General features: G+C 67.2%; 95 protein-coding genes, 2 tRNA genes, 1 pseudogene and 1 riboswitch (2 of these 99 only partly in view). Of the genes and pseudogenes, 61 read left to right on the forward strand and 37 right to left on the reverse strand.

Features of this window, described 5'->3' with window-relative positions:
• From BLS42_RS02165 to BLS42_RS02180, 4 genes are all read right to left on the reverse strand, one after another.
• On the reverse strand, positions 1 to 952 hold the 5' portion of the coding sequence (locus BLS42_RS02165) for an aldo/keto reductase (protein ID WP_090575637.1). Its footprint begins 74 nt before the window's first position; 952 of the gene's 1,026 nt are visible here — the first part of the coding sequence; the start codon lies at positions 950 to 952; its stop codon lies beyond the left edge, outside the window.
• Positions 953 to 973: 21 nt separating this feature from the next.
• Complete coding sequence (locus tag BLS42_RS02170) at positions 974 to 1,855, reverse strand: aldo/keto reductase (RefSeq protein WP_090575639.1); 882 nt, start codon at positions 1,853 to 1,855, stop codon at positions 974 to 976.
• Positions 1,856 to 2,014: 159 nt separating this feature from the next.
• The gene (locus BLS42_RS02175) at positions 2,015 to 3,010 is read right to left on the reverse strand and encodes an aldo/keto reductase (RefSeq protein WP_090575643.1); all 996 of its coding nucleotides are present in this window, start codon (positions 3,008 to 3,010) and stop codon (positions 2,015 to 2,017) included.
• A gap of 127 nt (positions 3,011 to 3,137) precedes the next feature.
• The gene (locus BLS42_RS02180; protein ID WP_090576093.1) at positions 3,138 to 4,589 is read right to left on the reverse strand and encodes an MFS transporter; all 1,452 of its coding nucleotides are present in this window, start codon (positions 4,587 to 4,589) and stop codon (positions 3,138 to 3,140) included.
• A 102-nt stretch (positions 4,590 to 4,691) separates the two neighbouring features.
• On the opposite strand from BLS42_RS02180, the gene BLS42_RS02185 reads away from it, so the two are divergent.
• From BLS42_RS02185 to BLS42_RS02210, 5 genes are all read left to right on the forward strand, one after another.
• Positions 4,692 to 5,573, forward strand: a complete 882-nt coding sequence (locus BLS42_RS02185) for a helix-turn-helix transcriptional regulator (protein ID WP_090575647.1) — start codon at positions 4,692 to 4,694, stop codon at positions 5,571 to 5,573.
• Positions 5,570 to 6,361: an SDR family oxidoreductase gene (locus BLS42_RS02190; protein WP_090575650.1), complete on the forward strand. Its 792-nt coding sequence runs from the start codon at positions 5,570 to 5,572 to the stop codon at positions 6,359 to 6,361. The genes BLS42_RS02185 and BLS42_RS02190 overlap by 4 nt, the downstream gene beginning before the upstream one ends.
• 1,244 nt (positions 6,362 to 7,605) lie before the next feature.
• On the forward strand, positions 7,606 to 9,387 hold the full coding sequence (locus BLS42_RS02200; protein ID WP_090575657.1) for an ABC transporter family substrate-binding protein: 1,782 nt from the start codon (positions 7,606 to 7,608) through the stop codon (positions 9,385 to 9,387).
• 179 nt (positions 9,388 to 9,566) lie between these two features.
• Positions 9,567 to 11,108: an ABC transporter permease gene (locus tag BLS42_RS02205; protein WP_090575660.1), complete on the forward strand. Its 1,542-nt coding sequence runs from the start codon at positions 9,567 to 9,569 to the stop codon at positions 11,106 to 11,108.
• 26 nt (positions 11,109 to 11,134) lie between these two features.
• Positions 11,135 to 12,265, forward strand: a complete 1,131-nt coding sequence (locus tag BLS42_RS02210; RefSeq protein ID WP_256336200.1) for an ABC transporter permease — start codon at positions 11,135 to 11,137, stop codon at positions 12,263 to 12,265.
• A 24-nt stretch (positions 12,266 to 12,289) separates the two neighbouring features.
• On the opposite strand, the gene BLS42_RS02215 is transcribed toward BLS42_RS02210, so the two are convergent.
• Positions 12,290 to 12,919, reverse strand: a complete 630-nt coding sequence (locus BLS42_RS02215) for a PH domain-containing protein (protein WP_090575663.1) — start codon at positions 12,917 to 12,919, stop codon at positions 12,290 to 12,292.
• Between the two features lie 78 nt (positions 12,920 to 12,997).
• Between BLS42_RS02215 and BLS42_RS02220 the strand changes: the two genes are divergently transcribed.
• The 5 genes from BLS42_RS02220 (at position 12,998) to BLS42_RS02240 (ending at position 20,637) form a co-directional block, all read left to right on the forward strand.
• Entirely contained in the window at positions 12,998 to 14,824 is a 1,827-nt protein-coding gene (locus BLS42_RS02220; RefSeq protein WP_090575666.1) for an ABC transporter ATP-binding protein, read from the forward strand.
• Positions 14,825 to 15,126: 302 nt separating this feature from the next.
• A complete protein-coding gene (locus tag BLS42_RS02225; protein ID WP_090575669.1) occupies positions 15,127 to 16,767 on the forward strand; it encodes a peptide ABC transporter substrate-binding protein in 1,641 nt (546 codons plus the stop codon).
• A 222-nt stretch (positions 16,768 to 16,989) separates the two neighbouring features.
• A complete protein-coding gene (locus tag BLS42_RS02230) occupies positions 16,990 to 17,919 on the forward strand; it encodes an ABC transporter permease (protein ID WP_090575672.1) in 930 nt (309 codons plus the stop codon).
• A complete protein-coding gene (locus BLS42_RS02235) occupies positions 17,909 to 18,904 on the forward strand; it encodes an ABC transporter permease (RefSeq protein ID WP_090575675.1) in 996 nt (331 codons plus the stop codon). The genes BLS42_RS02230 and BLS42_RS02235 overlap by 11 nt, the downstream gene beginning before the upstream one ends.
• 11 nt (positions 18,905 to 18,915) lie before the next feature.
• The gene (locus tag BLS42_RS02240) at positions 18,916 to 20,637 is read left to right on the forward strand and encodes an ABC transporter ATP-binding protein (protein WP_176803104.1); all 1,722 of its coding nucleotides are present in this window, start codon (positions 18,916 to 18,918) and stop codon (positions 20,635 to 20,637) included.
• Between the two features lie 129 nt (positions 20,638 to 20,766).
• On the opposite strand, the gene BLS42_RS02245 is transcribed toward BLS42_RS02240, so the two are convergent.
• Positions 20,767 to 21,714: an SGNH/GDSL hydrolase family protein gene (locus BLS42_RS02245; protein WP_090575680.1), complete on the reverse strand. Its 948-nt coding sequence runs from the start codon at positions 21,712 to 21,714 to the stop codon at positions 20,767 to 20,769.
• Positions 21,715 to 21,996: 282 nt separating this feature from the next.
• On the opposite strand from BLS42_RS02245, the gene typA reads away from it, so the two are divergent.
• The 3 genes from typA to BLS42_RS02260 all read left to right on the forward strand — a co-directional run bounded on the left by typA (position 21,997) and on the right by BLS42_RS02260 (position 25,475).
• Entirely contained in the window at positions 21,997 to 23,925 is a 1,929-nt protein-coding gene (typA, locus tag BLS42_RS02250) for a translational GTPase TypA (protein ID WP_090575683.1), read from the forward strand.
• Between the two features lie 48 nt (positions 23,926 to 23,973).
• Positions 23,974 to 24,330: a hypothetical protein gene (locus tag BLS42_RS02255; protein ID WP_090575686.1), complete on the forward strand. Its 357-nt coding sequence runs from the start codon at positions 23,974 to 23,976 to the stop codon at positions 24,328 to 24,330.
• A gap of 335 nt (positions 24,331 to 24,665) precedes the next feature.
• Entirely contained in the window at positions 24,666 to 25,475 is an 810-nt protein-coding gene (locus BLS42_RS02260) for a type IV toxin-antitoxin system AbiEi family antitoxin domain-containing protein (protein WP_090575689.1), read from the forward strand.
• Positions 25,476 to 25,875: 400 nt separating this feature from the next.
• Here the strand turns inward: BLS42_RS02260 and BLS42_RS02265 are convergent, their stop codons facing one another.
• Positions 25,876 to 26,124, reverse strand: a complete 249-nt coding sequence (locus tag BLS42_RS02265; protein ID WP_090575693.1) for a putative acetyltransferase — start codon at positions 26,122 to 26,124, stop codon at positions 25,876 to 25,878.
• A gap of 149 nt (positions 26,125 to 26,273) precedes the next feature.
• Between BLS42_RS02265 and fdxA the strand changes: the two genes are divergently transcribed.
• The 5 genes from fdxA (at position 26,274) to BLS42_RS02290 (ending at position 30,822) form a co-directional block, all read left to right on the forward strand.
• Positions 26,274 to 26,600 carry a ferredoxin gene (gene fdxA, locus BLS42_RS02270; RefSeq protein WP_028275689.1) on the forward strand — a complete coding sequence of 109 codons (327 nt, stop codon included), beginning with the start codon at positions 26,274 to 26,276 and terminating at the stop codon, positions 26,598 to 26,600.
• Positions 26,601 to 26,612: 12 nt separating this feature from the next.
• On the forward strand, positions 26,613 to 27,761 hold the full coding sequence (gene dapC / locus BLS42_RS02275; RefSeq protein ID WP_090575696.1) for a succinyldiaminopimelate transaminase: 1,149 nt from the start codon (positions 26,613 to 26,615) through the stop codon (positions 27,759 to 27,761).
• Positions 27,762 to 27,989: 228 nt separating this feature from the next.
• Entirely contained in the window at positions 27,990 to 29,273 is a 1,284-nt protein-coding gene (locus BLS42_RS02280) for a citrate synthase (RefSeq protein WP_090575702.1), read from the forward strand.
• 194 nt (positions 29,274 to 29,467) lie between these two features.
• A complete protein-coding gene (locus BLS42_RS02285; RefSeq protein ID WP_090575705.1) occupies positions 29,468 to 30,163 on the forward strand; it encodes a TetR/AcrR family transcriptional regulator in 696 nt (231 codons plus the stop codon).
• A gap of 47 nt (positions 30,164 to 30,210) precedes the next feature.
• Positions 30,211 to 30,822 carry a hypothetical protein gene (locus BLS42_RS02290; protein ID WP_090575708.1) on the forward strand — a complete coding sequence of 204 codons (612 nt, stop codon included), beginning with the start codon at positions 30,211 to 30,213 and terminating at the stop codon, positions 30,820 to 30,822.
• A 20-nt stretch (positions 30,823 to 30,842) separates the two neighbouring features.
• On the opposite strand, the gene BLS42_RS02295 is transcribed toward BLS42_RS02290, so the two are convergent.
• Both BLS42_RS02295 and dapD read right to left on the reverse strand, forming a co-directional pair.
• Positions 30,843 to 31,694 (reverse strand): hypothetical protein, encoded by an 852-nt coding sequence (locus BLS42_RS02295; RefSeq protein ID WP_371129487.1) that lies wholly within the window; start codon positions 31,692 to 31,694, stop codon positions 30,843 to 30,845.
• A 99-nt stretch (positions 31,695 to 31,793) separates the two neighbouring features.
• Positions 31,794 to 32,804 (reverse strand): 2,3,4,5-tetrahydropyridine-2,6-dicarboxylate N-succinyltransferase, encoded by a 1,011-nt coding sequence (dapD, locus tag BLS42_RS02300; RefSeq protein WP_090575715.1) that lies wholly within the window; start codon positions 32,802 to 32,804, stop codon positions 31,794 to 31,796.
• 143 nt (positions 32,805 to 32,947) lie between these two features.
• Here dapD and dapE point away from each other — a divergent pair, with 143 nt between their 5' ends.
• A complete protein-coding gene (gene dapE / locus BLS42_RS02305; protein WP_371129488.1) occupies positions 32,948 to 34,108 on the forward strand; it encodes a succinyl-diaminopimelate desuccinylase in 1,161 nt (386 codons plus the stop codon).
• A 105-nt stretch (positions 34,109 to 34,213) separates the two neighbouring features.
• Here the strand turns inward: dapE and BLS42_RS02310 are convergent, their stop codons facing one another.
• The 4 genes from BLS42_RS02310 to BLS42_RS02325 all read right to left on the reverse strand — a co-directional run bounded on the left by BLS42_RS02310 (position 34,214) and on the right by BLS42_RS02325 (position 37,506).
• Complete coding sequence (locus BLS42_RS02310; RefSeq protein ID WP_090575718.1) at positions 34,214 to 35,062, reverse strand: amino acid ABC transporter permease; 849 nt, start codon at positions 35,060 to 35,062, stop codon at positions 34,214 to 34,216.
• Positions 35,059 to 35,709, reverse strand: a complete 651-nt coding sequence (locus tag BLS42_RS02315) for an amino acid ABC transporter permease (RefSeq protein WP_090575720.1) — start codon at positions 35,707 to 35,709, stop codon at positions 35,059 to 35,061. Before BLS42_RS02315 ends, BLS42_RS02310 begins: the two co-directional genes overlap by 4 nt.
• Before the next feature lie 99 nt (positions 35,710 to 35,808).
• Complete coding sequence (locus tag BLS42_RS02320; RefSeq protein ID WP_090575723.1) at positions 35,809 to 36,693, reverse strand: glutamate ABC transporter substrate-binding protein; 885 nt, start codon at positions 36,691 to 36,693, stop codon at positions 35,809 to 35,811.
• Between the two features lie 57 nt (positions 36,694 to 36,750).
• Positions 36,751 to 37,506, reverse strand: coding sequence for an amino acid ABC transporter ATP-binding protein (locus BLS42_RS02325; RefSeq protein WP_090575726.1), 756 nt, complete (start codon positions 37,504 to 37,506; stop codon positions 36,751 to 36,753).
• A 376-nt stretch (positions 37,507 to 37,882) separates the two neighbouring features.
• On the opposite strand from BLS42_RS02325, the gene BLS42_RS02330 reads away from it, so the two are divergent.
• The 4 genes from BLS42_RS02330 (at position 37,883) to BLS42_RS02345 (ending at position 40,753) form a co-directional block, all read left to right on the forward strand.
• Complete coding sequence (locus BLS42_RS02330; protein WP_371129492.1) at positions 37,883 to 38,611, forward strand: LOG family protein; 729 nt, start codon at positions 37,883 to 37,885, stop codon at positions 38,609 to 38,611.
• A gap of 48 nt (positions 38,612 to 38,659) precedes the next feature.
• The gene (locus BLS42_RS02335; RefSeq protein ID WP_090576104.1) at positions 38,660 to 39,016 is read left to right on the forward strand and encodes a DivIVA domain-containing protein; all 357 of its coding nucleotides are present in this window, start codon (positions 38,660 to 38,662) and stop codon (positions 39,014 to 39,016) included.
• Positions 39,017 to 39,117: 101 nt separating this feature from the next.
• Complete coding sequence (locus BLS42_RS02340) at positions 39,118 to 40,329, forward strand: hypothetical protein (RefSeq protein ID WP_256336202.1); 1,212 nt, start codon at positions 39,118 to 39,120, stop codon at positions 40,327 to 40,329.
• A gap of 256 nt (positions 40,330 to 40,585) precedes the next feature.
• Positions 40,586 to 40,753 carry a DUF3117 domain-containing protein gene (locus BLS42_RS02345; RefSeq protein ID WP_079550332.1) on the forward strand — a complete coding sequence of 56 codons (168 nt, stop codon included), beginning with the start codon at positions 40,586 to 40,588 and terminating at the stop codon, positions 40,751 to 40,753.
• A 136-nt stretch (positions 40,754 to 40,889) separates the two neighbouring features.
• Here the strand turns inward: BLS42_RS02345 and BLS42_RS02350 are convergent, their stop codons facing one another.
• Complete coding sequence (locus BLS42_RS02350) at positions 40,890 to 41,522, reverse strand: O-methyltransferase (protein WP_090575730.1); 633 nt, start codon at positions 41,520 to 41,522, stop codon at positions 40,890 to 40,892.
• Between the two features lie 273 nt (positions 41,523 to 41,795).
• On the opposite strand from BLS42_RS02350, the gene sigE reads away from it, so the two are divergent.
• The 3 genes from sigE (at position 41,796) to BLS42_RS02365 (ending at position 44,056) form a co-directional block, all read left to right on the forward strand.
• Positions 41,796 to 42,449, forward strand: coding sequence for an RNA polymerase sigma factor SigE (gene sigE, locus BLS42_RS02355; protein ID WP_256336185.1), 654 nt, complete (start codon positions 41,796 to 41,798; stop codon positions 42,447 to 42,449).
• A 119-nt stretch (positions 42,450 to 42,568) separates the two neighbouring features.
• The gene (locus tag BLS42_RS20105; protein WP_090575734.1) at positions 42,569 to 43,582 is read left to right on the forward strand and encodes a hypothetical protein; all 1,014 of its coding nucleotides are present in this window, start codon (positions 42,569 to 42,571) and stop codon (positions 43,580 to 43,582) included.
• Positions 43,583 to 43,663: 81 nt separating this feature from the next.
• Entirely contained in the window at positions 43,664 to 44,056 is a 393-nt protein-coding gene (locus BLS42_RS02365) for a twin-arginine translocase TatA/TatE family subunit (protein WP_090575737.1), read from the forward strand.
• Positions 44,057 to 44,132: 76 nt separating this feature from the next.
• On the opposite strand, the gene BLS42_RS02370 is transcribed toward BLS42_RS02365, so the two are convergent.
• Genes BLS42_RS02370 through BLS42_RS02380 form a run of 3 tightly spaced genes read right to left on the reverse strand, consistent with a single transcriptional unit; the run spans position 44,133 to position 47,381 of the window.
• The gene (locus BLS42_RS02370; protein ID WP_090575740.1) at positions 44,133 to 45,260 is read right to left on the reverse strand and encodes an Mrp/NBP35 family ATP-binding protein; all 1,128 of its coding nucleotides are present in this window, start codon (positions 45,258 to 45,260) and stop codon (positions 44,133 to 44,135) included.
• Positions 45,261 to 45,271: 11 nt separating this feature from the next.
• Complete coding sequence (locus tag BLS42_RS02375; protein WP_090575744.1) at positions 45,272 to 46,117, reverse strand: DUF1003 domain-containing protein; 846 nt, start codon at positions 46,115 to 46,117, stop codon at positions 45,272 to 45,274.
• A complete protein-coding gene (locus BLS42_RS02380; RefSeq protein WP_090575747.1) occupies positions 46,098 to 47,381 on the reverse strand; it encodes a magnesium transporter MgtE N-terminal domain-containing protein in 1,284 nt (427 codons plus the stop codon). The genes BLS42_RS02375 and BLS42_RS02380 overlap by 20 nt, the downstream gene beginning before the upstream one ends.
• Positions 47,382 to 47,458: 77 nt before the next feature.
• Between BLS42_RS02380 and BLS42_RS02385 the strand changes: the two genes are divergently transcribed.
• The gene (locus BLS42_RS02385) at positions 47,459 to 48,331 is read left to right on the forward strand and encodes a YflT domain-containing protein (RefSeq protein ID WP_090575748.1); all 873 of its coding nucleotides are present in this window, start codon (positions 47,459 to 47,461) and stop codon (positions 48,329 to 48,331) included.
• Between the two features lie 133 nt (positions 48,332 to 48,464).
• Here BLS42_RS02385 and BLS42_RS02390 read toward each other — a convergent pair whose 3' ends face one another.
• On the reverse strand, positions 48,465 to 50,048 hold the full coding sequence (locus BLS42_RS02390; RefSeq protein ID WP_090575751.1) for an aminopeptidase P family protein: 1,584 nt from the start codon (positions 50,046 to 50,048) through the stop codon (positions 48,465 to 48,467).
• A 123-nt stretch (positions 50,049 to 50,171) separates the two neighbouring features.
• Here BLS42_RS02390 and BLS42_RS02395 point away from each other — a divergent pair, with 123 nt between their 5' ends.
• On the forward strand, positions 50,172 to 51,017 hold the full coding sequence (locus BLS42_RS02395) for a PHP domain-containing protein (RefSeq protein WP_090575754.1): 846 nt from the start codon (positions 50,172 to 50,174) through the stop codon (positions 51,015 to 51,017).
• An 80-nt stretch (positions 51,018 to 51,097) separates the two neighbouring features.
• Here BLS42_RS02395 and BLS42_RS02400 read toward each other — a convergent pair whose 3' ends face one another.
• From BLS42_RS02400 to BLS42_RS02425, 5 genes are all read right to left on the reverse strand, one after another.
• Complete coding sequence (locus BLS42_RS02400) at positions 51,098 to 52,285, reverse strand: IS30 family transposase (RefSeq protein WP_090575756.1); 1,188 nt, start codon at positions 52,283 to 52,285, stop codon at positions 51,098 to 51,100.
• Positions 52,286 to 52,414: 129 nt separating this feature from the next.
• Positions 52,415 to 53,287 carry a DNA-methyltransferase gene (locus BLS42_RS02405; RefSeq protein WP_090575758.1) on the reverse strand — a complete coding sequence of 291 codons (873 nt, stop codon included), beginning with the start codon at positions 53,285 to 53,287 and terminating at the stop codon, positions 52,415 to 52,417.
• A gap of 8 nt (positions 53,288 to 53,295) precedes the next feature.
• Complete coding sequence (locus tag BLS42_RS02410) at positions 53,296 to 55,071, reverse strand: DEAD/DEAH box helicase (RefSeq protein WP_090575761.1); 1,776 nt, start codon at positions 55,069 to 55,071, stop codon at positions 53,296 to 53,298.
• A 430-nt stretch (positions 55,072 to 55,501) separates the two neighbouring features.
• Positions 55,502 to 56,113, reverse strand: coding sequence for a DUF305 domain-containing protein (locus BLS42_RS02415; RefSeq protein WP_090575765.1), 612 nt, complete (start codon positions 56,111 to 56,113; stop codon positions 55,502 to 55,504).
• 739 nt (positions 56,114 to 56,852) lie between these two features.
• Positions 56,853 to 58,355, reverse strand: coding sequence for an RNB domain-containing ribonuclease (locus BLS42_RS02425; protein WP_090575772.1), 1,503 nt, complete (start codon positions 58,353 to 58,355; stop codon positions 56,853 to 56,855).
• A gap of 41 nt (positions 58,356 to 58,396) precedes the next feature.
• On the opposite strand from BLS42_RS02425, the gene BLS42_RS02430 reads away from it, so the two are divergent.
• Positions 58,397 to 59,068 carry a ferritin-like fold-containing protein gene (locus tag BLS42_RS02430; RefSeq protein ID WP_090575776.1) on the forward strand — a complete coding sequence of 224 codons (672 nt, stop codon included), beginning with the start codon at positions 58,397 to 58,399 and terminating at the stop codon, positions 59,066 to 59,068.
• A gap of 47 nt (positions 59,069 to 59,115) precedes the next feature.
• Here the strand turns inward: BLS42_RS02430 and thiE are convergent, their stop codons facing one another.
• Entirely contained in the window at positions 59,116 to 59,823 is a 708-nt protein-coding gene (gene thiE, locus BLS42_RS02435) for a thiamine phosphate synthase (protein WP_090575780.1), read from the reverse strand.
• A 26-nt stretch (positions 59,824 to 59,849) separates the two neighbouring features.
• A riboswitch (TPP riboswitch) is annotated at positions 59,850 to 59,970 on the forward strand.
• On the opposite strand from thiE, the gene thiO reads away from it, so the two are divergent.
• The 4 genes from thiO (at position 59,964) to BLS42_RS02455 (ending at position 63,052) form a co-directional block, all read left to right on the forward strand.
• A complete protein-coding gene (thiO, locus tag BLS42_RS02440; RefSeq protein WP_256336188.1) occupies positions 59,964 to 61,259 on the forward strand; it encodes a glycine oxidase ThiO in 1,296 nt (431 codons plus the stop codon). (Overlaps the previous riboswitch by 7 nt.)
• Positions 61,256 to 61,492 carry a sulfur carrier protein ThiS gene (gene thiS, locus BLS42_RS02445; protein ID WP_090575783.1) on the forward strand — a complete coding sequence of 79 codons (237 nt, stop codon included), beginning with the start codon at positions 61,256 to 61,258 and terminating at the stop codon, positions 61,490 to 61,492. The genes thiO and thiS overlap by 4 nt, the downstream gene beginning before the upstream one ends.
• A gap of 5 nt (positions 61,493 to 61,497) precedes the next feature.
• Positions 61,498 to 62,322 carry a thiazole synthase gene (locus BLS42_RS02450; RefSeq protein WP_305367286.1) on the forward strand — a complete coding sequence of 275 codons (825 nt, stop codon included), beginning with the start codon at positions 61,498 to 61,500 and terminating at the stop codon, positions 62,320 to 62,322.
• Between the two features lie 58 nt (positions 62,323 to 62,380).
• The gene (locus BLS42_RS02455; protein ID WP_090575789.1) at positions 62,381 to 63,052 is read left to right on the forward strand and encodes a 4a-hydroxytetrahydrobiopterin dehydratase; all 672 of its coding nucleotides are present in this window, start codon (positions 62,381 to 62,383) and stop codon (positions 63,050 to 63,052) included.
• 35 nt (positions 63,053 to 63,087) lie between these two features.
• Here BLS42_RS02455 and BLS42_RS02460 read toward each other — a convergent pair whose 3' ends face one another.
• The 3 genes from BLS42_RS02460 to BLS42_RS02470 all read right to left on the reverse strand — a co-directional run bounded on the left by BLS42_RS02460 (position 63,088) and on the right by BLS42_RS02470 (position 64,428).
• A complete protein-coding gene (locus tag BLS42_RS02460; RefSeq protein WP_090575792.1) occupies positions 63,088 to 63,390 on the reverse strand; it encodes a hypothetical protein in 303 nt (100 codons plus the stop codon).
• A gap of 86 nt (positions 63,391 to 63,476) precedes the next feature.
• Complete coding sequence (locus tag BLS42_RS02465; RefSeq protein WP_090576119.1) at positions 63,477 to 63,701, reverse strand: DUF3107 domain-containing protein; 225 nt, start codon at positions 63,699 to 63,701, stop codon at positions 63,477 to 63,479.
• Positions 63,702 to 63,762: 61 nt separating this feature from the next.
• The gene (locus tag BLS42_RS02470; RefSeq protein ID WP_090575795.1) at positions 63,763 to 64,428 is read right to left on the reverse strand and encodes a TetR/AcrR family transcriptional regulator; all 666 of its coding nucleotides are present in this window, start codon (positions 64,426 to 64,428) and stop codon (positions 63,763 to 63,765) included.
• A gap of 137 nt (positions 64,429 to 64,565) precedes the next feature.
• Between BLS42_RS02470 and moeB the strand changes: the two genes are divergently transcribed.
• Entirely contained in the window at positions 64,566 to 65,789 is a 1,224-nt protein-coding gene (gene moeB / locus BLS42_RS02475; RefSeq protein WP_256336189.1) for a molybdopterin-synthase adenylyltransferase MoeB, read from the forward strand.
• 84 nt (positions 65,790 to 65,873) lie between these two features.
• Positions 65,874 to 66,914, forward strand: coding sequence for an SDR family NAD(P)-dependent oxidoreductase (locus BLS42_RS02480; protein ID WP_176803108.1), 1,041 nt, complete (start codon positions 65,874 to 65,876; stop codon positions 66,912 to 66,914).
• An 88-nt stretch (positions 66,915 to 67,002) separates the two neighbouring features.
• Here the strand turns inward: BLS42_RS02480 and BLS42_RS02485 are convergent, their stop codons facing one another.
• Positions 67,003 to 68,382, reverse strand: a complete 1,380-nt coding sequence (locus BLS42_RS02485; RefSeq protein WP_090575798.1) for a glutamyl-tRNA reductase — start codon at positions 68,380 to 68,382, stop codon at positions 67,003 to 67,005.
• Between the two features lie 170 nt (positions 68,383 to 68,552).
• Between BLS42_RS02485 and hemE the strand changes: the two genes are divergently transcribed.
• The 10 genes from hemE to hemL all read left to right on the forward strand — a co-directional run bounded on the left by hemE (position 68,553) and on the right by hemL (position 79,870).
• The gene (hemE, locus tag BLS42_RS02490) at positions 68,553 to 69,725 is read left to right on the forward strand and encodes a uroporphyrinogen decarboxylase (protein ID WP_090575801.1); all 1,173 of its coding nucleotides are present in this window, start codon (positions 68,553 to 68,555) and stop codon (positions 69,723 to 69,725) included.
• Positions 69,726 to 69,729: 4 nt separating this feature from the next.
• Positions 69,730 to 71,229: a protoporphyrinogen oxidase gene (gene hemG, locus BLS42_RS02495; protein WP_090575807.1), complete on the forward strand. Its 1,500-nt coding sequence runs from the start codon at positions 69,730 to 69,732 to the stop codon at positions 71,227 to 71,229.
• Between the two features lie 238 nt (positions 71,230 to 71,467).
• The gene (locus tag BLS42_RS02500; RefSeq protein ID WP_090575812.1) at positions 71,468 to 72,289 is read left to right on the forward strand and encodes a hypothetical protein; all 822 of its coding nucleotides are present in this window, start codon (positions 71,468 to 71,470) and stop codon (positions 72,287 to 72,289) included.
• A 126-nt stretch (positions 72,290 to 72,415) separates the two neighbouring features.
• Positions 72,416 to 73,162, forward strand: a complete 747-nt coding sequence (gene hemQ / locus BLS42_RS02505; protein WP_090575816.1) for a hydrogen peroxide-dependent heme synthase — start codon at positions 72,416 to 72,418, stop codon at positions 73,160 to 73,162.
• Positions 73,159 to 74,451, forward strand: coding sequence for a ferrochelatase (locus BLS42_RS02510; RefSeq protein ID WP_090575820.1), 1,293 nt, complete (start codon positions 73,159 to 73,161; stop codon positions 74,449 to 74,451). Before hemQ ends, BLS42_RS02510 begins: the two co-directional genes overlap by 4 nt.
• Entirely contained in the window at positions 74,448 to 75,446 is a 999-nt protein-coding gene (gene hemC / locus BLS42_RS02515; RefSeq protein ID WP_090575824.1) for a hydroxymethylbilane synthase, read from the forward strand. Before BLS42_RS02510 ends, hemC begins: the two co-directional genes overlap by 4 nt.
• Positions 75,447 to 75,511: 65 nt before the next feature.
• Positions 75,512 to 76,432 carry a uroporphyrinogen-III synthase gene (locus tag BLS42_RS02520; RefSeq protein WP_256336190.1) on the forward strand — a complete coding sequence of 307 codons (921 nt, stop codon included), beginning with the start codon at positions 75,512 to 75,514 and terminating at the stop codon, positions 76,430 to 76,432.
• Positions 76,429 to 77,412: a porphobilinogen synthase gene (gene hemB, locus BLS42_RS02525; RefSeq protein ID WP_090575830.1), complete on the forward strand. Its 984-nt coding sequence runs from the start codon at positions 76,429 to 76,431 to the stop codon at positions 77,410 to 77,412. Before BLS42_RS02520 ends, hemB begins: the two co-directional genes overlap by 4 nt.
• On the forward strand, positions 77,409 to 78,509 hold the full coding sequence (locus tag BLS42_RS02530) for an LLM class flavin-dependent oxidoreductase (RefSeq protein ID WP_090575833.1): 1,101 nt from the start codon (positions 77,409 to 77,411) through the stop codon (positions 78,507 to 78,509). Before hemB ends, BLS42_RS02530 begins: the two co-directional genes overlap by 4 nt.
• Before the next feature lie 29 nt (positions 78,510 to 78,538).
• Positions 78,539 to 79,870: a glutamate-1-semialdehyde 2,1-aminomutase gene (gene hemL, locus BLS42_RS02535; protein WP_090575835.1), complete on the forward strand. Its 1,332-nt coding sequence runs from the start codon at positions 78,539 to 78,541 to the stop codon at positions 79,868 to 79,870.
• Between the two features lie 92 nt (positions 79,871 to 79,962).
• Here hemL and BLS42_RS02540 read toward each other — a convergent pair whose 3' ends face one another.
• The 4 genes from BLS42_RS02540 to BLS42_RS02555 form a co-directional block, all read right to left on the reverse strand.
• On the reverse strand, positions 79,963 to 80,805 hold the full coding sequence (locus tag BLS42_RS02540; RefSeq protein ID WP_090575838.1) for a MetQ/NlpA family ABC transporter substrate-binding protein: 843 nt from the start codon (positions 80,803 to 80,805) through the stop codon (positions 79,963 to 79,965).
• 161 nt (positions 80,806 to 80,966) lie between these two features.
• A complete protein-coding gene (locus tag BLS42_RS02545; RefSeq protein WP_090575841.1) occupies positions 80,967 to 81,638 on the reverse strand; it encodes a methionine ABC transporter permease in 672 nt (223 codons plus the stop codon).
• Positions 81,638 to 82,711 (reverse strand): methionine ABC transporter ATP-binding protein, encoded by a 1,074-nt coding sequence (locus BLS42_RS02550; protein WP_090575844.1) that lies wholly within the window; start codon positions 82,709 to 82,711, stop codon positions 81,638 to 81,640. Before BLS42_RS02550 ends, BLS42_RS02545 begins: the two co-directional genes overlap by 1 nt.
• A 310-nt stretch (positions 82,712 to 83,021) precedes the next feature.
• Positions 83,022 to 83,732: a 3'-5' exonuclease gene (locus tag BLS42_RS02555; protein ID WP_090575847.1), complete on the reverse strand. Its 711-nt coding sequence runs from the start codon at positions 83,730 to 83,732 to the stop codon at positions 83,022 to 83,024.
• Between the two features lie 96 nt (positions 83,733 to 83,828).
• Between BLS42_RS02555 and BLS42_RS02560 the strand changes: the two genes are divergently transcribed.
• Genes BLS42_RS02560 through BLS42_RS02570 form a run of 3 tightly spaced genes read left to right on the forward strand, consistent with a single transcriptional unit; the run spans position 83,829 to position 91,218 of the window.
• Positions 83,829 to 84,245 (forward strand): MGMT family protein, encoded by a 417-nt coding sequence (locus BLS42_RS02560; protein ID WP_090575850.1) that lies wholly within the window; start codon positions 83,829 to 83,831, stop codon positions 84,243 to 84,245.
• 29 nt (positions 84,246 to 84,274) lie between these two features.
• Positions 84,275 to 87,622: an ATP-dependent helicase gene (locus BLS42_RS02565; RefSeq protein WP_090575854.1), complete on the forward strand. Its 3,348-nt coding sequence runs from the start codon at positions 84,275 to 84,277 to the stop codon at positions 87,620 to 87,622.
• On the forward strand, positions 87,619 to 91,218 hold the full coding sequence (locus BLS42_RS02570) for an ATP-dependent helicase (protein WP_090575857.1): 3,600 nt from the start codon (positions 87,619 to 87,621) through the stop codon (positions 91,216 to 91,218). The genes BLS42_RS02565 and BLS42_RS02570 overlap by 4 nt, the downstream gene beginning before the upstream one ends.
• 560 nt (positions 91,219 to 91,778) lie before the next feature.
• On the opposite strand, the pseudogene BLS42_RS20465 reads toward BLS42_RS02570, so the two are convergent.
• Positions 91,779 to 92,723 (reverse strand): annotated as a pseudogene (locus tag BLS42_RS20465) (macrolide 2'-phosphotransferase); the annotation flags it as partial.
• A 310-nt stretch (positions 92,724 to 93,033) separates the two neighbouring features.
• Between BLS42_RS20465 and nudC the strand changes: the two are divergent.
• The 3 genes from nudC (at position 93,034) to BLS42_RS02595 (ending at position 96,949) form a co-directional block, all read left to right on the forward strand.
• A complete protein-coding gene (gene nudC / locus BLS42_RS02585; protein WP_090575867.1) occupies positions 93,034 to 94,038 on the forward strand; it encodes an NAD(+) diphosphatase in 1,005 nt (334 codons plus the stop codon).
• 140 nt (positions 94,039 to 94,178) lie between these two features.
• Positions 94,179 to 96,305, forward strand: coding sequence for an ATP-dependent DNA helicase UvrD2 (locus tag BLS42_RS02590; RefSeq protein WP_090576127.1), 2,127 nt, complete (start codon positions 94,179 to 94,181; stop codon positions 96,303 to 96,305).
• Positions 96,305 to 96,949 (forward strand): M48 metallopeptidase family protein, encoded by a 645-nt coding sequence (locus tag BLS42_RS02595; protein ID WP_256336191.1) that lies wholly within the window; start codon positions 96,305 to 96,307, stop codon positions 96,947 to 96,949. The genes BLS42_RS02590 and BLS42_RS02595 overlap by 1 nt, the downstream gene beginning before the upstream one ends.
• A 21-nt stretch (positions 96,950 to 96,970) precedes the next feature.
• Here the strand turns inward: BLS42_RS02595 and BLS42_RS02600 are convergent, their stop codons facing one another.
• A complete protein-coding gene (locus BLS42_RS02600) occupies positions 96,971 to 98,455 on the reverse strand; it encodes a zinc-dependent metalloprotease (RefSeq protein ID WP_090575872.1) in 1,485 nt (494 codons plus the stop codon).
• 257 nt (positions 98,456 to 98,712) lie between these two features.
• Here BLS42_RS02600 and BLS42_RS02605 point away from each other — a divergent pair, with 257 nt between their 5' ends.
• From BLS42_RS02605 to BLS42_RS02620, 4 genes are all read left to right on the forward strand, one after another.
• Positions 98,713 to 99,861 carry a YlbL family protein gene (locus tag BLS42_RS02605; RefSeq protein ID WP_090575876.1) on the forward strand — a complete coding sequence of 383 codons (1,149 nt, stop codon included), beginning with the start codon at positions 98,713 to 98,715 and terminating at the stop codon, positions 99,859 to 99,861.
• A gap of 203 nt (positions 99,862 to 100,064) precedes the next feature.
• Entirely contained in the window at positions 100,065 to 103,073 is a 3,009-nt protein-coding gene (locus BLS42_RS02610; protein ID WP_090575880.1) for a UPF0182 family membrane protein, read from the forward strand.
• A gap of 188 nt (positions 103,074 to 103,261) precedes the next feature.
• Positions 103,262 to 103,335: transfer RNA gene (locus BLS42_RS02615), tRNA-Met, on the forward strand.
• A 430-nt stretch (positions 103,336 to 103,765) separates the two neighbouring features.
• Positions 103,766 to 103,842 (forward strand) — tRNA-Met (locus BLS42_RS02620).
• Between the two features lie 116 nt (positions 103,843 to 103,958).
• On the opposite strand, the gene BLS42_RS02625 is transcribed toward BLS42_RS02620, so the two are convergent.
• From BLS42_RS02625 to BLS42_RS02635, 3 genes are all read right to left on the reverse strand, one after another.
• Entirely contained in the window at positions 103,959 to 105,383 is a 1,425-nt protein-coding gene (locus BLS42_RS02625; RefSeq protein WP_090575884.1) for a cryptochrome/photolyase family protein, read from the reverse strand.
• Between the two features lie 185 nt (positions 105,384 to 105,568).
• Positions 105,569 to 106,360 carry a PspA/IM30 family protein gene (locus BLS42_RS02630; protein ID WP_090575887.1) on the reverse strand — a complete coding sequence of 264 codons (792 nt, stop codon included), beginning with the start codon at positions 106,358 to 106,360 and terminating at the stop codon, positions 105,569 to 105,571.
• A 133-nt stretch (positions 106,361 to 106,493) separates the two neighbouring features.
• The gene (locus BLS42_RS02635; RefSeq protein WP_176803112.1) at positions 106,494 to 108,551 is read right to left on the reverse strand and encodes a TPM domain-containing protein; all 2,058 of its coding nucleotides are present in this window, start codon (positions 108,549 to 108,551) and stop codon (positions 106,494 to 106,496) included.
• Positions 108,552 to 108,847: 296 nt separating this feature from the next.
• Between BLS42_RS02635 and BLS42_RS02640 the strand changes: the two genes are divergently transcribed.
• From BLS42_RS02640 to BLS42_RS02665, 6 genes are all read left to right on the forward strand, one after another.
• The gene (locus BLS42_RS02640) at positions 108,848 to 110,560 is read left to right on the forward strand and encodes a S1C family serine protease (RefSeq protein WP_090575894.1); all 1,713 of its coding nucleotides are present in this window, start codon (positions 108,848 to 108,850) and stop codon (positions 110,558 to 110,560) included.
• Positions 110,561 to 110,867: 307 nt separating this feature from the next.
• Entirely contained in the window at positions 110,868 to 111,668 is an 801-nt protein-coding gene (locus BLS42_RS02645) for an electron transfer flavoprotein subunit beta/FixA family protein (protein WP_090576129.1), read from the forward strand.
• Positions 111,669 to 111,684: 16 nt separating this feature from the next.
• Positions 111,685 to 112,638, forward strand: coding sequence for an electron transfer flavoprotein subunit alpha/FixB family protein (locus BLS42_RS02650; RefSeq protein ID WP_090575898.1), 954 nt, complete (start codon positions 111,685 to 111,687; stop codon positions 112,636 to 112,638).
• A 4-nt stretch (positions 112,639 to 112,642) separates the two neighbouring features.
• Positions 112,643 to 113,422: a PIG-L deacetylase family protein gene (locus BLS42_RS02655; protein WP_090575901.1), complete on the forward strand. Its 780-nt coding sequence runs from the start codon at positions 112,643 to 112,645 to the stop codon at positions 113,420 to 113,422.
• 75 nt (positions 113,423 to 113,497) lie between these two features.
• Complete coding sequence (locus BLS42_RS02660) at positions 113,498 to 114,028, forward strand: gluconokinase (RefSeq protein ID WP_090575905.1); 531 nt, start codon at positions 113,498 to 113,500, stop codon at positions 114,026 to 114,028.
• Between the two features lie 54 nt (positions 114,029 to 114,082).
• Positions 114,083 to 115,343, forward strand: the 5' portion of a protein-coding gene (locus BLS42_RS02665; RefSeq protein WP_090575908.1) for a GntT/GntP/DsdX family permease. The gene runs 134 nt beyond the window's last position; 1,261 of the gene's 1,395 nt are visible here — the first part of the coding sequence; it begins with the start codon at positions 114,083 to 114,085; its stop codon lies beyond the right edge, outside the window.

Raw genomic sequence — 115,343 nt, forward strand, 5'->3', positions numbered from 1 at the left:
TCACCCCGGGGGCGACGAGCTCATCGATGCGGTCCAGCACCTCGCTGGAAAGAGTGATGTCGGCGGCCGGCAGGTAGGACTCGAGCTGTTCTATTGTGCGCGGTCCCACGATGGCGGACGTGACGCCGGGGTGGTTTATCACGAAGGCAATCGCCAGCTCGATCAGGCTCAGCCCGGCTTGGTCGGCTAGCTGGGCGAGGTCCTCGACGACGTCGAGCTTGCGCTGGTTCGCCGGGCTCGCCATGTCGAACCGGGCGCCCGGGCGGGCAGTTGAGGTGGGTGTTGAGGCTGAGTCCTTGCGCCAGCGGCCCGAGAGCCAGCCGCCGCTGAGCGGGCTGTAGGTGAGGGTGCCCATGCCGTGGCGTTGCACCGTGGGGAGAATGTGTTCCTCGATGCTGCGGACCAGGATCGAATACGGCGGCTGTTCGGTGACGAACCGTTCCAGGTTTCGTTCCCGGGATGCCCACTGGGCTTCGACGATCTGGGATCCGGAGTAGGACGAGGACCCGATGTACCGGACCTTGCCTTGGCGGACGAGGTCGGTGAGGGCGCCGAGGGTTTCTTCCACGTCCGTGTCCGGGCTGGGCCGGTGGACCTGGTAAAGATCGATGTAGTCGGTGTTCAGCCGGCGCAGCGAGTTCTCCACCTCGCGGATGATCCAGCGGCGGGATCCGCCGCGCTGGTTGGGATCCTCGCTCATGGGCATGAAGAACTTCGTGGCGACGAAGACGTCCTCGCGCCGTCCTTCAAGGGCCTGTCCGACGATTTCCTCGGACGCCCCGCCCGAGTAGACGTCGGCGGTGTCGATGAAGTTAATCCCTGCATCGAGGGCGCGGTGGATGATGCGGTGCGCATCGGCGCGGTCGTCGTTGCCCCAGGGGCCGAACATCATCGCGCCCAGGCAAAGCGGGCTGACCTGCACGCCGGTGCGGCCAAGAGAACGGTATTCCATGATGGTTCCTGTCTTTCCGTCTTAGGCTTCGGGGATGACCATGGCGAAGCGGTCTTCGCGGGGCTCGTCGGGGTCCGGTCCGTTCCGCACGCCGGTGTCGAGCGCGTCGATGGCGGCGAGCTCGCCGGCGCTGAGCTCGAAGTCGAAAACGTCGAAGTTCTCAGCGATACGTGCCGGGTTGGTTGATTTCGGGATGGCTGAGCGGCCCTGCTGCAGGTGCCAGCGGAGCATGACCTGGGCCGGCATCTTGCCGTGGGTCTGCGCGACATCGGCGATCTTGGGGTCTTCCATCACGCTCTGGCGGTCCTCGCCCCAACCGGGGTAAAAGGTGATGCCGCCGATCGGTGACCAGGCCTGGGTGAGGATCCCGTGCTCGGCGTCGGCCGCCTGGACGTCCGGCTGGGTGAAGTAGGGGTGCAGTTCGATCTGGTTCACCGCCGGGACGATGTCGGTTTCTGCGAGCAGCTGGTTCAGGTGGTGGGGCATGAAGTTGCTGACGCCGATCGCCCGCACGCGCCCGTCGGCGAGCAGGGTCTCCAGGGCCTTGTACGCGGCAATGGTTTTCTCGAACCTGTCCGGGGCCGGCTGATGCAGGATGAGCAGGTCCAGGTAGTCGACGCCGAGCTTGCCTGTCGCTTTCTCCCAGGCGTGCAGCGTCTCGTCGTAGCCGTAGTCACTGACCCAGACTTTGGTCTCGATGAACACCTCCGAGCGATCGAGGCCGGAACGGCGAATGCCCTCACCAACCTCCCGCTCGTTGCCGTACGCGGCGGCGGTATCGATGTGCCGGTAACCGGCAGCAAGCGCGGCCTCGGCGGCCGCCGTCGTCTGCTCGGGCGGACTTTGAAAAACGCCCAGACCGAGAGCGGGCATCGTGACGCCGTTGTTGAGAGTAAGTTCCATAACCATGCCTTTCACGGTATTCAGATGTGCGGGATTGTGGGAGGGCACATGATTACCCCCTTTTAGCGGCTGGGCGGTTCAGAGGTTCAGCACCTAGGGGCAGGCCCGGTGAGGGGCACTGCCCCTAGGCAGACCATGCTCTGCTGACGCAGCTTGAACTTACTGGTCGCGGTCGATCGCGGCGTCGAGGCCGGCCGAGAGCGGTGCGCCGATCAGATCGAGGGCGGCCAGGGCTTCGTCGATTCGCCGGAGGTCGTGTGCGGTGAGTTCGAGGTCGGCCGCCGGAAGGTTATCGTCCAGGTGCGCCATCCGGGTACCGCCGGGGATCGGTACGACCCACGGCTTCTGGGCCAACAGCCAGGCAAGTGCGATCTGCGCCGGGGAAGCATCCTTCTCGGCGCCGAAGCGCTTGAGGAAGTCGACGAGGGCGAAGTTCGCCTCGAGCGCCTCCGGGGTAAAGCGGGGGAAGTCGGTGCGGAGGTCATCCGGGTTATCGAACCGCATGTCCCGGGTGATACCGCCGGTGAGGAATCCCTGTCCGAGCGGACCCCAGGCGACCAGTCCGATGCCGAGTTCCTCGCAGACCCCGAACTTCTTGGTTTCAGGCTCTCTCATCCACAGTGAGTAGTGGTCCTGGATGACGGCGATTGGTTGGACGGCGTGGGCGCGGCGGATGCTTGTTTCGCTTGCTTCCGACAGTCCGAAGTGACGCACTTTGCCTTCGGCTATGAGTTCCTTGACGGTGCCGGCGACGTCCTCCATCGGGACGTTGGGGTCGACCCGGTGCTGGTACAGGACGTCGATGTGGTCGGTTCGCAGCCGGCGCAGTGAGGCGTCGACGACGTCCCGGATGTGCCCGGGGCGGCTGTTGAGCCCGACTGTTTCGCCGTTGCCGTTGATGTCGAACCCGAACTTGGTGGCCACCAGAACGTCGTAGCGTATTGGCTGCAGCGCTTCGCCGACGAGTTCCTCGTTGACGTAGGGGCCGTACCCTTCAGCGGTGTCGAATAGGGTGACGCCGCGTTCGGCGGCGGACCGGATGACGGCAAGTGCTTCCGTCCGGTCGGTGGCGGGGCCGAGGCCGAAGCTCAGGCCCATGCAGCCAAGGCCGATGGCCGATGTCTCAAGGCCGTCGCCGAGCTTGCGTGTTTTCATTTCTAACTTTCCTTTGCTTTGTGTTGTTGAACTGGGTCGAAGGGGACAGAGGGCCTGTCCTTCAGGACTCATGAACGTCGGTGGCCGCTGCCCGTGGAAACCCTGAGGACCAAGGTCTCCAGCAGTTTCAGCGGGCGGGCTCGGCCTCCGGTGCGGGCAGGGCCGTCCGGGGTGTCCTTGTTCGTCGTGACGCGAGGTCTGCGGGCAGGATGAGGGTCGCTGTGACGGCCAGGGCAAGGAGCAGGAGGACGCTGCCCGTGGTGAGTGCGGCGCTGACCTGCGCGGCCAGGTGCGCTGCGGCCGATCCTGAGGTCGGGACGGTCGCGGCTGCGGCGACCGCGATGCCGAGCCCGAGGCAGGTTCCGATCTGGTGGAAGGTGTTCACCAGGCCCGACGCTGCCCCTGCGTCGGAGGCGGGGGCACCGACGATGCCGAAGGACGTCAGTGGCGCAAAAGCCAGGCCCTGGCCGGCGCCTATGAGGATCATCGGCAGAGCCACTCCGGTCAGGTATGCGGAGTCGACACCCGCGCGGCTGAGCCAAACCATCCCGGTCAACGTGAGCAGGATCCCGGCCAGGAGCGGGACCGAGCCCGGCATCCGGCCTAAGAGCCGCGGGATGCCCATCGCGACGGCGAAGTTGACCGCGGTCATGGGCAGGAACCCGATGCCTGCCTGCAACGGGTCGAAGCCGAGCACTTCCTGCAGGAACTGTGTGGTGAAGAAGAAGAATCCGATCATTGCGCCCAGATAAAGGAAGCGTGCTAGATAGGCGCCGGTGCGGCGACGGCTCGCGAACAGACGCAGGGGCATGATCGGCTGGGGAGCCGTTCGTTCGATCCGCACGAACGCGATGAGGAGCACGACACCGGCGCTCACTGCCGTGATTGTGACCGGTGAGGTCCAGCCGGCGTCGGTGGTGTTGATGATGCCGAACACGAGAGCGCCGACGCCGAAGGTTGCGCTGACTGCCCCGAGCACGTCGAAGCGACCTCGGGCCCGGCCGGTTTCCGTCAGGAACCGCGGAGCAAGTGTGATCATCGCGGCGCCTATGGGCACGTTGACGAAGAACCCGGCCCGCCAGGAGATCCAGTGGGCCAGTGCACCTCCGATGACCAGGCCGAGGCTGGCCCCGATCCCGGCGGTGGCACCGTACAACGCCACGGCACGGGTGCGCTCACGGCCCTCCGGGAAGCTCGCGGTGAGTAGGGACAGGGACGCGGGCGCGACGATCGCGGCCCCGATACCCTGGACGGCCCGGCCGGCGATCGCCCACCACCCTGCCGGCGCCAGTCCGATCAGCAGTGACGCGATCGAGAACACCACCAGCCCGAACACGAAAACCCGCCGCCGGCCGAGCAGATCGCCTGCCCGGGCGCCCAGGAGCAGCAGGCCGCCGAAGACCAGTGTGTACGCATCCTGCACCCAGGAGAGCTCACCGGCGCTCAGCCGCAGGTCTTCCTGCAGGCTGGGCAGGGCCGTGAAGATGACCGAGTTGTCCAGCAGGATCATGAAGTAACTGGCGAGGATGATCGCCAGGATCGCTGCCGGGCGGGCAGTAGTTGTGGGTTCAGGTTTCATGCTTTCCATGCAACCCTGATTTCTTAGGGCCCGGGAGTCACGGCCGTTCCGGGTAACGCCAGTCCCTCCCTCGTTCCATCGACCGCGCGTAGCGTGGATGCCATGACACACAGCGACGACGTGCGGAAGTTCCTGACCTCCCGCCGTACAAGGATCACGCCCGAGGAGGCCGGTCTGCCGGCCTATGGCGGCAACCGGCGCGTTACCGGGCTGCGCCGCGAGGAAGTCGCCATGCTCGCCGGAATGAGCGTCGATTACTACATACGCCTTGAGCGGGGAAACCTCTCCGGCGCTTCGGACAGCGTTCTTGAGGCCCTCGGGCGTGCCCTGAAGCTCGACGACGCCGAAACGGCCCACCTTTTTGACCTTGCCCGCGCCGCCACCGCCTCCCCCCGGGTGCGGCGCAAGCGCAGCCCGCAGACGGTGCGGCCGAGCGTGCAACGCGTCATCGATGCGATCACGACGGCGCCGGCTTGGGTCCGCAACGACCGAGGGGACGTTCTCGCCGCCAACGAACTGGGCCGTGCCCTTTATCTGGACATGATGGCAGAGGGGCCCACTCCGCCGAACAGCGCACGCTTCACCTTCCTGAATCCGAAGGCGCGGGAGTTCTTCGCAGATTGGGAACGCGCGGCCGACGACGTCGTCGCAGTCCTGCGCTCCACGGCTGGGAAAAACCCGTACGACAAGGACCTCACGGACCTGATCGGGGAACTCTCAACCCGCAGCGAGGAGTTCCGCACCCGGTGGGCCCGTCACGACGTGAAGTACCACCGTGCCGGCCGGAAGCGGCTCCATCACCCGATCGTGGGCGACTTGGACTTGAGCTTCGAAGCGCTTGAACTACCGGCAGACCCGGGACTGCGCATCAATGTGTACACGGCAGATCCCGGCACACCCTCCGAGGATGCACTGAAAGTCCTGGCCAGCTGGGCCGCGACCCAGCTGAACACCGCAGAAGCCGCGGTCAAGGAGAACAAATGAGCCACCACCCCTCCACCGTGCTGATCGTCGGTGCCACCGGCAGCATCGGCCGCTACGCCGTGGCCGAGGCGCTGCGGCAGGGCTACGCGGTCCGGGCCCTCGTGCGGGACCGGGCCCGGGCCGCCCGCGTCCTCCCCGCCGGGGCGGATCTCGTGATCGGGGATCTGACCCGTCCCGAAACCCTCGGCCCGGCCGTCGACGGAGTCGACGCGATCGTGTTTACGCACGGGACCACCACCAGCGAACGGGACGTCCGGGACAATGACTACGCCGGCGTCGCCAACGTCCTAAAAGCACTGGGCGGCCGCCCGGTCCGCATCACGCTCATGACTGCTATCGGCACCACCAGGCCCCGTGTCGCTTACGCCCAGTGGAAGCTGCGCAGCGAACGACTCGTCCGTGCCAGCGGCAACCCGTACACGATCGTGCGGCCCGGCTGGTTTGACTACAACCAGCCCGGCCAGCGGACGATCGTCATGCTGCAAGGCGACAGGCGACAGTCCGGCTCACCCGCCGACGGCGTCATCGCCCGGGACCAAATCGCCCGTGTACTCGTCGACAGCCTTCAGGTCGATGCCGCCAACTACAAAACGCTTGAACTCATCGCCGGTCACGGACCCGAACAAGACGACCTCACCACCGTCTTTACCACCCTGACGCCGGACTCGGCCGGATCTCTCGATGCAGCCGAGGACGTTGTCGACCTCCCCCTGGAGGGTGAGCCCGAGTTGTTCTGTCATGACCTCTCAGCGATCGAACGGTCGCGGCACCAGACACCATTACCGTGACGTTTCTCTGTGACGGAACGTCGTGGAGTTCCGCTTTAACGTCTGAGTCAGCTCCGGTACCTCCCGGGAATCCTCGGCCGAAGTGTTGGCGAACTTAACGTTCTTCCGAGACGGTGATTGCTCCCGAGGCGGTGCCGGCTCGGAGTGCGCTAGCCTGAACGGCGTGGACCGCATAGACATGGATGACGCTGCAACGCTCGTGACCCTGCTGCACGATGGGAGGCGCTCCTCGTCGCTCAGTGCGCTGCTGCCGGGGTGGGACATGCTGCAGGCCGACGTCCCTTCCCGGGAACGGGTAGAGACGGCAATAGCGATCCTGGTCGGTTCCAGCCTTGCTGAGGTCGACTCATCCTGGGGGATGCGGCTCACGGAGCAGGGCGTGCAGCTCAGGCGGTCCGTGAAAGGTGCTCGGGGGATGCGGGAGATCCCGGGGGCAATCAGCGATCTGCTGGTAGGACGCCAGTTGAGCCGTGCAACGCTGAGTTTGCCTCACGAGGTCTTTGATGCGGCGCGCGAGGACTATCTGGACGCGGCCCAACGTAGGGCTGAGCGCCGATCGCGACATCGCTGGTGGTGGCCCGACCCATCCAGGCCCCGTCCAAGGAAGCCGGCGGGCTAGGATCGTCGCGCCGCTGAGCATGCGGACGTTGTCGCGGACGAGCTGCGCCAGCAGGGTCACCCGAACACATCCGAGACGTGCACCCGTCTGGCCGACCACCTGCGCAGCGGTATGACGAGGGCCGCGCACGGAGTTCAAAGCAGACCTCTGTTCTATGCTGCGGGCGGGTTGCGGACAGATCGCGGGCCAGCGGTTGCCAACGGCGGCCTGAATCCACAGGTCCTCGATCGTGCACCGCTGGTGGCGGAGACGTTTATTCGTTACGGAACGTGGTCGAATTCCGCTTCAACGTTTGAAGTCCGTCGCCCGGCAGCGCGGTAATTCTGCCAAGTAATAACGGATTAACTGGAGAGCCCCGATTTTCGAATTGGGGCTTTCCTGTGTGCGGGCGCTTTTATCCTTTTGTTACGCCTCCGTCAATGTCTTTGGGAAAAGCGGGGCATGCTGAACCTGCCCAATGTTGCATCTCGATAACGAACTTTACGGTGGGTCAACTTTGGTGCCCTGGGGGGTTTACGCTTCATGCCATGTGAGACGGGCCACACTGCCGCTGGGGGAGTGTGGACGTCTGTCTGGCGCTTCCGGCGCCGGTCTCACGCACACACCACAGAAACAAGGAGGCGGAATGCGCTTGGGTCGTATTTCCAAAGCAGTGGGCGTGGCAGCAGCAGCTGCCATCGCTCTCAGCGCCTGCGCAGGCAACGGTGGCGGGACAACCCCGACCACCGCGGCCGCAGCGGGCAAGCAAGGCGGATCGGCAACTGTCGTAGAGGTTAACGCGTTCAACACGTTCAACCCCAACACCGCCGACGGCAACACTGACATCAACTCGAAGATCAGCTATGCCACGCACTCGGGCTTCTACTACATCGACAACAAGCTCAACGTTGTCCACAACGAGAAGTTCGGCAAGATGGAAAAGGTCTCCGACAATCCGCTGACGGTCAAGTACACCATCAACGACGGCGTGAAGTGGTCTGACGGCACGCCTGTCACCGCTGCCGACCTTGTGCTGCAGTGGGCCGCTTTCTCCGGCTACTACAACGACGCCGATGAGGCCAAGAAGACCGGAACGTCCTACTTCTCCTACGCCGGTGACCCGACCGGTATTGCCCTCACCGACTTCCCGGAACTCGGTGAGGACGGCCGCAGCATGACGCTGAAGTACTCCAAGCCGTTCGCGGACTGGGAAATCGCCCTCGGCGGCCCCGGCATCGACATCCCGGCCCACGTCCTGGCCAAGAAGGCAGGCCTGGCGGACACCAAGGCGTTCATTGACCTCCTGAAGGGCATGCCCCGCGGCGACGCCAAGGCCCCCAAGCCGGCGAACGCAAAGCTCAAGGCCATGGCGGACATGTGGAACACCGGCTTCGACACCAAGACCCTGCCGGCCGATCCGAGCCTCTACCTCTCCAACGGCCCGTTCATCGTCAAGAGCGTCAACCAGGACCAGTCCCTGACCATGGTCAAGAACAAGGACTACAACTGGGGTCCGACGGCCAACCTGGACGAAATCACCGTCCGCTACATCGGTGAGGCCCCCGCCCAGGTCCAGGCACTCAAGAACGGCGAGGCGGACATCATCGCCCCGCAGGCATCCGCGGATACCGTTGAGCAGCTCAAGGCACTCGAAAGCCAGGGCGTGAAGGTCGACGTCGGCCACCAGCTCGCGTACGACCACCTCGACCTGAACTACTCGGGCCCGTTTGCCGACAAGAACGTCCGCGAGGCGTTCATGAAGGCCATCCCGCGCGCGGACATCGTCGACAAGATCGTCAAGAAGCTCGATCCGCAGGCTGCGCCGCTTGACTCGCAGCTCTTCGTCCCGGACCAGGCACCGTACACCGACTCCGCGAAGAACAACGGGTCCTCCGCGTACCAGGGTGTGGACATCGAAGGCGCCAAGAAGCTCCTCAACGGTGCCACCCCCTCCGTTCGCATCATGTACAACAAGGACAACCCCAACCGTGTCGACGCCTACTCCCTGATCAGCGAGTCCGCCACTAAGGCCGGCTTCAAGATCGTCGACGGCGGCCTCGGCAAGTCCGACTGGGGCAAGGCCCTGGGCGACGGCAGCTACGACGCCACGATCTTTGGCTGGAGCAACTCCGGTGTCGGCGTGTCCGGCGTCCCGCAGATCTTCAAGTCCGGCAACGACTCCAACTTCAACAAGTTCAGCGACCCGGCAGCGGACAAGCTCATGGACGAACTGATTGTCACCACCGACAAGAGCAAGCAGGACGGCCTCGTAACGCAGATCGACAAGATGATCTGGGACTCGGCCTACGGCCTGCCGCTCTTCCAGTCGGTTGGCGTGGACGCATACAGCGACCGCGTCACCGGTGTGAAGTACATGCCGAACCAGACCGGCGTTTGGTGGAACTTCTGGGAATGGGCGCAGAAGTAGCCCGCGACCCCAAGTAACACTGCTGGAAAGGCGTCGGGACCACAGCTTCTTCGGTCCCGGCGCCTTTCTGGCGACATCCCTGGCGATGCCGTGGTCCCGCCGCCACATCGGCGGGAACCGGCCAAACTCCGCGACCGGTCCGGGCGATCCCCGGGCCCCAATTCCGAGGTTCTATTCCAATGGTGACCTACATCTTCAGGCGGCTTGTGACTGCCGCCCTCATTCTTCTCGGCGCATCTTACTTCGTGTATCTCCTGACAGCGGCGTCCGGCGATCCCCTGGAACAGTTCCGTGCCAACCCCTCGCCGCAGAAGCAGGCGCTCATGGACGCGAGGACCGAGCTCCTGCAGCTGGACACCCCCGCCCCGCTGCGGTATTTCAAGTGGTTCGGCGGCGCGGTCCAGTGCGTCATCCCGTTCGCCAACACCTGCGACCTCGGGAAAAACATCGCCGGCCAGCCCGTCACTGAAGCCCTCGGCAACGCGCTCATCCAGACCCTGACCCTGGTCACCGGGGCCACCGTGCTCGCCATCCTGATCGGCATCACCCTGGGCATCGTCACTGCCCTGCGGCAATACAGCACTCTGGATTACGGCGTGACGTTCATGGCCTTCCTGTTCTTCTCCCTGCCGATCTTCTGGGTGGCGGTCCTGCTCAAGGAATTCGGCGCCATCGGATTCAACAACTTCCTGCGAAACCCCGAGGTGCCGCTGACAGTGGCCCTCGGCATCGGCGTCGTGGTCGGCGTAGTGATAGCGGTCGCGGCGGGCGGGCCCATGAAGCGCCGGCTGCTGGCCGGCGCCGTCGCCTTCGCCTTCGTCACCGCAGTGCTCATCTACTTCTCCGCCACCGAATGGTTCAAGACCCCGGGCCTGGGCCCTGTGGTCATCGCCATCGCCGGTACGGGCATCGCGTTCGCCGTGACCCTCCTCTCCGCCGGGCTCAAGAACCGCAAGGCCCTGCAGTCGGCCCTGATCTCCGTCGGCGTCGGCGTCGTGCTGTACTTCCTGCTGCAGCCGCTGCTCAACGAGGCCACGTTCTTGATGATCGTGCTGCTGGCGATCGTTTTCGTACTGATCGGCATGGGCATCGGCTATCTGGTGGGAGGCTACGACCGCGGGCAGTCCATGCGGGCGGCAGCCATCACCTCGTTCCTGGTCGGCTTCCTGATCCTGCTGGACCGCTACATGCAGGCATGGCCCACCTACTTCAATAACAGCCGCGTGCGGGGCCGCCCCATCGCCACCATCGGTGCCACTACACCGAACATTGAGGGTGACTTCTGGGTCCTGAGCCTTGACTCATTCACCCACCTGATCCTGCCTACCGTGGCCCTGATCCTCATTTCGCTGGCCAGCTACACCCGGTTCACCCGCTCCTCGATGCTGGAAATCATGAACATGGACTACATACGCACGGCCCGGGCCAAGGGCCTGAGCGAGCGGACCGTCGTCATGCGCCACGCCTTCCGCAACGCCCTGATCCCCATCGCCACGATCGTCGCCTTCGACATCGGAGCGCTGATCGGCGGTGCCGTCATTACCGAAACCGTCTTCTCGGTCCGCGGCATGGGCTTCCTGTTCCTGGACGGGATCGCGCACGTCGATCCCAACCCGGTCATGGGCGTCTTCATCTGCGTCGCCATCACGGCCATGGTCTTCAACCTCATTGCGGACCTGGCCTACTCCGCACTGGATCCGCGCGTAAGGGTAAAATCATGAGCCAGCCAAGTCAGCAGGAAGTAATCATGGCCGAAGATGCAGCCTCGCGGATATCAGCCGCGGCCGGCATTGAGCCGGTCCTCGAGGCCAAGGGCCTCAGCCAGGGCCAGATCGTCCGGAAGCGGTTCCTCGGACACTCCGGCGCCATCATTGGCCTCGTGGTGTTCTCCTTCATTTTCATCCTGGCCTTCACCTCCGTGGGCTTCCTGGGTATCCCAGGCTGGTGGAAGTACACCCACGAGCAAGTCTCCCCCCTGGTCAACGACGGCGCACCCACCTCCTCATTGTGGCCGCTGGCCTGGGGCGAACATCCGTTCGGCCAGGACCGGATCGGCCGTGACCTCTTCGCCATGACCATGCGCGGCGCGCAGCAGTCCATCACCATCATGGTCGTGATCGGCCTCCTCGCCGGCCTGATTGGCGTTGTGGTCGGTGCCATCTCCGGCTACTTCCGGGGCTGGTCCGAGGCCATCCTGATGCGCCTGACCGACGTCATCATCATCATTCCCGCCCTGCTGCTGGCCGCGGTCATGGCGCAGCTCGCCGGCCGCCGGGACCAGGGGAGCTGGTTCGCGTCCTTTGCCAGCACCAACGGCGTCCTGGCCCTCGGAATCTTCCTGGGCCTGATCAGCTGGGTCGCCCTCGCCCGTCTGATGCGCGGCGAATTCCTTTCACTGCGCGAACGCGAGTTCGTGGATGCGGCCCGGATATCCGGCGCCAGCAACGCGCGGATCATCTTCAAGCACATCCTGCCCAACGCCGTCGGCGTCCTGATCGTGAACATCACCTTGACTATGTCCGCGGCGATCCTCACCGAAACTGCGCTGAGCTACCTCGGCGTCGGCGTCCATGCCCCGGACACGTCCCTGGGTCTGCTCATCTCGCAAAACCAGCAGGCCTTCGCCACCCGACCCTGGCTCTTCTGGTACCCGGGCCTGTTCATCGTGCTCATCTGCCTCAGCATCAACTTCATCGGCGACGGCCTGCGGGACGCCTTTGATCCGCGGCAGAAGAAGTTCAACGCCAAGAAGGCGAAGGAACACGGCGGTCCCGCGGTACAGGCCAGCTCCGTCACCGGCCTCGACGGGCCCGAGCACGAGGGCTTCCGGTCCGAGGCTCCGGCTGACGGACCGGTTGACGGAACACGGGGCAACTAGATGCCTGCCCCCTGCAGGGCCGTGCTAGCCGGTGGTAACGGCCAGGTAGCTGGCCGCCAGGAGCAGTACGACGGCGCCAATTGCCACCCAGCGGACGGTGACGTTTGCGGCGGTGCTGGAGGCGTCGCCGGCGGCGAGCTGCCCGCTTTCCACCAGTTCGTGCCACCGGGCGCGCACCAGCATGGCAGCCTGGCCGGAGTCTGTGCTCCTCAGATCGCCCGGACGGACCGACTTGCCGGGGCCGTAAGTGGTTGCCGGCAGGCCGTGGAGGTCTTCCGGGCGGCCGTGGCGGCCGCCCCAGATGCCGGGGGCGGGCGCGGCCCAGGACGTGTAGCTCTTCTCGGCGGTGATCAGGGTCAGTGCAAAGCGGGTATCGACGTGCACCAGCGCGGCCCACGGGACCTCAATCGAGCGGAACGGATTTTCCAGGGTGACGCCGGCGTCGTGGACCACAACGGACGGCATCCAGAACAGTTGCCAGCCCATGAAGGCAATGAAGGCCAGCGGGGCGATGCCACTCAGCGCCCCCGGACCTGCCATGACGAACGTGACAACGACACCGAAGGCGGCCACCGCCCAGGACAGCCAGGCGAACCATTTGTTGGTTCGTGCTTTGAAGACTTCAACATTTCCGGCGTGCGGCGCAGAGCTCATGCCCCCAATAATTCAGTATTCCGAGCCGCAGCACTAATCCCCGGTGCACCGGCGGCCCGGGCGGAAGGATAGCCCATCATGACTGACTTCATCACCCTCGATCCGCCGGCGTCACCTGTGCCTGGCAAAGGCGAACCCGTCCTGGAGGTCCGGGACCTCAGCGTGGATTTCGGCGTGGACAAGAAATGGGTCCCCGCCGCGATAGGCCTGAACTACGAGGTGCGGGCCGGTGAAGTGCTCGCCATCGTGGGGGAGTCCGGTTCCGGAAAAAGCGCCAGTTCGATGGCGCTCCTGGGCCTGCTGCCCAGTAACAGCCGTGTGACAGGAAGTGTCAAGCTCGCCGGTCGAGAGCTGCTGGGGGCCAACGAGGCCAACATCCGTGCAGTGCGCGGCAAGGACGTCGCAGTGATCTTCCAGGAGCCGATGACGGCCTTGAACCCGGTCTACACCGTGGGGTCGCAAATCGTGGAAACTGTGCGTCTGCACAATGAGGTGTCGCCCGAGGAGGCCCGGATCCGGGCCCTGCAGATGCTGGATCTTGTCGAACTGCCCGATCCGGAAAAGGCCTTCCGGTCTTACCCGCACCAGCTCTCCGGCGGCCAGCGTCAGCGTGCCATGATCGCGCAGTCGCTCTCTTGCGACCCGAAGTTGCTGATTGCCGATGAGCCCACCACGGCCCTCGATGTGACAGTCCAGGCCGAAATCCTTGACCTCATGCGCAACCTGCGCAACAAGCTGGACAGCGCCATCGTGCTCATCACCCATGACATGGGCGTGGTGGCCGACCTCGCCGACCGGATCGCCGTCATGCGCAAGGGCCTCATTGTGGAGACTGGGACGGCCGCGCAGATCTTCCACAACCCGCAGCACGAATACACCCAGGCGCTGCTGGCCGCGGTCCCGCACCTGGGCCAGGGCGGCGCGGATTCCGCGGCGGACGTGGACGTCACCGCCGCTCTTGCCGCCGCCACCCACGCCGAGATCCTCTCCATCCCGGAAGACGAGCTGATCCGGCGGGAGCGTGAGAACGCCGCCGCCCTGGCCTCGGCCGAGGCCGCAAAGCCGAAGGGTGATCCGGTCCTGGAGCTCAGCGATGTCGCCATCGAGTACCCGAAGCAGGGCCGGGTGCCGGCCTTCCGTGCCGTGGAGGGGGCCAACCTGGTCATCTATCCCGGACAGGTCGTCGGCCTCGTCGGCGAGTCCGGTTCGGGCAAGACCACCATCGGCCGGGCAGCCGTCGGCCTCCTGCCGGTAGCGGCCGGCACCATGCGGGTCGTCGGGCAGGACATTTCCGCCGCCAAACGGAACGGCCGCCAGCTGCACGAGATGCGCCGGCACGTCGGCATGGTGTTCCAGGATCCGTCCTCGTCCCTGAACCCCCGGCTGCCCATCGGCGAAAGCATCGGGGAGCCGATGTTTCTCTCTGGTGTCGCGAAGGGCGCCGAGCTGCAGCATCGGATCGAGGCGCTCCTGGACCAGGTCGAGCTGCCGCGGGACTACCGCAACCGCTACCCGCACGAACTCTCCGGCGGGCAGAAGCAGCGAGTGGGGATCGCGCGTGCCCTCTCGCTCAAGCCGAAGCTGATGGTCGCCGACGAGCCCACTTCCGCCCTCGACGTCTCCGTCCAGGCCAAGGTGCTGGATCTCTTCCAGAACCTGCAGAAGGAACTGGGGTTCGCCTGCCTCTTCGTCACCCATGACCTCGCGGTGGTGGACGTGCTCGCGGACCGAATCTGCGTCATGCAACGCGGCAGGATCGTGGAGCAGGGGACCAGGGACCAGATCCTCCGCAATCCCCAGGAGCCCTACACGCAGCGGCTCCTGGCGGCTGTTCCGCTGCCGGATCCGGACAAGCAGCGCGAGCGTCGCGAACTGCGCGCTCAGCTGCTGACCGGGGCCAGCTGAGGTGTGCCCGAAGGGCTAGAACAGAGGCGGAAAGCCGCCGGATTCCAGTTAGCCGCGGGTAACCCAGGTCACATCAGGGGCGAATACTACCAGTCGGTAGCGTGTGACTTGAAATACGTCGCGCTTGACGTTAACCGTCATGAAATTGTCGAGTCACGGTTTGGCAACGGAGTTCCAACATTTGGACAGTTAAGGGCTAGGCTACTTCCATATGAAGCACGTCACAGGGGATACCCCTGTGCCTGCTTACGGGGAAGCATAAGTTTTTCCCTCACGAACTCCCACAACTCATAGGAGGCGGAATGCGTTTTTCGCGCACTTCCAAAGCACTGGGCATGGTGGCTATCGCCGCCCTCGCCCTGACCGGATGCGGTGCCAGCGGCTCTGCAAACGGTAGCGGCAGTACCGGCGGAGACACCAGCAAAGTGATCCTCGCCGACGGCTCCGAACCCCAGCGTCCGCTCATGCCCGCCGACACCAACGAAGTTGGCGGCGGCAAGGTCATCGACATGATCTTCGCGGGCCTGGTCAGCTACGACCCCAGCGGCAAGCCGGTCAACGAACTCGCCGAGTCCATCGAGGGCAAGGACGGCCAGCACTTCACCATCAAGGTCAAAAAGGACCAGAAGTTTACGAACGGCGAGGCCATCACGGCCAAGTCCTTCGTCGATTCCTGGAACTTCGGCGCCGCAGCCAAGAACGCACAGCTCAGCGGTGGCTTCTTCGAGAGCATCAAGGGCTACGACGAAGCCAGCAAAGAAGGCTCCACCGTCGAGACCATGTCCGGCCTGAAGGTCATTGACGACCAGACGTTCACCGTTGAACTGAAGCAGCCGGAATCTGACTGGCCGCTTCGCCTCGGCTACACCGCGTTCGTTCCGGTTCCCTCCGGCGCGCTGAAGGACCCGAAGGGCTTCGGCGAGAAGCCGGTCGGCAACGGCCCGTACAAGCTTGCAGACGGCGGCTGGCAGCACAACGTGCAGATCCAGCTCGTTCCGAACCCGGACTACAACGGCCCCCGCAAGGCTAAGAACGCCGGCGTGACCTTCAAGATCTACCAGAACGACGACTCTGCCTACCAGGACCTGATGTCCAACAACCTGGACATCCTGCAGACCATCCCGACCAGCGCTCTGAAGAACTTCAAGTCTGACCTCGGCGACCGCACCATCAACAAGCCGTACGCAGGCAACCAGACCATCGCCATCCCGGAATACCTGCCGGAATGGAGCGGCGAGGCCGGCAAGCTCCGTCGCCAGGCGATCTCCATGGCGATCAACCGCGAAGAGATCACCAAGGTGATCTTCAACGGCGCACGCCAGCCTGCTAAGGATTTCACGGCCCCCGTGCTTGACGGCTACAGCGACTCGATCGCCGGTGCCGACAACCTCAAGTTCGATGCCGCCAAGGCCAAGGAAGCCTGGACCAAGGCCGACGCGATCCAGAAGTGGGACGCCAACAAGACCTTCACCATTGCCTACAACGCCGACAAGGGCGGCCACAAGGCTTGGGTTGAGGCAGTTGTCAACCAGCTCAAGAACTCGCTCGGCATCAAGGTTGAAGGCAAGCCGTACGCCACCTTCAAGGAAGCCCGCAACGACGCCACGGCAAAGACCCTCACCGGTTCCATCCGTGCAGGCTGGCAGGCAGACTACCCGTCGCTGTACAACTTCCTCGGCCCGATCTACAAGACCGGTGCCGGCTCCAACGACGCTAACTACGCCAACCCGACGTTCGACAAGGCCATCTCCGACGGCCTGAACGCCGCGACGGTCAGCGAAGGCAACAAGGCCATGAACAAGGCCCAGGAGATCCTTCTCCAGGACCTGCCGGCCATCCCCCTGTGGTACCAGGTTGCCCAGGGCGGCTGGAGCGACAAGGTCAGCAACGTCGACTACGGCTGGGACGGCGTCCCGCTGTACTACAACGTAACCGGTAAGTAACAACAAAACGACGGCGGGGGCCGCCCTTACTGGGGCCTCCGCCGTCGTCGTGTTTTCCCGCCATTTATTTTCTTGAAGCCCGGCTCTTCGGGCGAACTTTTCGCAGCCCTGCCGCCGTGAGTGAACCGGCGCCGGCCTGCATCCATAGTGAAAAGGTTCTTTGATGAACAACTCCGCCGCATCCCTGGACAGGATGCCTGCCAACGAGGGTGTGACTCGCTGATGTCGACCTACATCCTCAAGCGTTTCCTGCAACTGATTCCCGTATTCCTGGGCGCAACACTGCTGGTCTACTTCCTGGTCTTCAGCCTGCCCGGCGACCCCATCGTGGCCCTGTTCGGCGACAAGCCGGTCAACGAGGCCGTCGCAGCCAAGCTGCGGATGCAGTACCACCTGGACCAGCCGTTCTGGATGCAATACCTGCTCTACCTCAAGAGCATCTTCACATTTGACCTCGGCCAGGACTTCTCCGGACGCCCCATTGCCGCTGTGCTTGGCGAGGTCTTCCCCGTCACGGCCCGGCTGGCCATCATGGCGCTGATCTTCGAGGCTTTTTTCGGCATCGTCTTCGGCCTCATCGCCGGCCTGCGCAAGGGCAAGCTCTTTGACGCCACGGTCCTGATTTTTTCTCTGATCGTGATCGGCATCCCGATCTTCGTCCTCGGCTTCCTGTTGCAGTTCACCATCGGCGTCCAGCTCGGCTGGGCCAAGCCGACCGTCAGCTCCGCGGCGACAATCCCGGACCTCATCCTGCCGGCGATCGTGCTGGGACTGGGTTCGTTCGCCTATGTCCTGCGCCTGACCCGCACGTCCGTCATCGAAAACATGAACGCCGACTATGTGCGCACCGCTACCGCCAAGGGCCTCTCCCGGTTCCAGGTGGTCCGCGTCCACATCCTGCGCAACTCCCTGATTCCCGTCATTACGTTCCTGGGCGCCGACCTCGGTGCCTTGATGGGCGGGGCAATCGTCACGGAAGGAATCTTCAACGTTCCGGGCGTAGGCAACCGGCTCTACCGGGCCGTGCTGTCCGGGGAAGGGCCCACGGTGGTCTCGATCGTCACCGTCCTGGTGCTGATCTACTGCCTGTCCAACCTGCTCGTTGACCTGCTTTACGGCTGGCTTGACCCGAGGATCCGTTATGACTCCTGATAACACCACCACCGCACGGCACGCCGTCGCCAACCGTCCGGCCCGCCGAACCGAGCACTTCGTGGCCGATGTCTCCGAGACCCCGCTCCAGGTAACGGACCGGGTCAAGGACGAAGCCGCACCGCTGAGCCTTTGGGGCGAGGCCTGGAAGAACCTGCGCAAGCAGCCGCTCTTCCTCATCTCCGCATTCCTGATCCTCGTGGTCGTGGCGGTCTCCCTCTTCCCGGGATTGTTCTCGCCGATCGACCCGACCTCGGAGGCCTGCCAGCTGGCAAACTCCGACGCCGGCCCCGCAGATGGCCACCCCCTGGGCTTCACCCAGTTGGGCTGCGATGTCTACGCCCGCGTCATCTTCGGTACTCGGTCCTCGGTGACTGTGGGCCTGTTGACCACCATCGGCGTGCTGCTGATCGGTGGCATCATGGGTGCCGTGGCCGGTTACTACGGCGGCTGGATCGACTCCGTCCTGGCCCGCATCAACGACATCTTCTTCGCCCTTCCCCTGATCCTGGGCGCGATCGTGCTGATGCAGCTGCCGATGTTCCGGAGTAACAAGACCGTGGGGACGCTGGTGCTCATCCTGATCATCTTCGGCTGGCCGCAGATTGCCCGCATCACCCGCGGCGCCGTCGTTGAGGTCCGGAACGCCGACTTCGTTACGGCCGCCCGCTCGCTGGGCGTCTCGAAGTTCGGTGCTCTCATGCGCCACGTCCTGCCGAACTCGCTGGCTCCGATCATCGTCGTGGCCACCATCTCCCTGGGCACGTTCATCGTGGCCGAGTCCACTCTGTCCTTCCTGGGCATCGGGCTGCCGGCCAGCGTCATGTCCTGGGGCAATGACATCGAGGCGGCGAAGGCCTCGCTACGGTCCAACCCGATGCCGTTGATCTACCCGGCAATCGCGCTGTCCATCACCGTCCTGAGCTTCATCATGCTGGGCGATGCCCTGCGTGATGCCCTCGATCCCAAAGCCCGCAAGCGATGAAAGGGGACACCATGAGCGCCTCCGTTGACTTCCAGGAAGCTGGGTACGCCACTGAGCGCCCGCTGCTTGAAATCAAGGACCTGGCCATCGGGTTCACCACCAGCAACGGCGAGGTCAACGCCGTCCGCAACGCCCACCTCACCATCATGCCGGGCGAAACCGTCGCAATCGTGGGCGAGTCGGGCTCCGGCAAGTCCACCACCGCGCTGGCCGCTATCGGCCTGCTCCCGGGCAACGGACGCGTCTCCGCAGGCCAGATCCTGTTCGATGGCGAAGACATCTCCAACGCCAGCGAAAAGCGGATGATCGAACTCCGCGGCAACAGCATCGGCATGGTCCCGCAGGACCCGATGTCCAACCTCAACCCGGTGTGGAAGATCGGCGACCAGGTCCGCGAGACGCTGAAGGCCAACGGACTCCCCAGCGGCCCCGACGACGTCGCAAAGGTCCTGTCCCAGGCCGGGCTGCCGGACTCCGCGAGCCGTGCCAAGCAGTACCCGCACGAGTTCTCCGGCGGCATGCGCCAGCGCGCGCTGATCGCGATCGGGCTCGCCTGCCAGCCGCGTCTGCTCATCGCCGACGAGCCGACGTCGGCGCTCGACGTCACCGTGCAGCGCCAGATCCTCGATCACCTGGACAAGATGACCACCGAGCTCGGCACCGCCGTGCTGCTGATCACGCACGACCTCGGCCTCGCCGCCGAGCGCGCCGACCAGGTAGTGGTCATGTACCGCGGCCAGGTTGTCGAGTCCGGGCCCTCGCTGGAGCTGCTGCAGAACCCGCAGCACCCGTACACCCAGCGGCTGGTGGCCTCGGCGCCGTCGCTGGCGTCCCGGCGCATCCAGGCCGCCAAGGAACTGGGCGTGGAGACCGACGACATGCTCGCCCCGAGCGAGACCGGCGTGGTTGAGCCGTCCAAGACCGACGAGGTTCTGCAGATCCAGAACCTGCGGAAGGTCTTCAAGCTGCGTTCGGGTCTCGGCAAGTCCACGGACTTCACCGCCGTCGACGACGTCTCATTCAGCGTCAAGCGGGGAACCACGACGGCGATCGTGGGGGAGTCGGGGTCCGGCAAGTCCACGGTGGCGCAGATGGTCCTGAACCTTCTGGCGCCGACCTCCGGCAAGATCATCTTCGACGGCGTGGACACCTCCACGCTGAACAGCAAGGATCTCTTCGCCTTCCGGCGCCGGGTGCAGCCGATCTTCCAAGATCCGTACGGTTCGCTGGACCCGATGTACAACATCTTCAGGACCATCGAGGAGCCGCTGCGGACCCACAAGATCGGGGACAAGGCGAGCCGCGAGAAGAAGGTCCGGGAACTGCTGGACCAGGTGGCGCTGCCGCAGTCCACCATGCAGCGGTACCCCAATGAGCTCTCCGGTGGCCAGCGCCAGCGTGTCGCGATCGCTCGCGCCCTGGCCCTGGACCCTGAAGTGATCATCTGCGACGAGGCCGTCTCGGCACTGGATGTGCTGGTGCAGGCGCAGGTGCTGAACCTGCTCGCCGAACTGCAGTCCCGGCTCGGCCTGACCTACCTGTTCATCACCCACGACCTCGCGGTGGTCCGGCAGATCGCGGACCACGTGTGCGTCATGGAGAAGGGCAAGCTGGTGGAGACGGGCTCAACGGACGACGTCTTCGACGCGCCGCAGCAGGAGTACACCATGGCCCTGCTCAATGCCATCCCCGGCGCAGGACTCATGCTGCCGCCGGAAGTGGAAGTGGCCTGAGCGGCCGCTTTCCCTAGGGCTTGAACAAGTCCGCCGTTAGCAACAAAGGAGCCGGTGTCCGCCCGTTGGGGTGGGTACCGGCTCCTTTGCTTTGCCTTGCCTTGTGCGGGCTGCCGGGCCTGTCCGGCGCTAGCGGGACAACCCGGCGAGCATGCCGGGGTCTGCGTAGTGGAGCCCCATTGACTCCAGCCGCTGGCCGAAAACGGCGCCCAGGGCCGCGTGGCCCTGCCGGTTCAGGTGAACCCCGTCCGCCATTGAACCCGTGAGGTTGTACCGGGTGAGCCAGTCGCCCGCGCTGACGAACGTCAGCCCGTGCCGGTCCGCCACCTGACCCAGAAGCGTGTCCACCTCGGACCGGCGTCCACCGCCGTAGTGGGCGCCCCGGGCGAGCGTGCCGACCATGAGCACGCGGGCCGCGGGATAGCGCTGCTGGATGCTGGCGATCAGCCGCTCGGCGTTGGCGACGATCTGCGCGTTCGAGGCGCCGCGCGCGGCGTCGTTCCCGCCGCCTTCGATCACCACGAGGGGAGGGGTGCCGTACGGGAGTTTCCAGTCGCCGCGCTGGAGCGCGTCAATGTAGTTGCCGGTCAGGCCGTTCGACGCCACGTAGCCGGTGCCGCCACGGCCGCAGAAGAAGACGTTGTACCCGGCCGCGGCCAGGCCCTGCCTGGGCCAGCCGAAGGACGGTTCCGACTGTGAGTCGCCGATGAGCACGGCGATATTGCTGGTGTCCTTGACAATGATCTCGTTTCGGCCGTTGGCAGGATTGCGGTAGATTGCGCCGCCCGGCAGACCGGCGGGGTCGATGGTGGACCCGATGCGCGTGTTCGCCGCAGACCCTGCAGCGACGGGCATGCCGTCGCCATTGGCCGCCCCCGCTTGGCTGGCGGTCAGTGGCGTGTCAGCAGATCCGGCCTCAAAAGAGCCCGCCTCGGAGGAACCCGCGTCGTAGGAGCCTGCGCCGGAGGAGCCCGCGCCGGACGCGGGGGAATTAGAGGGCTGTCCGCAGCCGCCAAGAACCACGCCTGTGGCGATCATCGTTGCGACAAAGCGGGACAGGGCCGAGGCGTTTCGCATGAATGTCTCCGGGCTTGCTTGCTGCTATCAGGGCAATGATGGTGCATGGGCGCCGGAAAATCCAGTGACTTTACTCACAGGTAATAAACCACTTCCGTGCGCCCGTCCTGCTACTGCGACGGTGCGGGGGCCGGGCGCCGTATCGCATTTTAGGCCAATAAATGACCTAGCGTTTAGAATGGTAGTAGGTGCCCTGTGCCAAAGGGACTTATCTGTCGTGCGTTCCGGTTGGAAATGTCGCGATACCACAGCTGACTTCACCACTGAATCGAGCAATAACGCATGTCTGAAACCACCACCAACACCGCGGTAGCCACTGCATCGCGCAGTGACCTGCGCAACGTCGCGATCGTGGCCCACGTTGACCACGGCAAGACCACGCTGGTCGACGCCATGCTCAAGCAGACCAACTCCTTTGCCGAGCACAACCATCTCGAAGACCGCGTCATGGACTCCGGTGACCTGGAACGCGAAAAGGGCATCACCATCCTGGCCAAGAACACCACGGTGGCCTACAACGGACCGTCCTCCAAGGGCGAGACCATCACCATCAACGTCATCGACACCCCCGGCCACGCCGACTTCGGCGGTGAGGTCGAGCGCGGCCTGTCCATGGTCGACGGCGTCGTCCTCCTCGTTGATGCCTCTGAGGGCCCGCTGCCCCAGACCCGCTTCGTGCTGCGCAAGGCCCTTGCCGCGCACCTGCCGGTGATCCTCCTGGTCAACAAGACCGACCGCCCCGACGCGCGGATCGAAGAAGTTGTCCACGAGTCCATGGACCTGCTCCTGGGCCTGGCCTCCGACCTCGCCGACGAAGTTCCGGACCTCGACCTGGACAAGATCCTCAACGTTCCGGTTGTTTACGCCGCCGCCAAGGTTGGCCGCGCGTCCCTCGAGCAGCCCGCAGACGGTTCAGCCCCGGACAACGAGGACCTCGAGCCGCTCTTCCAGGCCATCATCGAGCACATCCCGGCCCCGACGTACAACCCGAACGGTGTCCTGCAGGCGCACGTCACCAACCTGGACGCCTCACCGTTCCTCGGCCGCCTGGCGCTGCTGCGCATCTACAACGGCACCCTGCGAAAGGGCCAGACCGTGGCCTGGGCACGTGCCAACGGTGAGCTGAAGAACGTCAAGATCACCGAACTGCTGGCCACGAAGGCCCTGGACCGCGTACCCGCCGAGTCCGCCGGCCCCGGCGAAATCGTTGCTGTTGCCGGCATCGAGGAAATCACCATCGGCGAGACCCTGACCGACGCCGAGAACCCGCAGCCGCTGCCGCTGATCACTGTTGACGACCCGGCCATCTCCATGACCATCGGTATCAACACTTCGCCGCTGGCCGGCAAGGTCAAGGGCGCCAAGGTCACGGCCCGCCAGGTCAAGGACCGCCTCGACAAGGAACTGATCGGTAACGTCTCCATCAAGGTTCTCCCCACCGAGCGTCCCGACGCCTGGGAAGTCCAGGGCCGTGGCGAGCTTGCGCTGGCCATCCTGGTCGAGCAGATGCGTCGTGAAGGCTTCGAACTGACCGTCGGCAAGCCGCAGGTCGTCACCCGGACCGTCGACGGCAAGGTTCACGAGCCGATGGAACACATGACCATCGACGTGCCCGAAGAGTACCTCGGCGCCGTCACCCAGCTGATGGCCGCCCGCAAGGGCCGCATGACCAACATGGCCAACCACGGCACCGGCTGGTGCCGCATGGAGTTCATCGTTCCGGCCCGTGGCCTGATCGGGTTCCGCACCAAGTTCCTCACGGACACCCGCGGCGCCGGCATCGCAGCTTCCATCTCCGAAGGCTACGAGCCGTGGGCCGGCCCGATCGAGTACCGCACCAACGGCTCGATGATCGCCGACCGCGCCGGTGTTGTGACCCCGTTCGCCATGATCAACCTGCAGGAACGTGGCTCCTTCTTCGTCAAGCCCACCTCCGAGGTTTACGAAGGCATGATCGTGGGCGAGAACTCCCGCGCCGACGACATGGACGTCAACATCACGAAGGAAAAGAAGCTCACCAACATGCGTGCAGCCTCCTCGGACACCTTCGAGAACCTGACGCCGCCGCGCGACCTGACCCTCGAAGAGTCCCTCGAATTCGCCCGCGAAGACGAGTGCGTTGAGGTTACCCCGGATTCAATCCGCATCCGCAAGGTCATCCTGGACACCAACGAGCGTGCCAAGGCCAACCGCGCCCGCGCCAAGGTCTGATCCCGGTCTCCGGGCTTCGGCTGAAAAGTGACTAAGAGAGCTGCCGGTATGGCAGGCGGTATTGCCGCCGCCGTACCGGCAGCTCTTTTTGTTGCCCTGGCCGGCACGGCCCTGCACCGGCATGATCTGGTCCTGGGCGGCATGGACGTCCCGTGGGGCGCCGTCGCGGCGCTCGTGCTGCTCGGCTCCGTCCAGCTGTGGCTCGGGGCGGCGTTCCGCTCGGTCGTCCCGACGGCGGTATGCGGAGTCCTCTGTTACGCGCTGACCGGCTGGTGGTCCACCCTGGAAACAGGCAAGCGCCTGGTCATCGGCGACACCTCGGGCAATATCTGGGTCTTCGGCATCGCAGGGATCACCGTGGCCATGCTCGCCTGGTGCCGGCGGTACCGGCGGCCGCCCGGCTAGGACCCGGCCCCGCCCTGCTCCCCACCCGGGACATGCCCATTTTTCGTTCGCTCCGGTGGGCACAATGGCATTGTGTCCGGCGCAGGGCTCCTGCGCGGGACATGTCCAGCCCTCATGATTGGGCCTGTCCGGCACTACCCCCGGTCCCGGGACATGCCCATTTTTCGTTCGCTCGGTTCGGCGCGATGGCATGATGTCCGGCGCAGGGCTCCTGCGCGGGACATGTCCAACCCTCGCTCCGGCCACAGTTTTCCGCGGCCCTGGCCCGCCCCGAGTTTTCCACATGGCTCGGAATACGACTAGCCCGGTGCAACCTGCGGCTCCACCATGGGTGAATGGCCAACATCATCGATGTGCTCTCGAAATACGACGGCGTCGCCCGCGCCAAATACATTGCCGCGGCAGGGGTCTCCGAATATCAGCTCAAGTCGGCGATGGCCTCGGGATCGGTGGCCCGGGTAGCCCGCGGCGTCTATGCCTTGCCCGGTGCGGACACGCAGCTGATTTCCATACGCTCGCTTCCGGCGGAGCCGGCGTGCATTACCGCGGCCCACTTCAGCGGGCTGTGGGTTCTCGACACCCCGACCCAGCCGCATGTAGCACTCACCCACAGCAGGAGCTACCAGGGCTTCGTCTGTCACCGGGCTGCCGTACCGCCGAGGCTCCTGGACACGGTCATCCAATGCTTGCGCTGCTTGCCCGAACCTGACGGACTGATCATCGCCGAATCCGCCGTCGTGCTGAAGGGACTCCCGCTGGGTTCGCTGCGTCAGCGGCTTGATGGCCGAAATGACTCCCGGGAGCGCCGGATCGTATCGGCGATCGTCCCGCAGTCACAGTCGGTCATTGAGTGCCTGGCCCGGTTCCTTCTGCGGCGCGCCGGCTTCCACGTTGAATCGCAGGTCAACGTTCCGGGCATGGGACACCTGGACCTGATGGTCGATGGCCGTCTCGGCATCGAGGCTGACGGGGCCGGGTTCCACATGGACAGGACGAGCTTCGAAGAAGACCGGCGGCGTTGGAACGTAACAACGCGCCGGGGAATCCCGACCCTGATTGTGACCTACCAGCTGCTGAGGGACCATCCTGAGGATTTCATCACCATGGTCCGGGAAGCGCTGAACAGGCTGTCTGCCGCCGCCTAGAGCCGGACGCGTCCAAATTTCGTGCGCCCTTGCACCGCGATCCTTCACTTCACCCCAGCGCTGTGATCCTGTGCTTCGCCCTTGCAATGTGACCTTGCACTGCGGACCTTGCACTGCGCCCAGCCACCACTGGACATGTCCCTTGCTCCGTCGATTCACCGCTGGACATGTCCCGCGCTGGCTGGCGGCGATGAGCATGGGGCATAAATGTCCAACGCCGGCAAGGAAGGATGGGCATGTCCATTGGTCGCGGGGGCTGCGGGTGGGCATGTCCAACGTCGGCAACGAAGGATGGGGATATCCATTGGTCGCCGAGGTGGCGGATGGGCATGTCCACTGGCGGCGTGCTGCGCTGGGCATGTCCACCGGACGCCCGCAGCCAACCGTGCGCCGCAGCGGGTCAGGGGCCCTGCACGCGTGGGGTGCGGCGCGGCGGGGGCGGCGGGACTTCCTTGGCCGCCACTACGAGGGGGAGTGCAATGACGACGTCGGACCGGCGGGTGCGGACGGTGCAGACGCCGTCGCCGCGTTCCACGAGCTCGCCAAGGGCATCCGTGAGGCCGCCGTCGATCCGGTACCGGACCACAACGCGCGTGCCGAGCGGGGCGCCGGAGAGGAACTGCTGGGGCAACGGCAAAGGCGAGCTCATCAGATCATAGTAAGACGCGGAGCATGTATGACGTCCCGCTAGGTTCGCGGGAACAGGCTGGGAGATAATAGGCTCGGAAGTCAGAAGCCCGGCTCAGGGCGGGAAACCATCCGGCCGGTCGCCGGAACCAACGTGGAGAGGCCAGGGACGTGACGTACGTAATCGCGCAGCCGTGTGTAGATGTTAAAGACAAGGCATGCATTGAGGAGTGCCCCGTCGATTGCATCTACGAGGGTGAGCGCTCCCTGTACATCCACCCCGACGAGTGCGTGGACTGCGGTGCCTGCGAGCCGGTCTGCCCCGTGGAGGCGATCTACTACGAGGACGACACCCCCGAAGAATGGGCCGACTACTATAAGGCCAACGTCGAGTTCTTCGACGAACTCGGTTCCCCGGGCGGCGCCGCGAAGGTCGGGAACACCCACACCGACCACCCCATGATCGCCGCCCTGCCGCCGCAGAACCAAGAGAACTAGGACGGCGCTAGGGTGACCTCCGCGGTGCGCACCTTCGGCCTGAGCCTGCCCGACTACCCGTGGGAGGCCATGGCGCCGTATCTCGCCACGGCGGCCCGGCACGAGGCAGGAGCCGTCAACCTTTCCATCGGAACCCCGGTGGACCCGACGCCGGCCCTCATCCAGAACGCCCTGCGCGCCGCCGCGGACGCCCCCGGCTATCCCACCGTTCACGGGACACCGGCGCTGCGGGAAGCCATCGCCGGCTGGTTTGCGCGCCGGCGCGGCGTCCCCGGGCTCGATCCGCAGGATGTGATGCCGACGGTGGGTTCCAAGGAGCTCGTCGCGTGGCTGCCGTTCCTGCTCGGCCTGAAGCCGGGCGACGTCGTCGTCCGGCCCACGGTCGCGTACCCCACCTATGACATCGGTGCCACCTTCGCCGGTGCGGAGCAGATCGCCGCCGACGACCTCGACGAGCTCGACGCCGGCACCCGGGCCCGCGTGCGCCTGGTCTGGGTCAATTCACCGGCCAACCCCACCGGCAGCGTCCGGGACATCGCATCGCTGCGGCGGATCGTCCGGCAGGCCCGAGAGCTGGGCGCCGTCGTGGCGTCCGACGAATGCTACGCCGAACTCGGCTGGGGGGAGTGGGACGTCCAGCGCGGCGGCACTCCGGTCCCCAGCATCCTGGACCCGCAGGTCGCAGAAGGCTCCCACGATGGCCTGCTGGCCGTCTATTCGCTGAGCAAACAGTCCAATGTGGCCGGCTACCGGGCGGCATTCGTCGCCGGTGATCCGGTGATCATGGCGAATCTGGTCAACAGCCGCAAGCACGCCGGGATGATTGTTCCCTATCCGGTCCAGGAAGCCATGCGGGTGGCCCTCGGCGACGACGCCCACGTCCAGGCCCAAAAAGACCTGTATAGGGGCCGGCGGGAACGGATCGTGCCCGCGCTGGAGGCTTTCGGCCTGACGATCTATGAGTCCAGGGCGGGCCTATACCTGTGGGCGGCCGCAGGCGAGGCGACGTGGGACACCGTGGGCCGCCTCGCGGACCGCGGAATCGTCGTCGGTCCCGGGGTTTTTTACGGCGACGCCGGCAACGGGTTTATCCGGGTGGCGCTGACCGCCAGCGACGAAAGGATCGACGCCGCCGTCTCGCGGCTGGCCCCGGAAGCGTAACAATGCTGTGACGCGTGCCACATGTGGCTTGTTTTCGGCGTTTGGGAGGCCTCCCGGATTAGTGCCACCCGCGAAGTGAAGGTACTTTTTAACTGACGATCAATGGTGGCTTTCCACAAGAAGGCAGCGCAGCCTTTGGAAATCCTGTCCGCACAGGATCCGCGGGCAGCTTCACCAGATGTTGGACCAGCTTTCGACAGAGGCCCCGATGCCTCATGAGGAGACTCCATGACTGAAACCACCAGCGCAACCCTGCGCCATGCCGGCGGCGAGCTCGAACTCCCGCGCATCAAGGTTGTAGAAGGAAACGAAGGCTACGACGTTTCCAAGCTGCTGAAGCAGACCGGCGCCGTCGCCTTCGACCCCGGTTTCATGAACACCGCAGCCACCACCTCGGCCATCACCTACATCGATGGTGACGCCGGCATCCTGCGCTACCGCGGCTACCCGATCGAGCAGCTGGCCCAGCACTCGAGCTTCCTGGAAGTCTCCTACCTGCTGATCTACGGCAACCTGCCGACCCCCACCGAGCTGGAAGCCTTCGACCAGAGGATCCGCCACCACACCCTGCTGCACGAGGAGCTCAAGGGCTTCTTCAGCGGCTTCCCCCGGGACGCCCACCCGATGCCGGTCCTGTCCTCGGCCGTGTCCGCGCTCTCGACGTTCTACCAGGACTCGCTGGATCCGTTCAACGCCGAGCAGGTGGAGGTGTCCACCATCCGCCTCATGGCCAAGATGCCGGTCATCGCCGCCTACGCCCACAAGAAGTCGATCGGGCAGCCGATGCTGTACCCGGACAACTCGATGAACCTGGTGGAGAACTTCCTGCGCCTCAGCTTTGGCCTGCCGGCCGAGCAGTACGAGGTGGACCCGGTTGTCGCCAAGGCCCTGGACCTGCTCCTGATCCTGCACGCTGACCACGAGCAGAACTGCTCCACCTCGACTGTCCGCCTGGTCGGCTCCTCGAACGCCAACCTGTTCGCGTCCGTCTCCGCCGGCATCAACGCACTCTTCGGCCCCGCCCACGGCGGTGCCAACGAGGCCGTCCTCAAGATGCTCCGCCAGATCCAGGCCGACGGCATCAAGCCCGAGGACTACATGGAAAAGGTCAAGAACAAGGAAGACGGCGTCCGCCTCATGGGCTTCGGGCACCGCGTCTACAAGAACTACGACCCGCGCGCGAAGATCATCAAGGCCACGGCCCACGAAGTCCTCAGCAAGCTCGGCGGAAATGACGAACTCCTCGACATTGCCATGCGCCTTGAAGAGAAGGCCCTGGGCGACGACTACTTCATCCAGCGCAAGCTCTACCCCAACGTGGACTTCTACACCGGCCTGATCTACAAGGCCATGGGCTTCCCCGAAAAGATGTTCACTGTTTTGTTCGCAATCGGACGCCTGCCGGGCTGGATCGCCCAGTGGCGCGAGATGATCAGCGACCCCAACACCAAGATCGGCCGCCCGCGTCAGCTTTACGTCGGCGAACCGGAACGCAACTACCCGTCGCTGTAGTCCGCCCGCCTGCCACGGCAGGCACGCGATAGCAAGCACGACGCCGGCCGCGCACCTCCTTGAGGCGCGCGGCCGGCGTCGTTCGCAGCGTGCGCCGCGGTCCCGCGACCCGCGCCGCTGTGACGTGCACCACGCTCCCGGGGGAGCCGGTGAGCCCTGACGCGGCAGCGGCACGGACGTGCTAAAAAAGACCAGTGCCCAAATTTGTCGACGCCGTAATCCGGCGCCAGGAAGTAGTTGACGCAGTCTTCAGGATCATCGCCGCGGATGGTCTTGAGCGGGCCTCCCTGCGGGAGGTTGCGGATGAAGCGCAGCTGGCCGTCGGCTCGGTGCGCCACTATTTCGCCAGCAGCGACGAGCTGTTGACCCACGCCTTCGCCGTGGTGGTGGACCGGATCGTCGGCCGCCTCAACGACGCGGACTCCCGGCTGGGGGACCTGGCGCCAGGGTCGGCGAAGCACCATGCTGCCGTCATGGCACTGCTGGGTGAGCTTCTTCCGCTGGACGAGGAACGGGCGGTCGACGCCTGCGTCTGGATGGCCTTCAAGAATGCCGCGAGGACCAAGCCGTTCCTGGCCGCCGAGGCCGACCGCAGCCATCGCGCGGTGGCCGCGGTCGTGGGCGGCCTCATCCTCGGCCTGGCCGCCGGGGCGGAGAGCGGCGGCGCCGCCCCCAATGACGACGACAGCGATGGCTCAGCCGGCGTCGACCAGCAGGTGCTCGTCACTGAGGCGGAGCTGCTGCTGGCGGTCCTGGACGGTCTGACGATGCACGCCCTCCTGCAGCCAGAGTGGATGACGGCCCTGATGTGCAAGGACGTGCTCGAAGCCCATCTGGAGGGCCTGAACCGCCGGATGACTGCCGGGCAGCAAGCCATTAACGCGTCATAACAACAGGAATAGACTGAGATCGGACGTCTTGCCAAGGAGGCAATTGGATGCACCACACCGGCGGGCCTGGCTGGCGGATCACGATGGATACCTCTGGTCCCATGCTCATTGCCCTCTATGTTCGTGACGCTGCCGGTCTGGACACTGCGGGTCACCCGGCGCTGTGTCACGTGGCCCCAAAGATCCGCGCCGCGGACCACTCTCATCTGATCGCCGAGGTTGGCGGCCCGGCTGCGCTCAAGACCGAATGGGAGGCCTGGTGGGAACAGCTGCTGAAGGCCCACCCGGAAATGTCCCCGGAGCTCTCCCCGCCGGGCTTCCGTGCGTTCAGCAATTCGCCGGCCCTCCGGCGCGTGCTGCAGGCCCACTTCGGGGCGGCCCTGACCTGGGCCAGGGAACGCCGCGCGGAATACGTAGCCCTCGAAGCGGAGCGCGAAGCCAACGGCAACAACGAACTGCTGGCCGACATGGTGGAGGACCGCCTGCTGGACGTGGGACGCTCTTCAAAGGATTTCGGCCTGACGATCATCGAACTCCCGCTTGCGGAGCCCCGGGCCTGGTACCTCGAGCCCGACAAGATCCTCATGAGCCACGAGCTGTTGTCCCAGCCCGAGCTGTTCCGCAGCTACGTGCAGCCGGTGGTCGATCTACTCGTCTGAATCCGTGCGTTGGCTGGCGGTCAGGTGCGGGGCGCGTCGGCGACGGTTACCCTGACTTGGCCGGCCGGGACTTGAGCCGGCTGCCAGCCGTCGCGGGACTGTCGGTTCCAGGCGCGGCCGTCGACCTCCACGCTGGTGATGGCGAGTTCCTTGGCGTTGGCCACGGCCCACTGCCCCACAGCCCAGGCCCTGGTGCCTTCGGCATCGACGAGCAGCGTCCGGCCGTTGGTGGATGTCTGGACGTTCCCGAGCGCAGCGGTCAGCTCCGAGGTGACGGCAGCTGGATCCCCGGCGGTGTCGGGGGACCGCAGCGAGCAGTCCAGGCCTGCGGGCGTCTGGCCGCTCAGGGCGGAGGCGAACGCGCGGGCCATCAGCTCATGCTGGGCATAGGCCTCGGGGTATGCCGAGCGCTGGACCTGCTGGGCGGCATCGGTGATCTCCAGCGACTCGTATCCGGAGATCTCGACGAGCGCATCGTAGAAGGCATTGCTGGCGTGGTACGGGTCCATCACCTGCGCCGTGGTGCCCCAGCCCTGGGACGGCCGCTGCTGGAACAATCCGCGCGAGTCGGGACCGGCCTGGTCGCCGTGGCCGATGTTGCGCAGTTTGGACTCCTGCATCGAGGTGGCCAGCGCGATGCTGGCGGCCCGGGCGGGAAGCCCGCGCCGGACCGCGACGGCGGTGATGAGGGAAGCGTTGGCCGCCTGGTCTGTGGAGAGGTCATCGCCTCCGCTGCCCGCGGCCGTGCAGCGTTCGGTGATCAGCGTTTCCGATCGCTGCAGGAACGCCACCGCGGTGTAGATCGCGCCGCCGACCATCGCAAGGGTCAGCAGAAGGACGATCCGGCGCCGCCAGCTCCCTCGTCGTGCCACGAACATACTCCCTCAGGCCCTAACGGGCTGCGTCATCGTTGCGGGTCGGCCCCGCCGGGGCGGTCTTAGCCGCCCGCCATACCGTACCAGCCGGTGCGGTCAGTTGGCGTGCAGGGCCTCATTGAGCTCCACGGTCTGCCCCTTGCGGGGGAGGACCTCAACCTCACCGGTGGTGGAATTGCGGCGGAAGAGCAGATTCGCAACGCCGGAAAGGTCCACGGCCTTGACGATCCGGCTGGTGTCTTCACCGTCGGCGTCCTTGGGTCCGATCACGCGCACACGGGTGCCGGCGGTGACATAGAGCCCGGCCTCGACGACGGAGTCGTCACCGATGCTGATGCCCACACCGGAGTTGGCGCCGAGGAGGACCCGCTCGCCGAGGGCGATCTTTTCCTTGCCGCCGCCGGAGAGGGTTCCCATGATCGAGGCCCCGCCGCCGACGTCCGACCCGTCGCCGGCGACGACGCCGGCCGAGATCCGGCCCTCAACCATGGAGGTACCCAGGGTTCCGGCATTGAAGTTCACGAAGCCCTCGTGCATGACGGTGGTGCCTTCGGCCAGGTGCGCACCCAACCGGACCCGGTCGGCGTCGGCGATCCGGACGCCGGAGGGGATGACGTAGTCCACCATGCGCGGGAACTTGTCCACACCGAAGACGGTGACGGCGCCGCGCTTGCGCAGGCGCGCCCGGGTCAGTTCGAAGTCCTCCACGGCGGCGGGGCCGAAGTTGGTCCACACCACGTTGGGGAGCTTGCCGAAGATGCCGTCCAGGTTGATGCTGTTGGGCTGGACGAGCCGGTGGGAGAGCAGGTGCAGGCGAAGGTAGGCGTCCGCCGTGTCTGCGGGTGCCTCGTCCAGGTTGATCTGGGCGAAGACAACCTTCTGCTCCGTGCCGCGGTCCGGGTCGATGCCGCTGGCGGCGATGTCGGTCAGCGACTGGTCCGCGTTCTCTACCTCACGCAGGTGCTCCGCCGCGACTCCGAGCGCCGGCGCCGGAAACCATACGTCCAGCACGGTGGCGTCACCGTTGCGGGTGGACACGGTGGCCACTCCAAAGCCATGGGCAGAGCGGGCGTCGGTGGGCACAGCGGAAGCAGCAGTTTCAGTCATGGCCCAAGTCTAACGAGAGGCCCGCGGGCGCTGAAACGTGAGACGCCCAAGTGACGGGAGACGCTCGCCACCTACGCGAGGGGACGGCAGCAGATGGGCAGCTGCCGCGGACCCAAGGAAGGACTAACAGATAAAGTGGGACAGTGACCCCCACGAACCCGCGCACCCCCGCCACCGCCAGCGTCCCTGTCCGCACGCCGGTCCATTTGGATCTCCGCCAGGACGTCGCCCTGCTCACGGCCGCCCTGATTGACATCAACAGCGTCTCCGGCAACGAAAGGGCCCTGGCCGACGCCGTGGAACATGCCCTGCGTCTGCTTCCGCAGCTGGAGTTGGTCCGCGACGGCGATTCGATCATCGCCCGCACCAACCTCGGCCGCCCCGAGCGCGTCATCCTTGCCGGGCACCTGGACACGGTGCCGCTCCCCACCACCGAGGGCTCGCTCGGGACCGTGCCGGCGTACTGGCCCTCCGGGGCCCCGGGGGAGGGGATCCTCTACGGCCGCGGCGCCACCGACATGAAGGGCGGCGTCGCCGTGCAGCTGGCGCTGGCGGCCACCATGTTCGACGCCGGGGCGACACCGGACAAGGACGTCACGTTTGTCTTCTACGACCACGAGGAAGTCGAAGCCGTGAAGAGCGGCCTCGGCCGGCTGGTGCGCAATCACGGATCGCTGCTCGGCGGAGACTTCGCGATCCTGCTCGAGCCCACCGACGGGACGGTGGAGGGCGGCTGCAACGGCACCAGCCGCTTCGAGGTGACCACGAACGGCGAGGCTGCCCACTCGGCCCGGGCGTGGATGGGCAGCAACGCCATCCATGCCGCGGCCCCAATCCTGGCCCGGCTGGCGGCGTATGAACCGCAGACCGTGACGGTTGACGGCCTGGACTACCGCGAAAGCCTCAACGCCGTGAAGATTCACGGCGGTACGGCCGGGAACGTCATTCCGGACAAGTGCGTCGTGGAAATCAACTACCGCTTCGCCCCGGACAAGACCCCGGACGGGGCCGAGGCCGTCGTGCGCGAACTGCTGGACGGGTTCGACGTTGTGCGCACCGACAGCGCCGCCGGGGCGCGGCCGGGACTCCACCACCCCGCCGCCGCATCCTTCGTCGCCGCCGTGGGCGCGGAGCCGAAGCCCAAGTACGGCTGGACCGACGTCGCACGGTTCAGTGAACTCGGCATTCCCGCGGTGAACTTCGGCCCCGGCGATGCACTGCTGGCACACAAGGACAACGAGCACGTCGAGGCGGTCGCCATCAGGGAATGCCTGCGGGCGCTGCGGACCTGGCTCAGCGCCTAGCAGCCCGCAACCCACAAAGGGTCCGGAACCTCCGCGAGGTTCCGGACCCTTTAGGGGTGGGCGGGCTTTACTTGGTCGCCGGAATTCCGGCGACCTGTACGTGCGCTACACCGACGGCGGCCCGGCCGCCGGGATTCCGGCGACCGGCACGTGCGCCACACCGCCGGCGGCCCGCTTGGAGCCGCGGCGTTCGAGCCAGATGGCCAGTCGGGAGACCGCCAGGTCGATCGCGATGTAGATGGCCGCGGCCACGAAGAACACCGGGAACAGGTACTGCGGGCCGAGGAAGTCGGCCATGACCTGCACGGCCCGGAGCAGCTCGCCGTACGCGACGATGTAGCCGAGCGAGGTGTCCTTCAGCAGCACCACGAGCTGCGCGACCAGCGAGGGCAGCATGCGCCGGATGGCCTGCGGCAGCTCGATGATCAGCCGGGACTGGAAACTGGTGAGGCCGATCGCCATGCCGGCCTCACGCTGGCCCTTGGGCAGCGACTGGATGCCGGCGCGGATGATCTCGGCAAAGATCGCCGAGTTATACAGGACCAGACCGGCCACAACAGCGATGAACGAGCTGGTGGCGAAGACGAGCAGCACAAACAGCATCATGAGCACCACGGGCATGCCGCGCAGGAATTCCAGCACGATCCGGGTGGGCACCCTGATCCAGGCGTTGTCCGAGATGCGCATCAGGCACAGGAGCAGGCCCAGCGGGAAGGCAATCACCGCCGACACCGCCGCGGCGGCGAGCGTGGCGCCGATGCCGGCGGCAATCAGCTTCCAGACATCGGGAATCTGGAACACCGCCCAGCGATTGGCGTCGAAGATTCCCTGCTGGGCGAGGGTCATGACCGCCAGGACGAGGAGGCCGCCGATCACGATCACGCCGATGATGGAGCCGATCAGCGAAACCCGGCGGGCCTTGGGGCCTGGGACGTCGTAGAGAACAGAACTCATCGCGCGATTGCCACCTTTCGTTCAACGACGTTGGCGAGGTAGCCAAGCGGGATGGTTATCAGCAGGTAGAAGAACGCAACGCCAACCAGAACCCACACCACCGCGTCGCCGTTGGCGTTTGCCAACTGCTTGCCGTTGCCGAAGAGTTCCAGCACGTAAAACGCGCCGGCCACGGAGGAGTTCTTGACCAGGGCGATCAGAATGTTGATCAGCGGCGGGATCACGGTGCGCAGGGCCTGCGGAAGGATGATGAGGGAGAGCACCTGGCTGAACTTCATGCCGATGCTGCGGGCGGCCTCCGCCTGGCCCACCGGGACACTGTTGACGCCGGAGCGCACGGCCTCGGCGATAAAGGCCGAGGTGTAGACGCTCAGCGCGATGATGGCGGCCACCTCGAACTGCTGGAACGTGATGCCGACACGGGGCAGAACCACTGCCGCGAAAAAGAACGCGATGGTCAGCGGGGTGTTCCGGACGATCTCGACGTACACCATGCTGAAGCCGCGCAGCGCAGCGACGGGGGAGACGCGGGCCGCCGCGAGCACGGTGCCGACGACCAAGGCGATAATCCCCGAGACCCCGGACAGGAAGAGGGTTCTGAGAAAACCGTCCCAATACTGTGGGAGGTTTTCAATAATGACGTCCATAAGTTCCTTCAGCTGCGTTGAGGGGATTCCAGGCGAAAGACGGGGGTGGCGGCCGCCGGGCCGCGGAAGATCCGCAGGCCCGGCAACCGCCAGTGCCGACTAGTAACGGTCGATCGTGGGAAGCGAGGGCGCGGGCTTGATGACGGTGCCGGCGGTGTCTTCCCAGGCCTTCTTGTAGGACCCGTCCTTGTCGAAGGCCTCCAGCTGGTCATTGATCCACGTGCGGAAGGCCGTGTCGCCCTTCTTCAGGCCGATGCCGTACGGCTCCTTGGTGAAGGTCTGGTCCGAGGCCAGCTTGAAGGCATCCGGTTCCTTGGACACGAAACCGGCCAGGATCACGTTGTCGGTGGTGACCGCTTCAACCTGGTGGTTTCGCAGCGGTTCAAGGCAGGCGGAGTAGGTCGCGGCCGGAACCAGGACTGCTCCGTACTTTTCCACGATCGTCGAGGCCGGCGTGGATCCGGTCACGGAGCAGACGTTCTTGCCCTTGACGTCCTCGGGCTTGGTGATGGAGTTGTTGTCCTTGTTCACCATGAGAGCCTGTCCGGCCTCGTAGTACGGGCCGGCGAAGTCCACTTGGGTCTTGCGCTTGTCATTGATGGTGTACGTGGCGACGACCATGTCCACCTTGCCCTGCTTGATGAACTCCTCGCGGTTGGCGGAGACAGTTTCAAGCCACTCGATCTTGTCGGCGGGGATGCCCAGCTTGGCGGCAATCAGCTTGCCGATCTCGACGTCGAAGCCGACCGGCTTGCCGTCGAGGCCCTTCTGGCCGAAGAGCGGCTGGTCGAACTTGGTGCCGATGGTGATCTTGCCTGCGGATGCAAGCTTGGCCATGGTGGAATCGGCGGCAAAGCTCGGCTTCTCGGCTACGGGCGGGTTGGTGGTAGTGGAGGAGCTTCCGCCACAGGCACTCAGGCTGAGCGCGAGTGCTGCGGATGCGGCAACCAGAAGGGTTTTCCTTCGGGTCAAAAATGCCTTCATGACATTCCTTTCATTGACGGCCGCCGTCCGGCGGCCAGGGTGCGAATTCGTAGTCGGTCAGTGTGTCAGCAGCTTGGACAGGAAATCCTTGGCCCGGCTGCTCTTGGGGTTGGTGAAGAATTCCTCGGGGGTCGCGTCCTCGACGATCTGGCCGTCTGCCATGAACACGACGCGGTCCGCCGCCTTGCGGGCAAAGCCCATCTCGTGGGTGACCACGATCATGGTCATGCCTTCCTTGGCGAGCTGGACCATGACGTCCAGGACCTCGTTGATCATTTCCGGGTCGAGGGCAGAGGTGGGCTCATCGAAGAGCATCACCTTTGGCTTCATGGCCAGGGCGCGGGCGATGGCAACGCGCTGCTGCTGGCCACCGGAGAGCTGGGCCGGAAGCTTGGGGGCCTGATGCCCGACGCCGACGCGCTCCAGCAGTGCCATGGCGTCCTTGTCGGCCTCGCCCTTGGAGACGCCCTTGACCTTGATGGGGCCGAGGGTCACGTTTTCCAGGATGGTCTTGTGGGCGAACAGGTTGAAGGACTGGAAGACCATGCCGACGTCGGCGCGCAGCTTCGCCAGTTCCTTGCCCTCCGCGGGCAGTTCCTTGCCATCGATCTTGATGTCGCCGTCGTCGATGGTCTCGAGACGGTTGATGGCGCGGCAGAGCGTGGACTTGCCGGAACCCGAGGGGCCGATGACAACAACAACCTCACCCTTGCGGACGTTCAGGTTGATGTCCTTCAGGACGTGCAACTGGCCGTAATGCTTGTTCACGGCCTTCAGGGAGACGAGAGCATCGCCGGGCACTTGAGTAGTCATAGAAAGAATCTAGCGAAGATTGACGCAATATGACCGCAATCACTCTGTTTAGTGCAGATCGTGATTCAAGAGATACCTGCACGTCAGCGTCCCTTGCGGGGCAGCCGCCGGCCTCTCTGCTGCCTCCCTCCGCTGCCTCCCTCTGGGGGCCCGGGCGCCGCCTGCAGCCGTTCCGGCGCCGACGCGCCGACGCGGCGGCGGCCCAGTTCCGCGCTAGCCTATGGGCATGAGTACCGATCCGCAGCACGGCCCCAAGCAAAACGAAGAACAGAAGAACGCCGGAAAGCCGGCCCGCGAGGCCCGCACCGCCCCGGCGCCCAACGGGATCCGCCACAAGGGCCCGCTTGAGCTGCGCCGCAAGGCTGCGAAGGTCACGATGTCCGATCAGACATTGCTGGACACCACGGGTGCGGGCCAGTTCGTCCACACCGACCCCTGGCGCGTCCTGCGGATCCAAAGTGAGTTCGTGGAAGGATTCGGCGCCTTGGCCGACCTCGGCCCGGCGGTCAGCGTCTTCGGCTCCGCCCGCACCGTGCCGGGGAGCCGGAACTACGAGCTCGGCGTCGAGGTCGGACGCCGGCTGGCCGAGGCCGGACTGGCGGTGATCACGGGCGGCGGCCCGGGGTCGATGGAAGCGGCGAACAAGGGCGCCGTGCAGGGCAACGGCGTCTCCGTGGGGCTCGGGATCGAACTGCCCTTCGAGCAGGGCATGAACCAGTGGGTGGACCTGGGCATCAACTTCCGGTACTTCTTCGCCCGCAAAACCATGTTCGTCAAGTACGCGCAAGGCTTCATCGTGCTCCCCGGCGGCCTCGGCACCCTGGATGAGCTCTTCGAAGCCATGGTCCTGGTCCAAACCCGCAAGGTCACCTCGTTCCCGATCGTGCTGTTGGGAACCGCATTCTGGAGCCCCATGCTCGAGTGGGTCCGGGACACCCTCGTCGCGGAGGGGATGGTGTCGGCGGAAGACCTGGACCTCCTGCAGGTTGTGGATGACCCCGCGCTGGCCGTCGAGTTGGTCGTCGAGGGCGCCGCCCGCCACCGGAACCCGAACGGCGGCTCCACCAACGGCGGCAACCCGAACACCAAGGGAACACGGGGCTGAACCGTCCGACTGAGCGCTCCGGCGTCCGGCTTCTGGCACGATGGTGTGGTGAGTCTCTTCCTGGTCTTCGTGGCGATAGTGCTGATCGGCGTCGCCGTCCTCCTGGGCACCGGCCTGGCGCCGAAAATCTTCCGCCGACGCCGGGACGGCGCTGCAGGCGGCTCCTTTGACGACGGCTTCGACGAGCCGGTCGCATCCCTGCCGCCGGTCCTGCTGCCCGAGCGCGCGGCCGCGGCGGATATCGACCGTCTGCGCTTCGCGGTCGGACTTCGCGGCTACAGGATGGACCAGGTAGACCAGGTCCTTGATGATCTGCGGGACCAGATCATCGCCAAAGACCAGAAGATCGAGGCCCTCGGGGAGGAACTGGAACGTCTCCGGCCGCCGACCGAAGAGCGTCCGTGAGCCACGTGGAAGACCCGGAAACTGTCGCGGAGACTGAGGCCCTGAAGCCGCAGGGATTGAACGCTGCGCTGTGGAGCCGCATCGCAGCCGCGGGCGCCCGGATGGCGCGGTGGCCGTGGTGGGTGCAGGTGGCCGGCCTGTACATCGCCGCCCGGCTCGTCAGCGCCTGTATCTTCATGGCTGCCGCCCTGCACCAAGGCGTGAATCCTTGGTTTCCCGCCAAGCCCGACTACTGGAACTTCATCAATATCTGGGACGCCCGCTGGTACGCCGAAGCGCTCCAGTCGGGGTATCCGGCGCTCTTGCCGACCAACGCCGCCGGCACCGTCCAGGAGAGCACGTGGGCGTTCTACCCCCTGTTTCCGGTACTGGGCCGGGTGGTTTCCGGGGTCACGGGCACGGGCGCGGCGTGGTCGCTGACGGCCATCGCCCTGGTCTCCGGGGTAGGAGCAGCCCTCGTGGCGTACAGGATTTTCCGGCACCGGGCCACCCATCGCACGGCGCTGTGGGGAACCGTGTTCCTGGCGACATTCCCGGTGGCGCCGGTGCTGCAAGTGCCCTACGCCGAGTCCCTGAACCTGCTGCTGCTCTGCGCCGCGCTGCTGCTCGTCATGGAGCGCCGGTACCTCTGGGCCATGCCGGTCGTGGTCCTGATGTGCCTGTCCCGCCCCACCGGGGTTCCGTTTGCCGTGATGATGGGGCTTTTGTTTCTCTATCGTTTCTGGCAGCGCCTCACCACGAAGGGCCTCACAGCGAAGTCCCTCACAGGGCAGGGCCGCGACAGCGTTGAGGCCCCCGGCAACGCGGAGCTCTGGTCCCTGGGTGGCCTCACCGCCGTCAGCGGCATCGGTGCGCTGCTGTGGCCGGCCATCGCCTGGGCCGCGACCGGCGATCCGGGCGCCTACACCAAGACCGAAACCGCATGGCGCGGCGATGACCTGGTGCCGTTCAAGCCGTGGTTCGACACCGGCATCATGCTGTTCGGGCCGACGCTCGGCCTGCTGGCGCCCTTCGTGTTCGTTGCCGCGTTCACCCTGTTGATGATGTCCCGGCCTGTCGTCGCACTGGGCACAGAACTGAGGCTCTGGTGCTGCTGCTACGTGGGGTACCTGCTGGTCTTCCTGCACCCCCAGACCAGCACGTTCAGGATGCTGCTGCCGCTGTTCCCGCTCGCCCTCAGCGCCGCCCTAGTCTCGCGTTCCCGCGCCTACCGTGGCTCCGTGGTGGTCATGTTCGTGCTGCTGCAGATCGTCTGGATTGTGTGGCTGTGGGCGTGGGCGCAGCTGCCGGGCGGAGGGGACTACCCGCCGTGACGCACAGCACCATTTGGCGGCGCCGCCGCGGCGTGGCGGGACGCGCTGGAAAGTCCAACGATTAGCTACGCGCGCATTGTTACGCGATAATAGAGGATAAGCAAGGACAAGAAGCACACAGAATTCGTAAACGGTTTATTTGTGAGTTTGCCTGTCACGGCGGCCTCCTGGAGCGCTGCCGGGCGGCTTTGATTGGCCAAGCGGACGCAGCCCGGCCGGGCTGGTATGTCAGGGACTAATGGAGGGGATATTCCTTATGGCGGCAATGAAACCACGCACCGGCGACGGCCCAATGGAAGTGACGAAAGAGGGACGAAGCCTGATCATGCGTGTTCCGCTCGAAGGCGGGGGGCGGCTCGTGGTCGAACTCAATGCCGCTGAGGCGACAAACCTCAAGGAATGCCTCGTCGGCGTCACCGAATAGCGTCACGCCAAGAGCTTTCGCAAAAAGGGCGGGGTCCCGGCCACCAGGCTGCGGACCCCGCCCTTCGCTGTCTGCGCTTGACCCCTGTTCGGCGGCCAGCTCGTGCCCGCTACTTTTGCCTGCTACTTATTGCCGGCTACTTCTTGACGGCGATCAGCAGGCCGTCGCCGGTGGGCAGCATCGCGGAGGCGAGGCGGTCGTCGTCGCGGATGGTCTTGCCGATCTGGCGCAGCACCACGGTGGTGGACTCGCGGGCGGCCGGATTCGCGACCCGGTCTTTGTCGAGGGCATCGTTGACGATCAGCAGGCCGCCGGACTTGAGCAGCCTGACGGCCTGTTCCACGTAGCTGGGGTAGCTGGGTTTGTCGGCGTCGATGAACACGAGGTCGTAGGCCCCGTCCGTAAGCCGGGGCAGGACATCGCCCGCCCGGCCCGAAATGGTGCGGGTGCGGTTGGCGGGGCTGCCTGCTTCGTGGAACGCTTCCCGGGCGGCCTTGAGGTGTTCGACGTCGACGTCGATGGTGGTCAAAACAGCCTGCGGGCCCAGCCCGCGCAGGATGCACACGCCGGACACTCCTGCGCCGGTGCCGATCTCCACCGCGGTCTGTGCCTTGGACGCTGCCGCCAGCACCGTCAGCACGGCGCCCACGCCGGGACCGATCGGGGTCACGCCAAGCTCGAAGGACCGTTCGCGCGCGTGCAACAGGACCTCATCCTCGGCAGGCAGATCTTCTGCGTAGGACCAGCTCGTGGACTTATCGGCGCTCATGGGATATCGCTTTCTGGGCGGCAGGGGAGTATTCCCTACAGCGTACTGTGTCCGGCGGGACGGGACGCGGAGGCGCCAGCGCCGTGGCCCCGGCAGCAGGAGAACCGTTCTGCCTTCGGCGGAAGGCTGCAATGGATCAGGAAATTCCCAGCTTATTTTGACATGATGGGTATCCGCTCATCCGCGTGGTGATCGGCGTCGAATGAAGGGTGCAGGAACCTGTGCGAGCAGGCACAATTCAGGCGTAGGTACCATCCACGAGGGGAGAGGACGATGTCGATTCTGGCACCTGTCCCGGCAATTGAGGCAACTGACTCAACCGACCAGTCACGGACCGCGGCGGAAGCCGAATGGGTCCGCCCGACCTGGGAGGAAGTGGTGACGAACCACTCCGCCAAGGTCTACCGCCTTGCGTACCGGCTGACCGGAAACAAGTACGACGCCGAGGACCTCACCCAGGAGGTGTTCGTCCGGGTCTTCCGTTCGCTGGAGAACTTCAAGCCGGGCACACTGGACGGCTGGCTGCACCGGATCACCACCAACCTGTTCCTGGACCAGGCGCGGCGCAAGAGCCGGATCCGCTTTGACGCCCTGGCCGACGACGCCGAGTCGCGGCTGCCGGGCCGGGAGCCCGGGCCGGAGCAGAGCTTCGAATTCAACAACCTCGACGTCGATGTTCAGGCAGCGCTCGAGGAACTTCCGCCGGACTTCCGCGCCGCCGTCGTGCTGTGCGACCTCGAGGGGCTGTCCTACGACGAAGTCGCCGCCGCGCTGGACATCAAACTCGGGACCGTCCGGTCCCGGATCCACCGCGGCCGGACCATGCTGCGTGAAAAGCTCGCGCACCGCGACCCACGTCCTGCGCAGCAGGCCAAGCAGTCCCTCAAGCCGCGGCTCAAGATGCCGCGCATCGCCGGCCTGCTCTGAACCGGTCAATGGGTCTGCTGAGACGTTTACTGGGAGGCTCTGGCTGCGGGGTCCGGGGCAGGACCGGCCATGCCAGGATCGGCGCTACCCGAAAGTGGGCCGCCGGCCGCCATGATCATATGGAATCTTGCGCCGAATGCCGTGCCCGGCAACAGCGCGAGCGCCAGTACCTCGAGAAGCTCCGCGGCGCCCCCGTGCCTGAGGCCAGCGAGGACCTGACCGCACGGCTCCTGGCACGGACCGGGCAGTTGGCCGCGGAGACGGCAGCCGGTAGCGCTGCCGCGCATCCACAGGGCGGCCTCCGCCGCGGCTCCCGACTGCCAGTGCTGGCAGTTGGAGGGGCCTTGGCCGCCTTAGCCCTCATGACCGGAACCGCGTACGTCATGGGAGGCGACGACGCGGTCCCCGCCGACGGCGCAGGGGCCTCCGCCCTCGCGCCCCCGGACACCCCCGGGCTGCCCGCCAGCAGTGAACCGTTCGGTGCAGGGGAGTTTGACGCAAGCGGATCGGACAGCCCCGGCGTCCCCGGAGCAGAGGGAACCAGGCCCCGTGTGGCGTTCGGCCTGGGCGGTGAGCCCGACTTGACCCCCGCCGGGACGCTGACCACCGGGCAACTTGCCGCGCTCCGGTCGCAGGGATGGACATGTCCGGAGCTGCGCGACCTCGGATTCCATCTCATCTGGGCCCGCGCCGGCGTCATCGCCGGAGACGAGGTCCTGGAACTTCGCCTCACGGACGGCCGGCACTTCGCCACGGTCCTCGAGCAGCACGCTGCGACGCGGGCCCCCGGCACGGCCCCCGCACCCGCCGAAGTTTCACCCATTAACGTGCTGACCGGACACGCCGCCGTGGCGGACGGCTTCACCCCGGCCACGGCCGGCATGCCGTCGGCCGCCCCGGATTCCGGAAATGGCACGCTCTGGGTCAACCCTGCCCCGCCCTACCGTGCCATCTTCCAGACCTCCGCGGCCACGTACACGTACATTTCGGAGCTGCCGGCCGAACAGGCCGACGATGGCGTCTCCGCACTCACCCGGGTCAGCAGCGGCACTCCGGTGCGGGCCTCACGCAACGGAATTCCGGAGCGGATCGAGCGTGGATTGAGCCGAATCCTGGAGCACCTGGCACCGTGAGGCAGGGACGGGCCGGACATGGCCGGCGTTCGGTCGTCGCGGAATCGTCGCCAGCCCGAACGAGAGGGTAATCTTCCTAAAGTGCTTGGAATCAATGGACCGGAGTTCTTACTTCTGCTGATCATCGGCCTTCTGGTGATTGGTCCCAGCAGGCTGCCCGAATACACCCAAAAACTTGCCAATATTGTCAAGGAAGTGCGCCGGATGGCGTCCGGTGCGCGGGAACAGATCAAAGAAGAAGTCGGCATCGATATCGATGAGGTCGACTGGAAGAAGTACGATCCGCGCCAGTACGATCCCCGCCGGATCATCAAGGAAGCGCTCCTCGAGGATGACACCAAGCCGGTGAGCACCGGGGCGCCCGCAGCTGTGTCCACGGCCGCCGCCACTGCGGTCGCAGAGCACCGCCCGGCGCGGATTCTCGAGCGGCTGCCCGAGGGCGAACCGGCGCCCTTCGACTCAGAGGCGACCTAGGACTTCCCCCGGCGCCCGGGCCCGGATACCGGGGCGGGGGCGGCAGCCGCCAGCGGTCAGCCACCAGAGGGAGCTGTCAGCGGGGCTGCAGGCCCAGCGGCATGCCCTTGAGCCCGCGGGGAACCGACGCCAGCTTGCCGGCGATTCCCGCCAGGGCCACGGCCGCAGGCGTCTCCGGACGGCCCAGCACCACCGGCACCCCGGAGTCCCCTCCCTCACGGAGCAGGACTTCGAGCGGAATCTGGCCCAGCAGGGGCACGTCCTCTCCCACAGTGGCCGAGAGGCGCTCGGCGAGCACGGCGCCGCCGCCGCTGCCGAACAGTTCCATTCTGCCGCCGTCGGGCATTTCAAGGTAGGACATGTTTTCCACGACGCCGGCCACGGTCTGGCCCGTCTGGGTCGCGATCGCCCCGGCCCGCTCGGCAACATCTGCGGCGGCCGCCTGCGGCGTGGTCACGACGAGGATCTGCGCCTTGGGCAGCAGTTGGGCGACGGAGATCGCGATGTCGCCGGTGCCCGGGGGCAGGTCCAGGAAGAGGGCGTCGAGGTCGCCGAAGTAGACGTCCGTGAGGAATTGCTCCAGCGCCCGGTGCAGCATAGGGCCGCGCCAAGCCACGGGCTGGTTCCCGGTGACGAACATGCCAATGGAGATGACCTTGACCCCGTACGCCACCGGCGGCAGGATCATGTCGTCCACCCGCGTGGGGGCCTGCGTGATGCCCATCAGCCCCGGCACGGAGAAGCCGTAGACATCCGCGTCCACGATCCCCACACGGAGGCCCTGGGCAGCCAGGGCGCACGCCAGGTTGACCGTCACCGAAGACTTGCCCACGCCGCCCTTGCCGCTCGCGACGGCGTACACCCTGGTCAGCGAGCCCGGCGCGTTGAACGGGATGCCGCGCTGGCCGCCGGCGCCGCGCAATCGCTCCTTGAGGGCGTCCCGCTGCTCCTGCGTCATGACTTTCAGGTCCACCTCGACGCCGGTGACGCCCGGGACGGCGGACAGGGCCGCCTCAGTGTCGGCTGTGATGGTGCCGCGCAACGGGCAGCCTGCGATGGTCAGAAGTACCGCGATCCGCACGGTGCCGCCGTCGGCGATCTCCACGGACTCCACCATGCCGAGCTCGGTGATGGGGCGGCGGAGTTCAGGGTCGATCACGGTGGCAAGTGCGCTGTGCACTGCCTGTTCCAGCGGGGTGCTCATGCGGGCGATGCTCAGCTTTCGGGGATGGTGCGGTGTGCGGGCAGGCGGGTGGGGTCGGCAGCGTCCCCAGAGCGGTTCGCCGATGGGTTCGGCAGCGATTTCTCCGAGGGGTCCTCCGCAGGGTCCTCCGCAGGGCCCTTCGCAGGGCCCTTCGCAGGGCCCTTCGGCTGGTCCTCCCGCTTGCCGCCGGACTTGACGCGCGGGATCTGCTGGGTCCGGGGGCTCCGCTGCTTGTCGCGCCGCTCCTTGATCTTCTCCTTGACCTTTTCGCGCGGGGTCTCGTGGACGCCGGCGGAAGGATCGTGGGTGCGCAGTTCCTCCTGGGCCTCCAGCATGTCCTCCAGCAGGCTGCGCAGCTCGGCGCGGACGTAGTCGCGGGTGGCGACCTCGCGCAGCGCGATGCGCAGGGACGCAAGTTCCCGGGTCAGGTACTCGGTGTCGGAGAGATTGCGCTCGGCCCGCTGGCGGTCCTGCTGGAGCGAGACTTTGTCGCGGTCGTCCTGGCGGTTCTGGGCCAGCAGCAGCAGGGGCGCGGCGTAGGAGGCCTGCAGGGACAGCATGAGGGTCAGCAGGGTGAAGCCCAGCGCCCGTGAATCGAACTGCCATTCCTCCGGCGCCCACGTGTTCCAGCCCAGCCAGAACAAGCAGAACACTGTCATGTACATCAGGAACGCGGGAGTGCCCATGAAACGGGCGAAGCCTTCCGTCGCATGGCCGAAGGCGTCCGGGTCGGGACGGAAATTAGGCAGGATACGCTGCCGGCCGCTCAGGGGAGTGTCGAGGCCGCCGGTGGTCCTGCCGCCAGGGCGGACATTGGAGGTCCGTGGTGCTGTGGGATCAGCCAATGCGGCCTCCAAGCTTTCTTATCGGGGCGTCGTCCTCGTGGGCGCGCCAGTCGTCCGGCAACAGATGATCAAGCACGTCGTCAACAGTCACCGCCCCCACAAGCCGACCGTCCTCGTTGACAACTGGAAGGGAGTTGAGGTTGTACGTTGCCAGTGCGCGGGCGACCTCGCTGATGTGGGCCTGGTCGGAGACCGGCTCCAGGCTCTTGTCCACCAGGTTGCCCAGCGGCTCCGGCGGCGGAAAGCGCAGGAGCTGCTGAATATGGACCACGCCGAGGAAACGTCCCGTCGGGGTCTCCAGCGGGGGCCGGGCGACGAAGATCGAGGAGGCCAGGGCGGGGGAGAGTTCCTCCCGGCGGACGTGCGCGAGTGCCTCGGCGACGGTTGCTTCCGGGGGCAGGATCACCGGCACGGGGGTCATGAGCCCGCCGGCGGTGTCCTCGTCGTATTCGAGCAGGCGGCGGACGTCCTCGGCGCCTTCGGGTTCCATCAGCTGCAGGAGTTCTTCAGCCTGGGCGCTGGGGAGTTCGGCGAGGAGGTCGGCGGCGTCGTCCGGATCCATCTCCTCGAGGACGTCGGCGGCGCGATTGACGTCCAGGGCGGAGAGGATTTCCACCTGGTCACCTTCGCGCATCTCCTGCAGGACGTCCGCGAGCCGTTCGTCCTGGAGTTCGCTGGCAACCTCGAAGCGGCGTTTGTCGCTCATTTCCTGCAGGGCCTCGGCGAAGTCGGCCGGCTTCAGGTCCTCGTGGGTGGCCACGAACTGGGTGGCGGCCTGAGGCTCGGTCTTGGCGCCTTGCCGGGCATCGGCCCAGTCGATGATGAGGGTTTCATTGCGGCGCAGCCGGCTCAGCGGCGAGAGGGAGTGGCCGCGGCGGACGAAGAGCTTGCTGACGAACCAGTCGCCGGAGCGGTGCCGGTCCATGGCGATGTCCTCGATGGTCGCATCGCCGCTGCCGTCCGCAAGGGTCACCCGGCGGTCGAACATTTCAGCCACCACGAGGGTTTCCGCGCCGCGCTGTTCGAAACGGCGAAGATTGACCAGCCCGGTGCAGATGACCTGGGTTTGGTCGATGGACGTAATCCGGGTCATCGGGACGAACACACGCTTCTTGCCGGGAACCTCGACGACGATGCCCACGACATGCGGGGCGCCCCTGGTCCCGCGGGAGAGCACCACGACATCGCGCAGCCGGCCTAGACGGTCGCCCAATGGGTCGAAGACGTCCAGTCCGAGGAGGCGCGCGACAAACACTCGCGAAAGATTCGTGCTCACTCCTACAGGCTACCGAGTCTGCTCTCTTTTAGCTGAATTTCCAGCCGCACACCAGCCGGATGGGTGAGAATGGGCATATGTCAAACATTTTTGGTGCTCCCAGGGCCGGTGCCCCCAACGGCCCGGACGAGGCCCGCGCTGTCCCGAGAGGCGACGTCGTCGGTTCCTACAACTCCTACCTGGATGCCCAGAAGGCGGTGGACTATCTGGCTGACCAGCAGTTCCCCGTGCAGATGGTGTCGATCGTGGGCAACGACCTGAAGATGGTGGAGCGGGTAACCGGCAGGCTGACCTACCCCCGCGTCGCACTCTCCGGCGCCCTCAGCGGCATGTGGTTCGGTCTTTTCGTCGGCGTCATGCTGTCCTTCTTCTCCACGACCCCCGGTTATTTCTCGATTGTGACGTCCGTGCTGATGGGTGCCGCGTTCTTCATGCTGTTCGGCATCGTCACTTACGCCATGCAGCGCGGCAAGCGTGACTTCACCTCAACGAGCCAAGTGGTGGCGACCAACTACGACGTCGTGGTCTCCTTCGAGGCCGCCGGCGAAGCGCGGCGCCTGCTCCACCAGCTGCCCATGACGCCGCATGACGCGTCCGGTGCCGCGGCTGGCGGTTACGCGCAGCACGACTACGGTCACCAGGAACCGCAGCAGCCCGGCACGCAGCAGGGCCATGCGCCCCAGCGCCCCGCGGGCTGGAACGATCCGTACGGCCAGAGGACGCCGGAGACCGGCGGCGAGTCGGCCGGACAGTATCAGGGCGGCACGCCCCAGCAGGAGGGCGCCGCAGGCCCCACCCAGGCGGCACCGGCCACGGAGGAAACGGCCCGCCCGGCCGGCCGGGTCTCAGGTGTGACCTACCCGGACCTCCCGGACGGCCGCCCGCAGTACGGGGTCAGGGTCACGGACAGCGACAAACCCGCGCCGGGCCAGGACGGCCAGCAGCCCTGATTCCAGGCAGCACTGAGGCCGGACGGCAAAAACAGGCAGCAAAAGGGAGGGTCCCGGATAACCGGGACCCTCCCTTTTCTGCTCTGAGCCTTTTGCGGATCTAAGGCTTTAGCGGATCTGAGCCTTGTCCGACCTACGGCGTCTGGCCGTCGACCTCCAGGTAGATGCCCGCCATCCAGGACTCGACGTCGTCCGCCTTGCGCGGCAGTGATGCGCTGAGGTTGACCGGGCCGCCGGCCGTCATGAGGATGTCGTCCTCGATCCGGACGCCGATACCGCGGTATTCCTCGGGGATGCCGATGTCCTCGTTCTTGAAGTACAGGCCGGGTTCGATCGTGAACACCATTCCGGGCGTGAGCACGCCGTCGAGGTACAGTTCCCGCTTCGCCTGGGCGCAGTCGTGGACGTCGAGGCCGAGGTGGTGGCTGGTGCCATGCGGCATCCACCGGCGGTGCTGCTGGCCCTCGGTGCTGACGGCTTCCTCCACGGAGAGGGGCAGGAGGCCCCATTCGGCGAGCCGTTCGGCCAGCACGGTGGTGGCTGCGGTGTGGATGTCCCGGAACTTGGTGCCCGGCTGGGCCGCGGCAAAGCCGGCGTCGGCGGCGTCGAGCACTGCCTCGTAGACCTTGCGCTGGATCTCGGAGAACTTGCCGTTGGCCGGCAGCGTGCGGGTGACGTCGGCCGTGTACAGGGAGTCGGCCTCGACGCCCGCGTCCAGCAGCAGCAGTTCACCGGCATTGACCTTGCCGGTGTTCCGCGTCCAGTGCAGCACGGTGGCGTTGTTGCCCGAGGCGGCAATGGTGTCGTAGCCGAGCTCGTTGCCTTCCTCGCGGGCCCGGGCGAAGAACGCGCCTTCCACCACGCGCTCGCCGCGGTGGTGGGTGAGCGCCCGGGGAAGTGCCTTCACGACCTCCGTGAAGCCTGCCACTGTGGCGGCGACGGCGGTCTTCATCTGTTCGATTTCCCATTCGTCCTTGAGGAGGCGCAGTTCCGAGAGGGCCTCGGTGAGCTTCTCGTCCAGGGCGTCGAGCACGCTCAGGTCAAGGTTGTCGGGGTCCTTGGCCGTGTTGTAGCGCGCCGTGTCCACGAGGGCGTCAATGTTGTCGTCAACCTTGCGGACCAGCCTGATGGAGACTCCGCCGATCTCGGGCGCACCGACGTTCTTGGTGATGGCGACTTCGAGTTCGGCTATGTCCGCCGTGGCCAGTCCGAGCTTCGCCTGGAACTCGGCCAGGGTCGGGCGTGCGCCGATCCAGAACTCCCCGGAGCGGGAGTCGGCGTAGAACTGCTCGGTGTCGCGGCCGGCCAGTGGGCGGAAGTAGAGGGTGGCGTGGTGGTTTCCGCCGTCGTCGCCCGTGCCCTCCGCCACCGGTTCCAGGATCAGGACCGCATCGGGTTCGTGGTCCAGGCCGAGGCCGGTGAGATGCGCGAAGGCCGAGTGCGGCCGGAAGCGGTAGTCGCAGTCGTTGGAGCGGACCTTCAGCGGGCCGGCGGGGATGACCAGGCGTTCACCTTTGAACTGGCCTGAGATGGAGCGGCGCCGGGCTGCGGCGTGGCCTGCGACGGCGTCCCGTTCGGGGAGCTGTTGCGGGGCCGGCGCCCAGTTGCTGGCCATGAAGGCCTTGAAAGCGTCGGAACTGGGCCGCTGTGACCGGTTGTTGACGCGCTCTTCGAGGGGCTGGGAAGCGGAGACTTGGGTGTTATCTGCATCGTTCACCGTCCCATAGTCTCACCAGCGCCGCGGCTTAGGCCAACGGCGCGCTCGCGCTGCAGGGCAGCTGCAGGGCACTGCCACGAAGGAGCCGAGGCTTTGGATCCGGCCATCTACTAGGCTGGTGAGGTGAGGATCGACCTGCATGCGCACTCCAACGTTTCCGACGGCACCCAGGCGCCGGCTGACGTCATGGAGTCCGCCGCCGCTGCGGGCCTCGACGTCATCGCCCTGACCGATCACGATTCCACGTCCGGGTGGGCGGAGGCCGCCGCCGCTGCCCGGAAAACCGGGGTGGCCCTGGTCCCGGGCATGGAGATCTCGTGCCGGACGGCGGAAGGCATCAGCGTCCACCTGCTCAGCTACCTCCACGACCCCGCGCATTCTGGACTGCTTGAGGAAATCACCAAGGCCAAAGACGCCCGGCACACAAGGGCGCAGCGGATGGTCACCCTTTTGTCCGAGGACTACCCGCTGACATGGGACGACGTGATCCACCACGTCGCGCCGGGCGCCACCCTGGGCCGCCCGCACATCGCCGACGCGCTCGTCGCCGCCGGCGTGGTGGAAGACCGGGCCGAGGCCTTCGGCTCCATCCTCACCGCACGTTCGCGGTACTGGGTCCAGCACTACGCACCGGAGCCGGCGCTCGCCGTCGAACTGGTCCGTGCAGCCGGCGGCGTCCCGGTGTTTGCCCACCCAGTCGCGTCTGCCCGCGGGCGGATCGTGGGGGAGCAGACGTACCGGGAGATGATCGACGCCGGGCTGGCCGGCCTGGAAATCTACCACCGGGACAATCCCGAGGAGGGCCGGGCGTTCCTCCGCCGCATCGCCGAACGCTACGGCCTGCTGGTCACGGGGTCCTCCGATTATCACGGCGCAGGCAAGCCCAACGTGCTGGGGGAGAACCTGACCTCCGCAGAAGTTTTTGCCCGGATCGAGGAACTGGGCACTGGCTCGTCCGTCATTCGCTGAGGGCCCAGGACCCGCGTTGCGCTATCACTTAGGGTCCCTCTGAGGCCGGCAAAGTCAAGTAGTCGGAGCAACGCGGGGGTTTAGGCTGCGTGCAGCAGCTGGTTCAGCCGGTTGGCTGGGGTCTCCAGGTTGAGGGTGGGCCGGGGCCGGCGGTTGAGTTTCGCGGCGACCCGGCGGAGGTCCTCCGGAGTGTGGACGGAGAGGTCCGAGCCTTTCTCGAACCAGAATCTCAGGAGCCGGGTGGTGTTCTCGTTGGACCCGCGCTGCCAGGGCGCGTGCGGGTCGCAGAAGTAGAGCGTGGTGTCGAGCGCTGTTTGGATCCGGGCGTACTCGGCGAGTTCCGAGCCGCGGTCCCAGGTGATCGACCGTCGCAGGTGGTCCGGGAGCTGTCCCATCTCCCGGATCATCGCGGCAGCGACGGTGTCGGCGGTGTGGTCCTCGGGGAGGTGGAGGAGGATCGTGAAGCGGGTTGAGCGTTCCACCAGGGTGCCGATTGCGGTCCCGCCGCAGCCGATGATGAGATCCCCCTCCCAATGTCCCGGGACGGCCCGGTCCTGGACCGAGGCCGGGCGTTCACTGATCTTGAACGCCTCCTTGTAAGGGCTGTTCTTGTGCCGGTCCGCGGCGTGGGGAACGCGTTGCTTCCGTTTCAGGCTCAGCTTTTCCGCCAGATCCGCCCGCAGACTTCCGCGGGTTTGAACGTATAGCGCCTGGTAGATCGTCTCGTGGCTCACCTGCATAGTCTGATCATCGGCGAAGTAAAAGACCAACATGGACGAGATCAGTTTTGGGCTCCACCCGTCATCCATCCACACACCGATCAGCCGGCAAAGCGCCTCGTCCTCGACGAGCTTCAACGGCTTGGGCCGGCGCCGGGCCTGATGGGCCTTAGTGTGGGCGACCGAGGCGTAATACACCCCGTCCGCGCTGGCGTTGCGGTTCACCTCCCGCCAGACCACGGACTTGTCCCGACCAATCGCCTCGCCAATCCTGGCGTAGCTAAGCCCGCTGCGCCGGCCCATCTGGATCATCCCCCGCTCAGCCAGATTCAACGCCCGCCCACCCGGGCCCTCCGCCGTGGGCGCCGGATCCGAAAGACCACCAACAGGCCCCATGCTCACAGTCATCATCCGGCCAGACTGGGCCCACCAGTTCCTCCCGGTCCCTTGCGTGGCTCCGACACGCCGGGCGGCAGCGATGATCGACATCCCTGCGCACACCAGATCGAAGAACTCGGTGCGGGCATTGGGAGGAAATGACTTGACCATGAAACGCTCCATCAATCAGAGCGTTGCTACGACCGTATGACTTTGCCGCCGGATAGCCGCCACACGTGATAGGGCAACTGGTGTGATAAGGCAAGGGGCGGGACAGCGCAACAGAAGGGGTGGCGGGGGTCAGGCCGTCGGGAACGACGTGAACTGCGCTTGCGCGGCCAGGCGCTTGGCCATCACGTCGATGGCCGGCTGGTTCTGGTCCACGCACACGAACCTGCGGTCGAGTTTCGCGGCCACGGATCCGAGCGTGCCGGAACCGGCGAAGAAGTCCAGGCACCAGTCGCCGGGCCGGCTCGACGCCGCAACTACGCGGCGGATGAGCCCTTCCGGCTTCTGCGTCGGGTAGCCGGTCTTCTCCTTGCCGGTCGGCGAAACGATCGTGTGCCACCACACGTCCGTGGGAAGCTTGCCGAGCTCGCGCTTGGCGGGGGTGACGAGTCCGGGCGCCATGTACGGCTCACGGTCCACCTCGACGCTGTCGAAGTGGTACTTCGCCGGGTTCTTGACGTAGACCAGGATGTTGTCGTGCTTGGTGGGCCAGCGGTACTTGGCCCGTGCACCGTAGTCGTACGCCCAGATGATCTCGTTCAGGAAGCACTCCCGGCCGAAGATGGCGTCCAACATGACCTTCGCGTAGTGCACCTCGCGGTAGTCCAGGTGCAGGTACAGGGTGCCGTCGTCGGCCAGGAGCCGCCAGGCTTCCACGAGCCGGGGCTCGAGGAAGGACCAGTAGTCGCTGAACGCGTCGTCGTACTTGTGCAGCGCGCCCTTGATGGTGTCGTAGGACCGGCCCTTGAACCCGACGCGGTCGCCCTCGCCGCCGGCGTTGAGCACCATCTTGGTTTCCTGGCGCCGCTGGACCCGGCCGGTGTTGAAGGGCGGGTCCACGTAAATCAGTGTGAAGGCGCCGTCCGGCAGCGTGGGGAGGTATTCCGCGTTGTCCGCGTGAACCACCAGGTTGCTGCCGTCCGGCGCCCAGACGGTGTCAGTCATGGAGGGGATTAGGCCTCGGCGCCGCTCGGCTGTGCGTCGCCGCCGGCCACTACCTCGCCGTTGCGACGGCGGGTGCGGGTCCGGCGTCGGGCACGGGTCGCCCGGTCCACCTCGGTGGGGGCCTTTGCTGCCGGGGCGGCAGCAGCTTCCGGGCCCTGTCCGCTGGCAGTGGAGGTCGTGGCGGCATCGGCGTCGGCGGGACGGCGACGGCGATCGCCGGAGCGTCCGCCGGCTTCGGTGCCGCTGCGGCGTGAGTCACGGCCGCCGGTTCGGCTGCCTTCGCGGGCGCCGTCACGGCCACCGGTGCGGGTGCTTTCGCGGGCGCCGTCACGGCCGCCGGTGCGGCTGCCTTCGCGGCCACTGTCCTTTGCGCCGTCCCTTCCGCTGCTGCGGGTGTTCTTCTTGCCGGTCTCGCCGAGGTCCTCGAGGACCTCCGCGTCGACGCCGGCAAGCACACGCTTGTCGCGGGGCAGCCGGCCCTTGGTGCCCGCGGGGATATCGAGTTCCTCGAACAGGTGCGGCGAGGAGGAATAGGTCTCCACGGGCTCGGGGTAGCTCAGGCCCAGGGCCTTGTTGATGAGCCCCCAGCGCGGCATGTCATCCCAGTCAACAAAGGTCACGGCGGTGCCCTTGTTGCCCGCGCGGCCCGTACGGCCGACGCGGTGCAGGTAGATCTTCTCGTCCTCGACGCACTGGTAGTTGATCACGTGCGTGACGTCGTCGACGTCGATGCCACGGGCGGCGACGTCGGTGGCGACGAGGACGTCAACCTTGTTGTTGCGGAAGGCGCGCAGCGCCTGTTCGCGGGCGCCCTGGCCGAGGTCGCCGTGGATGGCGGCGGCGGCGAAACCGCGGTCCACCAGTTCCTCGGCCACCTTCGCGGCGGTGCGCTTGGTCTTGGTGAAGATGATGGTACGGCCGCGTCCGCGGGCCTGCAGGATGCGGGCTACCACTTCCACCTTGTCCATGCTGTGGGCACGGTAGATCAACTGGCGGATGTCGCGCTTGGTCAGGCCCTCGTCGTCCGGGTCAGCGGCACGGATGTGGGTCGGCTGGGTCATGTAGCGGCGGGCCATGGCGATGACCGGGCCGGGCATGGTGGCGGAGAACAGGAGCGTCTGGCGCACCGCGGGGGTGCCGGCGATCAGGGTTTCCACGTCCGGCAGGAAGCCGAGGTCCAGCATCTCGTCGGCCTCATCGAGGATGACCATCTTGACGTTCTTCAGGCTCAGGTGCTTCTGCTTGTAGAGGTCGATCAGGCGGCCCGGGGTGCCGACGACGACTTCGACGCCGTTCTGCAGCGCCTCGACCTGCGGCTCGTAGGCGCGGCCGCCGTAAATGGTGGCGACGCGGGCGTTGCGCTTCTTGGCGGCGTTCTCGAGATCTTTGGCCACCTGGACAGCGAGTTCGCGGGTGGGCACGATCACCAGGGCCTGCGGGGCGCCGGGAACGGCCAGCTTTTCGAAACCGGCGTCGTCACGGCCGACAACGCGCTGCAGCGCCGGGATGCCGAAGCCGAGGGTTTTGCCCGTACCGGTCTTGGCCTGGCCGATGATGTCGTGTCCGGCCAGTGCGACCGGCAGCGTCATGGCCTGGATCGGGAAAGGATGGGTGATGCCGGCGTCGGCCAGGGACTCCACGATGTCCGCGCGGACATTGAAGTCAGCAAAGGTCTTTTCGGCAATCTCGTGCGGCTTTTCGTCCGAGATGATGGTCTCTTCAGGCTCGATGGTCTCCGTGCCGGACTCATCGGTCAGAAGCTGGTGCGTGTGCAATTCACTCACAGGGGAGTTTCCTTATTCATTTTGGGCTGCGCTGCTTGCTCAACGGGGCCGGCCATAGGGGCCGTTCCGGAGCACGCTCAGGCGCGCAAGCATTTCCAGTGGAAGCCGATCGCGGGCTATCTAAATGCTGGCACTGGGACCAACGGGTGTATCTCAAGATCGCGTAGGGGCGGGCTTGTTGAATTCGAAAATCATGGAAATCAACGACCGGGCATCCATTTCTACCTCTCCAGTCTAGCTGGCTATAGGTCGTGTCAAGTGCATGCCGCGGGCATGACAGTGCGCGCACCGTGTCAGGCGGGCGTCCTGAGGTGTTCCGAAGCCTGATTTTCCTGTCCGGACTCTCCGTCATTCTGCTGCGGCCGAACTTGCGTTAGGCGGCTGCCGGGGAAGGCCCCGGTCCGACGACGGACCGGGGCCGGGGCGCTGGCTAGAGGCTTGCCAGCAGGGCCTTCATTTCCTGGATTTCAGCTTCCTGGGAGGTCACGATCGATTTGCTCAGCTGGATGGCGTCGGGGCTCTTGCCTTGGCTGATTTCAGTCTTGGCCATCATCACCGCGCCCTCGTGGTGGGCGATCATCTGGGTCAGGAACAGCTTGGCCGCTTCGGTGCCCTGGGCGGCGTCGAGCGTCTTGAGGTCGTCGTCGCCCATCATCCCGTCACCCATGCCGTGGCCGGACGCCATCTGGGTGGGTTCGTTCCAGGTCTTGAGCCAGTCCGTCATCATCTCGATTTCGGGTGCCTGTGCGGCCTTGATTTTGGTGGCGAGTGCGGTGATCCGGGCGTCCATGCCCTGTTTCTTGAGCATCATGTCGCTCATTTCCACGGCCTGGGCGTGGTGCGGGATCATCCCTTGCGTGAACATGGTGTCTGCCGCGTTATGGTCCGCGGCTGCGGGCGCTGAGCTGGAGGCCATGCCCATGCCGCCGCTGCCCATACCGGGCATGGTGCTGGTAGGTGTGCTGCCGGAGTTGCCGGCGCAGCCGGCAAGGGCGATGGCGGCGGCGATGCCGAGGGCAGAAATGGTCAGGGTTTTCTTCATGGGGGTCAAGTCCTTCAATCATCAAATCGGCGTTGTGGCACGCCTGCGGATAACACGCCCGCGCCGCAGGAAGAACAGGGTGGAGCGTGTCGGGTAAGTGGGGGCGCCGGGCACGACACGGCACGATCCGGTCTTACGTCCGGCTGATGGAAAGATCGCCCGGCGAAGGACTTGCGGGGAGATAGGAGTAGGCCCGGACGGCGCCCTCTCCGCGAGTGTCCGGGTTGCGGATTGACGGGGGTGCCATGCCGGGCGGGGGCGCGGCCAGGGAGGTCACGGCCGCCGACGGCACACAGGCTGCGTGCATCGGCGAAAGGTCGGTGCACATTGATTGGCACATGCACGACGCCGATGGTACAGCCGCTCTGCTGTTGCCCGTGGGCTCGGGACACGATGAGGTCATAGGGGTCGGAACCATGGAGTCATCCGCCGTTGCGCCGGCTGGCGGCGAATGGGCAGCGGGATGAAATGCGAAGCTGTTTGCGGCCTGGAAAGACGCCCCGGCTGGTTCCGCGGAAGAAGTCGCCGCAGCCATGGCATGAGCGCCATGCATCCCTGTCATGATGTGCATCCCCAGGAATCCAGCCACGATGGCTAGCACGCCCACCAGCAGGAATCCGCGGCGAAGGGCGGCCGCGGCATGGCTCATGAAGGCTGCTGCCATGGCTTCCTCCCTCCGGATCGCATTGTCACAGGCTGAACGTTGGCCGGCCGTCGTCGTGACTACTGGCAAGAAACGTCAGCCCACGAGCTCCAGCTGGATTTCGCGTGTGGCGATGTCCGAGGACACCACCCGGACCCGGACTTGAGTGCCCGGTTCCAGTTCGCCGGGGCATCGTGCGGTTACGGCGGGCTCGGCGATCTGGACGATCCCGGAGGGGCCGTTCCCGTTGCCGTTGGCCTTGCCGCCGTTCCCATTCCCGTTGCCGCTGCCGTTGGTGCTGCTCTTCGCCGGCTTCGGGCCGGAGATGACGACGGCGTCGAACTCCTGGCCGACGTGGTTGACGAGCAGCGCCGCCTCCACGGTGTCCAGCGAGAGCCGCTCCAGTTTCGCGGCAAGCTGGTCCGAGGTGCCCATGATGGCCGGGAGGGACGGCAGGGCCTCCCGGGCCCAGGCCGGAACTTCAATGCCGTTGCTCAGGGCCTCGCAGATCACCAGCACGAAGCGGTCCACCAGCCGCCGCAACGGCGCCGTGGAATGGGCGTAGGCGGCGCCGATGGCGGACTGGACGGCGGCTCCCGGCACCGTGCCGTCGAAGTGCGTGTACCCGGCACCGCGGAAAAGCATGCCGGCCGAATGCACAATGGCCAGCTGCCGGGGGTCGGTCGGGTCCAGGGTCCGCAGGTACTCGCCGTAGCGCATTTCCCCGTCCCAGGGCTTGCCGAGGGCGTGGGTCTGGCGGTGGAAGTGCCGCAGCGACGCCTCGTCCGGGGCGGGCATGGTGCGCAGGATGCCGACCTTGCCCTGGAGCATGAGCGCGGCGGCGGCCATCCCGGTCATGAGTGAAATCTGGGCGTTCCAGTCCTCCACGGGCAGCGCCGGGGCCGCCACAATCCGGTAGCCGCCGTCGGGCAGCTGCTGGATCTCCTGTTCCGGCATATTCAGGCTCGCACCGCCGCGCAGGCGTTCCAGCTCCACCCGCTTGATGCCTACCTCTTTCAGCAACTGCAGCACGGGCGCCGCGGTGCCGGCGTCGAGCTCGGCCTGGACGCCCTTGTAGTTGAGCTTCGCGCGGCTGCGGACCTGGGCCCGGCGCACCAGGACCGAGGTCACCTCTGCCGCGGCGTCGAGCTCGAACTCCCAGACGAACGCCGCGCAGAGCTGCCCGGCGAGCAGGCTGCCTGCGGCCTCGCTGATGATCTCCGGATGCAGCGGAATCCGGCCGTCCGGGGTGTAGAAGGTCTGGCCGCGGCGCCGGGTCTCGGCATCGAGCGCCCCGCCCGGAGCCACAAAGGACGGGACGTCGGCGATGGCGTAGAAAACCTTGTAGCCTCCGTCGCTCCGTTCGATATACAGGGCCTGGTCGAGGTCGGTGGACGATGCCGGATCAATGGTCACGAACTCGACATGCGTGAGGTCCAGGTCCGGCAGCTTGTGCTCGGCCACCGCTGCCTCCGCGTCGCGCAGCACGTCCTCGGGGAACGGACCGGGCAGTTCCAGTGTGGTGCGCAACGCCTTGAGAGCCCCGGCAAGCTGGTTCTGCTGCTCGTGGACACTGGGGGTCAGACGATGATGGGACACGAAAATCAGGTTAGCCCGATTTCCGCTATTAGTCTTGGAGGATGAGCGCAACTGCGGACGATCCGGCCCTCTACAACAGCTTCCTGGCGGATCTGCTGGGAGTCATGGCGTACGGCGAGCTTTCTGCCTTCGAACGGCTGTCCTCGAGTGCCCGGTATTCGCCCACGCTGCACGAACGTGCGGTGCTGGGCAGGATGGCGGTGGTCGAGTTCCAGCATTTCGAACTCGTCCGGGCCCGGCTCGAGCACATGGGCCTGGACACGGAGGCTGCCATGCTGCCGTTCCAGCCCTCGGTGGACCACTTCCACGAGCGCACGCGCCCGGCGGACTGGTACGAAGCGCTCATGAAGGCCTACGTGATCGACACGGTCGCCGCGGACTTTTACCGTGCCGTCGGCCGGTACGTCGACGCCGGGACCCGGGAGCTCATCGGGCAGGTCCGCTCCACCGGCGAGTCCACGGCCGTGCTCCAGGAACGCCTCAAGGCGGCCCTGGCCGATGACCCCCGACTGGCGTCGCGCCTGGCGCTGTGGGCCAGGCGCCTGCTGGGCGAGGCCCTGACCCACGCCCAGCGGGTCAGCCTAGAGCACGAGTTCATCGGCGGACTCTCGGGGCTGGACAAAGACGGCGCCAGGGAGCTGGTCAGCGGCCTGACGGCCGAGCTCGCAGCGAACCACGCGCGCCGGATGGCAGACCTGGGTCTCGCCGGATAGTTTCAGTGCTGGCCGGGATGCCGGCGGTATTGCGGGCCGGGGCCTGCCTAGGATTCCGCGGCGTCCAACGCTGCCAGTAGTGCACTTGCGGCGTGGGCCGGATCAGCGGCGTCGGTGATCGCCCGGACCACCACGATCCGCCGGGCGCCGGCATCGACTACCTGTTCCACGTTGCTGAGGTCGATCCCGCCGATCGCGAACCACGGCAACGAGCTTTCGACACGGCCGTCGACTTTGCCGTTTCCCTCCGCGTCCGCCCCGCCGGTCGCCTGGGCGGCGTAGCGCACCAGATCGAGGCCGACGGCGGGGCGTCCGGGCTTGGTGGGCGTCGCCCACACGGGGCCCACACAGAAATAGTCGAGTCCTTTGCGGCCGGGCGAGGCAGCAATGGCGGTGTCCACCTGCTTCGGGCTGTGGGTGGACAGGCCGATCACGGCATTCTTGCCGAGGAAGCCGCGGGCGGCGTCGAGCGAAATGTCCTTCTGGCCGATATGGAACACCGGCGCCCCGGACAAGGAAGCGATGTCCGCCCGGTCATTGACGGCCCACAGGCGTCCGTGGCGCTGGGCTGAGGCGTGCAGGACTTCCAGCAGTTCCAGTTCTTCGGCCGCCTCGAGCGACTTGTCACGCAACTGGATGATGTCCACCCCGCCGGCGAAGGCGGCATCCACAAAGTCCTCGAAGTCGCCGCGGTCCCTGCGGGCGTCGGTGCAGAGGTAGAGGCGGGCGGTGGTGTGGAGGGGGTCCTGGCTCATGGGACCAGCCTAGTTCCTCTAAACTGGGCGCATACCGCGGGAGCCCGCAGCAGCCATGTCGCCGCTGCACGGCTGAGAGGGCGTCAGAGCCGACCGCTTGACCTGATCCGGCTAGTACCGGCGTAGGGAAGGAATTTTTTATGGGCACTCGAGCCGGCCGTGCAGCCGAAGCCGCAAATGACGCCGCCGCCCGCGTTTGTGACACCGGGCCTGATGCCGCAGGGGACATCACCGCTGACGTTGCCGTGATCGGCGGCGGCGTGATCGGCCACGGCATCGCCTTCGAGGCCAGCCGCGCGGGCCGGTCCGTGGTGCTGATCGATGATGCTCCCGGCAGCGGAGCCAGCTGGGCCGCGGCCGGCATGCTCGCCCCTGTGAGTGAGCTGCACTACCAGGAGGAGCAACTCCTGGAACTGATGCTTGAGTCATCCCGGCTGTGGCCCGGATTCGCTGCCGGGATCGACGCCGGTGCCGGCGGCACGGAGTCCCGGGCGGGTACCGGCTACCTGACGACGCCGACCCTGGCCGTCGGGGCCGACGCGGCGGACCGGCGCGCGCTCGCGGACCTGAGGGAGGTCCAGCGGGCCTGCGGCCTCACCGTGGAGCCACTGACAGTGCGGGAGGCACGCGGCCGGGAGCCCCTGCTGAGCCCCGGCATCTCGTGCGCCTTCGACATCCCGGCCGACCACCAGGTGGACCCCCGCCTGCTCATCGCCCGGCTCGCCAGCGTGCTCGGCGCGGAAGGAGGGAGCTTTGTCCGGCGGCGCGCGGCGGGCCTGCTGTGGCAGGACGGACATGTTGCGGGGGTACGGCTGGCGGGCGGCGGTTCCGTGCGGGCTGCGGAAACCGTCGTCGCCAACGGGCTCGGCGCTGCAGGGCTCGAGGAGCTGCCCGCCGGACTGGCGCTGCCGCTGCGGCCCGTTTACGGCGACATCCTCCGGCTGCGCGTGCCCCCGCGTCTGTTGCCGCTGCTCACGGCCACCGTGCGGGGCATGGTGCGCGGAGTCCCCGTGTACATCGTCCCCCGGCAGGACGGCACCGTGGTGATCGGAGCCACCCAGCGCGAGGACGGACCGTCGGATCCCCACGCGGTTTCGGCCGGCGGCGTCTACCAGCTGCTGCGGGACGCCCAGCAGCTGGTGCCCGCGGTCGCCGAGCTGGAGCTGCTGGAAGCCACGGCCCGGGCCCGGCCCGGCACACCGGACAACGCCCCGTTGCTGGGGCGGGTCGCCCGCCCGGACGGCGGGGACATCCCGGGACTCATCATCGCCACAGGATTCTTCCGGCACGGCGTCCTTCTGGCCCCCGCTGCTGCCGCCGTGTGCCGGCAACTCATGGACGGGACACCCGACCCGCGCTGGGCCGGGTTCCGCCCCGACCGCTTTTCCCGCATCCCGGATACGTCCGGAGACAGCCCCAAGAAGGAAGCAGCATGAACATCAGACTGAACGGATCGGAGCAAAGCGTCGCCGACGGCGCCTCCGTCAGCACACTCGTCAGCCAGCTCACGGGCCGGAGCATCGGCCCCGACGGCCGGGCCGCCGACGGGCGAAAGCTCGGTGTCGCCGTGGCCCGCAACGCCGAAGTGGTGCCGCGCAGCCAGTGGCACGCCACGGCGCTCGCCGACGGCGACGACGTCGAACTTGTCACGGCAGTCCAGGGAGGATGACCGGCATGAACGAGACGACGTTGTCAGGAACACCGACCGCACCGGTGACCGGGGCGGTGGCCGACCCGTTCGTGGTCGACGGCGTCAGGCTGGGCTCCCGCCTCATCATGGGCACCGGCGGTGCGCCGAGCCTGGACGGGCTGGGGGCGGCGCTCGTTGCCTCCGGGACCGAGCTGACCACGGTGGCGATGCGCCGCTATTCGCCGGCGGAGACGGGCTCGCTGTTCCAGCTGCTCGAGGACCACCGGATCCGGGTGCTGCCCAACACGGCCGGCTGCTTCACCGCCAAGGATGCCGTACTCACCGCAGAGCTGGCCCGGGAGGCCCTGGAAACGGACTGGGTCAAGCTCGAAGTCATTGCCGATGAGCACACCTTGCTGCCGGACGCTGTCGAACTCGTGGACGCCACCGAACAGCTCGTGGCCCGCGGCTTCAAGGTGTTCGCCTACACCAACGACGACCCCGTGCTTGCCCTCCGGCTCGAAAACCTGGGCGCGACGGCCGTGATGCCGCTGGGCGCCCCGATCGGCACCGGCCTGGGCATCCTGAACCCGCACAACATCGAGCTGATCGTCTCGCGGGCGTCCGTGCCCGTGGTGCTGGATGCCGGGATCGGAACGGCCTCGGACGCGGCCCTGGCGATGGAACTCGGCTGCGACGCCGTGCTGCTGGCTACGGCCGTGACCCGGGCGCAGAATCCCTTGCTCATGGGGGAGGCCTTCAAACACGCCGTCATCGCCGGTAGGCTGGCAAAAAAGGCTGGCAGGATCCCGCGCCGCGAACACGCCTTGGCGTCCTCGGCGATGGACGGCCGGGCCGAGTTCCTCTGAGTCCGGCCGCTCCGGGCAGGCCGCCGGTCTTGTCGGTCAACCAGTCAAGGAGACTGTCATGGCAGCCACGGACGACATCCTCACCCGCCCCCAGCTCGACGAAGCCCTGGCGGGCCTGCCGGACTGGCGGTACCGCCTCGGCGGGCTCGTGACCGTGTACAAGGCGCCGACGGCGGCCGCGGCACTCGAGCTGATCGCCGCCGTCGGGCGCCTCGCCGAAGAGCAGAACCACCACCCGGACCTGGACTGGCGCTACAACCGGGTCTTTCTTCGCTACAGTTCCCATGACGCCGGCGCCGAGGTAACGCCGAGGGACGTCAAAGCGGCGACGGCGGCCAGCGTGGCGGCCGCCGCAGTCGCTGCCGCCGCGCAACCGGGGCTGTACCGGACGGTGGAAGTAGCCATCGATTCGGACTATCCCGCCGGGATCTCGGAGGTCTGGCGGGTCGCCCTCGGTTACCGCAAGGGCAGGTTCGGGGATCTCACGGACCCCTACGGCCGCGGCCCCTCGCTCTGGTTCCAGGAAACCTCCACCCCGAACGCCAACCGCATCCACCTGGACATCCACCGGAGCAAGGAGGAATCCGGCCCCGTACTGGAGCAGACCGCGGCTACCGGGGCCTCAATGAACCGTGACCACGCACCCAATTGGGTGGTGGTCACGGATGCGCAGGGAAACCGGCTGTGCCTGTGCACCGAGGACGGCCACGGACCGGACCTGCCGGCGTAAGGCAGCCCCCTCCCGGCGCCCTCCTGACGGGGCCGCTAGAGCTTCAGTATGGTGGTGAGCCGCTCGGTGTCCTGCCGGGTCCGGGTCGTGCCGAGGTAAACCGCCGCCGCGATCGAGGCCGCAGTGCCGAGGACCATCGGTAGGATCCACGGGATCCAGCTCAGGCCCGGCTGGTAGCCGAGTCCGGCCGCAATGAAGATGATCCAGCTCAGCATGCCGACGGTCGCAGCGACTCCGGCCGGGACGCTGACGCCGTATTTCGTGTGCCGCTTGTCGTTGGCCCACACCACGAAGCCCGCAGCAACGGTCACCATGGCAACCACAATCAGGGAAAGCATTCAGGACACCTCACGCTGGTGAAGAAAACGGCAGTGAATCAACGGTAGTGAAAATATCGCTAGTGAAACCGCGGGCCGCGCGGGGGCTAGAGGGCGCCGAAACCGACGCGTCGGGCCTCTTCTGCTCCGATTTCCACGTAGCCCAAGGCATTCGCCGGGACGATCACCAAGCGGCCCTTGTCGTCCTTCAGCCGCAGCTCCCCACCCTTGACGATCGCGTCGCCGACTACCTTGGCGACGGCGTCGGCGTCCTGGGTCGATTCGAGCACAATTTCGCGGCCAATGTTCTGAATACCAATCTTTACTTCCACAGCAAGGCCTCCCAGCCAATCAACGTCCAATAAATGTCCAAGGTCAATCTCTATTTGTAGCCTAGGTTTCCTTGGGGAAGCGGGAGATTCCGCGCCAAGCTAAACGGTAGATGAGGTCGCTGGCTACATCGAGATCCAGGTTCCCGTCCGTTTCCAGCCAGTACCGGGCGCTGACCTGGGCCAGTCCGGCAAGCCCGCGGCCCAGCAGCTGGGCTTCCAGTTCGGGCAGCTTGGTGTCCTCGGCGATGACGCGCGCGACGGCGTCGGCAAAGGTCTTGTTGAACGTTTCCAGCCGTGCGCTGACGTCGGGATCGTTGATCAGGTCCGATTCGAAGACGAGCCGGTGCGCCTGGTCGTCGTGGGCGATGAAGCGGAAGTAGGCGCGCATGACCGCCTGGACGCGTTCGTCGTTGTCTGTGGTGGAATCCAGGGCGCCAAGCAGCAGATCGATGAGTTTGCTGAGGTGGCTGTCCAGCAATGCCAGGTACAGGTCCCGCTTGGAAGGGAAGTGCTGGTACAGCACCGGCTTGCTGACACGGGCGGTCTCGGCGATCTCATCCATGGCGGCGCCGTGGTAGCCGTTCGCCACGAAAACTTCCTGCGCAGCGGCCAGCAGCTGCGCCCGGCGTTCGTCACGGGGGAGGCGGGCCGATCGCTGTCCGCTTCGCGTCTGTCCGGCCTGCGGCTTGCCGGTCTCGTCCCGCTCCGCCGGTGCCTGATGAACCACTGTCGGCCTTCTTTCCCTTTTCACCCCAATTGCGCGCAGTCGCACTCAACTGCACTTGTACTGAACTACCTTGCACTCAATTACACCTTACGCGCGGGTAATATGACCTGGCGGTATCTTGGGGCATAGATTGAAGTATGGCTTCCAAGTTCACCGCTACCGGCGCCCCCGCAACCCCCAAGACGCAGCTGGACCCGCGCCCCGGACCGCTGGTTGAGCCGGCAGGGGACCTCAGCCCCGACGAGGTGGAACGCTACTCGCGCCACCTGATCATTCCGGAGATCGGCGCGATCGGCCAGCGACGCCTCAAGAACGCGAAAGTCCTCGTGATCGGGGCCGGCGGCCTCGGCTCCCCGGCCCTGCTCTATCTCGCCGCCGCCGGGGTCGGCACTCTCGGCATCGTCGATGACGACGACGTCGACCTCAGCAACCTCCAGCGCCAGATCATCCATGGCGTAGCGGACGTGGGCCGGCCCAAAATCGAGTCCGCCCGCGACGCAATTGCGGCCCTGAACCCGCTCGTGGACGTCCGGCTCCACAACGTCCGCCTCGACGCGACCAACGCACTGGAACTCTTCGCCGGGTACGACCTCATCCTCGACGGCGCCGACAACTTTGCCACCCGCTACCTCGTCAACGACGCCGCCGCCATCCTCGGCAAGCCCTACGTCTGGGGATCGATCTTCCGCTTCGACGGCCAGGTCAGCGTCTTTTGGGAGCAGTTCGGGCCCACCTACCGGGACCTCTACCCGGAGGCGCCGCCGGCCGGATCTGTGCCGTCCTGCGGCGAAGGCGGCGTGTTCGGCATGCTATGCGCCGCCGTCGGAGCGCTGATGGTGACCGAGGCCGTCAAGCTGATCACCGGCGTCGGCCGGTCCCTGCTGGGCCGGCTGGCGCTCTATGACGCGCTGGGCGGCACTTGGCGCGAGATCAAGGTGGCCCGGGACCCCGAGGCGACGCGCATCACGGAACTTACCGATTACGAGGCCTTTTGCGGCATCACCCCAACCGCGGATGCCGGCACCGAGCACACCGTGACGGCCACGCAGCTGGCCACCATGCTGGCCTCGCGCAAGGCCGGCCTCAAGGACTTCCACCTCGTGGACGTGCGGGAGCAAGGGGAATACGAGATCGTCCGCATTGACGGGTCGGTGCTGATCCCGCAGGGCCGCATCCTTGCCGGGGAAGCGTGGCGGGAACTGCCCCAGGATGCCGAAATCGTCTTCCACTGCAAGGGCGGAACACGTTCCGCCGCCGTCCTGTCCGCGGCCCGCGCCGCCGGGTATGAGCGCGTCAGCCACCTCGAAGGCGGCATTCTCGCCTGGGTGCGTGACGTGGAACCCGGGAAGCCGGTGTACTGAGGCCAGCCGGCCAGCTGGCCGTCCAGGTCGCGGCCCCGAAAAGCACTCTCCGCCGAGCGGCGCCCTCCAACGAAAGGCTTGGTCATGAGCGAGAAAAATACCGTGAGCGAAAACAACACAGTGACGTCCCAGCGGAAGATTGGCTCCGGCTTTGGACGGGATTCGACGGCGGCCGAGGTCATTGCCGGCATCGACCTGGCCGGGAAGAGCGCGATCGTCACGGGAGGCTACTCGGGACTGGGCCTGGAGACCGTGCGGGCACTGGCCCGGGCCGGCGCCGCCGTTGTGGTGCCGGCCCGCAGGCCGGAGCACGCCCGCGACGTCCTCGCCGCGGCCGGGCTCACGCCGGCAACCGAAGGCGGCGATGTCAGCGTTGCCGAATTGGACTTGGCGGACCAGGGAAGTGTGAAGGAGTTCGCCGCCGACTTCCTGGCCGGCGCGGCGCCCGGCACAGGCCGCAGCCTGGACATCCTCATCAACAACGCCGCCATCATGGCAAGTCCTGAACGCAGGGTGGGTCCCGGCTGGGAATCGCAGTTCGCCACGAACCACCTGGGCCATTTTGCCCTCACCAACCTGCTGTGGCCGGCGCTGGCCGCGGCGCAGGGGGCCCGGGTGGTCTCGCTGTCGTCCACCGGCCACAAGCTCTCGGGGATTCGTTTCGATGACATCAATTTCGACGCCGGCTACGACAAGTGGCGCGCCTACGGCCAGGCCAAGACGGCCAACGCGCTCTTCGCCGTCCAGCTCGACGCCCAGGGCCGGGACTTCGGCGTGCGGGCCTTTGCCGCGCATCCCGGCGGGATCATGACGGAACTGCAACGGCACCTGCCGCGGGAGGAGATGATCGCCGCCGGCTGGATGGACGCGCACGGCAAGCTCGACCCACGCTTCAAGACACCGGCGCAGGGCGCCGCCACTTCGGTCTGGGCCGCGACGGCACCGGCGCTCGAGGGAATGGGCGGCGTCTACTGCGAGGACTGCGACATCGCCGAAGCCACGGTGCCGGGATCGCCCGAAGCGAGGATCAGGGGCGTCGATGCCCATGCGGTGGACCGGGAGGCGGCCGCACGGCTGTGGCAGGTGTCGGCCGAAATGACCGGGATCAACGCTTTCCACGGATAAGCCACGGATAAGCCGCGCGGACGGCGCGGGGCAGCTGCGCGGATAAGCCGCGCGGACAGCGCGGGGCAGCTGCGCGGTTTCGGGGCAGCTACGCGGATTCGCGGATGTCGCCCGCAGCGGGGCCGAGGTCGCCAGGGTTTTGGACAGCGGGGTTGTGGTCCACGGGGCACTCGGCCGCGGAACCGGCAGCACCCGCGGCCGTTGCGCCGGCGGATGGCTCCACCGTGATGCCATACAGGGCCTCAAGGCCGGCAATGTAGGTGTCCTGCTGTCCGTTGGAGGCCAGTTCGCGCGCCCGGACGGTGGGGACGTGCAGCAATTGCTTCACCATCCGGCGCAGGGCGAACTCGACTTCCTCGGCGGCGGCGGTGCAGCCGTGCCGGGCGCGGACCTTTTCCATTTCCGCGTCCAGGACGTTCATCGTGTGGCGGCGCAACGCGACGATCGCCGAGTCCACGGACCGGGCCTCGCGCTCCTGCTCGAAGGCGCTGGCCGCCCCGGACACGATGCTGCTGGCCTGCTCGAGCGATTCGGCCTGTTCCTGCGGTGCGGCCAGGCGGACGGATTCGAGCGTGAGCAGCTCGACGCCGTCGAGGTCGCCCACCGCGGGGTCGAAGTCGTGGGTCAGGGCGAGGTCGATCGCGATGAGAGCCTGGGGCGAGTTGGTCCGGATCCGGGCGAGTTCGTCCGCCTCCACCCGGCTGTCGGAGCCGCTGCAGCCGATCATGACGTCGGCGGCGGCAACTGCGGCCGGAAGGGTGTGCTCGTCCAAGGCCGTGCCGCCGCGGGTGGCGACGAAGCCGGGGGCGCGGCCGGAGGAGGAATAGACGTGGACATCGGTGCAGCCGCGTTCGCGCAGCAGCGACATGGTGGCCCCGGCGTAGGCGCCGGTCCCGAAGACGACGGCTTTCTTGGCGGACCAGTCCGGGTTTTCGGACAGGTCCGTAGCGAGATCCAGTGCCACGGAGACGATGGAGAGGCCGCGCGAACCCAGCGCCGTCTGGGCGCCGACGTCCTTGGCCGTCTTGGACGCGGCCTGGAACAGCCTGACCAGGCCGGAGCTGGCCGTGCCCTCGTGCTGGGCCGTGATCAAAGCGCGGCGGACCTGTCCGGCAATTTCCCGTTCGCCGACCACAGCGGAGTCCAATCCGGAACTAACCGCGAAGAGGTGCTGGCTGACCTCGGCGCCGGTGCGCGTGCTGAAGGCGCGGGAGACGAGCTGATCGCTGAGTCCGCTGGTCCCGCTGATGTGGGTGATGAGGGCCGCCCGGGCCGCGGTGACGGCGTCAGGATGGGGCGCTTCGCCGTAGATTTCAAAGCGGTTGCAGGTGGCAAGGACAACGGCACCCGCCACGGCCGGCGATCCGGCGAGGGCGGATGTGGCGAGCCCGGAAGCGCCGGTGCTCAACTGAGCAACGGTTTCGAGGTCGATGTCGGCGTGTGTAGCCACCAATGAAAAAAGAACCACAGCAACATCATCATAGCTTTTTCGCCCCCGTGTAGAACAACTGTCCCGGCGTGGGTTCAGGCACGTTGGCCTGTGATTCCTGCCACGGCGGGGCACTCGTGGCCAGTGAGACAGCCGGCGTGACAGGCTGTCGTTATCTTTTGGGCACAAATTTGGGCACAATCGAAGTCATGACTCCAAGCGCTGCGGCAAGTGCCGGCACGACCCCATTCAGTACGTCCGACGTCGGCGCAGCCGATAATGCTGCCAACGATGACGCCGTCGTGGATGGCGCCGCCGGCGGCCTCGATGCCGGGCACCCGCTGATGGACGGCCGCACCGCAGGCTCCCCGCTGATCACCGCCTACCGCGGCGGCAAGCCCTCCCGCCGTCCGGTCTGGTTTATGCGGCAGGCTGGCCGTTCGCTGCCCGAATATCTCAAGATTCGTGAGGGCGTCGCGATGCTGGACTCGTGCCTGCGTCCCGAGCTGGCTTCCGAGATCACCCTGCAGCCGGTCCGCCGCCACGACGTCGATGCCGCCATCTTCTTCTCGGACATTGTCATCCCGCTCAAGCTGGCCGGCGTCGGCGTGGACATCGTGCCCGGCGTCGGACCCGTCCTGGACAATCCGGTCCGCACGGCCGCGGACGTCGCCGCCCTGCCGCAGCTGACCTGGGAGGCCCTGGAGCCCATCCGCGAAGCCGTCCGGCTCACGGTGGCCGAGCTCGGCAGCACCCCGCTGATCGGCTTCGCCGGCGCGCCCTTCACCCTCGCCGCCTACATGGTGGAAGGCAAGCCTTCCCGCGACCACCTCGGCCCGCGCACCATGATGCACGCCGACCCCGAGACTTGGACTGCCCTGGCCAACTGGGCCGCCGATGCCTCCGGAATGTTCCTCCGGGCACAGCTGGAAGCCGGCGCCTCCGCCGGCCAGCTCTTCGACTCCTGGGCCGGTTCGCTGGGACTGGCCGACTACCAGCGCTTCGTTGCGCCGGCGTCGTCCCGTGCCCTGGACCATGTCCGGCACCTTGGTGCGCCGCTGATCCACTTCGGCACCGGCACGTCGGAACTGCTCGTCGCGATGCGCGACGTCGGCGTCGACGTCGTGGGGGTCGACTACCGGCTGCCGCTGGACGAAGCCAACCGCCGCCTCGGCGGCACGGTTCCGCTGCAGGGCAACATCGACCCGGCCCTGCTCTCGGCACCGTGGGAGGTCCTGGAAGCGCATGTCCGCGACGTGATCGCGGCTGGCTCCGCGGCGCCCGGGCACGTCGTGAACCTGGGCCACGGGGTGCCGCCGGAGACGGATCCTGAGGTGCTCACGCGCGTGGTCGAACTCATCCACTCCATCGCTCCGGAGTAAGGGCGTGGACGCGGGCCCCGCCGGGACTCCCTTGGAAGGCGCCGCCGTCGTGATCGGGGGCGGGATATCCGGCCTGCTTGCGGCCCGGGAGTTCGCCCGGGCCGGCGTCCGCACCACCGTCCTGGAGGCCGGGGAGGCCTGGGGCGGCTGCGTCGGCAGCCATGCCGTGGCCGGATTGACCTTGGACAGCGGGGCGGAGTCTTTCGCCACCCGCACCGCCGCCGTAGCTGATCTCGCCGCGGAGCTCGGGCTGGCTGGCGAGATCGTCGCGCCGAACCCCGGCGGCGCCTGGGTCCAGCTGCCCGACGGCCCGCGGGAACTGCCCAAGACCGGGGTGCTGGGCATCCCGGCCAGCCCATGGGACCCGGAAGTCCGCCGCTCGCTGGGCCTGCTGGGTTCCCTCCGCGCCTCCATCGACGCCGTGCTGCCAGCCTCGCTGGGCACCGGTGCCGAGGCCACGAGCGTGTCAGCCCTGGTCCGCCGGCGGATGGGCAGGCGCGTCCTGGACCGACTCGTGGCACCGGTTGTCGGCGGCGTCCACTCGGCCGATCCCTCAGTGCTCGACGTCGACATGGTGGCCCCCGGGCTGCGGAGCGGCATCCGTCAGCACGGTTCCCTCGCTTCCGCCGTCGCGGCCCAGCGCAGGGGAGCGGCGGCCGCCACGGGCGGACCCGCCGGGCCTGCGAAGGCCCAGCCGGCCGGGCTCCAGAAGGCAGGGTCCGCCGTGGCCGGGCTGCGCGGTGGAATGCACACCCTCGTCGCCGCCCTGCTCGCCGATCTGCGCCAGCGCGGCGTCATCCTGCTCAGCGGCACCCCGGCCCGGTCGGTGCAGCGCACAGCCGACGGCTGGCGCGTGGCCACGGATCAGGCCACTTTCGACGCCGGGCTCCTGGTGGTTGCGGTGGAGGGTCCCGCCGCCGTCGGTTTGCTTGAGGAAACCCTGCCGGAGCTTGCCGGCCTCCGCCCGGACGCCGGGCCCGATGTCAGCCTGGTCACCCTTGTGGTGGATCTCACGGCCCTTGACACGGCGCCACGCGGCACCGGCGTGCTTGTGGCGCCGCAGAGCCCGGGCGTGCAGGCCAAGGCGCTGACGCACGCCACCGCCAAATGGGCCTGGCTGGCGGAGCGCACAGGCCCGGGAAGACATGTGCTCCGGCTCTCCTACGGGCGCGCCGTGGCCCCGGGGGCGACGCCGGAGTCCCGTGGCGGGGGAGCGCCCGCAGCACCGCGCTCCGACGATGAACTGTTCCGCGCGGCGTTGGCCGACGCCTCGGCCCTGCTTGCCGTTCCCGTCAGCGCCGGGGACGTGGCGGGCTGGGACGTGGTCCGCTGGGCCGGTGCGCTGCCGTTTGCGTCGCTGGGCCACAGGCAGCGCGTCGCGGCCGTCCGGAGCATCTGTGCCGCGGACGGCACCCTTGCCGTGGTGGGCGGCTGGCTGTCCGGCAACGGCCTGGCCGCGATTGTGGCCGACACCCCGCGGCAGGTCCGCACGCTGTTGTCCTGAAGGCAGTGGCCTCAACACGGCTGTCCTGAAGGTGGCTGCCCTGGAGGCAGTTGCCCGGGATGCGCCTGCCTAAATTCGGCGCCCCTGACCACAGCCCCTCGAGTCCCAAAAGTACCCTCAGCCACAGGAATCACAGTGTCTCCAGGGGCACCCTGAATCCCTCCGGTCCCGTGGGTTTCCTGCCTGTATTCTGCGGTTTTTGCAAGTTTTTCCTGTCGGTCGATTCCGGCTAGGCTCGATGACCATGGTTATTTTCAGGTCCAAGGTGTCCACAACGAAGACCGGCCGCCATCGGGGCCTTCGACGCGGCGCGGCGGCAGTCGGGCTCGGGGCCCTGCTGGCTGCCACCGCAGGGGTTCCGGCCTCACATGCGGCCACAGGGTTGTCCGCGGCGGCGTCCACCGCGCCGTCGTCGCAGGGCTCGCTGACCCTCGGCCTCGATGACGTGCTGGACAGCCTGCTGGGCTCCTCGACGACGCCGAGCCCCTCGCCGTCCGGCTCGGGTGAGTCCACCCCGTCGAAGCCACCGTCGCAAGGCAGCAGCCCGGAACCCAGCGATCCCGAACCCAGCGACCCCCAGCCCAGCACTCCCGCGCCTACGGCCCCGCGCACCAGCACCCCGCCCGCGAAAACTGCGCCGCCCGCCATGCCGCAGGTCCCCGGCGCGCCGCCCGCCGCCCCCGCGCCAGGAGCTTCCGCGGCAGGCGGAACCGCCGGATCCGCTCCTGCTCCGCCGGCCAGCGGGCAGGCTCCCGGCCAGCCGGCACCGGGCAACGGCGGCGGCGACCAGACCGCCGAGCCCCAGCCCGGAACCGCAGGGCCGGCCGCGGGCAGTGGTACCAGCACGCAGGCGTCCTCCTCGAAGCCGGCCTCACCGCAGCCTTCCGCAGCCGGGGCAAACACAGCCGAACCGGCCAAGGGCCACGCCGGCAACACCTCCCTGCAGGCAACTTCGGAGGTGCAACCCGCCGGGCCGTCCCCGCTGATCGGCTGGGGCATCTGCCTGGTGGCGCTCTCGGTCGCCGCCGGCGTCGCCGTCGTCCGGATGCGCCGGAGCTGACTGGCCCTTTCTCCAGCGGACACCTCTCCCGCGGACCAGCCTCCCGGGTGTGAAATAAAGCACTTCTACGCGTTGTAGAAGTGCTTTTTTTCGACTTAGCTGGGGAGAGGGGGCAGACTGGTATGCATGAGCCACACTTCTGCCGAATCTGTCACTAAAACCGGAATGCCAGTCCCCGGAGAATCAGTCGCCGGGGCATCGGCGCCCGAAGATTCAACCGAGCAGTTCTTCACCCTCTGGACCGTTTTCAAGCGGTCCGCGGACATCCTGCGCGGTGCGGATGCAGCCGAAGACTTCGATGCCCTGATGAAGAGTCTCGCCGAAGCCGGCGTCGTCCACCGCGGCAGCTACGACGTCTCGGCGATGCGCGCCGACGCGGACATCATGGTCTGGCTGCACGGTCCCCGGCCGGAAGCGCTGCAGCGGGCGGTCCGGGACATCCGGCGCAGCAAGCTGTTCGCCGGCACCGAGATCGTCTGGTCCGCCATGGGCGTGCACCGCGAGGCCGAGTTCGCCAAGAACCACACACCAGCGTTCTCCCGCGGTGTGGAACCTGCAGAGTGGCTCTGCGTCTACCCCTTCGTCCGCTCCTACGAGTGGTACCTCCTCCCGGACGCCGAGCGCGGCGCCATGCTCCGCGACCACGGCATGCTGGGCCGCGACTTCCCCCAGGTCATCTCCAACACGGTCTCCTCCTTCGCCCTGGGCGACTGGGAATGGATCCTCGGACTGGAAGCCCCCGACCTCGTGGACCTCGTGGACCTGATGCGCCACCTGCGTTCCACCGAAGCCCGGCACCATGTCCGGGAAGAAATCCCGTTCTACACCGGCCGCCGCGTCACCGCCGCCGAGATTGCCGAGGTCCTTGCATGAGTCCGCTGGATCCCCAGGAATCCGCCGCCTCAGTAACTGCCGTGAATCCCGTCACCGAGGCCGGCCGGATGGCCCCCAAGGAGTACGACGCCGTGCTCCTCGCCTCCTTCGGCGGACCCGAAGGCCAGGAGGACGTCATCCCGTTCCTCCGCAACGTCACCCGCGGCCGCGGCATCCCTGATGAACGGCTCGAAGAGGTCTCGCACCACTACCGCGCCAACGGCGGCATCAGCCCCATCAACCAGCAGAACCGTGCGCTCAAGGCCGGCCTCGAGGCCGAACTTGCCGCCCGGGGGATCGGGCTGCCCGTGTTCTGGGGCAACCGCAACTGGGACCCGTACATCCCGCAGACCCTGCAGGAGATCTACGACGCCGGCCACCGCAAGGTCCTCATGCTCACCACGAGCGCCTACTCCTGCTACTCCAGCTGCCGCCAGTACCGCGAGGACATCGGCATGGCGCTGACCGAAACCGGACTCGACGGCAAGCTCGAGGTCGACAAGGTGCGCCAGTACTTCGACCACCCCGGCTTCGTGGAACCCTTCATCGAGGGCCTCGCCGCCGGCCTCGCCGACGTCCGCGCCCAGTTGGCCGCGGCCGGCACTCCGGACGCCCCGGTGCACATCATGTTCGCGACGCACTCCATCCCGACCCGCGACGCCGAGGCCGCCGGGCGCTCCGAGGACGAGCCCCGCACGTTCGAGGAAGGCTCCGCCTACGCCGCACAGCACCTTGCCTCCGGCAGCGAGATCATCCGCCGGGTGGAGGCCGGGACCGGCCTGACCGCACCGTGGTCCCTCGTTTACCAGTCCCGCTCCGGCGCCCCGCACGTGCCGTGGCTCGAACCGGACATCAACGACGCCATCGAAGAGCTCGCCGGCCAAGGCGTCAAGGGCATCGTGATTGTGCCGCTGGGCTTTGTCAGCGACCACATGGAAGTGGTCTGGGACCTGGACACCGAGGCGCTGGAAACCTGTGCCCGGCTGGACCTGGCCGCCACCCGCGTCCCCACGCCCGGAACCCACCGCAAGTTTGTCGCCGGGCTCGTGGACCTCATCTGCGAGCGGACCGTCGCGAACAACGTCGCCGATCGGCCGCACCTGACCAAGCTCGGCCCCTGGTACGACGTCTGCCGCCCCGGTTGCTGCGCGAACTTCCGTGGCGAAAAGCCCACTATCGCCGGAGCCGACACCACAGTCGGGACCGGAAACGATCCCTACCCGGCTGCGCCTGCGGCCGCGGGCACGGCTGCGGGCACGGCTGCTGTGACGGGCCGGGGGACCCCATGACCGTCCGGATCGGCACCCGCGCCAGCAAACTGGCCCTGACCCAGACCCAGCAGACCGCGGACCAGCTGGCCGCCGTCGGCGGGTTCCCTGTCGAGCTCGTCCACATCCGGACCGAGGGCGATGTCCTCAAAGGCTCGCTGTCCCAGATGGGCGGCACCGGCGTCTTCGTCGCCGCGCTGCGCGACGCCCTGCTGCACGACAAATGCGACGTCGCCGTGCATTCGCTCAAGGACCTCCCGACCGGGCCGGCCCTCGGCCTGAGCCTCGCGGCCACGCCGAAACGCGTCGACGTCCGGGACGTCCTGTGCGCCCGCGACGGGCTCAAGCTCGCCGACCTGCCGAGCGGCGCGAGCGTCGGCACCGGCTCCCCGCGCCGCGCGGCCCAGCTCCGCGCCGTGCGTCCGGACCTGGACATCCGCGACATCCGGGGCAACGTGGACACCCGGCTGGGGCGCGTTCCCGGGCTCGCAGGCAACTCGAACGGCGCCGTCGTTGACGGGAAATCCGGCGACCTCGACGCCGTCGTGCTCGCCGCCGCCGGACTGCACCGGATTGGCCGGCTCGACGCGGTCAGCGAGTACCTCGAGACGGACGTCATGCTCCCTGCCGCCGGGCAGGGTGCCCTGGCGATCGAATGCCGCACCGCCGATGCGCCCCGGAGGGCCGGTTCCACGGAAGGCTCCCAGGGCGTGCTGGCCCAGGCCCTGGCGGCCCTCGATGATCAGGACACCCGGCTCGCCGTCACGGCCGAACGCGCTTTGCTGGCCCGTCTGGAAGCCGGATGCGCCGCCCCCGTGGGCGCCTACGCCTACCGCAAGGGCAGCATGCTGTACCTCGAAGCGGTGGTCTGCGCTGTCGACGGCACGGCAACCGTCCGCGACAAGAAGGCCACCGATGGCCTCACCGAGGTCGGGGCCACGCTGCTCGGGATCGAGTTGGCGGAAGTCCTGCTGGCCCGCGGCGCCGCCGACATCGCGGACCTGACAGCTTCCTGAACCGCGGATTCCACCACTTCATGGGACGGCACAGCGACCATAGCCACACGGGCGGGCCACCGGGCATGAGGGTGCCGGGGGGCGCCCGTGTGCTGGTGGCCCGCAGCCCGGACCGGGCGGGGGAGCTCGTCACGGCCCTCCGCCGTGTGGGTGCCGAGCCCTTGCTCCTGCCGCTGATCGACTTCGAGCAGGCGAGTGACCAGCATTCCCTCGATGTCGCCTTCGACGCCTTGGGTGCCGGGGCCTACACGTGGCTCGTGATCAGCAGCGTCACCACGGTCCAGGCTCTTGAGGCGAAGGCGGCCGAACGCGGCGCCTCCCTCAGCAGCTGGCTGCCCGGCAGCATCCTCGTGGCCACGATCGGCCCGGCGACCCGCAGTTTCCTGGAATCCCGGGGCATCAGCGTCGACCTTGCACCCACCGGCCAGCAATCCGGAACGGGCCTGCTCGATATCTGGCCCGCGAACCAGGGCAGCGTGCTCCTGCCCCAGGCGGACATTGCCGACCCGCGGCTGCGCAAGGGCCTCGAGGCCCGCGGCGCCGCCGTCCAGGCTGTCACCGCCTACAACACCGTCGACTATCCGGCCGATCCGCGCCGGGCCCTACCCGCCCCCCTGCCGGCCTCGCCGCAGACCTTGACGCAAGAGACCGGTCCGGCAGGGCAGGACGCACCGCCGCCCACCGTGCTCACCGCGGCCGAGGCGAAAGCGGAAATCGGTGCCGGCCGGCTGCACGCCGTCGTCGCCGCCTCGCCCAGCGCCGCCCGCCGCATCCACGCGGACCTTGCCCCGCTGGGCAACTGCCGTTTCGTCGCCATCGGACGCTCGACGGCGGCCGAGGCGGCCTCCCTCGGACTCACCGTCGCCGCCGTCGCGCAGGAGCCGACGGCGTCCGGCCTGGTTGCCGCCGTCGTCCGGTCCCTCGACCACCAGCATTCTCCACCGCATCCGTCAGTCGCAGAGCCCTCAGCAAAGGACACCATATGAGCTTCCCGACCCACCGCCCACGCCGGCTCCGCACCACCCCGGCCATGCGCCGGCTGACGGCCGAACACCGGCTCGCGGCCTCGGAGCTCATCCTGCCTGCCTTCATCCGCGAAGGCCTGAGTGAGCCCAACGCGATTGCCTCGATGCCCGGCGTGCAGCAGCACACCACCGATTCGCTCCGGCGTGCGGCGGCCGAGGCCGTGCAGCTGGGCGTCGGCGGCATCATGCTGTTCGGCATCCCCGCGTCCCGGGACGCGCGCGGGACGGCCTCCCTGGACCCCGAGGGTGTGCTGAACAAGGCCATCCGGGACGTCCGCGCCGAGGTCGGCGACGAACTCGTGGTCATGAGCGACGTGTGCCTCGACGAATTCACCGACCACGGCCACTGCGGCGTCCTGGACGCCAACGGCTACGTCGACAACGATGCGACTCTGGAGATCTACGGCCAGATGGCGGTCGCGCAGGCCGAGGCCGGCGCCCACGTCCTGGGCCCCTCGGGCATGATGGACGGCCAGGTCGCCGTGATCCGGCAGGCCCTCGAGGACGCCGGGCACGCCAACACCGCCATCGTGGCCTACGCCGCGAAATATGCCTCCGCGTTCTACGGCCCGTTCCGCGAGGCCGTCGACTCGCAGCTGACCGGCGACCGCCGCACCTACCAGATGGACGCCGCGAACCGCCGGGAGGCGATCTTGGAGGTGGACCTGGACCTGGCCGAAGGCGCCGACATGGTCATGGTGAAGCCTGCGATGAGCTACCTGGACATCCTCGCCGACGTCGCCGCCATGAGCCCTGTCCCCGTGGCCGCCTACCAGATTTCCGGCGAGTACTCGATGATCGAGGCCGCCGCCGCGAACGGCTGGATCGACCGCCGGGCCGCCATCACCGAGTCCGTCCTGGGCATCAAGCGCGCCGGCGCCAACATGGTGCTGACGTACTGGGCGAGCGAGCTCGCCGGCTGGCTGAAGGAATCCCGGTGAACGCGGCCCCCGAGCCCCTAAGCTCTTCGCTCATTCCCACACCCACTGCCCCGGTGGAGTCCAACCGCATCCTCCTCGGCCTGAACACCTTCGGCGACGTCGGCGTCTTCCCGGACGGCCACCCCGTCCCGCACGCCCAGGTGCTGCGGCAGCTCCTGGAACAGGCCGAACTCGCGGATGAGGTCGGCCTGCACGCCTTCGCAGTGGGGGAGCACCACCGCCGCGACTTCGCGGTCTCCGCCCCGGAGGTCTTCCTGGCCGCCGCGGCCGCCCGCACCAAGAACATCCGGCTCGGCTCCGCCGTGACAGTCCTCAGCTCTGATGACCCGATCCGGGTCTTCCAGCGCTTCGCCACCGTGGACGCCATCTCCGGCGGTCGGGCCGAGGTCATGCTGGGCCGCGGGTCCTTCATCGAATCGTTCCCGCTGTTCGGCCTCGACCTGGCCGACTACGAGGTCCTCTTCGAGGAAAAGCTCGAGCTCTTCGACAAGGTCCGGGCCCAGAAACCGGTCCATTGGGAGGGACGCACCCGGCCGGCCATCAACGGCCTGAGCGTCTATCCGCCGCTGGAACACCACCTGCTGCCGGCCTGGATCGGCGTCGGCGGCACCCCCGAATCGGTGCTGCGCTGCGCCGAATACGGCTACCCGATCATCTTCGCGATCATCGGCGGCCAGCCGCGGTCCTTCGCGCCGCTGGCCAACCTCTACCGTGAGGCCATGGCCAAGTACGGGCACCCGATGCAGCAGATGGCCACGCATTCACCCGGCCACGTTGCCGCCACGGATGAGGAAGCCCGCGAGGAGTTCTTCCCGCACTGGCTCGAGCAGCGCAACAGGATCGGGGCCGAACGCGGCTGGGGTCCGGCCAGCAGGGGCGAGTTCGATGCGATGTGCACGCCTGAGGGAGCCCTGTACGTCGGCTCGCCGGAAACCGTCGCCGCGAAGGTCGCCCTGCTCAAGAAGAACCTGGGCGTGGACCGCTTTGATCTCAAATACAGCAACGGCACCCTGCCGCACGCGGCCATGATGCGCTCCATCGAACTCTTCGGCACCGAAGTGGCGCCCCGCGTGGCCGCGCTGCTGGCCGCGCACTGACCTGGCCGCGAACTGAAAGAATAGGAACCATGACATCCAGCATGCCTCGCAACGAGGAACTCTTTGACCGCGCCCGCCAGTTGATGCCGGGCGGCGTGAACTCACCCGTGCGCGCCTTCGGCTCCGTGGGCGGGACGCCGCGGTTCATGGTGTCCGCCAAGGGTGCCTACCTGACCGACGCCGACGGTGCCGACTACGTCGACCTCGTCTGCTCCTGGGGCCCGGCGCTGCTGGGACACGCCCACCCGGCGGTCCTCGCCGCCGTCCACGCCGCCGTCGACCGCGGACTGTCCTTCGGCGCCTCCACGCCGGACGAGGCCAACCTCGCCGCCATCGTCAAGGAGCGCGTCCCGGCCGCCGAACGCGTCCGGATGGTCTCCACCGGCACCGAGGCGACCATGACCGCCGTCCGGCTGGCCCGCGGCTTCACCGGGCGGAACCTCATCATCAAGTTCGCCGGCTGCTACCACGGCCACCTCGACGGACTCCTCGCCGCCGCGGGCTCCGGCCTGGCGACCCTCGCGCTGCCCGGCTCGGCCGGCGTCACCGCCGCGACTGCCGCCGAAACCCTCGTGCTGCCTTACAACGACCTCGACGCCGTCGAGGCCGCCTTCGCCAAGCACGGCGACAGCATCGCCGCCGTCATCACCGAAGCCGCTCCGGCCAACATGGGCGTGGTCACCCCCGCCGAGGGCTTCAACGCGGGCCTTTCCCGGATCACCCGCGAGCACGGCGCCCTGCTGATCCTCGACGAGGTCCTGACCGGCTTCCGCACCGGCTACTCCGGCTACTGGGGCCTGACCGGAGGGGCGGCCGACGCGGCAGAGCCGTGGGCCCCGGACCTGCTGACATTCGGGAAAGTGATTGGCGGCGGCCTGCCGACGGCGGCCCTCGCCGGACGCGCGGACGTCATGGACTACCTGGCGCCCCTGGGCCCCGTCTACCAGGCCGGGACGCTGTCCGGTAACCCGGTGGCCATGGCCGCCGGGGTCGCGACCCTCACACACGCCACCCCCGAGGTCTATTCGTTCGTGGACGCCCGCTCGCTCGAACTCTCCGCGGCGCTGTCCTCCGCGCTCGACGCGGCCGGCGTGGACCATTCCATCCAGCGCGCCGGGAACCTGTTCTCGGTGGCCTTCGGCACGGGCGCCCGGGGCGTCCACAACTATGACGACGCCCAGGGCCAGGAAGTGTTCCGCTACGCCCCGTTCTTCCACTCCATGCTGGACTCCGGGGTCTACCTGCCCCCGTCGGTCTTCGAGGCCTGGTTCCTCTCCGCCGCGCACGACGACACCGCGATGAACCGGATCTTCGACGCCCTCCCGGCCGCGGCGAAGGCGGCGGCCGCCGCGAAGGCCTAGGGCCGGGACGCCAGTTCCGGCGTCGTTGTTAAACACTTTGGGCACCCGCCGCGGCGGGTGCCCAAAGTTTTCAAGCGGTCATGGAACCGGGTCTAGAAAGCCACGGCCACGTCGCCGTTGGGCCATTCCTTTTCGATGAAGGCCTTGACCTCGGGGGAGTGCAGGAGCTCTTCGAGCTTCTTGATCCGGGGATCTTCCTTGGAATCCTCGCGCCAGGCCAGGAAGTTCGCGTAGGGGTTGTTCTTCACAGACTCCACGGCCAGGGCGTTTTGGGTGCTCAGCCCGGCTTTGAGGATGAAGTTGCCGTTGATCAGGGCCAGATCCACCGAGGGGTCCTTGAGGTCGTTGATCAGCAATTCGGGCTGGTTCTCGGAGAACTTCAGCTTCTTGGGGTTCTGCTCATCGGTGATGGTCAGTACCGAGGTGTCGTCCTTGATGTCCTTGACCAGGCCTGCGGCCTGGAGGACCTTGAGGGCACGGACCTGGTTGGACGGGTCATTCGTGATGGCGACCTTGGCCCCGTCCTTGATGTCCTTGATGTCCTTGACCTTCTCCGAGAACGCGGCGTACGGCTCGATGTGCACGCCGGCACCGTGGCCGAACTTGTAGTCCTTGGTCTTCACCTGGTCCTCGAACCAGGGCAGGTGCTGGTAATAGTTGGCGTCCAGGGAACCATCGCTCAGCGCGGTGTTGGGCGTCTGGTAATCCTCGATCTCCTTGATGTCCAGCTTCAAGCCGGCCTTCGGAGCGAGGTCCTGGTTGATGAACTCGAGGATTTTGGCCTGCGGCACGGGGCTGGCCCCAACCGTGAGCGTGGCGGGCTTGGCCGGGTCGAGGGTCGTGACCTGGGCACTGGGGGTGGACGAACCACCGCAAGCCGTCAGCGCCAGGGCAGTGACAATGCCGGTGGCCAGGAGGGTAAGTGACTTACGCATTGGATGCGTTCCTTTCGAAATAGCTGGATTCACGACGTCGGAGCCGTGGTCCGCGCCGATGCAGAGGGCGGCTACCCGCTGCAGGATGGTGGTGCGGGAATCGGTGGGCGGCCGGGGTGGGCCGGACTGCCGGAGTCAGTGGTCGCTGGAACCGGGATTCGTCAGCGGTGGTCGAGGCTGCGGGAAATCCGCTCGCCCACCAGTTGGATGATCTGGACCAGGACAATGATCAGCACGATGGTGACGAGCATGACCGTGACGTCGAAACGCTGGAAACCGTAGTTGTAGGCCAGCTTGCCGAGGCCGCCGCCGCCGACGAGCCCGGCCATGGCGGAGAAACCCACAAGGGTGACCACCGTGGTGGTGACGGCCGCGACGAGGGCGGGAAGGGATTCGCGCAGCATTACCTTGTTGATGACCTGCATCCTGGTGGATCCCATGACCTGGGCGGCGTCGATCTTGCCCTGGTGCACATCGCGGAGGCAGTTTTCGACAAGCCGGGCGAAGAACGGGATGGTGCCGATCGAGAGGGACACCGAGGCGGCGATGGGGCCGAGGCTCGTGCCGGTTAGTGCACGGGCCAAGGGAATCAGCGCCACCATGAGGATGGCGAAGGGAACGGAACGGGTGATGTTGACGATCACGTCGCTGAGGAGCCGGTTGATGACCGGCATCGGGCGCAGTCCGCCCGGGGCGGAGACGTGCAGGAAAACGCCCAGCGGCAAGCCGATCAGCACGGTGAACATGGACGATATGCCCACCATCTGCAAGGTTTCGATGATGGCTTCGGGGAGGGCCTTGGCCAGGACGGGATTGCTGAAAATGTCGTTCATTAGTTACCTCCCCGTTCCGCGGTGGCGGGGACAGAGGCCGGAAGAGCCGGGTTGGCGAAGTCGGGGTCTGCAGTTGCGGCGGGGGCCGAAAGCTTGGCGGTGATGCCGCGCTGGTGCAGGTAGGCAAGTACGGCGTCGAAGTCGGCGTTTTCCGCCAGCTGAACGCGCAGGTGGCCGAACTGCTCGCCGCCGAGGGTCTCGACGCTGCCGGCCAGGACATTGATGTCAATGTCGAAATGCCGGGCGACCCCGGTGAGGACGGGTTCTTTGGCGCTGTCGCCGGAGAAGAGGATCTCCAGCACCGGTCCGCGCTGCAGGGCGCCCGGCAGTGGCTCCGACGGAGGCAGGGGGAGCAGCGCGCGTGCCAGCCTGCTTTCCAGATCACCTGCCACGTCCCGCAGGGCGCCGTGTTCGACGATGCGGCCACCGGAGAGCAGGGACACGGATTCGCAGACGCGCTTCACAACGTTCATCTCGTGCGTGATGATCAGCACGGTGAGCTGCAGGCGCTGGGTGAGGTCCTGGATCAGGTCCAGGATTTCATCCGTGGTGGCCGGATCCAGCGCCGAGGTCGGCTCGTCGCACAGCAACACATCCGGGTCCGAGGCAAGGGCGCGGGCGATGCCGACGCGTTGGCGTTGGCCGCCCGAAAGCTGCGAAGGGTAGGCGTTCTCGAACCCTTCGAGTCCCACTAGCCTCAGGAGCTCGGCAACCCGGGTCCGGATTTGGTCCTTCGGAGTCTTTACGAGTTCCAGCGGGTGCGCCACGTTGCCGGCCGCGGTCCGGGAATCCATCAGGTTCGCGTGCTGAAAGACCATGCCGATGCGCCGCCGCGCAGCGCGGATCTCCGAGTCCTTAACGGAGCTGAGCTCGGTTCCGTCGATGCTGACGGAACCCGACGTCGGACGGTCCAGCAGGGTAAGGCAGCGCACGAGGGTCGACTTGCCGGCCCCGGAGTGGCCGATGATGCCGTGTATGGAGCCCTTCGGCACGGAGAGGGTGACGCCGTCGAGGGCCACCACTTCCTTTTTGCCCTGCTGGTAGACCTTGCGAAGGTCGGTAACTGTGATCATTAATCCCTTGGCGGTTGGGTGTAGGCGCGGCATAACACACGCACGGTTCTGAACTAAATTATGTCAGCGCCGTCTTTTGGCAGCCAATTTCGAATTTAGTTCGTAACAAAGGGTGATCAGATGTGGAAAATTTGAGATAGAGCGCAAAGCGCCGGGCGCCGCGCAGGGCAGGGTTGCAGCTTGCGGAATCCCCGACCGTCACAAAGTCGCGGGCGCACGTGGGTCCGGCATGTGATCTCCGTCCCAAAGGAGTCGCGGCTGGCCCGTCCTGCGGTAGACGAACGGTGGTAGCGGGCCTGGACTGGCTCGGCTAGAAGTCGCCGCGGCTGGCGTCCTCGGGAGGCAGGACGGGCCAGTCACCTTCGATGACCGCTGCCGGCTTCGTCTTGCGCAGGTAGCTTTGGAAATCCGCGGCCTGGGCCGAGGCCCATTCGACCTGAAGCTGGTGCAGGTTACTCGCCGGCATCCTGAGCTTGGGGAATTTTCCGGCCATGGCATCGAGCATGCGCAGGGTCGCCAGCGCGTCGGCGGCCGAGGTGTGGGCGTTGTCCAGGCCCACGCCGTATTCCTCGCACAGTGCGGTGAGCGTGCGCTTGCCCTTGCGGTACCGGTCCACCTGCTTGTTCATGATGTAGGGGTCCAAAACGGGGAAGCGGCTCAACTGCGGGACGCCGTAGCGGGCCGACTCGGCCGCGAGCACGGTGAAGTCGTAGCTGGCGTTGAAGGCAATGACGGGCACGTCGGCGTCGAACAGCTCCTGCAGCACGGCAGCGAGTTCGCGCGTCACTTCCGCGGCGGGGCGGCCTTCGCTGCGGGCCTTCTCGGTCGTGACGCCGTGGATGTCGCTGGCCTCGGTGGGAATCTCAACGCCGGGGTCGGCGAGCCACTCGTGTTCCTTGACGATCCCGCCGTCAGCGTCCACCACGGTGATGGATGCTGTGACGATCCGCGCCGCGCGGGAGTTGCGGCCCGTTGTTTCGAGGTCGAAGGCTGCGCGGGGGAGGCTGTTCCAAGTGCTCATGCTTCAAAGCTACCTGCTGCCTCCGACAGTTCTTGACCGCCGTGCCCGCGTGCCGTCAGGACACGGGCTACGCACCGGAACGGCTAGGCTGGATCGATGCGGATGGAGTATGTGGAGGCGGTGCTGGAGCTCGTGGCGTTGATCCCGGCCGGCACTGCGGTGGCCTACGGCGACGTCGCGGAACTCCTCGGCTCCGGCGGCCCGCGCCAGGTAGGTTCCGTTATGAGCCGCCACGGCAGCAGTGTGCCCTGGTGGCGCGTCCTGAAGGCCAGCGGGGACGCGCCGCCCGGGCTCGAGCACGAGGCACTGGCGCTCTATCTGCAGGAGGGGACGCCGCTGCTGGGCAGTTACGACGATTTCCTCCGGACCGGCGAGGGACGCTGGCGCGTTGACCTGGCCTCCGGCCGATGGGCGCCCGCCGACGCCGACTTCGACCGGATCGATGCCATCGCTGAGCGCCTCGAGCGGGAGTCACATAAATTGTCGGTACCGGATGATGAAATGACCGTGTGAGTACCCCCAGCCACGGTCGCCATTCTAAATTGACACAGTTAGAACAGGCACAGTCTCAGCCTTCCGGGCTGCGCCTGTTGCCGCCCCGGACCCACCACAGCGCGGTCCCCGTGCTGTCGCCGGACCAGCTCGCCGCCGTCGATGTCCCGCCCGGCTCTGGCCCCGTCCTAGTGGCCGGCGCGCCCGGCACCGGTAAGTCGACAGTCCTCGTCGAGGCCGCGGTCCGCCGCACCCTGCGGGACGGCCTGGACCCGGAGCGGATGCTCATCCTGGCTCCCGGAAGGCTCGCCGCGGATACGCTCCGCGACCGCTTCACGGCCCGCCTGGACCGGAGCCTGAGCACGACGCCGGCGCGGACCTGGGCGTCATATGCCTTCGATCTGATCCGGCGTGCCAAGGCAGAAGGCCTCCTGCCGCTTCCGCGCCAGCCGAAGCTGCTCTCCGGTCCCGAACAGGACCTGATCATCAAGGAACTGCTGGAGGGCCATGCGCTGCCCGGCCTCGAACTGCCTTGGCCGGAGGACCTGGGCGCCGCCCTGCAAACCCGCGGATTCCGGCAGGAAGTGCGCCAGCTCTTTGACCGGATCATCGAATCCGGGCGGACGGCCGAGGACCTCGTGGCCTTGGCCCGGCAGTGCAACCGGCCCGACTGGATTCCGGCGGCCGCACTCTACTCCGAGTACCGCGACGTCCTGGACTTGCGCATGCCCGAGGCCTTCGACCCCGCCGGCATCATCACTGCCGCACGCCAGATCTTCCAGGACTCACCGGATTTCCTCGCCGCCGAGCGCGACCGCCTGCAGCTGATTCTCGTGGACGACATCCAGGAGGCGAACCCCGCGGTCTTCGAACTGCTGGCAGACATCGCCGCCGGCAAGGACTCCATCATCACTGCCTCGCCGGACACCGTGGTTCAGGGCTTCCGCGGGGCACGCCCCGATCTCGTGGCGGAGCTTCCCCGCCTCCTGGCCCCGGACGGAGCGATCCTCGAACGTCCCCTGTGGACCGCGCATCGGCACGCCCCGGCCGTGGCAGAGGCATGGCTGTCGGTGGCCGGGCGCATCTCCCGCAGATCCGGCGGGCAGTCCGCACGCCGGCTCGAACGCCCTGATCCGGTCCCGACGCCGGACGGCCCGCCGGGGTCTGCGGTTAGGACGCCGGACGGCCCGCCCCGCGCCGGCGGCCGCCCTGGGGCCGTCGAGGCCCACCTGCTGCCGTCCCCTGTCCACGAACTGCGGTACGTGGCGCAGCGGATCCTCGAAGCCCAGCTGAACGACGCCCGGGAACTCGGGGACATTGCCGTGATCGTGCGCAATGGCGGCCAGCTCAGCCAGCTGCAGCGGTACCTGGCCGGCCAGGGGATTCCGGTCCGGATTCCTGTGGCCGAATCCGCCGTCCGGGACGAAGTCGCGGTCCGTCCACTGCTGGATGCCTATGCCGTGGCCCTTGACCCCGCCGCGCTCACGCCCGAGTCAGCCGTGTCCTTGCTGACGTCGCGGATAGGCGGCGCCACGTCGATTGAATTGCGGAGGCTGCGGCAGTCGCTGCGCCGGGAGGAACTCCTGGGCGGCGGCGGACGCACCAGCGACGCCCTCCTGGTCGAAGCTCTGCTGGAGCCCGGAGCGCTGGCAACGCTGGGCATCGAGGGTCACTCCGGCCGCCGGATTGCCCGGATGATCCGGGCGGGGCGGGACGCCGCCGAGGCCCCCGGCGGGAACGCCGAGACGGTGCTCTGGGCGCTCTGGCATTCCACCGGCCTTGCCTCCCGCTGGACCGAGGCCGCCCTCACCGGAGGGTCGGCCGGTGCCCGGGCCGACCGGGACCTCGATGCCATGATGGCGCTGTTCCATACCGCGGAACGCTTTGTCGACCAGCTGCCCGGCTCCGGCCCGGAGCAGTTCCTTGAATACCTGCTGAGCCAGGAACTGCCCATGGATACCTTGGCCGCCAGGGCGCAGCTGGAAGACGCCGTGGAGCTCATGACCCCTGCCAGCGCCGCCGGCCGGGAGTGGCCGGTGGTGATCGTGCCGGGACTTCAGGAAGGCGTGTGGCCCAACACCCGGCTGCGCGGCGAGCTGCTCGGCAGCACCTTGTTCGCCGACGCCGTCGAACACGGTGTGGCGTATGCCCTGCAACTGGATCCGCTCAGCCGGCTGCGCGAAATCCGCTATGACGAGCTCCGAAGCTTTTCCACCGCGGTGTCCCGCGCCCGGGAGGTGCTGATCTGCACGGCCGTGTCCTCGGAGGATGAGCAGCCGTCCTCGTTCCTGGACTATGTGGCGCCGCTGCGGCCGGGGCAGGACCGTCGGGGCTATACCCCGGTCGAGCGTCCGCTGACCCTTCGGGCGCTGGTCGCGGAACTGCGCCAGTACGCCCAGCTCGACCCCAAGGCTGCCGAATCGGCCGAAGCCGCGGCCGTGCTGGGAGTCCTGGCCACGGCTCACCCACCCGTTCCGGGCGCACACCCCGCGAGCTGGTGGGGACTGGCCGAATTGTCCTCGGAGGAGCCGGTGGTTCCGCCGGGCGGTACCGTCTTCGTGTCGCCCTCGAAGGTGGAAACCGTGCAGAAATCGCCGCTGGACTGGTTCGTCCAGGCCGCCGGCGGAGAAGCCGCGACGGATTTTGCCCGTAGCCTGGGGACGCTGGTCCACGCCATCGCGCAGGACCTGCCGGATGCCTCGGGAAGCGAATACGTTGCCGAACTCGTCCGGCGCTGGCCCACGCTGGGGATGAAGGACAACTGGGAAGGCAAACTGGACTTCCAGCGTGCCGAGTCGATGGTCCGCAAGCTAGCCCAGTATGTCCTCGTGATGCGCAGCGAGGGCCGGAGCCTGATCGGCGTCGAACAGGACTTCGAGGTAAAACTGCCGGACGTTCCGGCGGAGACCACCGCCGGAGCCGCCTCCGAGCCCGGCGACGGCGGGAGCATCGGGCCGGCGCGGCCCGCCGTGCTCCGGGGCCAGGTCGACAGGCTCGAGATCGATGCCGAGGGCCGCCTGGTGATCATCGACCTCAAGACCGGCAAACGCCAGCCCGGCAAGGCGGATCTGGACCGCCACCCGCAGCTCGGCGCCTATCAGGCCGCCGTGCTGGCCGGGGGCTTTGCGGGCCCAGACGACGGGCCGCCGCCGCTGCCTGGCGGGGCCGTCCTGGCCCAGCTGGGCACCACAACCAAGAGCCCCGGGATCCAAGCCCAGGCCCCACTGGACCCGCAGGACAACTGGGCGCTGGAGATGGTCGGCGACGCCGCCCGCGTGATGTCCGGCAGCGTTTTCCAGGCCCGCCACGATCCGTCCAAGGGAGGCCACGGCGGCCACGGCTGCCGGCTTCCTGAAGTGTGCCCGCTGTGCGTGCGGGGAAAGCAGGTAACTGAATGACCCCCGAGGCGCCGGCCACCGGCCTGACCGACCCGCATCCGGCACCGAATACCCTTCCCGAGCCACGGTTCAGCCCCGAGGAGCTGTCCGCACTCTTGGGCGAGAAGAACAACCCCACTGCCGAACAGTCCCTGATCATTGCCTCGCCCCTCACGCCGCGGCTCGTGATCGCCGGTGCAGGTTCGGGGAAGACTGCCACCATGGCCGACCGGGTGGTATGGCTCGTTGCCAACGGCTGGGTCCGGCCGGAGGAGGTCCTCGGCGTCACGTTCACCCGTAAGGCCGCCGGTGAACTCGCCTCGCGGATCAGGGCCAAGCTGGCCGCGCTGGCGCGCATCGCGGCGGCCGACACAGGGAACACTGTCTTCCCTGCCGGGCTGCTGAGTACGGATGCGCTCGAACCCAAGGTCTCGACGTACCACTCGTATGCGAGCGGCATTGTGTCCGACTATGGCCTCCGCCTCGGCGTCGAACGCGACGTCGTGTTGCTCGGCGGCGCCCAGTCGTTCCAGCTCGCCAGCGAGGTGGTGGAAGCTTTTGACGGGGACTACGAACACTTCCGGTCCGCCAAATCGACCCTCGTCAAGGCCGTGATCCAACTGGCAGGAGAATGCGCGGAGCACCTGCAGGACCCGGCCCAGGTCCGTGGCTGGCTGCTGGAACGGGTCGCCGCGTTCGAGTCGCTGCCGTACGTCGCAGAGGCCAAGAAGAACCCCACCCAGGCGGCGGGCGAGCTCAGCGCGATGCTGCGCACCCGGGCCAGCGTCGCGGACATGGTGGGCCGCTACTCCGCGGCGAAGCGCGTCCGCGGCGCCCTGGACTTTGGCGACCTCGTGGCCCTTGCGGCACGGGTGGCCAACGAGATTCCGGTCGCCGCCCAAACGGAACGCCAGCGCTACAAGGTAGTGCTGCTCGATGAGTTCCAGGACACCTCGCACGCCCAGCTGGTGCTGTTCTCCCGACTCTTCGGCGACGGCCATGCCGTCACCGCGGTGGGGGACCCGAACCAGTCCATCTACGGATTCCGGGGAGCGTCCGCCGGGCAACTTTTCCACTTCGTCCGCGAATTCCCGATCCTCGTCAGCGGCGAAGGCGCCGCCCACCGCAACGGCGGAGAAGGCAGCGGCGGGGAACAGGAAAGCGGTCCGGCCGGCCCGGCCCGCTGCTTCGCCGTGGCGCCGACCTCGTATTTGACCACCGCATGGCGCAACGGGCGCAACATCCTGGCCACGGCCAACCTCATTTCGGCGCCGCTGAGCAAGGCGGCGGCGAACCTCGGGGCCGCCGGGGCCCGGGAAAGTGTCGATGCCGTCGAGGTTCCGCCATTGCAGCCCAGCCCGGCCGCCGTCGAGGGCAGGGTCGTGATGGGACGATTCGCCACGGACGAAGCCGAGGCCGCGGCGATCGCTTCAGACGTGCTGAAATTCCGCGTGACGGACTTCGACGCCCCGCAGTCCGCCGACCCGGTTCCGCCAGCCATGGCCGTCCTCTGCCGGCGACGGGCACAAATGGAATGCATTCGCCGCGAATTCGAAGTCCGGGGCATTCCCTACGAAATCGTCGGACTCGGCGGGCTGTTGGACACGCCGGAAATCATCGATCTTGTCGCCACGCTCCGAGTCCTGGCCGACCCCGGCCGCTCGGACTCCCTCATGCGCCTGCTGGCCGGCGCACGGTGGCGGATCGGCCCGGCGGACCTCATGGCCCTGCGGGACTGGTCCAGCTTCCTGGCCCGCCGTCGGGGCCGCCCTAGCGGCCTGGACGCGGACGACGCCGGGCGTGCCGACGAGGATACGATCGATGACGCAGTGATTGAAGGCGACATCACGGATTCCGCCAGCCTGGTCGAGGCCCTGGACTGGCTGCCCCGCGACGGCTGGACTTCGGCGCATGGCCGCAGGCTGAGCCCGGAGGCCCGCGGTCGCCTGCAGCGGCTCTCGGACGAGCTACGGCAGTTGCGCAGCTACATGGGGGACGATCTCACCACCTTGCTGGGCGAGGTTGAACGGGCGATGCTCCTGGACATCGAAGTTGCGGGGCGGCCCGGGATCAGCATCCATCAGGCCCGCCGCAACTTGGACGCCTTCCAGGATGCGGCGGCCGGGTTCCTGCACACTTCCCAGCGGGTCGACGTCCTGGCGTTCCTCGCGTGGCTGGAAGCCGCGGCGGCCGAGGAAAACGGTCTCGATGCGGCAGCGCCGGAGGTGAACCACGAGGCCGTCCAGCTCCTGACCGTGCATGCGTCCAAGGGGTTGGAATGGGACGTCGTGTTCGTTCCCGGACTCAACGCCGGGGCGTTTCCCAGCAGCCGGGACTCGCGGTGGAGCAGCGGGAGTGCGGCATTGCCGTGGCCGTTGCGCGGCGATCGCGCCGACCTGCCCCAATGGGACCTGGACCAGCCGGACCAGAAAGGCTGGCTTGACGCCGAGAAGGAGTTCAAGTCAGCCGTCCAGGCGCACGGCGAGGCCGAGGAACGGCGCCTGGCCTACGTGGCGTACACCCGTGCAAAACACGTGCTCTGGATTTCAAGTGCCGCGTGGGTGGGATCCCGGGCCGGTTTGGCCGAGATGTCCCCCTTTCTTTCCGGGCTCGAGGGCCTCACCGCGGAGGGCGCAGCCGAAATCCACCCGCTGTCCGTCAGCGAGGACGCGCTGCCGGACGAAAGCCCTCTGACCTCTGAACTCGAAGTCGCCGCCTGGCCCTACGATCCCTTGGAGGGGCCGCATGACCCCCGGACGGGGAAACGGCTGCGGCTTGTCCCGGGCCGGCGTGCGGCCATGGAATCCGCCGCGGCCCGCGTCCTGCAGGCAATGGATGCCGGCCCGGACAGTCACGTGGACAGTGACCCGGCCGTGGCCCCGGCGCACGCAATCGTGGACGATGCGCGGCCCGTCCTGCGCGGTCCTGCGGCGGGATGGGCGAGGGAAGCGGCCACTTTGCTGGAACGCCGCTCTCGGCGTTCGGTGGTTCAGGACGTGCATCTGCCGGGCCATATCTCCGCGTCCACCCTCGTGGATCTGGAAGATGACGCAGGCTCCGTCGTGGCCCGCCTGCGCAGGCCGATCCCGCGCGAACCGGGGATGTCGGCCCGCAAGGGCACGGCTTTCCACGCCTGGGTGGAGGAATACTTCGGCGCCGCCGGGATGCTGGACCTGGGGGAGGCTGCCGGTGCTGACGACCACATCGACGAGGCCTACGGCCTGGATTCCATGGTGGAAACTTTCCGCCAGTCCGAGTGGGCGCACCGCGCCCCGGCCCATGTCGAGGTTCCGGTCGAGACAAGGATTGGCGACGTCGTGGTCCGGGGCAGGATCGACGCTGTGTTCCGCGACGCCGACGGCGGCTGGGACCTTGTGGACTGGAAGACCGGTCGCCGCCCCTCCGCGGCCCAGCTGAAGGTGAAGGCAGTTCAGCTCGCCGTCTATCGCCTGGCGTGGGCCCGGCTCAAAGGGGTCCCACTGGAGGACGTCCGGGCCGCGTTCTACTACGTGGCCGACAACCAGGTGGTCCGTCCGCACGACCTCGGATCAGCGGAGAAGCTTGAGGAAATCGTGGCAGCAGCCCTGGGGAGGACAGCAGCGGCGAGGGGGGACTAGCGGGACGTGGTGTCGACCACCGTTATGGCGGCGGTTGACGTGTTGTCACCGGGTCCTGTTTCCCTGGCTGAATCCGGCTGGGCTGTGACATTCGGCTGCACAGTGGAATCCGGCTGCACTGTGGAATCCGGTTGCACTGTGGAATTTGGCTGCACGACGGCGATCGATTGCGTCGAGGTCTCGTCGGCGGCGGGAACCGCAGCCTCAGCGTCACTCTCCCCAGCGTTTTCGGCGTCGGAGTCCGGAGCCTCTGCCTGCCTGGCATCAGTCTCGGCGGCGTTGGCGGCCTCGGCGGCGGAGGCCGTCGGTGCGTCAGCCTCCGTCTCCCGCGGGATTGGCGTGATGTGCACAGCGGGCACGACACTGATTTGCGCAGAGCCATCCTCAGCCGGAGCGGTACCGGGTACCGGCTCCAAGGGCAACAATGTGACCTTGCTCGTGGCGGGTCCCGTCCCGCTGGCCGGAAGCGCCGGAGCGGCCGGAGCCGCGGGCGTCGTCGTCGGCGCATCGACATCGGCACCAGCATGTTCTGCACCGGGTTCGGGTGCCGCGACCGGCTGCGGCAGCGGTTCCACGCTGATGGCTTGGCCGCCGTGTTCCGCGACGTCGTCGGCCAGGGTGGCGAGCATGGACTCTGCCTCGCCGATCATGTCCTGGTTGCCGGCGGTCAGGCCCTTGACCAGATACTGGGCCAGCGCGAATTCGGCGGACAGCGCCGCCCGCCGCAGCAGGTGGGCATCGGGAACATCGCGACGGCTGGAGGTGTAGTGATCCAGGACCGCGTTCACAAAGTCCTGTTCGTTCGAGGCGACCAGCCAGGCCATGTCGTCCGCCGGGTCGCCGATGCGCAGGTCGGTCCAGCCCGTCACGGCAGTCACCCGGTCGCCGTCGACCAGCAGGTTGTCCTCGTGGAGGTCGCCGTGAACGACGCAGGGATTGAAGCGCCAGAGGGAGACGTCTTCCATGGCGTGTTCCCAGCGCCGCAGCAGCAGCGGCGGGATTTTTCCGGTCGTGGCGGCCTGGTCCAGTTCGTTGAGGCGCCGCTGGCGGAATTCGTTGGGCGTGTAGCTGGGCAGATCGGCGTTGCTCACAATGGACCGCGGCAGGTCATGGATGGCAGCCAACGCCGCGCCGATTTCGCGGGCAACGGCGGGGGAGCCGTTGCTGAGGTCGTCCAAGGAGCGGGTGGCGCCGGCCAGGTGCGAGTAGACGAAGGTGCTGAGCTGGCCCTGCCGGACAGTTCCCGCCACCGTGGGCATGAGGAACGGCAACTCGGCCCGGATGCCGGGAGCGAAGGCCCGCAGAACCAGGAATTCGGTTTCCAGCCGGGCGCTGGCTTCGGCGTGCCGGGGGGAGCGGACACGCCAACGCTTGCCCTCGGAGTCCAGCAGGAGGGCTGCGTCGAAGTCCGCCGGATCGTCGGGCGCGGAGCTGACGGCGGTCGGGGTCAGGCCGGGTACCGCCGCCGTTGCTACAGCTGCCAATTCGATAGGTTTCCTTCTCACCCTTCCACGGTAGGTTGAGCGGCGCCCAAGACGGCGATGCACTCCGGCGAGTCTTGAGATCGGGAGTAAATGAGAGCAAAACTAGGGCTAAATCTGCGGCAAACGGCCTGTCCCGTGAACGCCGCGGAGCGGGCGGCGGCGTGGGCGGCAAATGTCAATTGTCTGCCCGAGTCAGTACGGTGTGTATATGAGTCTTGCTGAGTCACCGGCACCATCACCAGCATCGTCACCGACACAGTCACCGGCATCGTCACCGACATCAGAGCAAACCCCCTCCGAGTCCTCGGCACCCGAAGGTACGGCACCGCCGGTGCAGCTTCTGCCGGCAAACCACCTGATGGAGACGGTCCTTCCTGTGCGCCCGGCCCTGATCGACCGCGGATCCGCGGCCCGGGTGAAACCCGGAATGCTGGCGGAGCTGGTCGGTTCAGGCTCGGCGCAGGCCATGGTGCTCTCCGGCCGGCAGGCCCTCGTCAGCGACAACAGCCTCGTTCTCCTGAATGCGGCCGAGCTCTCCGGGCACCTGGCGAACACCCCGTACGCTCCGGAACACGTGATCTACCTCGGTTCGGCCTTGGCTGGTTCGGACCTCGACGCCGGCACCGAGCTGGTCCTCTTCGTCCTGCCTGTTCAGTTCGAAGTCCGGGCCGAGGAGTTCGAAGCCCACGTAGCCGGCATCCCCAGCGATGCGCAGTGGGCGGGTTTCCGCGAAGTTGCGGCACGTTTGAACGCCACGGACACGGCGCTGTTCATCGAGGCGAGCGCCATCGCCAACTGGCACGCCACCCACACCCATTGCCCGCGCTGCGGCACCCCCACGCAGCCGGAAGCCGGCGGCTGGGTCCGGCGCTGCCCGGCCGATAACTCCGAGCATTTTCCCCGGACGGATCCGGCCATCATCGTCACCGTGGTGGGACCCGACGGGAGACTGCTGCTGGGCGGAGGCGGCCCGCTCGACGCCCGGAACTATTCGACCCTCGCCGGCTTCGTCGAGCCGGGGGAGTCGCTTGAACAGGCAGTGCAGCGCGAAATCGGCGAGGAAGTCGGGGTCCGTGTCACCGCCTCCCAGTACCTCGGATCGCAGTCTTGGCCGTTCCCGGCCTCCCTGATGCTCGGTTTCACGGCCACCACGCCGGACACCGAAGCCCGGCCCGACGGCGTCGAGGTCACCAGGGCGCGCTGGTTCAGCCGGAGCGAACTGCAGGACGCGGTCCTCAGCGGCGAGATCGTCATTTCCAGCAGGCTCTCCATCGCCCGGTCCCTTATTGAACACTGGTACGGCGGCGTCATTCAGGACGCCACGGACAGCGTCTGACCCGGCCTGCCCCATCCGCAGGACACCGACTACATGACTGAGCAGCAAAAGTGACCACAGAGAATTTGAATTTCAGCACTATCCCCGGCGGCGAGTCTTTCGATGGTGCGCCGTCCGGCGGCGGCGCCCCCGAACCGGATGTGCAGGAACCGGACACCCGCTCGCTGGAGGAACGGATCCTTGGCGGCCTCGACGCCGAGCAGCGCGAGGTCGCCAGTACCCTTCAGGGGCCCATGTGCGTGCTGGCCGGTGCCGGGACCGGGAAAACCCGCGCCATCACGCACCGGATCGCCTACGGGGTGCACTCAGGGGTGTACAGCCCGCAGCGGCTCCTGGCCGTCACCTTCACGGCCCGGGCTGCCGCCGAGATGCGCAGCCGGCTCCGTGACCTCGGCGTCGGCAACGTCCAGGCCCGCACCTTTCACGCCGCGGCGCTGCGCCAGTTGCAGTTCTTCTGGCCGCAGGCGGTCGGCGGCACCTTGCCCAACCTGCTGGACCACAAGGCACAGATGATCGCCGAGGCCGCGCGGCGGCTCCGGCTCAGCACGGACCGCGCCTCCATCCGCGACCTCGCCTCCGAAATCGAGTGGGCCAAGGTATCCATGCTGACCCCGGCGAACTATCTGGAAAATGCCCAGGGCCGCGGCAATCCGGGCGGCTTCGACCTGACGGCCGTGGCGCGGGTCTTCCAGTCCTACGAGGACGTCAAGACCGACCGCAACGTCATTGACTTCGAGGACGTGCTGCTGATCACCGTAGGCATCCTGCAGGAGGACCCGAAGGTGGCGGCGACCGTCCGGGAACAGTACCGGCACTTTGTCGTCGATGAGTATCAGGACGTCTCGCCGCTGCAGCAGCGGCTCCTGGAGTTGTGGCTCGGCGGACGCGACGAGCTCTGCGTCGTGGGCGACGCCAGCCAGACCATTTACTCCTTCACCGGTGCCTCCCCGAAGCACCTGCTCGGCTTCAAAGCCATGTATCCCGAGGCCCACGTCGTCAAGCTGATCCGGGACTACCGATCCACGCCCCAGGTTGTCAGGCTCGCCAACGACCTCCTCGGCGGCCGGCGCAGCGGTGGTCCCGTGGCGGACGCCGCCTGGGCCACGCCGCTGCAGCTCGTGGCGCAGCGGCCTGCGGGCCCCGTGCCGCGGTTCACCGAATGTTCGGATGACGAGGCGGAGGCCGCCACGGTGGCCGCGCGGATCCGCGAACTCCTTGACGCCGGAACTCCGGCGAGCCAGGTCGCCGTACTCTTCCGCACCAACGGACAGTCTGAAGCCTACGAACAAGCGCTGGCCTCGGCAGGGATCGGGTACCAGCTGCGCGGCGGTGAGCGGTTCTTCGCGCGTAAAGAGGTCCGGGACGCCATCCTGCAGCTCCGGGCCGCCACGCGGGCGGTGGCCGAGACCGCCACGCCCGAGCCGCTCGGCCAGCTTGTCCGCGACATCGTCGCCTCCCTGGGCTACACGGATGCGGCACCGCACAGCGGGGGCGCGACCCGGGAGCGCTGGGAATCGCTGGCCGCCCTCGTGGCGCTGGCCGACGAACTCGTGATCAGCAGGGGCCCGCAATTCGCACTCCCGGACTTCGTCAACGAGCTCCAGGAAAGGTCTCTGGCCCAGCATGCACCGACCGTCCAGGGCGTCACCCTGGCATCCCTGCACGCCGCCAAAGGCCTGGAATGGGACGCCGTGTTCCTGGTCGGGCTCAGCGAGGGACTCGTGCCGATCTCGTTCGCGGACACCCCGGAAGCGGTGGACGAGGAACGCCGGCTCCTGTACGTGGGCATCACCCGTGCCCGCGAACACCTGTCCCTGTCCTGGTCCACTGCCCGGACACCGGGCGGACGGGCCAACCGCAAGCCCTCACGCTTCCTGGACGGCCTGCGCCCCGACTCGGTGGCCAGCTCACAGCTCCGGGGCAAGGGGCCTGCGCCGCGCCGGAAGGCGGCCGTCCCGGCGTCGTGCCGGGTCTGCGGCAGCATGCTCTCCAGCGGCGCTGAGCGCAAGGTGGGCCGCTGCAACCAGTGCCCGCCCAGCTACGAGGAACAGACGTTCGACGCGCTCAGGCAATGGCGGAAGGACGTGGCCCTGGAGGCGGACGTCCCGGCTTTTGTCGTGTTCACCGATGCCACCCTGACCGCCATCGCGGAAGCACGCCCCGAATCTCTCGAGCAGTTGGCCAAACTCGCCGGCGTGGGTCCGTCCAAACTGGAGAAGTACGGCGAGACCGTCCTGGCGGTACTGGTCGAAAGCACGGTGGAGTGATGTCCAGGGCAGGGATGTCCGGGGCTGTTCCGGCGGTCACACCGCTGACCACCGCCGACGGCGCCCCGGTGGTGGTGCGCCGGTCTGCCCGCCGACGACGCACGGTCGCCGCGTTCTGGGAGGACGGCACCGCCGTCGTCGCCATCCCGGCCTCCTTCAGCAGGGCCCAGGAACGGGAGTGGGTCCACCGCATGCTGGAAAAACTCCGGCGCCAGGGGGACCGGGCCGCGCCTGGTTCCGGCCGGCGGCGCCCCCGCAGCGATGCCGACCTTGCCGCGCACGCCGCCGAACTGTCGGCGAAGTACCTGGGCGGCAGGGCGGTGCCCTCCTCGGTCCGCTGGGTCACCAATCAGAATTCGCGCTGGGGTTCGGCGACACCGTCCCAAGGAACCATAAGGCTCTCGGCGAAGCTGCAGCCCATGCCGCAATGGGTGATCGACTACGTGCTGCTCCACGAACTTGCCCATCTCCTGGTGGCCGGCCACGATGCCGCATTCTGGCGGCTGCTGACGGCGTACCCGGAAACGGAGCGCGCCAAGGCCTTCCTGGACGGGGTCTCGTTCGCGACCTCACGCGGCCTGGCGCCCGGCGGCGGATACGACGAAGCCCCGGACGGAACCGAAATCCCGGCCGGGGCCCCTTAGCGATCGACCCTTAGCGATCCACTAGGCCTTCGGTTTGCCGCCGTCTTCCGGTCCGCCTTCCTGACGGTCATCGTCGTTGGCTGCCGGTTCCTGGCCGGAGCCCGCGGTGCCCTCGGAGTCCTCAGTGCCCTCGGCATCCGTGGCGTCGGTGCCAGCGGGCTCGTCAAAACCTCCGCTGAGCAGCTTCTGCAGGGCGTCATCCACTTCGCTGTCGCTGGCTTCGGCGAGTTTCCGGCGTTCGCTAAAGCCCTGCGGATCGTCCAGATCCTCAGCCGTGGGCAGCAGGTCGGGGTGCTGCCAGACAGCGTCGCGGCCCTCCATCCCACGCTCGTCCTTGAGTAAAGCCCACAGTGTGGCGGCCTCGCGGAGCCGGCGCGGCCGCAGTTCGAGGCCCACCAAAGAGGAGAACGCGTGCTCCGCGGGGCCGCCGGTGGCCCGGCGCCGCCGGACGGTTTCGCGCAACGCAGCGGCGGAGGGCAGCAGCTTCTCGGTCGCTCCCCACGAAAGTTCGTCCACCCAGCCCTCCACCAGGGCGAGGGCGGTCTCCAGCTTTTCGAGGGCCTGCTCCTGCGCAGGCGTGCGCTGCGGCATGAAGACACCCTGCGAGAGCGCCTCCTGGATGCCCTCGGGGTTGCTGGGATCGATCTCCCGGGCGAGTTCTTCGATCTTGGACGTGTCGATGTGGATACCGCGGGCGTAGGCCTCGATCGCGCCGAGCAGATGTCCGCGCAGCCAGGGGACCTGGACGAAGAGGCGGGCGTGCGCCGCCTCGCGCACCGCGAGGAACAGGCGGATGTCGTTCTCCGGCAGGCTAAGGCCCTCACCGAACTTCGCCACGTTGGCCGGCAGGAGCGCCATTTCGAGGTCTGCCAGGGGCACGCCGATGTCCGTTGAGCTGACAACTTCGGCCGAGAGCGCGCCGATCGCCTGGCCAAGCTGCATGCCGAAGATCGCCCCGCCCATGTTCTGGATCATCGAAGAGGCGCCGCCCATCATGGACTTCATTTCCTCGGGCATCTGCTCGGTCATGGCGGTGGAGAGCGCATTGGCGATGCTGTTGGCCACGGGCTCGGTCAGCCGCTTCCATGTCCCGAGGGTTTCCTCGACCCACTCGGCACGGGACCACGCCCGGCCGATCAGTCCGGTGGCCGGAAGCCCCGTGACCTGGTCGAGCCAGAGTTCGGCCAGCCGAAGGGCCTCATCGACCTCCCGCGACTGCTGGGCGGTGACCGAGGGATCGGATCCGGTGGCGGCGACGCGCCGGGCGTTCTCATGCGCCAGCTGCCAGTTCACGGGCCCCTCCGAGGGGGCGCTCATCATCGCCTGCACCTGGGAGAACATCTGGGCCAGGAGGTTTGGATCGTCCGGGAGGCCCGCGGCCTTGGCGAGTTCGGCGGGGTCGATATTGCCCATGCCCTGGCCGCCCATCAGGTTCTTGAGCATTTCGGCCAAGGGATCCTTGGGTTCCTCGTCGCCATTGGACGGATTGAGTGGGTTGGAGGTCATGATCCCGCCGATCGTCGGTGTGGCTGCTTCTCAACTTCACGGTACCCCTCGGCAAGAGCGGCTGTCTGCCGAAACCGCGCCACGTTCGCTGTAGGCAAAGAGCGGTCCGGGGCGCCAAGCGCGTAGGCTTGGAAGTCGGAATATTTTGCACGCGGCAGCCTCGGGTAGGCTGCGGCCCTGGCGCGTGGTCGCGGTGCCCTCTCAGGCTTGTCCTGCCGGGGCCGGCGCCCCTCGTGCCGGCACGGAGAGGTCGTTCAATGACAATCACCCCAGGTGAGCAACCGGCCAGCGACCCAGCGGCCGGCCCCGTCCGGGGCAGAAGGGCGCGACTGGCAGGCTTGGGCCTGCGGCGCAAGCGCAACAACCGGTCATCAGCCATGCTGGTCTCGGGGCTGCTGGCCGCGGCCCTGGGCATCACAGCGGTGAGCCTGCCGGTGCCTTACGTGATCGAGTCTCCCGGACCCACCTTCAACACCATCGGCCAGGACAACGGAAAACCGGTCATCAGCGTCAGCGGCCACGAGACGTTTCCCGCCAAGGGCAGCCTGGACCTCACCACCGTCTACGTCGACGGCGGTCCCAACGGTCCCGTCAGCGTCGTCGAGGCGTTGTCGGCATGGCTCAACGGGACCAAGGCCGTCTACCCCCAGGAGCTGCTGTTCCCGACCGGCGTCACCAAGGAGCAGTCCCAGCAGGAGAGCGCGACGGCGATGACCACCTCCCAGGAGAACGCCGTCGCCGCGGCACTGAAGGAACTGAATATTCCGTTCGGGCAGAAACTGCAGGTGTCCGGCCTTCCGGACGACTCCGCGTCGAAGGGACTGCTGCAGGCAGGGGACGTTCTGGTCTCCATCAATGACAAGCCCATCACGGCCCTCGGCGTCGTCCAGGCGGAACTGGCCGCCGGCAACGGCAAACCCGTCAAGGTCATCGTGGAACGCGCCGGCGCCCGGGTGCCCGTCACCATTACTCCGGCCAAAAACAGCGCGGGCCGCTACATCCTCGGCGTCTTGCTGCAGTACAAGTTCACCTTCCCGTTTAACGTCACCATCTCGCTCGACAAAGTTGGCGGCCCCAGCGCGGGCATGATGTTCGCGCTTGGCATCATTGACACCGTCACACCGGGCGATCTGACCGGCGGCAAGCACATCGCGGGGACCGGAACCATCACCCCGGACGGTGCCGTGGGACCCATCGGCGGGATCGCCCAGAAAATGCAGGGTGCGCGGTCCGGCGGGGCCACGTTGTTCCTGGCCCCGGCAGCCAACTGCGACGACGTCCTGGGCCACATCCCCGACGGCCTGCAAGTGGTCCGGGTGGAGAACCTCGCCGAGGCCCGCAAAGCGGTTGACCTGGCCGCGTCAGGCGGCGACACATCGGGCCTCCCGGTGTGCACCAGCAACTAGACTGACCGCGGAACTAAGCGCCGGCCCCACTCGTGGCACTAATGACGGCCGCCGCCGTCCTTCGGGGACCCTGCTGCAGGGCCCCTGACGGAACGGCAGCGGCGGCGGTTAGAATGCATCAACCCTGCGATACCGGCACTGAGTCGCAGCAGGGACTAATAACTAAAAACCAGCAGTAGACGACCAGCTATGAGGTACCGAGTTTGTCCCGTCCCGCCAGCCCTGTCCCGCCCGGAAGACCACCGACACGACGCGGCGCCCTGACGCCGACGCTCATCATCGTGGCCCTAATCGTCGTCGGATTCATCTTCTTCGCCAATGTCTGGACGGATGTCCTCTGGTACCAGCAGCTGGGCTACTTCGAAGTGTTCATTACCGAGAACCTGGCCAGGATCGGGATCTTCATGACAGGTTTCGCCGTCATGTTTACCGCCGTCTTCTTCGCCATCCGGATTGCCTACCATGCGCGGCCGGTGTACGCCCCCGACTCGGAAGTCCGGGACAACTTGAACCGCTACCAGGCCCAGCTCGAACCCGTCCGGCGCGTCGTGATGGTGGGCCTTCCCATCCTCTTTGGCCTGTTCGCCGGCAGCGCCGCCGCCAGCCAGTGGCAGAAAGTGCTCCTGTTCTTCAACCAGGAGCCCTTCGGCCAGAACGATCCGCTGTTCGGCCTGGACATCAGCTTCTACCTTATGACCCTTCCCTTCCTTGGCTTCGTCACCGGGTTCCTCATCAGCGTCACGGTGATCGCTGGCCTCGCCGGCATCCTCACCCACTACCTCTACGGCAGCATCCGGATCATGGAACGCGGGATCTTCACCAGCCGCGCCGCCCAGATCCACCTGGCTGTCACGGGCGCTGCTTTCCTGCTGCTGATGGGCGTCAACTTCTGGCTGGACCGCTATTCCACCGTGCAGAACAACGGCGGACGCTGGGCCGGTGCGCTGTACACGGACGTGAACGCCGTCATTCCGACCAAGGCCATCCTGGCCGTGGCCGCGGCGATCGTCGCCGTGCTGTTCATCGTCGCCTCGGTGATCGGCAAATGGCGTCTGCCGGTGATCGGCACCGCCATGCTCATCATCACGGCCATCCTGGCCGGCGGCGTCTACCCGTGGGTCATCCAGCAGTTCCAGGTCCGGCCCTCGGAGCAGACGCTGGAGAACGAATTCATCAAGCGGAACATCGCGATGACCCGCGCCGCCTACGGCCTGGATAAGGTCCAGGAAAAGCGGTACAACGCCACCACCGCCGCCACCTCCGGCGCGCTGGCCCCCGATGCGCAGACCACCGCCAACATCCGGCTGCTCGATCCGAACCTGATCTCGGATGCGTTCTCGCAGCTTGAACAGTACCGGCCCTATTACCAGTTCCCCAGCGCCCTGAATGTGGACCGCTACGTGATCGACGGCAAGGTCCAGGACACGGTCATCGCGGTCCGTGAACTCAACCCCGAGGGGCTGGCCACGAACCAGCAGTCCTGGCTGAACCGGCACGTGGTCTACACCCACGGCTACGGCGTCGTCGCGGCCAAGGGCAACAAGTTCACCGTGGACGGCAAGCCGGACTTCCTGCAGTCGGGCATCCCGTCCACCGGCGCGCTCGGCAACGATTCGACCTATCAGCCCCGCGTCTACTTCGGCCAGGACTCGCCCGACTACTCGATCGTGGGCGCCCCGGCCGGTGCCCAGCACCGCGAGCAGGACCGGCCGGCGGCCAAGGAAGGCGACGGCGAAACGCAGTACACCTTCACCGGCAACGGCGGCCCGAACGTCGGCAGCTTCTTCAACAAGATCCTCTACGCGATCAAGTTCCAGTCCTCGGACCTGCTGCTTTCCGACGGCGTGAACGCCGAGTCCCAGATCCTCTACGACCGCAACCCGCGGGACCGCGTCGAAAAGGTGGCACCCTACCTGACCGTGGACGGCAATCCCTATCCCGCCGTCGTCGACGGCAGGGTGAAGTGGATCGTGGACGGGTACACCACGAGCCCCTACTTCCCGTACTCGCAGCAGGAGCAACTCTCCGCGGCGACGGCCGACTCACAGACCGCCGCGAATCGGACGGTAGCGCTGCCGAACAGCTCGGTGAACTACATCCGCAATTCGGTCAAGGCCACCGTGGATGCCTATGACGGCTCTGTGACGCTGTACGCCTGGGATGACCAAGACCCGGTCCTGAAGGCCTGGCAGAAGGTCTTCCCCACGTCGGTGAAGCCCTATTCCGAGATGTCCGGTGCGCTCATGAGCCATGTGCGGTACCCGGAGGACCTGTTCAAGGTCCAGCGCGAGCTTCTCGGCCGCTACCACGTGACCAACCCGGACAGCTTCTACACCAACATTGACGCCTGGTCCGTTCCCAACGACCCCACCGTCAAGGACGAGGTCAAGCAGCCGCCCTACTACATGTCACTGAAGATGCCCGACCAGGACAAGCCTGCGTTCCAGCTGACCTCGTCGTTCATCCCACAGGTGGTCAACAACGCCGCCCGCAACGTGCTCTACGGCTACCTGGCCGCGGACTCCGACGCAGGCAACCAGAAGGGCGTCAAGGCGGCCAGCTACGGCCAACTCAGGCTCCTGCAGATCCCGCCGGAGACCCAGGTCCCGGGCCCCGGCCAGGCGCAGAACAAGTTCAACTCCGACCCAACCGTTTCGCAGGCCCTCAACCTGCTGCGTCAGGGCGCGTCGGCGGTGCTCAACGGCAACCTCCTGACCTTGCCGGTCGGCGGCGGCATGGCGTACGTCCAGCCCGTCTATCTGCGGTCCACGGGTGAGACCTCGTACCCGACGCTGCAGCGGGTCCTGGTGGCCTTCGGCGACAAGATCGGGTTCGCGCCCACGCTGGACGAGGCACTGAACCAGCTGTTCGGCGGAAATTCGGGCGCCGCGGCAGGTGACAAGCCGAACAAGGGACAAACGCCGGCCACACCCACCACCCCGGGGGGTACCCCGGCAGCGCCGAGCAGCCCCGACGCGAAGGCAGAACTGAAGGCCGCCCTGGACGAGGCAAACGCCGCGATCAAGGCTGGCCAGGCGGCCCTCGCGAAGGGAGACTTCGCGACCTATGGTGAAGAGCAGAAGAAGCTAAATGCCGCCTTGCAGAAGGCGCTCGAAGCCGAAGCGAAGTTGGAAGCCCCGGCTGCCCCGGCCGGCACCGCCTCGCCGTCGGCCACACCGTCGCCCACTCCGTCGGCCACAGCGGGCGGCTAACCCGTCGCTGCCAACCAACGCGGCGCTAGGGCCAGGCACAGGCTGCGCGCGGTCGACAGGCCGGGTTTGCCGCTCTACGAAGAGAGGCAAGCCCGGCCTGTGGCGTAGACGGGCCGCGGTGGCGAGATGCACATCACGTCACCTCGATTTGGCCTCAAGTTCACCGGCGGGTAGAGTTGATCTTGCGACGCGGGGTGGAGCAGTTCGGTAGCTCGCTGGGCTCATAACCCAGAGGTCACAGGTTCAAATCCTGTCCCCGCAACTGGAGAAAAGGTCCGGAACACTGGAAACCGTGTTCCGGACCTTTCGCTTTAAGTGCCGCGGGCGGCCCCGGAGCCCCGGAAACCGGGTTATGGGACAAAACGTGTGTAAATGCCAGGCGTGTCAGTGGCGTCCTGCCGGGACCCTGAGCTACCGGACTCGGGCGCACCTGGTCTTGCCCGGCGGATGCGGTCCGGGGGCACTTTGACACGGACACGCCGCGGACACCGGACCGGAGGGTCGGAATCGTGTCCAAAGGCGCCCCGGACGGTGAACGGCGGTGTCCGGAACTCCCACGTTTTGTCCCCCGGAAACCTTGGACCGGCACAGTGGAACTGGACCCGGAAACGACCGGGGCGCGACCCGGACGCGACCCTGTTTGGGGCCGTGGTCAGGGCGGCCGAGAAACTACGGTAGAGTTGATCAAGCGACGCGGGGTGGAGCAGTTCGGTAGCTCGCTGGGCTCATAACCCAGAGGTCACAGGTTCAAATCCTGTCCCCGCAACCAGGAAACACCAGCAGTACACAGAAAGGCCCGAATCTGATGATCCGGGCCTTTGCTGTTTTCTCTGCGGGCGGCGCAATCCGGGCCCGGACTTAAGGGCCTGGACCTGCCGGCCACCCTCAGCCGTCTTTGAGCCGCTGATAGGTCGCCAGTGCACGCGCCCGGGACTCGGCAAGGTCCACGATGGGTGCGGGGTAGCCGGTGGCGGCGCCGTTCGCCTTCCAGGGCTCGTGGACGGCTTTGTCGTCCAGCGCGTCGAGCTCGGGAATGTACCCGCGCAGGTATCGTCCGGCGGCGTCGAACTTCTTGCTTTGCGTGACGGGGTTGAAGATCCGGAAATAGGGCGAGGCGTCGGCCCCCGAGCCCGCGACCCACTGCCAGTTGGCCGGGTTGCTTGCGGCATCGGCGTCCACCAGCGTGTCCCAGAACCAAGCCTCACCCAGCCGCCAATCGGCCAGCAGGTTCTTCACCAGGAAGGACGCTGCCGCCATCCGCACGCGGTTGTGCATCCACCCCGTCTGCCAGAGCTGGCGCATGCCCGCGTCCACCATCGGGTAGCCCGTGCGGCCCTGCTGCCAGGCCTGCAGCTCGGCGTCCGATGCCGGCTGCCATTCGAAGCGGTCGAACTCCGGCCGGTAATTCCGCGTGGCCAGTTCAGGATTCTCGTAGAGCAGCTGCCAACAGAATTCCCGCCACCCAAGTTCGGAACGGAAGATCCCGACGTCGGCCAGCGCACCCGGCGCAAAGCTGTCCCGCAGCGTGTGCCAGATCCGGAAGGGGCTGATTTCGCCAAAACGCAGATGCGGGGAGAGCCTGCTGGTACCGTCGACGCCCGGGAGGTCGCGACCGGTGCCGTATTCTGCCGCGGGCCCGTCCACGAAATCCATGAGGCGGCCGTAGGCGCCGGCTTCCCCCGGTGTCCAGGTGGCGGCGAGCCCGGAGCTCCAGTCGGGATCACGGGGGAGCAGGCCCCAGCCTTCGAGCGTTTCGCTTGCCGGCAGGCTGCCGCTGCGCGTGCGTGCCGGGGCCGGCAGCTGGTCCGGGGCCGCCAGCGGCTGCCGGGGCTCGGCGCCGGCCAGGCAGGCCTTCCAGAACGGCGTGAAGACCTTGTAGGGGCCCCCGCTGCCGGTCCGCACGGTCCACGGCTCGAACATGAGGTTTGCCTGGAAGCTCGTGGCGCTGATGCCCTCCTCGGTGGCCCAGCTCTTCAGGCCGGCATCGACCGTGCGTTCCGGCCCGCCGTAGCGGCGGTTCCACAAGAGCAGGTCGGCGGACGTTTCCACCGCGAGGTCCTGGATGATCCGGGCGGCCGGGCCGCGGCGGAGGACCAGCCGCGAGCCCCTGGCCTCCAGCGCGGCGGCCAGCGCGGCCAGGGAGTGGTGGAGCCACCACTTCACCGCTCCGCCGAGAGGCCGGACGCCGGGCGACTCCTCATCCAGGACATAGACGACGGTCAGGGGTGTGTGCAGGGCGGCGGCCTCCGCCAGTGCCGGATTGTCATCCAGCCGGAGGTCGTCACGAAGCCAGACAAGGGTCGCAGACATGGATCCACGGTACACGCGCGGCGCCGGCACGGCCGCCGGCACGGTGCAATTAGGGGTACAACAAGGGCCGGACTCCGGCGGGTGAACCTGGAGTGTCAGGCTCACCCGCCGGAGTCCGGCCCCTGGGTGCGGAACATGCGCCCGGAGCATTCAGCCGGCTCGGCGGAAGCTGCCGGGCCGGCCGGTCAGAGCTTGTCGAAGTCGGCCTCTTCTACCGTGGAACCGGACTCAGCGCTCCGGTCGCCGGTGCCGATGGCGGCGGGGGAGCCACCGGACTTCAGCGCTGCCAGCCGGGCTTCGATCTCGGTCTGCTCGCCCAGATCTTCCAGCGAGTTGAACTGGGCGTCCAGGCTCGACTCGGCGAGCTCCTGCTGGCCGCGGACCTTGGCTTCCTCGCGGCGGATCTTCTGTTCGAAGCGGCCCACCTCGGAGGTGGGGTCCATGATGTTGATGCTCTTGAGGGCGTCGTGGACCTGGCTCTGGGCCGCCACGGTCTTGGACCGGGCCACCAGCTCGTTGCGCTTGCTGGTCAGCTCGTTGAGCTTGCCCTTCATCTGGTCAAGGCCATGCTTGAGCTTGTCCACCACCTCGGTCTGGGACGCGATGCTCGGCTCGGCGGCCCTGGCCTCGTTCTCAGAGCCCATCTGGCGCTGCAGTGCAACCTTGGCTAGGTTATCGAACTTCTCCGCGTCGCCGACGTCGCCCTTGGCACGGTATTCGTCGGCTTTGCGCGACGCAGCGAGGGCCTTTTTGCCCCAGTCCTGTGCGTTGCGGACGTCCTCGTTGTAGTCGTCCTGGAGCATGCGCAGGTTGCCGATGGTCTGGGCCACGGCGGACTCGGCCTCCGCGATGTTGTTCGTGTAGTCACGGACCATCTGGTCCAGCATTTTCTGCGGATCCTCGGCCTGGTCCAGCAACGAGTTGATGTTTGCCTTCGCCAGCTGCGCCATGCGGCCGAAAATGGACTGCTTAACCATGGTGTTACCTTTCGTCCTGCTCCGTTGTCTCACTGATTCCAGTGATCGATGGTGTATCGCATCTATCCGCTGTCCGGTCCGTTGCGGCCGGTGCGTGGTCTGTATCGGTCTCGTGAGTTGAAGGGGCGGCCGGCTAGAAGTCGCCGCCGCCGCCGAAGTCGCCGCCCCAGCCTCCGCCGGAATCGCCGCCGCCGCCCCAGCCTCCGCCGGAATCGCCGCCGCCGCCCCAGCCTCCGCCGGAATCGCCGCCGCCCCAACCTCCACCGCCTCCGCCGTGGAGGATCGAGTTGATGAGGATTCCGCCGAGGATCGCGCCACCAAGGCCACCTCCGCCGCTGCCGCCGAACATCCCGCCACGGCCGTAGCCCTGGTTGGCGTATCCGCCGAAGTGGTCAACATCGGACTGGGCCAGCTGCGCGGCTTGGGCCGCCAGTGCATGCGCCTGCTGGGCGTACTGCAGGGCGGTGACGGGATCGGTGCGGGAGATGGACAGTGCATAGTCGAGGTTCCGCTGGGCCTCAGCCAAGCGGGTTCGGGCCTCGGTGCCCACGCCTCCACGGCGGGCGGTGACGTAGTCCGACGTCGCGCTGATCTGCGCCTGCGCGGACATGATGCTCTGCTGCAGCGAAGCCTGCGCCCGACGGGCCTGTTCCTGCTGGTCGCGGATGCCGGAAAGGGCCGCATCCAGCGACTGGTGCGCGGTCTCGACGCGCTCCAGGGTGGCGATGGGATCGATCTTGCCGCCTTGGATGTCGGCCTTGACCCGTGCCAGTGAAGCTTCCACCGCGGCAACCGGTCCGGCAAGTTCGGGGTGCGACCCGGACTGGATCAGGGCCTTGGCTTGGGCCAAGTCCTGGGAGGTATCGACGACGGCGGACTCGAGGCCGCTGCGGGCCTCGTCGAGGCTGCCGGCCACCTTGGTGATGGCGCCGATCAGCACGTTCGTCTGGTGCAGGCTCTCTTCCGCCGCCCGGACGGCGACGGCGGCGAGGCTGCCCTCACCGGCGCTGAGCTTCTCCTGGGCCGTGACGGAGGCGTTCTGCACAAAGGCGAGCCGCTCCTTGGCCTGGTTGATGTTGTCGCCCACCTGCACCAGCGCACTCTCGGCGTACTTGGCCCGCAATTCATTGAGCGACTGCTCGGCGCTGGCGATTTTGGCTTCCGCCTCGCTCGCTCCGGCACTGACTGCGGCAAGCGCCTGCGGAGCATTTTTCTCAAGCTCGCGGAGTGAATCGAAGTCGGCCTTCTGCTCCTGAAGGGAGGCGAGCGCGGCCTCGGAACGGCGGATGATCTCACCGAGCCAGGTCCGCTGCTGCTCTTCGGTATCGGGGATGTGGTCATCGAGCTGCTGCTGCAGTTTGAAGGACTCCGACATGTGGCCCTTGGCGTCCTCCAGGGCCTTCGTGAAGTTCCCGACGGCGGCGTCGCCGTACTGCGCCTGCGCGAAGCCAAGCTCCTGCTCGCTGGACTTGATGGCGTCGTCGGCCTCGATCAGCAGGGAGCCGCTCTTGCGGCGCAGCTCCTCGACAGTGAGCCCTGCGAGCGGATCCAGCTCGGCGCCCTGCGGCCCCCCGTGGCCCGCGCCCGCGGCGGCCTTCTTCCGGCGGTTGCGGAGGTAAAGGTAAGCGCCCGCGCCGCCGGCGGCGACCACGCCCACTCCGACGAGCACGGCGCTGCCAGCGCCGCCTTCAGACGGGACGGTGCCCTTGCCGCCCCCGGCGGCGTCGCCGATGGCTGCGGCGCTATCGATGGCGGCCTGGGCGTAGTCGCCCTTGCGCAGGTTCGGGTCAACTGCGCTTTTCACGATGGTGTCGCGCTGGGCGTCCGTGATTTTGCTGTTGGCCGGCTTGCTCAGCAGGTACTGCCGTGTGTCCGTGGCGACGGTCAGGAGCATGGCGTTGGCGCCGAGGCTTGCCTTGTCCGCCACCTCAGCAGCCCAGGCATAGCGGTCGGTGGGGTTTTCGAACTTCTTCACGTAGACGACGTGGTAGGTCATCGCGTGGTCTGCGCCGAGCTGCTTGATGGCCTGCTCGACTTCGCCCGTCCGGCCGCCCAGGACCCCGGCGGAGTCAACGATCTTGGTGACGGGGTCAAGCGCCACCGGATCTTCGGCGAGGGCCGGAGCGGCGGGAAGCGCCAGCAGTCCGACGACGCCGAGAACGGCGAGGAGACGTTTATAGGTAGACCGCATGTGCAACCCTTCAGCACTTCTGCGACCGGTTCGGGCCGAACCGGTCGTCACAGAATGCAGCAGCGCCCCCACGCAGATGTAAAGCCGCAGGTCGCTGTGGCGATTCCATTTGATTCTATGGTGCACCCAAATGGCAGTCCACCGAGGGGAATATGCCACCAGCGAAACGCGCCTAAACTGGGAAACACAGGCCCGCAGGCCGCAACTATCCGTTCAGGAACCTCCCAGCAAATGTCCGCTCTAGTGTCAGCCTGAACGTCCATAGTTATAGGCAGACGAGGATGAAAGGAAGTCTCATGACTGAGAACCCAGTGCCGGGTGCGTCACCGGAGCCGACGCAACAGAACCGGGAACCGGCGGGGCAGCAGGAGGGCTCGCCGGAGCAGACGCATGCCGTAAGCGCGCCTGAGGCGGCACCCGGAAACCCGGTTTCCGGAAGCCCGGCGCCCGAGAACCCGACCCTCCGGTTGGACCGCGCCGAGGACGGCGCGCCGCGTCCGGTCTACCAGCAGCAGCCCGCCGACGCCCAGCGCTCCGCCGCGGACACCCAGCAGTTCGGCGCCCCCGCCCAGCACACCGGCCAGTACGGCGGGTTCTCCCAGGCCGGCCAGGGTCAAGGCCAACCAGGCCAGCCCTCCCACCCGCCCTATTCCCAGTCCCAGCAAGCCCCATCCCCGTATGGCCAGCCCCAGTACGGCAGCCACCCTTACGGTGCCAACTCCGGCGGCCAGCCGGCGTCGGGTCCGTCCTATCCATCCGGTCCGGGATTCGCGAACGACCCTGCGCACGCCCCGAAGCGCAAGGCGGCGTTCGGCGTCCCGACCCTCGTGGCCAGCATTGTGGCGGCCGGCCTGATCGGCGGCGGCGTGGTGGCCGGCAGCAACGCGCTGCTGGGGGACCGTTACCCCGCGTCCGCCACGAGCGACACCACCCAGGCCGGTCCGGTGATCGTCAACAACAGGGAAGACGTCAACGCCATCACCGCCGCCGCCCTCAAGGCTTCCCCCAGCGTTGTGACCATCAAGGCAACCAGCGGCAGCGACGGCGGTACCGGCAGCGGGATCATCCTCGATGCCGAGGGCCACGTGCTGACCAACACCCACGTGGTCACTCTCGACGGCAAAACCGCGAACGCCACGATGGAGGTCCGGACGAGCGACGGCAAGGTCTACTCCGCGAAGATCGTCGGGACCGACCCGCTTTCCGACCTCGCCGTGATCAAGATCGACAACCCCTCGGGGCTGGTCCCGGCAACGCTGGGGGACTCGGGCAAGCTGAACGTCGGCGACACCGCCGTCGCCATCGGATCGCCGCTGGGACTCACCGGCACAGTCACGGACGGCATCGTCTCGACCCTGAACCGGACCATCAGCGTGGCATCCTCGGCGGCGCCGAAGAACGGTGCGGATAACTCCCAGGGCGGGGACCAGGGCTTCCAGTTCGCGCCTCCGGGCGGCGGCGAGACCCCGAGCACCGCGGATCAGGGCTCCATCTCGATCAACGTCATCCAGACGGACGCGGCCATCAACCCGGGCAACTCCGGCGGCGCGCTGGTGAACACCAAGGGCGAAGTCATCGGCGTCAACGTCGCGATCGCCTCCGCCGGCGGCGACCCGGCAAGCGGCAGCAGCAGCGGCAACATTGGCGTGGGCTTCAGCATCCCCATCAACAACGCCAAGCGCGTGGCCCAGGAGATCATCAGCAGCGGCAAAGCCACACACGCGCAGTTCGGCGTCAGCGTGAAGCCCAAGGCCGCCGGCTCGTCCTCCTCCGGGTTCTCGGTGGGCGCGGAGGTCGCGACCGTCGAGTCCGGCTCGGCCGCTGACAAGGCCGGCATCAAGGTCGGCGACGTCGTGACGAAGTTCCAGAACCTGACCATCAGCGATCCCAACCAGCTGACCGCGGCAGTGCGGGAACAGCCCGCCGGCGCCACGGTCAAGGTGACGGTCCTGCGCGGCGGCCAGCTGAAGGACGTCGACGTGACCCTCGGGACTGCGGCAGAGCAGTAGAAGCCGAGCAGTAGAAGCAAAGCAGTAGCAAGACGGAGCAGTAGAAGCAGTGCAGTGGCAGGAAGGCCGGGTGGCACCGAATGGTGCGGTCCGGCTTTTCCGTGCCCGGCCTCATTGTGCCCGGCCCCTGCCGACCAGGGCCCGGGGCCGGCAGTCGCAGACACAGACGTTAACCGTGGCAACGCTGGCCGGCAGCTATGTGGTTAGCTAGGAACAGCCCGGCTACCGGGTGTTCCGTGGCCATGACCCCGCCAGGGGCGGCTGTCCACCCGCATGGAAGGCTGCTGTAGACACAGTGGAAGAAATTCTGAAAATCATTGTGCTGGTCAAGCACGTCCCGGATACGCAGTTCGACCGCCACCTCACCGGTGAGGCCAACACGGTGGACCGCTCCGAAAGCATCCTGTCCGAGCTGGACGAATACGCCCTGGAGGCGGCGCTGCAGCTGACCGAGGCCCGCGGCGGAGAAGCGGCCGGCAACAAGGTCATCGCCCTGAGCATGGGGCCGGCCGGGGCCGTCAACGCGGTGAAGAAATCCCTGCAGATCGGCGCCACTGAAGGCGTGCACCTCAGCGACGAGGCCCTTGCCGGTTCCGATGCCGCGGCCACCTCGCTCGCGCTGGCCGCCGCGATCCGCCACCTGGGCGCGGACGCCCCCGCGGACCTCATCCTCACCGGCATGGCCTCCACGGACGGCGAGACCTCGCTGGTCCCGGCGCAGCTCGCTGAGCGGCTGGGCCTCCCGCAGGTAACTTTTGCCGCGTCCTTGGATCTCGACGCCGGCAAGCTCACAGCCCGCCGCGACGGCGACACCCACGCGGACACCATTGAGGCCGAACTGCCGGCCGTCGTTTCCGTCACCGACCAGATCAATGATCCCCGGTACCCGAACTTCAAGGGCATCATGGCGGCGAAGAAGAAAACCATCACCACTTTGAGCCTTGCCGACATCGGGGTCGACGCGGCCCAGGTGGGCAAGGCCGGTTCCTGGACCGCCGTCGAGACCGCAGAGGCCCGCCCGCCGCGCACGGCCGGCACCATCATCACCGACGAAGGCGACGCCGGCATCCAGCTGGTCGAGTTCCTGGCCGCCCAGAAGCTGCTCTAAAGGGGATTATCCGAACATGGCAAAAGTACTCGTTTTCATCGATAACCCCGGCCAGGCGCTGAAGAAGTCGAGCCTGGAACTGCTCACGATCGCCCGCTCCCTCGGCGAACCGGCCGTCGCCTTCAATGGCGAACTGCACGATGACGCCGCTGCCGCCCTTGCCGCGTACGGCGTCCAGGCACTTTACCGCCCGTCCGCCGCCGACCTCGACGACTATCTGGTGGGCCCCAAGGCGTCCTATCTGGCCGCCGCGGTCCAGACTTCCGGTGCCACCGTGGTCCTGACCGAGAACTCGGCCGAGGGCAAAGAAATCGCCGCCCGGCTCAGCATCAAGCTCGGCGCCGGTGTCATTACCGACGTCGTGGCTGTGGACCCCGATGGTACGGCCCACAAGTCCGTGCTGGCTGGTTCCTACACCACCACGGCGAAGGCCACGACGCCCGTCTCCGTGCTGACTGTGAAGCCCAACAGCATCACGCCCGAGCCCGCGGTGACCGGCACGGCACCGGAGGCCGTCACGATCGAGGTCCCGGAGACGGCCACCGCCGCCTCCGCCCGGGTCACGGCACGCAGTGAAAAGCCTGCCAGCGGGCGCCCCGACCTGACCGAGGCGCGGATCGTCGTGGCCGGCGGCCGTGGCGTGGACGGCAACTTTGGTCCGCTGGAGGAACTCGCCGACGCCCTCGGCGCTGCCATCGGCGCCTCGCGGGCCGCCACGGACGCTGGCTGGATCGGCCACGATGCGCAGATCGGCCAGACCGGCAAAACCGTCTCGCCCCAGCTCTACATCTCCGCGGGCATTTCCGGAGCCATCCAGCAGAAGGCCGGCATGCAGACCGCCAAGGTGATCGTGGCCGTGAACAAGGACGCCGAATCGCCGGTTTTCGAGATCGCGGACTTCGGCGTTGTGGGCGACCTCTTCCAGGTTCTGCCGCAGGCAACCGCGGAAATCAAGAAGCGCAAAGGCTGACTGCATGAGCACTAACGCCGTTCCGGCACAAAGCCCGTTCGACCCGGCGACCTCCCGGATTGAGCGGGTGCTTTGTTTCACAGCCCACCCCGACGACATCGATTTCGGCGCCGCCGGCACAGTGGCCGCATGGACCGCCGCAGGGGTCCAGGTCAGCTACTGCATCATGACCGACGGCGACGCCGGCGGCTTTGATCCCGCGCAGCGCGAGGAAATCGTGCGGCTGCGCGTCGCTGAGCAGCAGCGCGCCGCCGCCCTGGTCGGCGTCACGGACATCCATTACCTGCACCAGCGTGACGGCTACCTCGAACCCTCGCATGAGGTGATGCGCGAGGTGGTGCGCCTGATCCGGCAGCTCCGGCCCGACGTCGTGGTGTCCATGCATCCGGAACGGAACTGGAACCGGATCCAGAAGAGCCACCCGGATCACCTGGCTGTGGGGGAAGCCGTGACCCGTGCCGTGTATCCCGCGCTGGAAAACCCATTCGCGTATCCGGAACTGGCCGAGTCCGGGCTGGAGGCCTACAAATTGCCCTGGCTGTGGCTCTTCGCGGGGCCGGAAGAGCGCGAAAACCACTTCGTGGACGTCACCGAGCACGTGGACAGCAAGCTTGCCGCCATCCACATCCACGTCAGCCAGCACCCCGACGTCGATGCCATGGAGCGGACGGTCCGCGGCCTCATGCTGGGCACCGGGGCCCGCGCCGGACTCCCCGCCGGACGCAGTGCCGAGGCCTTCCATGTCGTAACAGTCAACGGCCAGGGGACCATCGCCGGTTTCTAGTGTTGCCGCAGCACCACCTCTGCCATATGCTTGCCTCTGTTTAAATCATATTTATTTGATGGAAGGCAGACTTTGATGGCGAAGACTGCGCAACACCCCGTTCTTGTGATCATGGGCGTCTCCGGATCCGGCAAATCAACTGTCGCGGGACTTCTGGCCGGCAGGCTGGGCTGGGATCTTGCCGAGGGCGACGACCTGCACCCGGAAGCAAACGTGGCAAAGATGCACGCAGGAGAGCCGCTGACCGACGAGGATCGGTGGCCCTGGCTTGAAAGCATTGCCGACTGGATCCGGGCCCACACCGGCTCGGGGAAACCCGGCGTCGTGACCTGTTCGGCGCTGAAGAAGCGCTACCGGGACATTCTGCGCGGCGAAGGCGTGGTCTTCGTGTTCCTCGAGGGATCACGGGACAATATCTCCGACCGGCTGGCGTCCCGTCACGGGCACTTCATGCCCCCGGCCCTGCTGGAGTCCCAGTTCGACGCGCTCGAAGCGCCCACAGCGGACGAAAACTTCATTTCCCTGTCCGTCTCCGCAACGCCGGCGGAAGTAGCACAGGAAATCATCACCCGACTTAAGCTCGACGCCGCCGACGCCAGGCCCTGAGCCTTCCGGCGTTCCGTCGCGACCAAGGAATTTTTTGTGAAATCACTGATAGCAATGCAGCTTCCGGCTGCCGTTGAGGCCGGGACCGGCGTCAATAGCCAACTACTGCTCATCGCGGGCCTGGGCATCGCCCTGCTCGTGGTGCTGATCGCCAAATTCAAGTTCCATCCCTTCCTGGCCCTGATTCTGGGGTCCGGATTCGTCGGCCTCGCCGCCGGTGTGGAACCGGCCAGGGTGATCGCCAACTTCGAGGACGGCGTGGGCGGCGTCCTGAAGGAAGTTGGCCTGCTGGTCGCGCTCGGCGCGATGCTGGGCAAGCTGCTCGCTGACTCCGGCGGTGCCAACCGGGTGGTCGACACCCTCCTGGCCAAGGCCACCGGAAACAAGCTGGTCTGGGCCATCACGCTTGTCGCCGTGATCATCGGCCTGCCGATGTTCTTCGAGATCGGGCTCGTGCTGCTGCTGCCGGTGATCGTCCTGGTCACGCAGCGCTCGAAAATGCCTCTGATGCGCATAGCTATCCCGGCCCTGGCCGGCCTGTCCGTGCTGCACGGTCTGGTGCCGCCGCACCCGGGACCGCTGATCGCCATCAGCGCCGTCAAGGCGGAACTGGGCACCACCTTGGCCCTCGGCATCCTCGTTGCCATCCCCACGGTGATTATCTGCGGCCCGCTCTTCTCCCGTCTGGCAGCCCGGTGGGTGCCGGTGGGCGCCCCCGCCGTCGCCGGCGGCGTCGACACCGTGCACGGCGCGGACATGGAGGGCGTCAAGCGCCCGCCGAGCTTCCCCGTCACGCTGATGACCATCCTCTTCCCGGTGGTCCTCATGCTGCTCAGGGCCGTCGTGGACATCATCTGGCCCGACCCCCTGACGGCCCCGGCCATCCGGATGTTCTTCGACTTCGTCGGGCAGCCGTTGGTGGCGATGACCCTGGCCGTCCTGCTGGCCATGGTGACCTTTGGCTACGCCGTGGGCCTCAACGGCGCCAAGATTACGAGCAAGATCGCTGCCAGCCTGGGCCCGATCGCGGGGATCATCCTGATCGTCGGCGCCGGCGGCGGCTTCAAGCAGACGCTGATTGGTGCGGGCGTGGGTGACTCCGTGAAGGCCTGGGCCGAGGGGACCAACATGTCCGTCCTGGTGCTCGGCTTCATCGTGGCCGTTGCCCTGCGCCTGGCGACAGGCTCGGCCACCGTCGCCACCGTGACGGCCGCCGGCATCGTGGCCCCGCTCGCCAGTTCGCTGACGCCGACGCACGCGGCCCTGCTGGCCCTGGCGATCGGCGCAGGCTCGCTGTTCTTCTCGCATGTAAACG

Source organism: Arthrobacter sp. ov407, from assembly GCF_900102895.1.
Classification (GTDB): domain Bacteria; phylum Actinomycetota; class Actinomycetes; order Actinomycetales; family Micrococcaceae; genus Arthrobacter.

Excerpts from the sequence above, each read along its gene's own strand:
- hemB (WP_090575830.1), top strand. The coding sequence starts at position 76,429 with ATGAGCTTCCCGACCCACCGCCCACGCCGGCTCCGCACCACCCCGGCC.
- BLS42_RS02240 (WP_176803104.1), top strand. The coding sequence starts at position 18,916 with ATGAGCGCCTCCGTTGACTTCCAGGAAGCTGGGTACGCCACTGAGCGC.
- BLS42_RS02430 (WP_090575776.1), top strand. The coding sequence starts at position 58,397 with ATGAGCGCAACTGCGGACGATCCGGCCCTCTACAACAGCTTCCTGGCG.
- BLS42_RS02540 (WP_090575838.1), bottom strand. The coding sequence starts at position 80,805 with ATGCGTAAGTCACTTACCCTCCTGGCCACCGGCATTGTCACTGCCCTG.
- BLS42_RS02635 (WP_176803112.1), bottom strand. The coding sequence starts at position 108,551 with ATGCGGTCTACCTATAAACGTCTCCTCGCCGTTCTCGGCGTCGTCGGA.
- BLS42_RS02660 (WP_090575905.1), top strand. The coding sequence starts at position 113,498 with ATGGCGAAGACTGCGCAACACCCCGTTCTTGTGATCATGGGCGTCTCC.
- BLS42_RS02510 (WP_090575820.1), top strand. The coding sequence starts at position 73,159 with ATGAGTCCGCTGGATCCCCAGGAATCCGCCGCCTCAGTAACTGCCGTG.
- BLS42_RS02555 (WP_090575847.1), bottom strand. The coding sequence starts at position 83,732 with ATGAGCACTTGGAACAGCCTCCCCCGCGCAGCCTTCGACCTCGAAACA.
- dapD (WP_090575715.1), bottom strand. The coding sequence starts at position 32,804 with ATGACTGAAACTGCTGCTTCCGCTGTGCCCACCGACGCCCGCTCTGCC.
- BLS42_RS02520 (WP_256336190.1), top strand. The coding sequence starts at position 75,512 with ATGAGGGTGCCGGGGGGCGCCCGTGTGCTGGTGGCCCGCAGCCCGGAC.
- thiO (WP_256336188.1), top strand. The coding sequence starts at position 59,964 with ATGGGCACTCGAGCCGGCCGTGCAGCCGAAGCCGCAAATGACGCCGCC.
- BLS42_RS02280 (WP_090575702.1), top strand. The coding sequence starts at position 27,990 with ATGACTGAAACCACCAGCGCAACCCTGCGCCATGCCGGCGGCGAGCTC.
- thiE (WP_090575780.1), bottom strand. The coding sequence starts at position 59,823 with ATGAGCCAGGACCCCCTCCACACCACCGCCCGCCTCTACCTCTGCACC.
- BLS42_RS02190 (WP_090575650.1), top strand. The coding sequence starts at position 5,570 with ATGAGCCACCACCCCTCCACCGTGCTGATCGTCGGTGCCACCGGCAGC.
- BLS42_RS02560 (WP_090575850.1), top strand. The coding sequence starts at position 83,829 with ATGCGGATGGAGTATGTGGAGGCGGTGCTGGAGCTCGTGGCGTTGATC.
- BLS42_RS02650 (WP_090575898.1), top strand. The coding sequence starts at position 111,685 with ATGGCAAAAGTACTCGTTTTCATCGATAACCCCGGCCAGGCGCTGAAG.
- BLS42_RS02600 (WP_090575872.1), bottom strand. The coding sequence starts at position 98,455 with ATGACCTCCAACCCACTCAATCCGTCCAATGGCGACGAGGAACCCAAG.
- BLS42_RS02545 (WP_090575841.1), bottom strand. The coding sequence starts at position 81,638 with ATGAACGACATTTTCAGCAATCCCGTCCTGGCCAAGGCCCTCCCCGAA.
- BLS42_RS02235 (WP_090575675.1), top strand. The coding sequence starts at position 17,909 with ATGACTCCTGATAACACCACCACCGCACGGCACGCCGTCGCCAACCGT.
- BLS42_RS02350 (WP_090575730.1), bottom strand. The coding sequence starts at position 41,522 with ATGAGCGCCGATAAGTCCACGAGCTGGTCCTACGCAGAAGATCTGCCT.
- thiS (WP_090575783.1), top strand. The coding sequence starts at position 61,256 with ATGAACATCAGACTGAACGGATCGGAGCAAAGCGTCGCCGACGGCGCC.
- BLS42_RS02320 (WP_090575723.1), bottom strand. The coding sequence starts at position 36,693 with ATGAAGGCATTTTTGACCCGAAGGAAAACCCTTCTGGTTGCCGCATCC.
- hemL (WP_090575835.1), top strand. The coding sequence starts at position 78,539 with ATGACATCCAGCATGCCTCGCAACGAGGAACTCTTTGACCGCGCCCGC.
- BLS42_RS02175 (WP_090575643.1), bottom strand. The coding sequence starts at position 3,010 with ATGAAAACACGCAAGCTCGGCGACGGCCTTGAGACATCGGCCATCGGC.
- BLS42_RS02180 (WP_090576093.1), bottom strand. The coding sequence starts at position 4,589 with ATGAAACCTGAACCCACAACTACTGCCCGCCCGGCAGCGATCCTGGCG.
- BLS42_RS02255 (WP_090575686.1), top strand. The coding sequence starts at position 23,974 with ATGGCAGGCGGTATTGCCGCCGCCGTACCGGCAGCTCTTTTTGTTGCC.
- BLS42_RS02170 (WP_090575639.1), bottom strand. The coding sequence starts at position 1,855 with ATGGAACTTACTCTCAACAACGGCGTCACGATGCCCGCTCTCGGTCTG.
- BLS42_RS02640 (WP_090575894.1), top strand. The coding sequence starts at position 108,848 with ATGACTGAGAACCCAGTGCCGGGTGCGTCACCGGAGCCGACGCAACAG.
- BLS42_RS02225 (WP_090575669.1), top strand. The coding sequence starts at position 15,127 with ATGCGTTTTTCGCGCACTTCCAAAGCACTGGGCATGGTGGCTATCGCC.
- BLS42_RS02405 (WP_090575758.1), bottom strand. The coding sequence starts at position 53,287 with ATGACTGACACCGTCTGGGCGCCGGACGGCAGCAACCTGGTGGTTCAC.
- BLS42_RS02370 (WP_090575740.1), bottom strand. The coding sequence starts at position 45,260 with ATGAGCACCCCGCTGGAACAGGCAGTGCACAGCGCACTTGCCACCGTG.
- BLS42_RS02605 (WP_090575876.1), top strand. The coding sequence starts at position 98,713 with ATGACAATCACCCCAGGTGAGCAACCGGCCAGCGACCCAGCGGCCGGC.
- BLS42_RS02220 (WP_090575666.1), top strand. The coding sequence starts at position 12,998 with ATGACTGACTTCATCACCCTCGATCCGCCGGCGTCACCTGTGCCTGGC.
- BLS42_RS02290 (WP_090575708.1), top strand. The coding sequence starts at position 30,211 with ATGCACCACACCGGCGGGCCTGGCTGGCGGATCACGATGGATACCTCT.
- BLS42_RS02550 (WP_090575844.1), bottom strand. The coding sequence starts at position 82,711 with ATGATCACAGTTACCGACCTTCGCAAGGTCTACCAGCAGGGCAAAAAG.
- hemQ (WP_090575816.1), top strand. The coding sequence starts at position 72,416 with ATGAGCCACACTTCTGCCGAATCTGTCACTAAAACCGGAATGCCAGTC.
- BLS42_RS02385 (WP_090575748.1), top strand. The coding sequence starts at position 47,459 with ATGTCAAACATTTTTGGTGCTCCCAGGGCCGGTGCCCCCAACGGCCCG.
- BLS42_RS02595 (WP_256336191.1), top strand. The coding sequence starts at position 96,305 with ATGTCCAGGGCAGGGATGTCCGGGGCTGTTCCGGCGGTCACACCGCTG.
- BLS42_RS02570 (WP_090575857.1), top strand. The coding sequence starts at position 87,619 with ATGACCCCCGAGGCGCCGGCCACCGGCCTGACCGACCCGCATCCGGCA.
- BLS42_RS02400 (WP_090575756.1), bottom strand. The coding sequence starts at position 52,285 with ATGGTCAAGTCATTTCCTCCCAATGCCCGCACCGAGTTCTTCGATCTG.
- BLS42_RS02480 (WP_176803108.1), top strand. The coding sequence starts at position 65,874 with ATGAGCGAGAAAAATACCGTGAGCGAAAACAACACAGTGACGTCCCAG.
- BLS42_RS20105 (WP_090575734.1), top strand. The coding sequence starts at position 42,569 with ATGGAATCTTGCGCCGAATGCCGTGCCCGGCAACAGCGCGAGCGCCAG.
- typA (WP_090575683.1), top strand. The coding sequence starts at position 21,997 with ATGTCTGAAACCACCACCAACACCGCGGTAGCCACTGCATCGCGCAGT.
- BLS42_RS02325 (WP_090575726.1), bottom strand. The coding sequence starts at position 37,506 with ATGACTACTCAAGTGCCCGGCGATGCTCTCGTCTCCCTGAAGGCCGTG.
- BLS42_RS02215 (WP_090575663.1), bottom strand. The coding sequence starts at position 12,919 with ATGAGCTCTGCGCCGCACGCCGGAAATGTTGAAGTCTTCAAAGCACGA.
- BLS42_RS02200 (WP_090575657.1), top strand. The coding sequence starts at position 7,606 with ATGCGCTTGGGTCGTATTTCCAAAGCAGTGGGCGTGGCAGCAGCAGCT.
- BLS42_RS02500 (WP_090575812.1), top strand. The coding sequence starts at position 71,468 with ATGACCATGGTTATTTTCAGGTCCAAGGTGTCCACAACGAAGACCGGC.
- BLS42_RS02455 (WP_090575789.1), top strand. The coding sequence starts at position 62,381 with ATGGCAGCCACGGACGACATCCTCACCCGCCCCCAGCTCGACGAAGCC.
- BLS42_RS02310 (WP_090575718.1), bottom strand. The coding sequence starts at position 35,062 with ATGAGTTCTGTTCTCTACGACGTCCCAGGCCCCAAGGCCCGCCGGGTT.
- BLS42_RS02655 (WP_090575901.1), top strand. The coding sequence starts at position 112,643 with ATGAGCACTAACGCCGTTCCGGCACAAAGCCCGTTCGACCCGGCGACC.
- BLS42_RS02210 (WP_256336200.1), top strand. The coding sequence starts at position 11,135 with ATGGCCGAAGATGCAGCCTCGCGGATATCAGCCGCGGCCGGCATTGAG.
- BLS42_RS02205 (WP_090575660.1), top strand. The coding sequence starts at position 9,567 with ATGGTGACCTACATCTTCAGGCGGCTTGTGACTGCCGCCCTCATTCTT.
- BLS42_RS02340 (WP_256336202.1), top strand. The coding sequence starts at position 39,118 with ATGGCGCGGTGGCCGTGGTGGGTGCAGGTGGCCGGCCTGTACATCGCC.
- BLS42_RS02330 (WP_371129492.1), top strand. The coding sequence starts at position 37,883 with ATGTCCGATCAGACATTGCTGGACACCACGGGTGCGGGCCAGTTCGTC.
- BLS42_RS02345 (WP_079550332.1), top strand. The coding sequence starts at position 40,586 with ATGGCGGCAATGAAACCACGCACCGGCGACGGCCCAATGGAAGTGACG.
- BLS42_RS02415 (WP_090575765.1), bottom strand. The coding sequence starts at position 56,113 with ATGAAGAAAACCCTGACCATTTCTGCCCTCGGCATCGCCGCCGCCATC.
- BLS42_RS02315 (WP_090575720.1), bottom strand. The coding sequence starts at position 35,709 with ATGGACGTCATTATTGAAAACCTCCCACAGTATTGGGACGGTTTTCTC.
- BLS42_RS02260 (WP_090575689.1), top strand. The coding sequence starts at position 24,666 with ATGGCCAACATCATCGATGTGCTCTCGAAATACGACGGCGTCGCCCGC.
- sigE (WP_256336185.1), top strand. The coding sequence starts at position 41,796 with ATGTCGATTCTGGCACCTGTCCCGGCAATTGAGGCAACTGACTCAACC.
- BLS42_RS02230 (WP_090575672.1), top strand. The coding sequence starts at position 16,990 with ATGTCGACCTACATCCTCAAGCGTTTCCTGCAACTGATTCCCGTATTC.
- BLS42_RS02460 (WP_090575792.1), bottom strand. The coding sequence starts at position 63,390 with ATGCTTTCCCTGATTGTGGTTGCCATGGTGACCGTTGCTGCGGGCTTC.
- BLS42_RS02630 (WP_090575887.1), bottom strand. The coding sequence starts at position 106,360 with ATGGTTAAGCAGTCCATTTTCGGCCGCATGGCGCAGCTGGCGAAGGCA.
- hemE (WP_090575801.1), top strand. The coding sequence starts at position 68,553 with ATGACTCCAAGCGCTGCGGCAAGTGCCGGCACGACCCCATTCAGTACG.
- BLS42_RS02625 (WP_090575884.1), bottom strand. The coding sequence starts at position 105,383 with ATGTCTGCGACCCTTGTCTGGCTTCGTGACGACCTCCGGCTGGATGAC.
- BLS42_RS02245 (WP_090575680.1), bottom strand. The coding sequence starts at position 21,714 with ATGCGAAACGCCTCGGCCCTGTCCCGCTTTGTCGCAACGATGATCGCC.
- BLS42_RS02185 (WP_090575647.1), top strand. The coding sequence starts at position 4,692 with ATGACACACAGCGACGACGTGCGGAAGTTCCTGACCTCCCGCCGTACA.
- BLS42_RS02450 (WP_305367286.1), top strand. The coding sequence starts at position 61,498 with ATGAACGAGACGACGTTGTCAGGAACACCGACCGCACCGGTGACCGGG.
- moeB (WP_256336189.1), top strand. The coding sequence starts at position 64,566 with ATGGCTTCCAAGTTCACCGCTACCGGCGCCCCCGCAACCCCCAAGACG.
- BLS42_RS02265 (WP_090575693.1), bottom strand. The coding sequence starts at position 26,124 with ATGAGCTCGCCTTTGCCGTTGCCCCAGCAGTTCCTCTCCGGCGCCCCG.
- hemC (WP_090575824.1), top strand. The coding sequence starts at position 74,448 with ATGACCGTCCGGATCGGCACCCGCGCCAGCAAACTGGCCCTGACCCAG.